The 114,752-nt window shown below is 72.0% G+C and carries 98 protein-coding genes, 2 tRNA genes and 1 other RNA gene (1 of these 101 running past the window's edge); 63 read left to right on the top strand and 38 right to left on the bottom strand.

The genetic code is table 11. The features are described 5' to 3' along the window. The 4 genes from ACFZDA_RS37310 to ACFZDA_RS37295 form a co-directional block, all read right to left on the bottom strand. Positions 1–745, bottom strand: the start of a protein-coding gene (locus tag ACFZDA_RS37310; protein WP_391090240.1) for a glycosyltransferase. 902 nt of this gene lie to the left of the window's left edge; only the first 745 of its 1,647 coding nucleotides appear in the window; it begins with the start codon at positions 743–745; its stop codon lies beyond the left edge, outside the window. Next, positions 742–2,946: a CDP-glycerol glycerophosphotransferase family protein gene (locus ACFZDA_RS37305; RefSeq protein WP_391090238.1), complete on the bottom strand. Its 2,205-nt coding sequence runs from the start codon at positions 2,944–2,946 to the stop codon at positions 742–744. Before ACFZDA_RS37305 ends, ACFZDA_RS37310 begins: the two co-directional genes overlap by 4 nt. A gap of 88 nt (positions 2,947–3,034) precedes the next feature. Next, positions 3,035–3,865: an ATP-binding cassette domain-containing protein gene (locus ACFZDA_RS37300; protein WP_391090236.1), complete on the bottom strand. Its 831-nt coding sequence runs from the start codon at positions 3,863–3,865 to the stop codon at positions 3,035–3,037. After that, positions 3,858–4,772: an ABC transporter permease gene (locus ACFZDA_RS37295; RefSeq protein ID WP_391090234.1), complete on the bottom strand. Its 915-nt coding sequence runs from the start codon at positions 4,770–4,772 to the stop codon at positions 3,858–3,860. The genes ACFZDA_RS37300 and ACFZDA_RS37295 overlap by 8 nt, the downstream gene beginning before the upstream one ends. Positions 4,773–4,960: 188 nt before the next feature. On the opposite strand from ACFZDA_RS37295, the gene ACFZDA_RS37290 reads away from it, so the two are divergent. After that, positions 4,961–5,587 carry a TetR/AcrR family transcriptional regulator C-terminal ligand-binding domain-containing protein gene (locus tag ACFZDA_RS37290; protein WP_391090232.1) on the top strand — a complete coding sequence of 209 codons (627 nt, stop codon included), beginning with the start codon at positions 4,961–4,963 and terminating at the stop codon, positions 5,585–5,587. Between the two features lie 20 nt (positions 5,588–5,607). Here the strand turns inward: ACFZDA_RS37290 and galE are convergent, their stop codons facing one another. Continuing rightward, positions 5,608–6,588, bottom strand: a complete 981-nt coding sequence (galE, locus tag ACFZDA_RS37285; RefSeq protein WP_391090230.1) for a UDP-glucose 4-epimerase GalE — start codon at positions 6,586–6,588, stop codon at positions 5,608–5,610. A 66-nt stretch (positions 6,589–6,654) separates the two neighbouring features. Further along, positions 6,655–8,271: a glycosyltransferase gene (locus ACFZDA_RS37280; protein ID WP_391090228.1), complete on the bottom strand. Its 1,617-nt coding sequence runs from the start codon at positions 8,269–8,271 to the stop codon at positions 6,655–6,657. Positions 8,272–8,365: 94 nt separating this feature from the next. Here ACFZDA_RS37280 and ACFZDA_RS37275 point away from each other — a divergent pair, with 94 nt between their 5' ends. Beyond that, a complete protein-coding gene (locus ACFZDA_RS37275) occupies positions 8,366–9,928 on the top strand; it encodes a glycosyltransferase family 39 protein (RefSeq protein ID WP_391090279.1) in 1,563 nt (520 codons plus the stop codon). A gap of 451 nt (positions 9,929–10,379) precedes the next feature. On the opposite strand, the gene ACFZDA_RS37270 is transcribed toward ACFZDA_RS37275, so the two are convergent. Continuing rightward, positions 10,380–10,868 carry a MarR family transcriptional regulator gene (locus ACFZDA_RS37270; protein ID WP_391090226.1) on the bottom strand — a complete coding sequence of 163 codons (489 nt, stop codon included), beginning with the start codon at positions 10,866–10,868 and terminating at the stop codon, positions 10,380–10,382. A 125-nt stretch (positions 10,869–10,993) separates the two neighbouring features. On the opposite strand from ACFZDA_RS37270, the gene ACFZDA_RS37265 reads away from it, so the two are divergent. Further along, entirely contained in the window at positions 10,994–11,407 is a 414-nt protein-coding gene (locus tag ACFZDA_RS37265; protein WP_391090224.1) for an Ohr family peroxiredoxin, read from the top strand. Positions 11,408–11,435: 28 nt separating this feature from the next. Here ACFZDA_RS37265 and ACFZDA_RS37260 read toward each other — a convergent pair whose 3' ends face one another. The 9 genes from ACFZDA_RS37260 to ACFZDA_RS37220 all read right to left on the bottom strand — a co-directional run bounded on the left by ACFZDA_RS37260 (position 11,436) and on the right by ACFZDA_RS37220 (position 30,267). Next, a complete protein-coding gene (locus ACFZDA_RS37260; RefSeq protein WP_391090222.1) occupies positions 11,436–12,995 on the bottom strand; it encodes a hypothetical protein in 1,560 nt (519 codons plus the stop codon). Positions 12,996–13,068: 73 nt separating this feature from the next. Then, positions 13,069–14,946 (bottom strand): hypothetical protein, encoded by a 1,878-nt coding sequence (locus tag ACFZDA_RS37255; RefSeq protein WP_391090220.1) that lies wholly within the window; start codon positions 14,944–14,946, stop codon positions 13,069–13,071. Next, positions 14,943–17,183 carry a CDP-glycerol glycerophosphotransferase family protein gene (locus tag ACFZDA_RS37250; RefSeq protein ID WP_391090218.1) on the bottom strand — a complete coding sequence of 747 codons (2,241 nt, stop codon included), beginning with the start codon at positions 17,181–17,183 and terminating at the stop codon, positions 14,943–14,945. The genes ACFZDA_RS37255 and ACFZDA_RS37250 overlap by 4 nt, the downstream gene beginning before the upstream one ends. Positions 17,184–17,191: 8 nt before the next feature. Further along, positions 17,192–19,390 (bottom strand): CDP-glycerol glycerophosphotransferase family protein, encoded by a 2,199-nt coding sequence (locus ACFZDA_RS37245; RefSeq protein ID WP_391090216.1) that lies wholly within the window; start codon positions 19,388–19,390, stop codon positions 17,192–17,194. Between the two features lie 190 nt (positions 19,391–19,580). Next, complete coding sequence (locus ACFZDA_RS37240) at positions 19,581–21,842, bottom strand: CDP-glycerol glycerophosphotransferase family protein (protein WP_391090214.1); 2,262 nt, start codon at positions 21,840–21,842, stop codon at positions 19,581–19,583. 142 nt (positions 21,843–21,984) lie between these two features. Next, the gene (locus ACFZDA_RS37235; RefSeq protein ID WP_391090212.1) at positions 21,985–22,845 is read right to left on the bottom strand and encodes an ABC transporter permease subunit; all 861 of its coding nucleotides are present in this window, start codon (positions 22,843–22,845) and stop codon (positions 21,985–21,987) included. Further along, positions 22,842–24,188 (bottom strand): ABC transporter permease subunit, encoded by a 1,347-nt coding sequence (locus tag ACFZDA_RS37230; protein ID WP_391090210.1) that lies wholly within the window; start codon positions 24,186–24,188, stop codon positions 22,842–22,844. Before ACFZDA_RS37230 ends, ACFZDA_RS37235 begins: the two co-directional genes overlap by 4 nt. 4 nt (positions 24,189–24,192) lie before the next feature. Beyond that, positions 24,193–25,596 (bottom strand): extracellular solute-binding protein, encoded by a 1,404-nt coding sequence (locus ACFZDA_RS37225; protein WP_391090208.1) that lies wholly within the window; start codon positions 25,594–25,596, stop codon positions 24,193–24,195. Between the two features lie 189 nt (positions 25,597–25,785). Next, positions 25,786–30,267: an FHA domain-containing protein gene (locus ACFZDA_RS37220; RefSeq protein ID WP_391090277.1), complete on the bottom strand. Its 4,482-nt coding sequence runs from the start codon at positions 30,265–30,267 to the stop codon at positions 25,786–25,788. 362 nt (positions 30,268–30,629) lie between these two features. Between ACFZDA_RS37220 and ACFZDA_RS37215 the strand changes: the two genes are divergently transcribed. From ACFZDA_RS37215 to ACFZDA_RS37200, 4 genes are all read left to right on the top strand, one after another. Beyond that, positions 30,630–32,318, top strand: a complete 1,689-nt coding sequence (locus ACFZDA_RS37215; RefSeq protein ID WP_391090205.1) for a protein kinase — start codon at positions 30,630–30,632, stop codon at positions 32,316–32,318. Between the two features lie 122 nt (positions 32,319–32,440). Continuing rightward, complete coding sequence (locus ACFZDA_RS37210) at positions 32,441–33,685, top strand: protein kinase (protein WP_391090203.1); 1,245 nt, start codon at positions 32,441–32,443, stop codon at positions 33,683–33,685. 82 nt (positions 33,686–33,767) lie between these two features. Next, entirely contained in the window at positions 33,768–34,874 is a 1,107-nt protein-coding gene (gene prfB / locus ACFZDA_RS37205) for a peptide chain release factor 2 (protein WP_391090201.1), read from the top strand. A gap of 303 nt (positions 34,875–35,177) precedes the next feature. After that, a complete protein-coding gene (locus ACFZDA_RS37200) occupies positions 35,178–35,795 on the top strand; it encodes a hypothetical protein (RefSeq protein WP_391090199.1) in 618 nt (205 codons plus the stop codon). 86 nt (positions 35,796–35,881) lie between these two features. Here the strand turns inward: ACFZDA_RS37200 and ACFZDA_RS37195 are convergent, their stop codons facing one another. Then, positions 35,882–36,073, bottom strand: coding sequence for a hypothetical protein (locus tag ACFZDA_RS37195; protein WP_391090198.1), 192 nt, complete (start codon positions 36,071–36,073; stop codon positions 35,882–35,884). 313 nt (positions 36,074–36,386) lie between these two features. Here ACFZDA_RS37195 and ftsE point away from each other — a divergent pair, with 313 nt between their 5' ends. The 5 genes from ftsE to ssrA all read left to right on the top strand — a co-directional run bounded on the left by ftsE (position 36,387) and on the right by ssrA (position 40,322). Continuing rightward, positions 36,387–37,076: a cell division ATP-binding protein FtsE gene (ftsE, locus tag ACFZDA_RS37190; RefSeq protein ID WP_003990615.1), complete on the top strand. Its 690-nt coding sequence runs from the start codon at positions 36,387–36,389 to the stop codon at positions 37,074–37,076. A gap of 40 nt (positions 37,077–37,116) precedes the next feature. Next, the gene (gene ftsX / locus ACFZDA_RS37185) at positions 37,117–38,034 is read left to right on the top strand and encodes a permease-like cell division protein FtsX (RefSeq protein WP_391090196.1); all 918 of its coding nucleotides are present in this window, start codon (positions 37,117–37,119) and stop codon (positions 38,032–38,034) included. Between the two features lie 68 nt (positions 38,035–38,102). After that, a complete protein-coding gene (locus ACFZDA_RS37180; RefSeq protein ID WP_391090194.1) occupies positions 38,103–39,272 on the top strand; it encodes a S41 family peptidase in 1,170 nt (389 codons plus the stop codon). A gap of 46 nt (positions 39,273–39,318) precedes the next feature. Beyond that, positions 39,319–39,798 carry an SsrA-binding protein SmpB gene (gene smpB / locus ACFZDA_RS37175; protein ID WP_010039871.1) on the top strand — a complete coding sequence of 160 codons (480 nt, stop codon included), beginning with the start codon at positions 39,319–39,321 and terminating at the stop codon, positions 39,796–39,798. Positions 39,799–39,918: 120 nt separating this feature from the next. Beyond that, positions 39,919–40,322: a transfer-messenger RNA gene (ssrA, locus tag ACFZDA_RS37170) on the top strand. 48 nt (positions 40,323–40,370) lie between these two features. On the opposite strand, the gene ACFZDA_RS37165 is transcribed toward ssrA, so the two are convergent. The 3 genes from ACFZDA_RS37165 to ACFZDA_RS37155 form a co-directional block, all read right to left on the bottom strand. Then, complete coding sequence (locus tag ACFZDA_RS37165) at positions 40,371–41,342, bottom strand: substrate-binding domain-containing protein (RefSeq protein WP_391090191.1); 972 nt, start codon at positions 41,340–41,342, stop codon at positions 40,371–40,373. After that, complete coding sequence (yicI, locus tag ACFZDA_RS37160) at positions 41,342–43,597, bottom strand: alpha-xylosidase (protein WP_391090189.1); 2,256 nt, start codon at positions 43,595–43,597, stop codon at positions 41,342–41,344. Before yicI ends, ACFZDA_RS37165 begins: the two co-directional genes overlap by 1 nt. Before the next feature lie 87 nt (positions 43,598–43,684). After that, positions 43,685–44,956 (bottom strand): MFS transporter, encoded by a 1,272-nt coding sequence (locus tag ACFZDA_RS37155; RefSeq protein ID WP_391090187.1) that lies wholly within the window; start codon positions 44,954–44,956, stop codon positions 43,685–43,687. 74 nt (positions 44,957–45,030) lie between these two features. Here ACFZDA_RS37155 and ACFZDA_RS37150 point away from each other — a divergent pair, with 74 nt between their 5' ends. The 10 genes from ACFZDA_RS37150 to ACFZDA_RS37105 all read left to right on the top strand — a co-directional run bounded on the left by ACFZDA_RS37150 (position 45,031) and on the right by ACFZDA_RS37105 (position 55,182). Then, positions 45,031–45,354, top strand: a complete 324-nt coding sequence (locus ACFZDA_RS37150; protein ID WP_391090184.1) for a hypothetical protein — start codon at positions 45,031–45,033, stop codon at positions 45,352–45,354. Between the two features lie 12 nt (positions 45,355–45,366). Next, positions 45,367–46,224 (top strand): hypothetical protein, encoded by an 858-nt coding sequence (locus tag ACFZDA_RS37145; protein ID WP_391090182.1) that lies wholly within the window; start codon positions 45,367–45,369, stop codon positions 46,222–46,224. A gap of 9 nt (positions 46,225–46,233) precedes the next feature. Beyond that, positions 46,234–47,199, top strand: coding sequence for a LysR family transcriptional regulator (locus ACFZDA_RS37140; RefSeq protein ID WP_391090180.1), 966 nt, complete (start codon positions 46,234–46,236; stop codon positions 47,197–47,199). A 167-nt stretch (positions 47,200–47,366) separates the two neighbouring features. Continuing rightward, the gene (locus ACFZDA_RS37135; RefSeq protein ID WP_391090178.1) at positions 47,367–48,353 is read left to right on the top strand and encodes a hypothetical protein; all 987 of its coding nucleotides are present in this window, start codon (positions 47,367–47,369) and stop codon (positions 48,351–48,353) included. Between the two features lie 423 nt (positions 48,354–48,776). Then, positions 48,777–50,978, top strand: a complete 2,202-nt coding sequence (locus tag ACFZDA_RS37130) for a glycosyltransferase (RefSeq protein ID WP_391090176.1) — start codon at positions 48,777–48,779, stop codon at positions 50,976–50,978. After that, a complete protein-coding gene (locus tag ACFZDA_RS37125) occupies positions 50,975–52,186 on the top strand; it encodes an acyltransferase family protein (protein WP_391090174.1) in 1,212 nt (403 codons plus the stop codon). Before ACFZDA_RS37130 ends, ACFZDA_RS37125 begins: the two co-directional genes overlap by 4 nt. An 80-nt stretch (positions 52,187–52,266) precedes the next feature. Further along, the gene (locus ACFZDA_RS37120) at positions 52,267–52,896 is read left to right on the top strand and encodes a hypothetical protein (RefSeq protein WP_391090172.1); all 630 of its coding nucleotides are present in this window, start codon (positions 52,267–52,269) and stop codon (positions 52,894–52,896) included. Next, positions 52,893–53,195: a hypothetical protein gene (locus ACFZDA_RS37115; RefSeq protein ID WP_391090170.1), complete on the top strand. Its 303-nt coding sequence runs from the start codon at positions 52,893–52,895 to the stop codon at positions 53,193–53,195. The genes ACFZDA_RS37120 and ACFZDA_RS37115 overlap by 4 nt, the downstream gene beginning before the upstream one ends. Further along, complete coding sequence (locus ACFZDA_RS37110; protein ID WP_391090168.1) at positions 53,192–54,583, top strand: hypothetical protein; 1,392 nt, start codon at positions 53,192–53,194, stop codon at positions 54,581–54,583. The genes ACFZDA_RS37115 and ACFZDA_RS37110 overlap by 4 nt, the downstream gene beginning before the upstream one ends. 8 nt (positions 54,584–54,591) lie before the next feature. Next, positions 54,592–55,182, top strand: a complete 591-nt coding sequence (locus ACFZDA_RS37105; RefSeq protein ID WP_391090166.1) for a hypothetical protein — start codon at positions 54,592–54,594, stop codon at positions 55,180–55,182. Here ACFZDA_RS37105 and ACFZDA_RS37100 read toward each other — a convergent pair. After that, positions 55,165–55,707, bottom strand: coding sequence for a hypothetical protein (locus ACFZDA_RS37100; protein ID WP_391090164.1), 543 nt, complete (start codon positions 55,705–55,707; stop codon positions 55,165–55,167). The two genes, ACFZDA_RS37105 and ACFZDA_RS37100, sit on opposite strands and share 18 nt — an antisense overlap. A 135-nt stretch (positions 55,708–55,842) precedes the next feature. Here ACFZDA_RS37100 and ACFZDA_RS37095 point away from each other — a divergent pair, with 135 nt between their 5' ends. From ACFZDA_RS37095 to ACFZDA_RS37055, 9 genes are all read left to right on the top strand, one after another. Next, entirely contained in the window at positions 55,843–56,973 is a 1,131-nt protein-coding gene (locus ACFZDA_RS37095) for a hypothetical protein (RefSeq protein WP_391090162.1), read from the top strand. A 152-nt stretch (positions 56,974–57,125) separates the two neighbouring features. Beyond that, positions 57,126–58,511, top strand: a complete 1,386-nt coding sequence (locus ACFZDA_RS37090) for a NarK family nitrate/nitrite MFS transporter (RefSeq protein WP_391090160.1) — start codon at positions 57,126–57,128, stop codon at positions 58,509–58,511. Positions 58,512–58,628: 117 nt separating this feature from the next. Further along, complete coding sequence (locus ACFZDA_RS37085) at positions 58,629–59,780, top strand: uroporphyrinogen-III synthase (protein WP_391090158.1); 1,152 nt, start codon at positions 58,629–58,631, stop codon at positions 59,778–59,780. 175 nt (positions 59,781–59,955) lie between these two features. Beyond that, positions 59,956–60,549: an ABATE domain-containing protein gene (locus ACFZDA_RS37080; RefSeq protein WP_391090156.1), complete on the top strand. Its 594-nt coding sequence runs from the start codon at positions 59,956–59,958 to the stop codon at positions 60,547–60,549. Between the two features lie 373 nt (positions 60,550–60,922). After that, positions 60,923–61,444, top strand: coding sequence for a sigma-70 family RNA polymerase sigma factor (locus ACFZDA_RS37075; protein ID WP_010039908.1), 522 nt, complete (start codon positions 60,923–60,925; stop codon positions 61,442–61,444). Next, entirely contained in the window at positions 61,444–62,274 is an 831-nt protein-coding gene (locus ACFZDA_RS37070; protein ID WP_391090154.1) for a zf-HC2 domain-containing protein, read from the top strand. The genes ACFZDA_RS37075 and ACFZDA_RS37070 overlap by 1 nt, the downstream gene beginning before the upstream one ends. 60 nt (positions 62,275–62,334) lie before the next feature. Next, complete coding sequence (locus tag ACFZDA_RS37065) at positions 62,335–64,620, top strand: UvrD-helicase domain-containing protein (protein WP_391090152.1); 2,286 nt, start codon at positions 62,335–62,337, stop codon at positions 64,618–64,620. A gap of 354 nt (positions 64,621–64,974) precedes the next feature. Then, entirely contained in the window at positions 64,975–66,405 is a 1,431-nt protein-coding gene (locus tag ACFZDA_RS37060; RefSeq protein ID WP_306966655.1) for an NAD-dependent malic enzyme, read from the top strand. A 311-nt stretch (positions 66,406–66,716) separates the two neighbouring features. After that, on the top strand, positions 66,717–66,998 hold the full coding sequence (locus tag ACFZDA_RS37055) for an HU family DNA-binding protein (protein ID WP_003990598.1): 282 nt from the start codon (positions 66,717–66,719) through the stop codon (positions 66,996–66,998). A gap of 104 nt (positions 66,999–67,102) precedes the next feature. On the opposite strand, the gene murA is transcribed toward ACFZDA_RS37055, so the two are convergent. Continuing rightward, on the bottom strand, positions 67,103–68,443 hold the full coding sequence (gene murA, locus ACFZDA_RS37050) for a UDP-N-acetylglucosamine 1-carboxyvinyltransferase (protein WP_086561623.1): 1,341 nt from the start codon (positions 68,441–68,443) through the stop codon (positions 67,103–67,105). Positions 68,444–68,696: 253 nt separating this feature from the next. Between murA and ACFZDA_RS37045 the strand changes: the two genes are divergently transcribed. From ACFZDA_RS37045 to ACFZDA_RS37010, 8 genes are all read left to right on the top strand, one after another. Next, on the top strand, positions 68,697–69,269 hold the full coding sequence (locus ACFZDA_RS37045; protein ID WP_391090149.1) for a YqgE/AlgH family protein: 573 nt from the start codon (positions 68,697–68,699) through the stop codon (positions 69,267–69,269). Positions 69,270–69,298: 29 nt separating this feature from the next. Beyond that, on the top strand, positions 69,299–69,580 hold the full coding sequence (locus tag ACFZDA_RS37040) for a DUF3039 domain-containing protein (RefSeq protein WP_010039914.1): 282 nt from the start codon (positions 69,299–69,301) through the stop codon (positions 69,578–69,580). Positions 69,581–69,670: 90 nt separating this feature from the next. Next, positions 69,671–71,296, top strand: coding sequence for a family 20 glycosylhydrolase (locus ACFZDA_RS37035; RefSeq protein WP_391090147.1), 1,626 nt, complete (start codon positions 69,671–69,673; stop codon positions 71,294–71,296). Between the two features lie 259 nt (positions 71,297–71,555). Then, entirely contained in the window at positions 71,556–72,449 is an 894-nt protein-coding gene (locus tag ACFZDA_RS37030) for a xanthine dehydrogenase family protein subunit M (RefSeq protein ID WP_086561620.1), read from the top strand. Beyond that, positions 72,446–75,367 carry a 2Fe-2S iron-sulfur cluster-binding protein gene (locus ACFZDA_RS37025; RefSeq protein ID WP_391090144.1) on the top strand — a complete coding sequence of 974 codons (2,922 nt, stop codon included), beginning with the start codon at positions 72,446–72,448 and terminating at the stop codon, positions 75,365–75,367. The genes ACFZDA_RS37030 and ACFZDA_RS37025 overlap by 4 nt, the downstream gene beginning before the upstream one ends. Beyond that, positions 75,364–77,673: a molybdopterin cofactor-binding domain-containing protein gene (locus tag ACFZDA_RS37020; RefSeq protein WP_391090142.1), complete on the top strand. Its 2,310-nt coding sequence runs from the start codon at positions 75,364–75,366 to the stop codon at positions 77,671–77,673. Before ACFZDA_RS37025 ends, ACFZDA_RS37020 begins: the two co-directional genes overlap by 4 nt. 5 nt (positions 77,674–77,678) lie before the next feature. Then, entirely contained in the window at positions 77,679–77,873 is a 195-nt protein-coding gene (locus ACFZDA_RS37015; protein ID WP_391090140.1) for a hypothetical protein, read from the top strand. 228 nt (positions 77,874–78,101) lie between these two features. Continuing rightward, a complete protein-coding gene (locus ACFZDA_RS37010; RefSeq protein WP_391090138.1) occupies positions 78,102–79,268 on the top strand; it encodes an SUKH-4 family immunity protein in 1,167 nt (388 codons plus the stop codon). 11 nt (positions 79,269–79,279) lie between these two features. Here ACFZDA_RS37010 and ACFZDA_RS37005 read toward each other — a convergent pair whose 3' ends face one another. After that, positions 79,280–80,506 (bottom strand): LAETG motif-containing sortase-dependent surface protein, encoded by a 1,227-nt coding sequence (locus ACFZDA_RS37005; RefSeq protein WP_391090136.1) that lies wholly within the window; start codon positions 80,504–80,506, stop codon positions 79,280–79,282. Between the two features lie 209 nt (positions 80,507–80,715). On the opposite strand from ACFZDA_RS37005, the gene ACFZDA_RS37000 reads away from it, so the two are divergent. After that, complete coding sequence (locus tag ACFZDA_RS37000; protein ID WP_391090134.1) at positions 80,716–81,204, top strand: DUF6083 domain-containing protein; 489 nt, start codon at positions 80,716–80,718, stop codon at positions 81,202–81,204. Between the two features lie 13 nt (positions 81,205–81,217). Here ACFZDA_RS37000 and ACFZDA_RS36995 read toward each other — a convergent pair. Then, positions 81,218–81,292 (bottom strand) — tRNA-Cys (locus tag ACFZDA_RS36995). A 196-nt stretch (positions 81,293–81,488) separates the two neighbouring features. Between ACFZDA_RS36995 and ACFZDA_RS36990 the strand changes: the two genes are divergently transcribed. From ACFZDA_RS36990 to ACFZDA_RS36975, 4 genes are all read left to right on the top strand, one after another. Then, the gene (locus ACFZDA_RS36990; RefSeq protein ID WP_391090133.1) at positions 81,489–82,961 is read left to right on the top strand and encodes an MFS transporter; all 1,473 of its coding nucleotides are present in this window, start codon (positions 81,489–81,491) and stop codon (positions 82,959–82,961) included. Between the two features lie 157 nt (positions 82,962–83,118). Then, a complete protein-coding gene (locus ACFZDA_RS36985; RefSeq protein WP_391090131.1) occupies positions 83,119–84,918 on the top strand; it encodes a DEAD/DEAH box helicase family protein in 1,800 nt (599 codons plus the stop codon). A gap of 278 nt (positions 84,919–85,196) precedes the next feature. After that, positions 85,197–85,838, top strand: coding sequence for a helix-turn-helix domain-containing protein (locus ACFZDA_RS36980; RefSeq protein ID WP_391090129.1), 642 nt, complete (start codon positions 85,197–85,199; stop codon positions 85,836–85,838). Positions 85,839–85,914: 76 nt separating this feature from the next. Continuing rightward, a complete protein-coding gene (locus ACFZDA_RS36975) occupies positions 85,915–86,706 on the top strand; it encodes a S16 family serine protease (RefSeq protein WP_391090127.1) in 792 nt (263 codons plus the stop codon). Here ACFZDA_RS36975 and ACFZDA_RS36970 read toward each other — a convergent pair. From ACFZDA_RS36970 to ACFZDA_RS36940, 7 genes are all read right to left on the bottom strand, one after another. Continuing rightward, positions 86,703–86,888 carry a hypothetical protein gene (locus tag ACFZDA_RS36970; RefSeq protein WP_391090125.1) on the bottom strand — a complete coding sequence of 62 codons (186 nt, stop codon included), beginning with the start codon at positions 86,886–86,888 and terminating at the stop codon, positions 86,703–86,705. The genes ACFZDA_RS36975 and ACFZDA_RS36970 overlap by 4 nt on opposite strands. A 1-nt stretch (position 86,889) precedes the next feature. Then, the gene (locus ACFZDA_RS36965) at positions 86,890–87,474 is read right to left on the bottom strand and encodes a helix-turn-helix domain-containing protein (protein WP_391090123.1); all 585 of its coding nucleotides are present in this window, start codon (positions 87,472–87,474) and stop codon (positions 86,890–86,892) included. Between the two features lie 68 nt (positions 87,475–87,542). After that, positions 87,543–88,517 (bottom strand): glycine betaine ABC transporter substrate-binding protein, encoded by a 975-nt coding sequence (locus ACFZDA_RS36960; RefSeq protein WP_391090121.1) that lies wholly within the window; start codon positions 88,515–88,517, stop codon positions 87,543–87,545. Then, on the bottom strand, positions 88,514–89,335 hold the full coding sequence (locus tag ACFZDA_RS36955; protein ID WP_391090119.1) for an ABC transporter permease subunit: 822 nt from the start codon (positions 89,333–89,335) through the stop codon (positions 88,514–88,516). Before ACFZDA_RS36955 ends, ACFZDA_RS36960 begins: the two co-directional genes overlap by 4 nt. Further along, a complete protein-coding gene (locus ACFZDA_RS36950; RefSeq protein ID WP_391090116.1) occupies positions 89,332–90,591 on the bottom strand; it encodes a betaine/proline/choline family ABC transporter ATP-binding protein in 1,260 nt (419 codons plus the stop codon). Before ACFZDA_RS36950 ends, ACFZDA_RS36955 begins: the two co-directional genes overlap by 4 nt. Beyond that, complete coding sequence (locus tag ACFZDA_RS36945) at positions 90,584–91,231, bottom strand: ABC transporter permease subunit (protein WP_391090114.1); 648 nt, start codon at positions 91,229–91,231, stop codon at positions 90,584–90,586. Before ACFZDA_RS36945 ends, ACFZDA_RS36950 begins: the two co-directional genes overlap by 8 nt. A 21-nt stretch (positions 91,232–91,252) precedes the next feature. After that, positions 91,253–91,723, bottom strand: a complete 471-nt coding sequence (locus ACFZDA_RS36940; protein WP_086561604.1) for an Lrp/AsnC family transcriptional regulator — start codon at positions 91,721–91,723, stop codon at positions 91,253–91,255. A gap of 123 nt (positions 91,724–91,846) precedes the next feature. Between ACFZDA_RS36940 and hppD the strand changes: the two genes are divergently transcribed. Then, the gene (hppD, locus tag ACFZDA_RS36935; RefSeq protein WP_391090111.1) at positions 91,847–92,992 is read left to right on the top strand and encodes a 4-hydroxyphenylpyruvate dioxygenase; all 1,146 of its coding nucleotides are present in this window, start codon (positions 91,847–91,849) and stop codon (positions 92,990–92,992) included. A 79-nt stretch (positions 92,993–93,071) separates the two neighbouring features. On the opposite strand, the gene ACFZDA_RS36930 is transcribed toward hppD, so the two are convergent. Further along, positions 93,072–93,206 (bottom strand): hypothetical protein, encoded by a 135-nt coding sequence (locus tag ACFZDA_RS36930; RefSeq protein ID WP_391090109.1) that lies wholly within the window; start codon positions 93,204–93,206, stop codon positions 93,072–93,074. A 92-nt stretch (positions 93,207–93,298) separates the two neighbouring features. On the opposite strand from ACFZDA_RS36930, the gene ACFZDA_RS36925 reads away from it, so the two are divergent. The 3 genes from ACFZDA_RS36925 (at position 93,299) to ACFZDA_RS36915 (ending at position 97,408) form a co-directional block, all read left to right on the top strand. After that, positions 93,299–94,705 (top strand): FAD-linked oxidase C-terminal domain-containing protein, encoded by a 1,407-nt coding sequence (locus tag ACFZDA_RS36925; RefSeq protein ID WP_391090107.1) that lies wholly within the window; start codon positions 93,299–93,301, stop codon positions 94,703–94,705. 162 nt (positions 94,706–94,867) lie between these two features. Continuing rightward, positions 94,868–96,514, top strand: a complete 1,647-nt coding sequence (locus ACFZDA_RS36920; protein WP_391090105.1) for an RDD family protein — start codon at positions 94,868–94,870, stop codon at positions 96,512–96,514. Positions 96,515–96,631: 117 nt separating this feature from the next. Next, a complete protein-coding gene (locus ACFZDA_RS36915) occupies positions 96,632–97,408 on the top strand; it encodes an RDD family protein (RefSeq protein WP_391090103.1) in 777 nt (258 codons plus the stop codon). Positions 97,409–97,452: 44 nt separating this feature from the next. Here the strand turns inward: ACFZDA_RS36915 and ACFZDA_RS36910 are convergent, their stop codons facing one another. Then, entirely contained in the window at positions 97,453–97,731 is a 279-nt protein-coding gene (locus ACFZDA_RS36910) for a hypothetical protein (protein WP_391090275.1), read from the bottom strand. A gap of 439 nt (positions 97,732–98,170) precedes the next feature. Here ACFZDA_RS36910 and ACFZDA_RS36905 point away from each other — a divergent pair, with 439 nt between their 5' ends. Further along, the gene (locus ACFZDA_RS36905) at positions 98,171–100,528 is read left to right on the top strand and encodes an immune inhibitor A domain-containing protein (protein WP_391090101.1); all 2,358 of its coding nucleotides are present in this window, start codon (positions 98,171–98,173) and stop codon (positions 100,526–100,528) included. A 146-nt stretch (positions 100,529–100,674) separates the two neighbouring features. Continuing rightward, positions 100,675–101,019, top strand: coding sequence for a hypothetical protein (locus ACFZDA_RS36900; RefSeq protein ID WP_391090099.1), 345 nt, complete (start codon positions 100,675–100,677; stop codon positions 101,017–101,019). Positions 101,020–101,047: 28 nt separating this feature from the next. On the opposite strand, the gene ACFZDA_RS36895 is transcribed toward ACFZDA_RS36900, so the two are convergent. Together ACFZDA_RS36895 and ACFZDA_RS36890 are read right to left on the bottom strand one after the other, a co-directional pair. Further along, on the bottom strand, positions 101,048–101,638 hold the full coding sequence (locus ACFZDA_RS36895) for an isochorismatase family protein (protein ID WP_391090097.1): 591 nt from the start codon (positions 101,636–101,638) through the stop codon (positions 101,048–101,050). Positions 101,639–101,750: 112 nt separating this feature from the next. Further along, the gene (locus ACFZDA_RS36890) at positions 101,751–103,097 is read right to left on the bottom strand and encodes a nicotinate phosphoribosyltransferase (protein ID WP_391090095.1); all 1,347 of its coding nucleotides are present in this window, start codon (positions 103,095–103,097) and stop codon (positions 101,751–101,753) included. A 97-nt stretch (positions 103,098–103,194) separates the two neighbouring features. Between ACFZDA_RS36890 and clpS the strand changes: the two genes are divergently transcribed. The 7 genes from clpS (at position 103,195) to ACFZDA_RS36855 (ending at position 108,027) form a co-directional block, all read left to right on the top strand. After that, complete coding sequence (gene clpS / locus ACFZDA_RS36885) at positions 103,195–103,512, top strand: ATP-dependent Clp protease adapter ClpS (RefSeq protein ID WP_391090093.1); 318 nt, start codon at positions 103,195–103,197, stop codon at positions 103,510–103,512. A 32-nt stretch (positions 103,513–103,544) separates the two neighbouring features. Then, complete coding sequence (locus ACFZDA_RS36880; RefSeq protein ID WP_391090091.1) at positions 103,545–104,153, top strand: DUF2017 family protein; 609 nt, start codon at positions 103,545–103,547, stop codon at positions 104,151–104,153. 338 nt (positions 104,154–104,491) lie between these two features. Next, on the top strand, positions 104,492–105,916 hold the full coding sequence (locus tag ACFZDA_RS36875) for an amino acid permease (protein WP_391090089.1): 1,425 nt from the start codon (positions 104,492–104,494) through the stop codon (positions 105,914–105,916). Positions 105,917–106,050: 134 nt separating this feature from the next. Further along, positions 106,051–106,473 carry a Mov34/MPN/PAD-1 family protein gene (locus ACFZDA_RS36870; protein WP_391090088.1) on the top strand — a complete coding sequence of 141 codons (423 nt, stop codon included), beginning with the start codon at positions 106,051–106,053 and terminating at the stop codon, positions 106,471–106,473. 108 nt (positions 106,474–106,581) lie between these two features. Further along, positions 106,582–106,677, top strand: coding sequence for a putative leader peptide (locus ACFZDA_RS36865; protein ID WP_020270288.1), 96 nt, complete (start codon positions 106,582–106,584; stop codon positions 106,675–106,677). A gap of 114 nt (positions 106,678–106,791) precedes the next feature. After that, positions 106,792–107,070 (top strand): MoaD/ThiS family protein, encoded by a 279-nt coding sequence (locus tag ACFZDA_RS36860; RefSeq protein ID WP_391090086.1) that lies wholly within the window; start codon positions 106,792–106,794, stop codon positions 107,068–107,070. A gap of 6 nt (positions 107,071–107,076) precedes the next feature. Further along, positions 107,077–108,027, top strand: coding sequence for a cysteine synthase (locus ACFZDA_RS36855; RefSeq protein ID WP_391090084.1), 951 nt, complete (start codon positions 107,077–107,079; stop codon positions 108,025–108,027). Positions 108,028–108,082: 55 nt separating this feature from the next. On the opposite strand, the gene ACFZDA_RS36850 is transcribed toward ACFZDA_RS36855, so the two are convergent. Continuing rightward, on the bottom strand, positions 108,083–108,526 hold the full coding sequence (locus ACFZDA_RS36850; RefSeq protein ID WP_391090082.1) for a type II toxin-antitoxin system PemK/MazF family toxin: 444 nt from the start codon (positions 108,524–108,526) through the stop codon (positions 108,083–108,085). A 212-nt stretch (positions 108,527–108,738) separates the two neighbouring features. On the opposite strand from ACFZDA_RS36850, the gene ACFZDA_RS36845 reads away from it, so the two are divergent. Next, positions 108,739–109,491, top strand: coding sequence for an MBL fold metallo-hydrolase (locus ACFZDA_RS36845; protein WP_391090080.1), 753 nt, complete (start codon positions 108,739–108,741; stop codon positions 109,489–109,491). 67 nt (positions 109,492–109,558) lie between these two features. On the opposite strand, the gene ACFZDA_RS36840 is transcribed toward ACFZDA_RS36845, so the two are convergent. Further along, complete coding sequence (locus ACFZDA_RS36840) at positions 109,559–110,821, bottom strand: PTS transporter subunit EIIC (protein WP_391090078.1); 1,263 nt, start codon at positions 110,819–110,821, stop codon at positions 109,559–109,561. A gap of 274 nt (positions 110,822–111,095) precedes the next feature. On the opposite strand from ACFZDA_RS36840, the gene ACFZDA_RS36835 reads away from it, so the two are divergent. From ACFZDA_RS36835 to rdgB, 4 genes are all read left to right on the top strand, one after another. Then, the gene (locus ACFZDA_RS36835; RefSeq protein WP_031140089.1) at positions 111,096–111,329 is read left to right on the top strand and encodes a glucose PTS transporter subunit EIIB; all 234 of its coding nucleotides are present in this window, start codon (positions 111,096–111,098) and stop codon (positions 111,327–111,329) included. 113 nt (positions 111,330–111,442) lie between these two features. Then, complete coding sequence (gene rph, locus ACFZDA_RS36830) at positions 111,443–112,180, top strand: ribonuclease PH (RefSeq protein WP_391090076.1); 738 nt, start codon at positions 111,443–111,445, stop codon at positions 112,178–112,180. A 142-nt stretch (positions 112,181–112,322) separates the two neighbouring features. Further along, the gene (locus tag ACFZDA_RS36825) at positions 112,323–112,724 is read left to right on the top strand and encodes a hypothetical protein (protein WP_391090074.1); all 402 of its coding nucleotides are present in this window, start codon (positions 112,323–112,325) and stop codon (positions 112,722–112,724) included. Positions 112,725–112,842: 118 nt separating this feature from the next. Then, entirely contained in the window at positions 112,843–113,445 is a 603-nt protein-coding gene (gene rdgB, locus ACFZDA_RS36820; RefSeq protein WP_391090073.1) for an RdgB/HAM1 family non-canonical purine NTP pyrophosphatase, read from the top strand. Between the two features lie 44 nt (positions 113,446–113,489). Here rdgB and ACFZDA_RS36815 read toward each other — a convergent pair. Next, a tRNA-Leu gene (locus tag ACFZDA_RS36815) sits at positions 113,490–113,564 on the bottom strand. Between the two features lie 609 nt (positions 113,565–114,173). Here ACFZDA_RS36815 and ACFZDA_RS36810 point away from each other — a divergent pair. Next, positions 114,174–114,623: a hypothetical protein gene (locus tag ACFZDA_RS36810; RefSeq protein WP_391090071.1), complete on the top strand. Its 450-nt coding sequence runs from the start codon at positions 114,174–114,176 to the stop codon at positions 114,621–114,623. Positions 114,624–114,752 lie beyond the last annotated feature (129 nt).

The following is a 114,752-nucleotide window of genomic DNA, read 5'->3' as shown; positions in this document are numbered from 1 at the left end:
CCGCCAGGAACGCGTCGATGAGGTGCTGGACGTGGACGCGGTCGCGGACGTTGGCGAGCTTGTGCCGCTGGTTCGAGATCGAGGCCGCGTCAAAGGCGGCGAACGGGGCGACGTACCAGCGGTAGACCGGCTGCGGGATGATCGTGAACGCCTTGGCCAGGCAGTACGCCTGCGCCGAGAACAGCTGGTCCTCGTAGTGGATGCCCTCGGGGAAGCGCAGGCCGTGCCGGTCGAGGAAGGCGCGGGCGTACATCTTGCTGGTGGCGAGGTGCTCGAAGAACAGCCGCGGGTCGGCCTCGATGCCCTCCAGGGTGCGGCGCTCGGCGACCAGGTGGGGCATCCACGTCGAGCGGCGGCCGTTGTCGACCCGGATCCGCTGCACCGCGCCCATCGCGAAGTCGATCTCGCGTTCGCGGTGCGCGGCGAGCAGAGCTGCGACGGCGCCCTCGGGAAGTTCGTCGTCGCTGTCGAGGAACATCAGGTAAGGCGCCCGGGCGATCTCCAGGGCGCGGTTGCGCGGCGCGCTGCATCCGCCGCTGTTCTCCTCCAGGCGGAGGTGGCGGATGCGGGGGTCCTCGGCGGCCAGACGCCGTGCGACCTCGGGGGTCTCGTCCGTCGAGTGGTCGTCGCTGATGACGATCTCCACGTTCGCGTGGGTCTGCCGGCGGACCGAGTCGACCGCGCGCGTGAGGCGTTCGGCGTCGTTGTAGACGATGACCGTCACGGTGACGTCGGGGGTGCTCATGCGGTCGCCTCCTGCGGGGTCGGGGCGGGGGTGCGTTCCTCGAGCGGCAGCACCGGCGGCAGGGACCGTTCGTCCTGGCCGAGGAAGACCCGGCGGACGACGCGTTCGGCGGCGCGTCCGTCGTCGTACTCGCAGAACCGGCGCCGGAAGACGGCCCGGGTCTTCGCCGCGCTCTCGTCGCGCCAGGCCTCGGTGGTGAGGATCTCCGTCAGCTCTTCCTGGGTGCGGGCGACGGGGCCCGGCGCCTCGGCCATCAGGTCGAAGTAGACGCCTCGGGTGGTGCGGTACGTCTCCCAGTCGTCGGCGTGGATCACGATGGGCCGGTCGAGGTTGGCGTAGTCGAACATGATCGAGGAGTAGTCCGTGACCAGGGCGTCCGCCGCCAGGCACAGCTCCTCCACCGGGTCGTAGGAGGAGACGTCGATGATCCGGCCCGTGCGCCGCAGGTTGGTGAGCGGGGAGGCCGCGCCGCCGTAGAAGTAGTGGCCGCGGACGAGCAGGACGGTGTCCTCGCCGAGGCGGTCGGCGAGGGCGGCGAGGTCCAGGCGGGGGGTCCAGCCGGCCTCGTAGTCGCGGTGGGTGGGGGCGTAGAGGACGGCCCGGCGGCCCGGCGCGATGCCGAGCCGGTCACGCACCCCGCGGATCTCCTCGGCGCCGGCCGTGTAGTAGACGTCGTTGCGCGGATAGCCGTGGTCGAGGGAGACGTAGTGCGACGGGTATGCGCGCGCCCACATGCGGGTGGTGTGGCTGTTGGCGGAGACGCTGTAGTCCCACTTGTCGATGCGCTCCAGCAGGGCCCGGAAGTCCATGCCCTGCGCGGCCGCCGGGTACGCCATCTGGTCGATGCCCATGCGCTTCAGCGGCGTGCCGTGGTGGGTCTGGACGTGGATCGCGTCGGGGCGTTTGACCACCGCGTTGGGGAAGTTGACGTTGTTGACGAGGTACTTGGCGGTCGCCAGCGTCTCCCAGTAGCGGCGGCTGCCGGGCACGACGTGGTCGGTGCCGGGCGGCAGCAGGGCCGCGTTCTCCGCGGTCACCACCCACACCGGGTGGATCTGCGGCGCCAGTTCGGCGAGCTTCGCGGCGATCGCGGCCGGGTTGCAGGCGACGCCGCGGTTCCAGTAGGCCGCGAACACCGCCAGGTGGGGATCGACCGGGCGGCCCAGCGCCCTGCGGTACTGGTGGTCGCGGAGCCTGGCGCCGGCCTGGCGCTTACGGGTCCGTACGGCCGACTTGGCGCTGCGGCGGGTGCGGTTGACGGCCTGGAAGGCCCGGTACTTCGTGTACGCACCCTCCTCCAGCAGGGAGCGGCGGACGCCTTCGAGTCCGGCCGGGCGCCGGTAGCCCTCGGGGCGGCGGCGCAGCGCGGCCAGGGACGCCCGGCGGAAGAACTCCCGCGCGGCCTCCTCCGGCATGCCGCCGCGTGCGAAGGTGCGCAGGCAGTCGCGGACCATGACGTCGTAGAGCACCGCGTGGGCGGCGCGGCGGTCCCGGGTGAGGTCGAGGAGCGACTCGTAGCGCTCGACGAGGCCGTAGTGCTGCTCGGGGGTGACCGGGGGCAGGCTCGCGGGGCGCAGCCGGCGGTCCTCGTAGGCGACGTGCGGCAGGCAGGCGACGCGGTCGGCGAGCAGCAGGGCGGCCAGGGCGGCGTACGGCTCGTCGTCGGTGGTGAGTCGCTGCTCGTGCGCCCGCCAGAAGTCCGCGCGCAGCACGCGGGTGCCGAGCAGCGGGGTCAGGCGCAGCAGGGGCGTGCAGTCGTCGAGGACGACGTCGGCACGGCCCGCCCGGGCCAGGACGGAGCCGTCCCGGGAGGGCATGCCGGAGGTGCGCCACGTGCTGCGGACGTGGTCGAGGAGCAGGACGTCCACCTCGCCGGGCAGCTCGGCCACCCGCTCGGCGACCGTGCGCGGCGCGCCGGCGGGCAGGCCGTCCTTGGCGTGGACGAAGTGCAGCCAGCGCCCGGAGGCCCGTGCCGCGCCCGCCGCCCGGGCCGCGGCGTCGCCCGTGCCGTCCGGCAGCGGCACCACGTCGACCGGGCCGCCGTCCGGGGTGTGCCGCTCGGCCGTCTGGCGGGCCCAGTCGCCGACCGCGGCCACGATCAGCTCGGCGTCCGGCAGCGGGTGGGCGGCGAGGGAGTCGAGGAGCTCCGTCAGATGGTCCTGGACGTTCGGCCCGTGGACGATGACGCTGAGCTCGGGCATCACGGGACTCCTCCCTCTCGGCGCACCAGCCGGGCCTTATGCGGTCATGGTGTCATCAAAGCGGCAAAGGGGCCGACAGGGTTGGGCCTCACGAGGGAACGGGCGCCTTGGGTTTGGGCTTGGCCTGGGGGGACTTGTCGCCGGTGAACGCCTCGTACTCCTTCAGGACGTCCTCCGTCGGCCCGTCCATGCGCAGTTCGCCGCGCTCCAGCCACAGCACGCGGTCGCAGGTGTCGCGGATCGACTTGTTGTTGTGGCTGACCAGGAACACCGTCCCGGCGTGCTTGCGCAGCTCGCGGATGCGGTCCTCGGAGCGCTTCTGGAAGGAGCGGTCGCCGGTCGCCAGTGCCTCGTCGATCAGCAGCACGTCGTGGTCCTTGGCGGCGGCGATGGAGAACCGCAGCCGCGCGGCCATGCCGGAGGAGTACGTGCGCATCGGCAGCGTGATGAAGTCGCCCTTCTCGTTGATGCCCGAGAAGTCGACGATCTCCTGGTAGCGGTCCCTGACCTGCTCGCGGGACATGCCCATGGCCAGGCCGCCGAGGTGCACGTTGCGCTCGCCGGTCAGGTCGTTCATCAGGGCCGCGTTGACGCCGAGCAGGGAGGGCTGGCCATCGGTGTAGATGTGGCCGTTCTCCACGGGGAGGAGCCCGGCGACGGCCTTCAGCAGGGTCGACTTGCCGGAGCCGTTGGTGCCGATCAGGCCGATGGCCTCGCCCCGGTAGGCGACGAAGGACACGTTCTTCACGGCGTGCACCCGGCGCACGCCGGAGGCCTTCTCCGTCTGCTTGCGGCGCACGATGCGGTTGAGGGCGGCGGTCGCGGAGCCGCGTCCGGCGCCGGTGCCGTTGACGCGGTAGACGATGTCGACGCCGTCGGCGACGACGGTGGGGATCCTGTCGTTGGTGAGGTCAGCCACGGCCGTACGTCTCCTCAGCCTTCCAGAAGTAGATGAAGCCGCCGACACCGGCGACCAGCGCCCAGCCGGCGGCGAGCGCCCACACGTGGGCCGGGAGCTGGCTCGCGTGGAAGCTGTCGATCAGGGCGAAGCGCATCAGGTCGATGTAGACGGCGGCCGGGTTGGCCGTCAGCGCCACCGTCACCGCGTGCGGGAGGCTGTCCTTCTGCGCCAGCTTGTCGATGCTCCACATGACGCCCGAGACGTACATCCAGGTGCGCAGCACGAACGGCATCAGCTGGGCGATGTCCGGTGTCCTGGCGCCCATCCGGGCCATGACCATGGAGACGCCCGCGTTGAACATGAACTGCAGGAACAGCGCCGGCACCGCCAGCAGCCAGGACACGCCGACCGGCACGCCGAAGCAGAGGAGGATGACGACCAGGGCGCCCATGGAGAACAGCAGCTGCTGGAGCTGCTGGAGACAGAACGACAGGGGCAGGGCGGCGCGCGGGAAGTGCAGGGCGCGCACCAGGCCGAGGTTGCCGGAGATGGCGCGGGTGCCCGCCATGATCGAGCTCTGCGTGAACGTCCAGATGAACACGCCCGTGACCAGGAACGGGATGTAGTCCGGCACGCCGTGCTTGGTGCCGAGCAGCACGCCGAAGATGAAGTAGTAGACCGCCGCGTTCAGCAGCGGCGTCATCACCTGCCAGACCTGGCCGAGCTTCGCCTGGCTGTACTGGGCGGTGAGCTTGGCGGTGGCGAACGCGGTGATGAAGTGGCGGCGGGCCCACAGCAGGCGGACGTACTCGGGCAGGGCGGGACGGGCGCCGCTGACGGAGAGGCCGTGGCGGGCGGCGAGGGCCGCGAGGTCGTCGTCGGCCGGGACCGGTGCTTGGGGCGGTGTGTGGAGGACCTGGCTCACATCCGCTGCTTTCGTTCGGGAAGGGGGGTGGGACCTATGGGGTCGTGAAGAGCGAGGGAACGGAGCGGTTCTTACCGGACTCTTCATGACTTCTTACGTCGGGACGGGACCGTATCGTCGTAACGCGAGCGTATGTCGTCCGGACGTCGGAACGCAACCGTTTCGTCGTGACGCCCTATGCTGTCGGCATGACGACGAAGCCCGACGAGCCCCAGCAGCCCCCGCGCCGCCGGGCCCCCGCGGGGGCCGCCGTACTGCGGGAGGACGTCACGGAAGCCATCCGGGCGGCCGTCTTCGAGGAGCTCGCGGCCGTCGGCTACGCGCGGATGTCCATCGAGGGGATCGCGCGCCGGGCGGGGGTCGGGAAGACGGCGGTGTACCGCCGCTGGCGATCCAAGCTGCATCTGGTCCTCGATATCGTCTCGGCGCTCGCCGTGCAGGGCCTGCCCGTGCCGGACACCGGCTCCCTGGAGGGCGACCTGCGGCTGCTGTACGAGGTGACGTCCCGCGCCCTGCGCCACCCCGTCGCCTCGCAGGTCATCCCCGACCTCCAGGCCGAGGCGGCCCGCAACCCCGACATCGCCGAGGCACTCCAGAAGGCCCTGCGCGAGGGCCAGGACGGCGTCGCGACCGGCATCGTCACGGCGGCCGAGGCCCGGGGCGAGGTCCGCCGGGGGCTCGACCACGACCTGGCCCTCGACCTGATCTCGGGCCCGCTCTACTGGCGCTCGGTGGTGATCCGCAACCCGAAGCTGCCCAAGGGGTATCTGGGCTCGCTGGCCCGGGCCACGGCGGGGGCGTTGAAGGCGTTGTAGTCCCCGCCGGACGGCTCGGATCAGCCCCGCGCCGCCTCCGGATGCAGCCGCACCCAGCCCTGCCACGCCGACGTGATCATGTCCTGGACGTCGTGCCGGGCCTTCCAGCCCAGCTCCGCGGCGGCGCGGTCGGCCGAGGCGACGACACGGGCCGGGTCGCCCGGGCGGCGGGGCGTGACCGTGGGCGGCCGGTCGTAGCCGGTCACCGCGTTGATGCGGTCGATCATCTCGAGGACGGAGACGCCCTCGCCCCGGCCGATGTTGAGCGTGAGGTCGCGGCCGGGGGAGGAGCGCAGCACCCGGGCCGCGGCGACATGGGCCTCGGCCAGGTCGACGACGTGGATGTAGTCGCGTACACAGGTGCCGTCCGGGGTCGGGTAGTCGTCGCCGAAGACGCGCGGCGGCACGTCCTGGGTGAGCCTCTCGAAGACCATCGGGACGAGGTTGAACACGCCGGTGTCCGCGAGCTCCGGGCTCGCCGCGCCGGCCACGTTGAAGTAGCGCAGGGACGCGGTCGACAGCCCGGTCGCCCGGCCCGTCGCACGCACCAGCCACTCACCGGCCAGCTTCGTCTCGCCGTACGGCGACATGGGCACGCAGGGCGTCTCCTCCGTGACCAGGTCCACGTCCGGCATGCCGTACACCGCCGCCGAGGAGGAGAAGACGAAGGACGGCACCCGCGCCGCCGTCACGGCGTCCAGCAGGACCCGCAGGCCCTCGACGTTCTCCCGGTAGTAGCGCAGCGGCTGCTCGACCGACTCGCCCACCTGTTTCTTCGCCGCGAGGTGGACGACGCCGGTGACCGAGTGGTCCGCGAGGGCGCGCGCGAGCCGCTCGCCGTCCAGCGTCGAGCCCGTCACCAGCGGCACCCCGGCGGGCACGCGCTCGGCGATGCCGGTGGACAGGTCGTCGTACACCACCGCCTGTTCGCCCGCCGCGGTCATCGCCCGTACGACGTGCGCTCCGATGTAGCCGGCGCCGCCGGTGATCAACCAGGTCATGTGCGGCTGTCTCCTCGTCAGGTGGCCCGTGGTGGTGGTGTTCCGTACGGCATCGTCGTTCTGCTCTCAGTGAAGCAGGCGGCGCAGCCTGCCGCGTGCGACGGACAGCACACCGCGTACGCCGGGTGCCACGCGCAGCGCCAGCGCGCCCGAGTGGGTGGCGTACGGCTGTACGAGTACCACGCCGTGCCGGGCGCTCGGGACGGCGCTGCGGCGCAGCAGACCGGCGCCCGTGAGAGCGTGCGCAGTGACGTCGCGGCTCACGCCGTCGCGGAAGCGGATCCGAAGGCGCAGGTCCCAGGTGCCCACGCCGGGCGCGGCCAGCGCGGCGAGGTCCAACGTCGTCTCCGCCGACCAGGTGCCGGCCGTCGGCACCAGCGCGCTCGTACGGCGGACCGCCCGGTCCCCGTCGTCCCGGTGCCGCCACTCCACCTCCACCGCCTCCGGGCCCGCCCGCGCCACACGGCCGTACAGCTCGTGCAGGCGCAGCCGGATCCGGGCGCCCCGCGCGCGTGGCCGCAGTTCCGCGTCGACCGCGAGGGGCAGCACATGCACGGGCCGGGTGAGCAGGGGCTCCAGGGAGACCCTCGGGAGGTCCTGTGACCAGACGGGCGTGCCGTCCGCGGCCCTGGCGTACGGCGGGTACAGCCGGGCCGGGCGGGCCGCCAGCTCCCGCAGCCGGGGAAGGTCGCGCGGCTCCGGGGAGGCCAGGACGACCCGCCCCACCAGCCGGCCGGGAGCGGCCGGGTTGCGGGCCCAGTCGTCCGCGTCGTACTCCGCGAGGTGCGCCCGCGTGAGCTCCCACCACGCACGCCGGTAGGCGGCGTCGCGCAACCCCAGTTCCCGCACGTACATCCGCAGGTCGTGGTCGAGGAACTTGGCGCGCGCGACCCGCGCGAGTTCCTTCTGCCCGGCGCCCAGCAGGACCTCGTACGCCTGCCGGCACGCCTCGACACGGGCCCGCCAGTTCTCGACGCCGGCCCGGTCCAGCGAGATCGACAGCCGCTCGGCGGACCGGCGCACGTGCCAGACGTACACCCGGTCCGGGACCAGGGCGATGCGCGGGGTCGCGGCCAGCACGCGCGCGGTGAAGACGACGTCCTCGTAGGGGAAGCGGCCCTCGGGGAAGCGGATGCCGTGCTCGCGCAGAAAGCCGGTGCGGTAGAGCTTGTTGACGCACAGCGTGTCGTGGACCAGGAGCGGGCGCTGCGCCGGGCGCGGCACCACGGCGTGCCGCGCGTACAGGCGTGGCTGCCAGGGCACGTCGCGCCCCGACGGCAGCTCCCGGCGTACGCACAGGCCGCTCGCGACCTCCGCGTGCGCGCCCGTCGCCGCGCCGAGCAGCGCGTCGACCGCGCCGGGCGGCAGGACGTCGTCGCTGTCCAGGAACATCACGTACGGCGATGTCACCGCGTCCAGGCCGGTGTTGCGCGGGGTGCCGCAGCCGCCGCTGTTGGCCCGGCGGCGGATGACCTTCAGCCGGGGCTCCGACGCGGCGAGCCGGCCGAGCAGGTCGGCGCTGCCGTCCGCCGAGCAGTCGTCGACGGCCACGACCTCGCGCACGGCCGGGCCCTGGGCGAGCGCCGAGCGCACGGCGTCCGTCACATGGGCGGCGTCGTCGTAGCCGATGACCACGACGGCGACCGGGGGGAGCGGCCCTTCGGAATTCTGTACGGCATTCATTACGGCGGATCGTAAGCCGGGCGAATGACGTGAAAGTGGTAACACACCATCAAGTGTCACCAATGCCTGCGCAGCGACACAGAATCGGGCCGTGATGAGCGGACAGTCGACAGGGAGCGGCCGGTTCGCCGCGGGCGTGGTGCCCGTGGCGGTTCCCATGGCGGTGATGCTCGCGATCGGGCTGTGGGGCCTGGACCGCGGTGGCATGTGGGGTGACGAGAGCGTCACCTTCCAGGTCGCGCAGCGCACGGTGCCGCAGATCTGGCGGCTGCTGCACGACGTGGACGCGGTGCACGGCCTGTACTACCTGTTCATGCACGCCGTCCTCACCGTCCATCCGGGCGAGGTCGTCCTGCGGCTGCCGTCGGTGTGCGCGGCGGTGGCGACCGCCGGCCTGGTCGCGGCCCTGGGCGTCCGGCTGGCCGGGCCGTGGGTCGGTCTGGGGGCCGGGCTGCTCTACGCGATCACGCCGATGACCGGCCACTACGCCCAGGAGGGTCGGTCTTACGCGCTCGTCGCGGCGGGTGTGGCGGGGGCGACGCTGCTGCTGCTCAGGGCGGCGGAGGCGGCGACGGCCCGGGCCTGGTGGCCGTACGGGGCCGTCCTCGCCCCGACCTGTCTGCTGCACGAGCTGGCGGTGCTGGTGCTCTGCGCGCACGCGCTGACGCTGGCGCTGCTGCGGGTGCCGAGGGCGGTGTGGTCGGGGTGGGGCCGTGCGGCCGGGGTGGTGGTACTGGTCCTGCTGCCGCTGGTGTGGGTGTCGCAGGGGCAGTCCGGGCAGGTGGCGTGGCTGGTGACGCCCGGCTGGGACAGCGCCGGGAGGCTGGTGCGGCACTTCTCTCCCGGGCCGGACGGGATGGCCCTCTGGGGGGCGCTGGCGCTGATGGCCCTCGGGCTCCGGACGCGGCGCCTGGCGGCGGTCGCGCTCCCGCTGCTGCTCGTGCCGCCGGGGATCCTGATGACCGTGTCGCAGGCGCGGCCGCTGTTCCACGACCGGTACGTGCTCTACTCCCTGGCGGGGGCGTCCCTGCTGGTGGCGGCCGGGGCCGGGCGGGTGGCCGGAGTGCTGGGGCGGCTGCGGTTCGACGGGCGGCGGGTACGGGTCGGCGGCCGTCAGGTCCGGGCCCTGCTGGGCGTCACCGGCGTCCTCGCCCTCACCGCCACCTTCGTCCACCAGTTCCCCGTCCACCGCCAGGACCGGTCCGCCGCCCACCGCCCGGACAACCTCGCCGTCGTCTCGGCGCTCGCCCGCCGCCAGATGCGCCCCGGCGACCCGGTGCTGTTCGTGCCGTCGGTCGGGAGGCTCGCCGCGCTGGCCTACCCGAAGGGGTTCCGGCGGGTCCGGGACATCGCGCTGCGGGAGTCGGCGCCCCGGTCCGGGACGCTCTGGGGCCGTGAGGCGAGCCCCGCGCAGCTGCGGCACCGGCTGGCCTCGGTGGACCGCGTCTGGACCGTCGCCGAGGCGTACGCGCTGGACCCGCGCTGGTCCCCGCGCGATCCGGCCGAGCGCACGAAACTGGCCGTCCTGGCGGAGCAGTTCACCGTCCGGGAGCAACACGCCCGGAACGGGGTGATCCTGCGCCTCCATGTCCGGAAGACCCCGGCCGGCACTCTGACCGCCGGGGCCGCGCCTGCCGGTGTCGGTGGCCGCCGATGAGCCGTCGGCCGAGGTGTCGGGGAGTCGCGTCCGCCGAGGTGTCGGCGTCGCGCCCGCCGATGCGCGGCCCGCCGACGTAGGGCCGCCACGGCCGATCCGCCGGTGTCGGCGCGTGATCACCCCGCCCAGGACGGGGTGATCCTCCGCCTCCATCCGGAACGCCCCTGCCGGCACACTGACCTGCCGGGGCCGCGCCTGCCGGCACACCGGGCCGCTGGCGCACCGCCCGTCGGCGCACCGCCCGTCGGTGTCGGTGGTCGCCGATGAGTCGTCGGCCGAGGTGTTGGGGAGTCGCGTCCGCCGAGGTGCCGGCGGCGCGCCCGCCGATGCGCGGTCGGCGGACGTGGCGCCCGCCGACGTACCGACCGACCGCCACGGACCATCCGCCGGCGTCGGCGCGGGATCGCCGATCGGCAACCCGGCGCGTGCACCGACGACCCGCCCGGGTCCGCTACGCCCGCTCGTCTCCGGGTGAACCACCCTGCGGCTCCGCCGGCGCCGCCGCGTCCAGGGCCATGGTGAGTTCGTCGACGCGGGCGCGCAGGGCGCGGATCTCGTCCGGGCCGAAGCCCGTCGAGGCGGCGATCCGGCGCGGCACCTGAAGCGCCCGCCGCCGCAGCGCCGTGCCCTCCTCGGTCAGCCGCACCTCCACCGACCGCTCGTCACGCGCACTGCGCTCCCGGCGCACGAGCCCCGCCGCCTCCAGCCGCTTCAGCAGCGGCGACAGCGTGCCGGAGTCCAGGCGCAGGTGCTCCCCGAGCTTCTTCACGGGCAGTTCCCCGTGCTCCCACAGCACCAGCATCACCAGGTACTGCGGGTACGTGAGCCCGAGGTCCTTGAGGATCCCGCGGTAGACGCCGTTGAAGGCGCGGGAGGCCGCGTGCAGGGAGAAGCAGATCTGCTGGTCCAGGCGGAGCCAGTCGTCGTCGGGCGTGTTCATGCTTCCAGAGTAGCTCGTGCCCGCCATTCAATTGCGCACAACTTAATTGTGTGCTCTAATTCTGAGGTGTCGGGCGGCCCGGAAGCGGGCCGCCGAACGTTGACGTGTGAGAGGGAAGGATTTCCATGGACGCGCTCTACACCGCTGTCGCCACCGCCACCCACGGCCGCGAGGGCCGCGCCGTCAGCTCCGACGGCGTGCTGGACCTCGCGCTGGGCATGCCCCAGGCGATGGGCGGCAACGGCCAGGGCACCAACCCCGAGCAGCTCTTCGCCGCCGGGTACGCCGCCTGCTTCGGCAGCGCCCTCGGCCTCGTCGGCCGCCAGGCCAAGGTCGACGTCAGCGACGCCGCCGTGACCGCCGAGGTCTCCATAGGCAAGCAGGGCGAGGGCTTCGGGCTCGCCGTCACCCTCCGCGTGGAGCTCCCCGACAGCGTCGACGAGACGACCGGCCGCAAGCTGGTCGAGCAGGCCCACCAGGTCTGCCCGTACTCCAACGCCACCCGCGGCAACATCGACGTCGACCTCGTCATCGAATAAGTAATCGAGTAAGCGCCGTCAAGCGCCGTCACCCCCCGACCCGCGCCAGCACCTCCCCCGTCCGTCTGCTCCACGCCACCACCACGGCCTCCTCGGGCACCGGGTGCCAGCGCGTCAGCAGCAGCCAGCGCACGTGATAGCGGCGGACGACGGCGGCCCGCTCGGCGCGGGTCGAGTCGTCGGCCAGGTAGGCGCGCACGTCAGCCGCCCGGCGCCGCCGCTCCCGTTCGTCGAGGGCGGGGTCGGGCCAGATGGGCGCGGCCAGGTTCGGCCCGTACCCGGCGATGGAGTGAGCGGCCAGATACCCGTCGGTGATCACCACCTCGCCCGGGCCGATGTGCCGCGCCGCCCAGTCGTACGACGGCCAGCGCGTCGGCTGGGTGAACCCCACCGGGTCGACCGAGCGCGGCACGACCGCCCCGGCGTGCACGGTGACGAACCCGACGCACACCCCGGCCGCCGCCGCCCCGCCCAGCACCCGCCTGGCCCACCGCCAGGGCCGGGGCGCGGCCAGCTCCACCGCCAGCGCGAACTGCAACGGCACCAGCACGGCCCACAGGGCCCTGGCGTACGTGTAGTGCCCGCTCACCCAGCCGTACGCCACCACCAGGCCCTCCAGCAGGAACATCAGCACCAGCGGGTCCCGCACCGGCCCCCGGGCCCGCACCCACAGCGCGGGCAGGCCGAGCAGCGCCAGCCAGGAGTTGGCGAGCATCCCCTCGTACAGCCGCCGGTGCATCGCGTCCATGCCGGTGTCGCCCACCAGCGTCAGGACGTCGTAGTACGGCCACGCCACGGCGACCGCCGCGCAGGCCCCGCCGGTGAGCGCCCAGCGCGCCACGACCGGCCGGCGCCACCCCCGCTGCCGTGACGCCACGATCGCCACCGCCCCGGTGAGCGCCGAGGCCGCCGTGACCGGATGGGTGAGCAGGATCAGCCCGTACAGGGCGCCGATCCCGGCGTACCCCCACCAGCCGCCGAGCCCGCTCGGGCCGACGAACCGCACGGACGGGGCGTCCTCCCGCGCGCGCTCGCAGGTCCAGGCCCACGCCCAGAACGTCAGCCCGATCGCGAGCGCCGACGGATAGCCCAGGTTCACCGTCATCGACATCAGCCCCAGGTAGCCGCTCCACAGGATCCGCGCGGTGCCCCACAGCAGCGTCATGAACAGCAGCGCCAGGACCGGCGCCCACGGGCGCGGGGTGAGGGCCCGGACGAAACGGCCGATCCCCGTCAGCAGCACCAGCAGGTGCACCGGCCCGGCGAGCTTCACGACCGCCCAGCCCGACAGCCCCGTCAGCCGCGCCAGGACGCCCTGGGCGACGGCGTACGGCCCGTAGTACGGGCTGCCGTCGCCCGGCAGGTCGGCCATGGTGTGGGCCGGGTGCAGCAGATCGGCCTTGAGACGCTCGACGACCGCCGCGTGCTGTCCGGCGTCGCAGCACAGCGGGACCCGCCAGTACGCCAGCGTCATCACCAGCCAGAACAGGGCGCCGAACAACTGGTACGGGGTCGGGCACCCCAAGCGGCCGCCGCGCAGCGCCGTCGCGCCGCGCAGGGTCCGCCGGACGAGGACCTGGGCGCTCACCGGACGGTGGGAAGGGGGAGGGACTGGGGCATGCGCCGAATGTTCCCGCCGCGGCCCCAGGCCTGACCCCGGGTCACTTCATCGGGTGAGGCGACTGCACCCACCTGCCGATCCACCCAGCTGCCGATCCACCCGCCTGCCGAGGTCGGTCGCACAGCGCCCGCTCCGCCGCGGCCGGCCAGCGAGCGAACCGGAACCGCGTCCGCTCGGCGGCCCCCGTGAGGTTCCGCCAGAACCGCTCGGCGGTGAGCGGCGCGCGCACCGACGCCTTGAGTTCGGCCAGCTCGCCGCAGCCCAGCGCGGCCCGGGCCGCCTCGACCACATCCCTCGGGGCCCCGGCCCGCAGCAGATCGCGCTCGGGGGGGTGGTCCACCGCCCACTCCGCGAAGACCCAGTAGTTGCGCAGGAACTTCTCGTGCCCGGGCCAGCTCCACCGCTCCAGCGCGAGATGCGCGCCGACGGGACTGGCCAGGCCCCAGGCGTCGTTGACATAGGCGTCGAGCGGCGCCGCGGCTCCCGTGACGCCGAGATGACGTCCCACGATCACCACGTGGTACGGGGAGTCCTCGCGCATCGGCGTGGCATGCAGCCGGCGCGCGGCGTCGAAGTACAGCAGGGTCGGCCGGGGCGCCCACGCGGCCCGCGCCAGCATGCCGCGCCCCTCCGGCAGGGCCGGCCAGTTGGCCACCCAGGTGGCGGTGCGCACCGGGTTGTGGTCGCCGAGGCCCTCCACGTCGGAGCTGCGCACGTTGAACGAGCCGGGCGTGCTGCGCACGTCGAACGGCGTCCGCAGCGGGCTGACGGCCGCGCACAGCCACACCACCAGCAGCGCGCTCGCGACCCCCGTGAACCGGGTCGCGGGCACCACCAGCACCGGCAGGAGCAGCAGCAGGAGCGCGGGCAGGATCATGCGGGCGTGCATGTAGTCACCGCCGACCCGGACGACGTACCCGGCGAGCAGCGCACCCGCCGCGAGCGGCGCCGCCAGCACCGCGAGCGAGGCCCGCCCCGGGGCGCGGTCCCGCCGTTGCCGTCCGGTGCGCCGCACGAGGAGGGCGGCCAGCGCGGCGAGCACGGGCACGACGGGCCACAGCCAGTAGGGCCCGAGCGTCTCCTGCACATAGCCGGCGCCCCGGCCCCAGTCGCTGGCGCTCGCCTCCTTGGCGATGGCGGGCAGCGGCACCAGGACCCCGTAGTACCCCGCTCGGAACACCTCGTACGCCAGCGGCAGCGCCACCGCCGAGGCCGCCAGCGCCGCGGTGCCCCGCCGCGACGGGCGCAGCACCCACCACTGCGCCGCCAGGAAGCACACCGTGACCACCGCGAGATCGGGCCGGACCAGCGGCCCCAGCCCGAACACGAACGCGGCGGCGTACGTCACCCGGGGCCGCCGACCGCGCCGGGTGCCCGTCAGCAGCCACCACGACAGGCCGGTCCAGAAGGTGCCGAGGCCGCTCTCCAGGCCCGAGGTCATGTACGACCAGAACGGCGGCACGGCCAGCAGCACGAACACACCCGCCGGGAGCAGCAGCCCCGCGCCCCGGTGCAGCCGGCCCGTGGCGTACAGGGCGAGCCCGAACCCGGCCGTGCTCAGCAGCAGCCCGAGCCCGACCGCGAGGAACGCCGGGTCCTCGCCGGTGACCCAGGTGGCGAGCGCGAGCAGCCACTGCCACAGGGTGCCGGTCGAACTCTCCGCCCGTTCCCCGACGTTGAACACCGGCCCGTGGCCCGCCAGGATCTGCCGGACCGGGCGCAGGTAGATCAGCCCGTCGTCGCAGATCCAGCGCCGCCGGTAGCCCAGCACGAACAGGGCCGCTGTCGGTACGGCGACCAGGGCCGCGTGCCACCAGCGCACCGGACGCAGCCGCTCGGCGACGGCGGGCGGCCGGGCAGAGGAGGCCCGCTGACCGGGCAGGGAGGGAACGGCCTCGGGGGTGGCGGGAGTCGTCATCGCTCGATCAGCACCCCGGACCGGGCAGGCAGCCCGGGCGCGCGGCGGGCCGCGGGCAGCAGCGCACCGCCCTGCTCGCCCAGCATCAGCAGGCGTACGACCCGTTCGGCGGCCTGTCCGTCCTCGAACTCGCAGTACCGGTCCCGGAAGCCCGCCCGCAGCCGCGCCGACTCCGCGTCCCGCCAGGTGCCGGACGCGAACAGCCACGCCAGCTCCCGGTACGAGCGGGAGACGTGCCCCGGCGCGTCGGCCGTCACGTCGAAGTAGGCGCCCCGGCTCGCCGTGAACGCGCCCCAGTCGTCGGCGTGCACCACGACCGGCCGGTCCAGGAGGACATAGTCGAACATCAGGGCGGAGTAATCGGTGACCAGCACGTCGGAGGCGAGCAGCACGTCCTCGACGTGCGGCTCGTCGGTCGCGTCCACCACCACCCCCCGCCGGTGCAGGTCGGCCAGGCCCAGGCCGCGCGCCACGCCCTGGGCCAGCGACGGGTGCAGGCGGACGACGAGGGTGTGGCCGGGGCCGAGGTCCGCGGCGAACCGGGCCAGGTCGAACCGGTCCACGTGCCCGCCCCGCCGGTAGTCGCGGCGGGTCGGCGCGTACAGCACGACCGTGTGGCCGGCGGGGATGCCGAGCCGCTCGCGCACGGCACGGCCCCGCTCCGGGCCGGCGCCGACCAGCACGTCGTTGCGCGGGCTGCCGGTCCGCAGTGAGGTGAAGTGGCACGGGTACGCCCGCTCCCAGGCCCGCTCCGCGTGCCGCCCCGCGACCAGGCTGTAGTCCCAGCGGTCGGCGCGGCGCAGCATCTGCGGCACGTCGAAGCCGTGCCGGGCGCCCGGCTTGGTCAGCAGGTCGGCGCCCATGTACTTGAGCGGGGTGCCCTGGTGGGTGTGGATGTGGACACTGCCGGGCCGCTTGGCCAGGGTGCCGGGCCAGTTGACGTTGTTCACCCAGTACGTGGCCCGCGCCATGACCTCGTGGTAGCGCCGCGAGCCCGGCGTCACATGGTCGATGCCGGGCGGCAGCGCGTCCACCGCGTCCTCCCGGACCACCCACACACCCCGGATGTGCGGGGCGAGCTCGCGCGCCTTGGCGTGGATCGCGGCCGGGTCACCGGACACGCCCCGGTGGTGGGTCGCCGAGTAGACGGCGAGATGCGGGTCGAGGGGCCGCTTCGACTGGGCCCGGTACCAGGTGCGCACGGCGGTCTCCGACGCCTTCAGCGCCAGCCGGCGCCGCCCGCCCAGGACGGCCGCGCGCACGTCCCGCAGTCCCCGCACCGCCGCGTACGAGGCGTAGGGCGCCGACGCCACCAGCCGCATCTCGACCCCGCGCCAGCCCTCCGGCTCCGGGAAGCCGCCCGCGGGGAGGTGACGGCGGTGGAAGGAGCGGATCTCACGGTAGAAGTCGCCCCGGTCCGCGGGCCGCACCCGGTCCTCCCGGGACAGCACGAACAGCATGTGGTCCAGGGCCCGCTCCAGCAGCGGCGGCCGGGCCCAGTCGAGGTCGGGGCGCTGCTCCAGGAACGCGAACAGGCCCTCGTACTGCGGGAAGATCTCGAAGTGGCGGCGCCCCGGCGTCTTGGTGATCGCGCCCTGCCGGCGCTGCCGGTACTCCACCCCGATCCGGTCCAGGCAGGCGACGCGGTCCGCCAGCACCATCGACCGGTAGGTGACCGGCGCGTCCTCGTACAGCCCCGGCGCGTACCGCAGGCCCTGCTCCTGGAAGAAGGACCGGCGGTACGCCTTGTTCCAGGCGACCAGGAACAGGTTCAGGTACTGCGGGCTGTCCCGGATACTGAAGGTGTCCGTGCCCGCCGCGGCCAGCAGGTCCGCCGCCTCGCTGCGCCCGCCCCGGCCCCACCAGTGGGTGCGCACGTGGTCGAAGACCAGGATGTCCGGCTCGCCGGTCGCATCCAGGCGCGCGGCGACGGCCGCCAGCAGGCCCGGCGTGTAGTGGTCGTCGCTGTCGAGGAAGAGGACGTAGTCGCCGGCCGCCTGCTCCAGACCGGCGTTGCGGGCCCGGCCGAGTCCCACGTTCTCGGGCAGGTGCAGTACCCGCACCCGGGCGTCGCGGACCGCGTACTCGTCGAGGATCGCACCGCTGCCGTCCGGCGAGCGGTCGTCCACGGCGATCACCTCGAAGTCGCCGTACGACTGGCCGAGCACCGAGTCGAGACACTCGCGCAGGAACCCCTGCACCTTGTAGACGGGGACGATGATGCTGAAGCGGGGCACTTCTTCGGTCAGCTCCTCACGAGGGTGGCGGCGGGGGCCGGGACGCGCTCCGCGAGCGGGATCACGGGCGGGATCGACTCGGGCGGCTGACCCAGCAGCACCCGGCGTACGACGCGCTCGGCGGCCCGGCCGTCGTCGAACTGGCAGAAGCGCTCCCGGAACGCGGCGCGCAGGGCCGTGGCGGTCTCGTCCGCCCAGGTGCCGTCGTGGAAGAGGGCCGCCAGTTCCTCGGGCGTGCGGGCGACCCGGCCGGGCGGGACCTGCATCAGGTCGAAGTAGACGCCCCTCAGCTCCCGGTAGACCTCCCAGTCGTCGGCGTACACGACCATCGGCCGGTCCAGGTTGGCGTAGTCGAACATGATCGACGAGTAGTCGGTGATCAGCGCGTCGGCGGCCAGGCACACGTCCTCCGAGGAGCGGTGCCCGGTGACGTCGATGATCCGGCCGCCGCCCCGGCTCGCCCCCTGGTCGTAGAAGTAGTGGGCGCGCAGCAGGACGACGTAGTCGTCGCCGATCGCCTCGCAGAACTCCGCCAGGTCCAGGCCCGAGGCGAAGCCGGTGGCGTAGTCGCGGTGGGTGGGCGCGTAGAGCAGGGCCTTCTTGCCGTCCGGGACGCCCAGCTCCTTGCGGACGCGGGCGACGTCCTCGGCGGACGCCGTGCAGTAGACGTCGTTGCGCGGATAGCCGTACTCCAGGGTCTCGTGCGCGCCGGGGAACGCCTTCTCCCACATCTCGGTGGAGTGCCGGTTGGAGGTGAGGTTGTAGTCCCAGCGGTCGATGCGGGCCAGCAGCTTGGCGAAGCTCCCGGTCGCCGCGGCCACGACGGGGTAGGTCGCCTGGTCGGCGCCCATCTTCTTCAGCGGTGTGCCGTGCTGGGTCTGCAGGTGCACGCTGCCGGGGCGCTTGACGACGGCGTCCGCGAAGTTGGCGTTGTTGACGAGGTACTTGGCGCGGGCCAGCACCTGCCAGTACTTCCGGCTGCCGATCACCGCGTACTCCACGTCCGGCGGCACGGCGCCCACCGCCTCCGGCTCCACCAGGAACACCGAGCGCAGGTGCGGTGCGAGTTCGCGGGCCTTGGCGTGGATCGCGGCCGGGTTGCAGGCGTAGCCGCGGCCCCAGTACGCGCAGTACACGACGAGGTTCTCGTCGAGGGGCAGCCGCAGGGCCGCCGCGTACCGCAGGCGGGTGCGCAGCCCCCTCGGGCGCGGGAGCAGCGCGGCGGCTCCCGCGGCCCTTCGGTTGGCGGCGCGCAGGGTGCGGAACGCGGCGTACGATCCGGCCGCCAGCAGCCGGTGCTGGACACCGAGGCTGCCGCCGGGCGCCTGGTAGCCCGCGGGGCGGTGCCGCCGGTAGAGCGCGCCCGCCCGGCGGAAGAAGGCACGCCGCCCGGCCGGCAGCCGCCGGGGATGGGCGGCCGTCTTCAGCACGGCGGCGAAGAGCTGCTCGAACAGCGGCCCCAGCCGGTCCGCGGGCAGCCCCTGTTCCGCGGCCCGCGTCAGCACCATTTCGGTCTGGTCGAGCAGCTCGGTGTGGTGCTCTCCGGGCAGGTTGAGGCGGTTGCCCTGCCGGCGCAGCAGATGCCGGACGACGACCGCGCGCAGGGCCGCCACCCGCTCCGCCCGGAGGGTGACCAGACCGCCGAACCCGGTGTCGGTGAAGTGGTCCCCGGGGAAGGCGAGGTGCTGCTCGGTGAGGAAGGCCCGGCGGTAGGCCGCGCTCCACGCCGGCAGTGCCACGCCCGTCAGCCGCGGGGCCCGGCCGGGGGAGAAGGGCCCGTCCGGTGTCCCGGCCAGCAGGGGCGCGGCCGGGTTGGCCGGCTCGCCCTCCCACCAGGGGGTGCGCTCGTGCTCGAAGTACAGGACGTCGACGTCGCCGACGGCGCCCAGCCGGGCGTCCAGCGCCGCCAGCGCCCCCGGGAGCAGGACGTCGTCCCCGTCGAGGAACAGCACATGGCCGCCGACCGCCGACCGCAGCCCGGTGTTGCGCGCCCCGGCCAGACCGGCCGACGGCGGCGAGTGCACCGGCGTCACCCGGGAGTCCCGCTCGGCGTACCCGGCGACGACGTCCGCCGCGAGTGAGTCGGGCGCGTCGCACACCGGGATCAGCTCGAAGTCGCCGAACGACTGGGCGAGGACCGAGTCCAGTGCCTGGGACAGCCGGCCCGCGACCCCATGGGACGGGACGACGATGCTGAAGCGGGGCATTCTGCTCTTTCTGTCGAGGGCCGCGGCTCTGCCAGGGGGCGAGGCGCGAGGGCTACGGAAGCGAACGGCCGCGTCGGACGACGCGGCCACGGCGTCCCGGCCTCCCCGACGGGCGCCAGGAGGGCGGCCGGCTCGGGGTGGGCCGCGACGGGCTGGAGGGCATGCGGACTCCCACGCGTGAGAACCGGGCTCAGAGGACGTCGGTGACGACGGGCGGACCGGCCGGCTGCGGCACCGTGGCGAGCGGCTCGCGCACCAGCGAGGCCGCCGCCGACGGCACCGGCCGGCGCTCGTCGAGCGGCACGACCGGCGGCAGGTCCGACTCCCCGAGGACGACCCGGCGCACGACCCGCTCGGCGGCCCGGCCGTCGTCGTACGTGCAGAACCGCTCCCGGAACGCCGAGCGGAGCTGGGCCGACCGGGAGCCGCGCCAGTGGCCGGTGGCGAAGATGTCGATCAGCTCGTCCTCGCCGCGCGCGACCGCGCCCGGCGGGACGGAACGCAGGTCGAAGTAGGTGCCGCGGGCAGCGTCGTACGCCTCCCAGTCGTCGGCGTGGATCACGATCGGCCGGTCCAGGTTGGCGTAGTCGAACATCAGCGACGAGTAGTCCGTGACCAGGGCGTCCGAGGCCAGGCACAGCGACTGGACGCTGGGGTGGTCGCTGACGTCGACGACCCGGCCGCAGGTGGCGGCCAGCGGGGCGTCGTAGGCGTGGTGGGCGCGGGCCAGCACCATGAAGCGCGGGCCCAGGCGGCGCACGATCCGCTGGAGGTCGAGGGCCTGGCGCTGGGAGCGGCGGTAGTCGCGGCGGGTCGGCGCGTAGAGGATCGCCACCGTGCCCTCCGGGATGCCGAGCGAGGCGCGCAGCCGGGCCACGTCCGCTTCGGTCGCCGTGCGGAACACGTCGTTGCGCGGGGAGCCGTACTCCAGCGTGGTGTAGCGGCCGGGGTGGACGCGCTCGTGGGTGAGGGTGGTGTGGCGGTTGGCGGACAGCAGGTAGTCCCACTGGTCGACGCCCTTGAGCAGCCGTGCGAAGTCCCTGCCCCGGGCCGCCGCCGGGCGCTCCTGGAGGTCGAGGCCGATGTGCCCCAGCGGGGTGCCCTGCCCGGTCTGGATCAGGGTCTGGCCCCGGCGCTTGACCAGGCGGTGGTCGAAGTCGGTGTTGCTGACGAGGTAGGCGGAGCGGGCGAGCGCCGTCCAGTAGGCGGCGGTGCCGGGGACGACGCGGCGCGTGCCGGGCGGGATGGTGTGGTGGTGCTCGCGACGGGCGATCCAGGCCGTGCGGATGTGCGGCGCGAGATCGCGGAACGCGGACTCCAGCGCGCCCGGGCCGCAGCAGTGGCCGCGTCCGTCGTAGGCGGCGAAGACGGCCTGGTCGGCGCGCAGCGGGAGACAGCGCTGGACGCGGTAGTGCAGCCCGAGCGCGGCGGACCGCGCCTCGCTCAGCAGCTTCCCGGTGGTCCGCGCGACACGGCGGTGCACGGCCGACGCCAGCTGGAGCGTGCGGTAGGTGCGGTGCAGGCCGAAGCGGATCAGGGTGTGGTGGATCCGGCAGCGCAGCGGGACGGGGAAACCGGGGGTGCGGTAGCGGCGGTAGTGGGCGCGGGCCCGGCGCATGAAGTCCGCGTGCGTGCCGGGGGGCAGCCGGTCCCGGCGCGAGTACACGATCGCCAGGTGATGGACCATGCGGCGGAACAACACCGGCCGCCACCGGGCCAGTTCGGGCCGCTCCTCCAGAAACGCGAACACCCGGTCGTACTGCTCGAACACGTCGAAGTGCCGCTCGCTGGTGGTGCGCAGGATGCTGCCCTGCCGCCGCTGCCGGTAGTGCACGCAGACGCGGTCCAGGGTCGCGATCGACTCCGCGGTCATCAGCACCGGGTACGTCCACGGCGTGTCCTCGTAGTACCCGGGCGGGAAGGCGAACCCCTGCTCCTCGACGAACTCCCGCCGGTAGGCCTTGTTCCAGGCGACCATCAGCAGCCGCAGCAGGCCCGGCCGGTCCTCCAGGCGGAAGGGGGCCGGGCCCTGCTCGGTGAGCTGGAGGGCCGCCTGGTTGCGGACCGCCTCGCCCGTCCAGTAGGTGCGCGCGTAGTCGAAGACGAGGACGTCCGGTTCGCCGGTCTCCTTCAGCCGGTCCGCGATCGACCGCAGCGCGTTTGGCGCGAGGGTGTCGTCGCTGTCGAGGAACAGCAGGTAGTCGCCGCTCGCGTGGGACATGCCGGCGTTTCTCGCGCGGCCCAGGCCGACGTTCTGGGGCAGACGGACGGGAAGGACGCGCGCGTCGCGGGCGGCGAACTCGTCGATGATCGCGCCGCACGCGTCCGGCGAGCAGTCGTCGACGACGATCAGTTCCAGATCGGGACAGGACTGGGAGAGCACCGATTCGAGGCACTCGTGCAGGTACGCCTGAACCTGGTACGCGGGGACAATGACACTGAACCTGGGCAAGAGGCCATCCATCGGTCGGCGCGGGCGTTCGGCCCGGGAACGGCCGGTGGGGCGAGTTGGTTACGGCGGCTACGGCATCCGGGGGAACGCACGAGGGGCGGACCGCGCCCGGTCCGCCCCTCCAACTGCCCTGCGATGAACGCTACTTGACGGCTCCCGCCATCACGCCGGAGACGAACTGCCGCTGGAACGCGAAGAAGACGGCCAGCGGGACCACCATGGAGATGAACGCGCCGGGTGCCAGCACGTCGATGTTGTTGCCGAACTGCCGTACCTGCGTCTGGAGTGCGACCGTGATCGGCTGGCTGCCGGCGTCCGAGAAGATCAGCGCCACCAGCATGTCGTTCCACACCCACAGGAACTGGAAGATGCCGAGCGAGGCGATCGCCGGGGCGCCGAGCGGCATCACGACACGGAAGAACAACCGCAGTTCACCCGCCCCGTCCAGACGCGCCGCCTCCAGCAGCTCCCTCGGGATCTCCGCGAAGAAGTTCCGCAGCAGGAACACCGCGAACGGCAGGCCGAAACCGACGTGGAACAGCACCACGCCGAGCACCGAGCCGAAGATGCCGATCTTGCCGAAGAGTTCGGCGATCGGGATCAGCGCGACCTGCACGGGCACGACCAACAGGCCCACCACGCCCAGGAACCACCAGTCCCGGCCCGGGAACTCCATCCAGGCGAAGGCATAGCCCGCCAGCGCGCCGATGATCACGACCAGCAGCGTCGCCGGGACGGTGATCCACACGGTGTTCAGCAGGCTGCCGGTGATGTCCTCGTTCTGCAGCAGTTTCGAGTAGCTGTCAAAAGTGATCTGCGACGGCTCGGTGAACACCTTCCACCAGCCGCTCGCCGCGATGTCCTCCGGCGAACGCAGACTCGCCAGCAGCAGACCGATCGTCGGCACCAGCCAGAACAGGCCGACGACGATGAGGAACACCCGCACCAGCCCACCGCTGACCCCCTCGGCCAGCCGGGACCCCAGCGACTGCTTCGTCTTCATCGCCGCACCTCCCGCCTCAGCCGACGCACGTTGAACCACATCACCGGGATCACGAGCAGCAGCAGGAACACCGAGATGGCGCTGGCGATGCCCGGCTGGTCCTCGGAGAAGCCCTTGCGGTACAGCTCCAGTGCGAGGACGTTGGCGTCGTCCTGCGCGGAGCCGGGGGCGATGATGAAGACCAGGTCGAAGACCTTCAGCACGTTGATCATCAGGGTGACGGTGACGACCGCGAGGACCGGCGCGAGCAGCGGCACCGTGACCCGCCGGAACACCTGCCACTCACTCGCGCCGTCGACCCGGGCCGCCTCCAGCAGTTCGCGCGGCACGCCCGCGAGCCCGGCCGCGATCAGCACCATCGCGAAGCCCGCCCACATCCAGATGTACGAGCCGATGATGGCCGGGGTGACCAGCGACGGGCCGAGCCAGTCCAGGCCGTTGTACGGCTCCTTGAAGTTGCTGTCCGGGAGCCGGAGCCGGGCCCCGTCGGCCGAGGCCGGCAGGGTGAAGGTGCCGTCGTCGCCGGCCGTGGTGGAGGCCACGACCTTGCCGTCCTTGACGGCCTCGATGCGCATCCCGGCATAGCCCAGTTCGGACGCGTCGACGCCGTTCAGCCTGCCGACGCCCTTGCCCCGTGTGAAGTCCTGCCAGGTCGTGCCGGTGATCTTGTCCGGCTCGGGCTTCGGCGCCACGGCGGGCTTCGCGCCGTCCGGCATCAGGTCCGGCGCGACACCCACCAGGGGCAGTGACACGGTCTCGCCCGCGCGCACGGGCGACGTGGTGATGAACGCGCCCCCGCCCGCCGGCTCCAGCGGCGACTGACGGCCCGGGTGGGCCTTGGGGAACGCCGACGCCTGGGTGAACGTGTCGTGCACGCCCACCCACACCGCGTTCGCGACGCCCTTGTCCGGGTCCTGGTCGTACACCAGGCGGAAGATGATGCCCGCCGCCAGCATCGAGATCGCCATCGGCATGAAGACGACCAGCTTGAAGGCCGTGCCCCAGCGCACCCGTTCGGTCAGCACCGCGAAGATCAGGCCGAGCGCCGTCGCGACCGTCGGCGCGAACACCACCCAGATGACGTTGTTCTTCAGCGCGGTGCGGATGCCCTCGTCGGTGAAGAGGGCCTTGTAGTTGTCGATCCCGGCGAAGCCGTCGCCGGACTGGTCGTAGAAGCTTCGGACCACCGAGTACCCGATCGGGTACACCACGAGCGCGCCGAGCAGGACGAGCGCGGGCAGCAGGAACAACGCCGCGACGGCCCTGCGGGTGCCGGTCACACTCTTGCGCGACTTGGGAGCGGCAGGGGGCTTGACGCCCCCTGCCGCCGTGGCCGACGGCATGCCGTCAGCCTCCGTAGGCCGCGGCCGCTTCGGCCTCCAGCTTCGCCTGCGTACCCGCGATGTCCTTCGGGTTCTTCAGGAAGTCCTGGAGGGTCTTCCACTCGCCCTTGCCGGGCGTGCCGCCGAAGGCCTGCGGGGCCTGGTCGGACATGTCGAAGCGGAAGTCGTCACCGGCGTCGATGAGCGCCTTGGCGATCCTGCGCTGCACCGCGTTCGGGTACGCGGAGTTCGGCACGCTCTTGTTCGGCGAGAGGTAACCGCCCAGCTTGGCCTGGATCTGCGCCGCGTCCGGCGAGGCGAGCCAGGTGGCCAGGGCCTGCGCCCCCTTGGAGTCCTTCAGGATCACGGCCGCGTCGCCGCCCGAGACCACCGGCCCGTTGTCACCGACCGCCGGGAACGGGAAGACCTTCGCGTCCGTGCCGATCTTCATGCTCTTCGGGATGTTGACCTGCGCGAAGTCGCCCGCGGCGACCATGGCCGCCTTGGGCTGGTCCCCGCCGGTGAAGGCCTGCGTGACGGAGGTCGGGAAGTCGGTCTGCAACGCCCCCTTCGCGATGTAGTCCGGCTTGCCCCAGACCTGCGCGAGCGTGCTCAGCGCGTCCTTCACGGACCGGTCCGTCCACTTGATCTCGTGCTTGGCCAGCTGGTCGTACTTCTCGGGACCGGCCTGCGAGAGGTAGACGTTCTCGAACCAGTCGGTCAGCGTCCAGCCCTCGGAGCCGCCGGCGGAGAACGGCGTGACCCCGGAGTCGTAGACCGTCTGAGCGGTCTTCAGCAGATCCGGCCAGGTCTCGGGCTCACTCGCCCCGGCGTTCTCGAAGACCTGGTTGTTGTACCAGATCAGGGACTTGTTGGCGGCCTTGTAGTAGACGCCGTACTGCTTGCCGCCCACCTTGCCGATGTCCTGCCAGCCCTGCGAGTAGTTCTCGCCGAGTTCCTTCTGCGCCTCGGCGCCGAGAGGCTTGGCCCAGCCCCGGTCGACGGCCTGTTTGATGGCGCCCGGCTGCGGCAGCATCGCGATGTCCGGCGGCTGCCCGCCCGCCACCTTCGAACCGATGAAGTTGATGATCGGGTCCTGGGCGGGCACGAACGTGACCTTGGCGCCCGTGCGCTTCTCGAACTCCGCGAGGACCTTCTTGAAGTTGGCCTGTTCCGCGCCGGTCCACACGGCGGCGATCTCCAGGCTCGTCCCGTCGAGCTTCGGAAGGTTGACGTTGCTGGCGGTCTCCTCGCTGTTGCCCGGGCTTCCACCGCTGTCCTTGTCGTCGCCTCCGCAGGCGCTGAGCGAGAGCGCGAGCGCTCCCGCGGCGACGGCGGCCGCGGCCTTGGCGGCTCTGCGGTGCTGGAGGGTCGCCTTGTCCCGCTGCGGCGACCGGCGTTTCAGGATGGTGCTGCTCGTCCTGCGCATGACTGCCCCGTTCTTCGTTCCCTCGTCGAACGTCGAGCGCGCTCCCGTGCGAACTGGTCTACGCCCGGGTGCGCGGGGGCGGCAAGATGGCATCGGCTGTCAAGCGGGGGATCGTGACCCCCTCGTGACCAGGGACTCGGCCCTGATCAACGAAGGGGGTCGGCATCCAGCCAGCGCCGTGGACAAGTACTAGAGAAGGGACGGTACTTGCGCCGCCGCGACCTCCCGCGCCGCCCTTTCGAGCGCGCTGGCCAGCAGTGCCAGGTCGGTCGGGCCGTTTCCGAGCTCCCGCACCGGACGCCGGGCCGGGGGGTCCCCCATGCGGTGCCACTCCAGGGGTACGACAGTAGGCCGCAGCGTCGCCGTCCGGGGGATACGGCCGGTGACCCGCCCGCCCTGGAACGGCGTGACCCGCCCGTCCTCGCAGGCGAGGCGGCCGCGGCCGGGAGCGGGCTCGTCCGGGCCCGGCGCCGGGGCGTCGAGGCTCACGCGGAGGGTGGCCCGGCGCGCCGGTTCCGTCTGTGCCGTACGGGCGCACGGACCGGTTGCCGCAACCAGGTGGACACCCAGCCGCTCGCCCTCCCGGGCCACCGCCTCCAGCGCGCGCATCACCGATCCGGCCGCGGGCCGTCCCGTCGAGCCGAGGGCCGGGGAGACCAGCGCGTCCAGGTCGTCCACGACCACGACGAGCCGGGGCAGCGGCGGCGCCGCCTGCGTCTGCCGCCGGGCCGCTCCCGGCCGCAGCCGCATCGTCGAACTGGGCGGGGAGTCGAGATCCCCGGCCCCGGCGGCCGTCCGGGCACCCGCCTCGGCCGGGGCGCCGCCCCGGGCCGTCGCCGTCCGCTGGGCGACCATACGGCCCGACAGCTCGCGCCCGGTGTGCCACTCGGCGAAGTCGGACCGGCCCAGCAACTCGGCGCGCCGCTTCAGCTCGGCGCTCAGGGACTGCGCGAACTCCCGCATCCGGACCGGGTCGTGGGCCGTGAGGTACGTGGTGACATGCGGGACGTCCGTACACACGCGCAGGCCCTCGCCGGCCCCGCCTCCCGCTCCGGGGCCGCCCCGGCCGTCGACCAGCACGATGCCCAGCCGGTCCGGCCGATCGGCGGCGGCCAGGGACGCGACGACCGCCCGCAGCAGCTCGGTACGGCCACTGCCCGGCGGGCCCTCGACCAGCAGATGCGGTCCCTGGGCCGCGAGGTCCGCGCAGACCGGGCCGCGCGGCCCGGCGCCCAGTACCGCGCGCACCCGCCCGCCCAGCGCCTCGGTGTCGTCGGCCGCGTCCGCCCAGCGCGCCATCAGCGACGCCGGGGTCGCCCGGGCCAGGCCCAGTTCGTCCAGCAGCCGTGCCGACTGGGGCAGCGGTGCGGAGACACGCGGCTGCCCGTCGCTCGCCGAGCCGTCCGTACGCAGCGGCGCCAGCGCCCGCGCGAACCGCTCCGCCCAGGCGGGGGAGACGGCGTCGACCGTGGCGATCGTGCCGTGCCCGACGGGTCCGGACGGTGAGCCCTCGCCCCCGACCCGGGCCACGCGCATCAGCCGCAGGGCCGTCGCCACGTCCCCGCTGAGCAGCGCGACGGCACCGCACTGCCGGAACGTGGGCGCCACCGAGCAGGCCGCCTCGTAGGTCTCCGTCACGGGCGAGGCGGGGGAGGCGGCGGCGGTCTCGGCCAGGCAGACGACATGGATCCCGGCCCGGGGTCCCTCCAGCGCCAGCCGCGCCACGGCCGCACGCAGGTCGGCGCCGCCGGGGTCGCCGTCCACGACGAGGACGGTGTAGGGGCCGGGGAAGCCGGTCGCCTGGCCGGGCTCGGGGGCGGGGGTGTCGTCCCGGGCCCAGGAGGGGCGGCGGGGCGCGGGACCGGCCGGGCCGCTCGGCTGGGTGTCACCGCCCTGGCCGTCGGCCTCCGGTGCTCGGGAGAACCGGACGTTGCCCAGCAGCCCGCCGGCCTCCGCCAGCTGGTCCTCCAGTCGGCGCATCAGCTCGTCCGTGCGGGCGGCGGCCTGTTCCCGGTCGTAGGCGAGCAGCAGGCGGCAGTCCTGCCCGTGCCCGGGACGGACATGCGGCAGCCAGCCCAGCCAGGACCACTCGGCGGTGCGCTCCGCCAGGGGGCGGGAGCGGTCCGCGGCGATCAGGACGATCTCCAGTGTGTCCGGGGAGTGCAGCGCGGTGAGCTGCGCCAGCACGGCACGGGCCAGCCCGGCGAGCCGCGCCCGGGGCCCGGCCAGACCGAGTGCGCCGACCTCGCGCAGCCCGGCGGTCACCGGCACCGAGGGCAGCAGGCCGGAGCCGTCCGGCGCGGCCCGGTCGGCGGTGCCGAGGCGCACCGCGAGCGCCTCCGGGTGGCCCGGCCCGCGCTCCCACAGCCGGGGGCCCGGCCCCAGCGCCGTCAGCAGCAGCGTGGCCGGATCCGGCCAGGTCTCCGGCACGGCGGGCCCGACGACCGCGGAGCGCTCCGCGATCCCTTCGGCGGGCTCGTCCTCGTACGCCCCGCGCGCGGGAGGCGCCTGCTCACCACGCCCCCCGGCCAGCCGCCGCGCCCACGCCCCGAGCCCGCCCCGCTTACGCGTCCCCGGCGGAACATCGGTGCCCCGGAGCGGAGTGCCCTTGCGCCCACGCCCGGACCGCTCGTCCGGCTCGCCCGCGCGGCCGTCGTCACCGGGGCGACTGCCACCGGGAGCTGTCTGGCCCCCGGCCGGGGCGTGCGGGCTTGCGCCTGTCCCGCTGGTGTCACCGGGGTGCCTGTTCCTGTCCGGGCCGGGGCCGGTGGGCGCGGCCGGCCGGTGGGGTGCTTGGCCTCCGGCCGGGGGGTATGGGCTCGTGCGTGTGCCGCCGGCGTCGCCGGGGTGCCCGTCCCTGACCGGGCCGGCGCCCGTGGGAGCCGTCGAACCGGGGGCCGCCTGGGCCCCGGCCCGGGCATGAGGGCCTGTGCCGTCCGCCGCTCCGGAGCCCTGGCCGGAATCGCCCGCACGCCCGTCATCGAACGCCCCGCCCAGCGCCCCGGCCCCGGAGCGCCCCGCGTGCGTGTCCCCGGCACCGAGTCCGTGCTGCGTCGGACCGTGCTGCCGGGGAGTGCTGGTGACGCCGTCGGGGGAGTCCTCTGTGGTGCCACGCTGGCGGGGAGCCCGGACCACGCCTTCCGGCGACGCCGTACGCGCCCCCTCCTGCGGTGTCGTACGCGCTGAGTCTCCGCCGGGGCCGACGGGCCCCGACTCCCCCTGGCCCCGGGCCATCCCCGGCCCGTGCTCACCGGCAGCAGCCCGGAACCCGCCCTGCGCGGCCCCCGGCCCACCCCCGGCAACCGGACGCGAAACCTCCGCGGCCGCTCCCGCACCCCTGCTCTCGACCCGAGGTTCCCCACCCTGCCCCGGCACCACCGCCGAGTCCCCGGAGCCGTGCCCTGCGGCGCCCGGCGTGCCCCAGGCCGCCGCGCCGTGAGCGTGATGGGTCTGCCCCGAAGGCCCGGCAGGCCCGGCAGGCCCGGCAGGCCCGGACGACCTGGTAGACCCGGACGACCTGGTAGACCCGGAAGCCTCCGGAGACCGGGCGGGGCCGAAGGCCCCTGAAGCCTCGGCCGAGCCGCTGGGCGCGGCTCGCCCGGAAACCCCGGCGGCCCCGGAAGCCCCCGAGGATCCGGCAGGGTCGACAGGCGTGGCGGCCCCGGAAACCCCTGGCCCCCCGGAGGTACGGGGAACCCCGGATGCCCGGGAAGACCTGGCAGGCCCGGAAGCGCCGGCAGAGCCGAGAGGCGCGGTAGCCCCGATGGCCCCAGTGGGCCCGGAAGCCCCGGAAGAACTGGTAGGCGCGGGCCCGGAAGCCCCGGAAGCCCCGGAAGCCCCGGAAGCCCCGGAAGCCCCGGAAGCCCCGGAAGCCCCGGAAGTCCCGGAAGCCCCCGAGGCCCCGGCAGGCGCGACCCGCCCAGAAGCCCCAAATGCCCCCGCAGGCGCGACAGCCCCGGCAGGTATCGAATCCGACGCTGGCGTATCCACGCCCGCCTCACCCGCGCCGGCAGGCCCCGGCACGCGTACGTGCCCCTCCCCGTCCGGCGTCGTGTCCACCCGGCCCCCCGGCCCCCCGGCGGGAGCCAGCCGCAGGGCCGATTCGCCGATTCGGAGCAGCGCCCCGGGGGCGAAACGGACCGCCCGGCCGCCCACGCGCGAGCCGTCCAGCGTCGTGCCGTTCGTGGAGTCGAGGTCGGCGACCGAGACGCGGCCGTCGGGGCTCACCGTCACCGCGCAGTGCAGCCGGGAGACGTCCGGGTCGTCCAGCGGCACGTCGGCGTCGGCGGAGCGGCCGATGCGGATCTCGCCGCCGTGCAGGATGTGGACGCCGCCGGCGTCGGGCCCGGCGACCACCTGGAGCTGGGCCGGGGCGTCGTCCAGCTCGGGATGCGGCTCCGGCTCGCCCGGCGCGCCCACGGACAGCACGGCACCGTCGGTCAGCGGGGGCTCGCCGAGCGTGCAGCGCTGGGCGTCGAGCCGCTGCTCCCCGGCGTACAGCACCGGGGTGCCCGAGCCGTCACCGCCGAGGACCACCTGGGCGAGCCCGGAGGCCACCGCCGCGAGCGCCGTCCCGGCGGGCGCGGTGACCAGCACGTCGCAGCGGGCGGCGCGGTCCCGGGCCGGAGCCGCCAGGCCCAGCGGGTCTATGACGGTCAGCCGGATCTGCATCGCCGTCAGCGGTCCCTTCTGCCTGGGCGCGGAGTCCCCCGCCCCGCCCCGGCACGTCGGCCAGTACTGCACGCATCCTCGCACCTGCCACTGACACCGCGCCCCTCGCTCGGGAACAAGTGATCTTGATTGGTCGGCTCTGCCCGCAAAAGTGCCTGAGAGATGACCCACTGGCGATCACTTGAGATCGGTCACGCACACTCTCGGCAACCCCGAGACCGAGGTGAGCGTCTTTCCTTCGAACGCGTGTGAGAACGCATACGTAAGACCCACAGAACGACGACACCCCGGTCCCCGGCGGCACGGCACTACAGTGGGTCGGACAGGCCAGCAGGCAAGGCAAGCACCAGGGAGCGCATGACGTGCGGCCGGTAGGCAGCAAGTACCTGCTCGAGGAGCCGCTCGGGCGCGGCGCCACGGGCACCGTCTGGCGAGCCCGCCAGCGCGAGACCGCGGGCGCCGAGGCGGCCGTACCGGGACAGCCCGGCGAGACCGTCGCGATCAAGGTCCTCAAGGAGGAGCTGGCCAGCGACGCGGACGTCGTGATGCGCTTCCTGCGGGAGCGCTCCGTCCTGCTCCGGCTGACCCACCCGAACATCGTCCGGGTCCGTGACCTGGTGGTCGAGGGCGATCTATTGGCGCTGGTCATGGACCTCGTCGAGGGCCCCGACCTGCACCGCTACCTGCGCGAGAACGGGCCCTTCAGCCCCGTCGCGGCGGCCCTGCTCACCGCCCAGATCGCCGACGCGCTCGCCGCCAGCCACGCCGACGGCGTCGTCCACCGCGACCTCAAGCCGGCGAACGTGCTGCTCCAGCAGTACGACGGGCAGATGCACCCGCTGCTGACCGACTTCGGCATCGCCCGCCTGGCCGACTCCCCGGGCCTGACCCGCACCCAGGAGTTCGTCGGCACGCCCGCGTACGTGGCTCCCGAGTCCGCCGAAGGCCGCCCGCAGACCTCCGCCGTCGACATCTACGGCGCCGGCATCCTGCTGTACGAGCTGGTCACCGGCCGCCCGCCGTTCTCCGGCGGCTCCGCCCTGGAGGTGCTGCACCAGCACCTCAGCGCCGAGCCGCGCCGCCCCTCCACGGTCCCCGACCCGCTGTGGACGATCATCGAGCGCTGCCTGCGCAAGAACCCGGACGAGCGGCCCAGCGCCGAGAACCTCGCCCGTGGCCTGCGCGTCGTCGCCGAGGGCATCGGGGTGCACGCGAACTCCGCGCAGATCGCCGCCGCCGAGAACGTCGGCGCGCTCCTGGTGCCCGACCCGGCGCCCGCGCCCGTGCCGGACACGTCCGGCACGGGCGACGCCGACCCCACCCAGGTCCTCCCGCAGGGCGCGGGCTCGTACGACCCGAACGCCGCGACCAGCGTGATGCCGCACACCGGCGGCCCGGCCGGCGCCGCCGACCCCACCGCCGTCCTGCCGAACCGGGGCGCGGCCGACCCGACCGCCGTGATGCCGCCGGTCCCGCCGGGCTCACCTGGCCACCCCGGTCAGCAGGGCGGACCCGAGGACCCGCACCCCTGGCAGAACCAGCTGCGCGCGGCCCGCGACCGCAACGAACAGACCCAGGTCCAGTACCTCGACCCGAACGAGGACCCGCTGCGCCGCCGCCCCCACCGGCAGGTCGCCCGGCCCCAGCAGCCCCCGCACCGCCAGGCACCCCCGCCGGGGCCCGGCTACGGCCATCCGCAGCAGCAGCCCCAGCAGTACGCCCCGCAGCCCCAGCGGCCCCAGCCCCCGCAGCGCTACGCCCCGCCCGCACCGCCGCCCCAGCCCCAGCAGCCGCAGCGGCCCCAGCGCGAGCCCCGCCAGCCCCGGCAGCGCAGCGCCAACCCGATGCGGATCCCGGGGCTCGGCTGCCTGAAGGGCTGCCTCTTCACGATCGTCATCCTGTTCGTCGCCGGCTGGCTGATCTGGGAGCTGAGCCCGCTCCAGGAGTGGATCGGCACCACCAAGGGCTACTGGGACCAGCTCACGGACTGGTTCAGCACGGTGACCGGCTGGATCGAGAAGGTCGGCGGGAGCGGTTCGGGCACGAACTGACGCGAACCGCCTCGCGGGGTTGGCGATTTGTCGACACCTGGCGGGTGATTTCTGCCTCCGCAGTGAAGGTTGGCTCCCCGGACGCGTAGTTTTAGCGACAACACGCGTCGGTAGGAGCAGCCTTGGCACGGAAGATCGGCAGCCGGTACACCGCTCACCAGATCCTGGGGCGGGGCAGCGCCGGCACGGTGTGGCTGGGTGAGGGTCCCGAGGGCCCCGTCGCCATCAAGCTGCTGCGCGAGGACCTGGCGTCCGACCAGGAACTCGTCGGGCGCTTCGTGCAGGAGCGCACGGCACTGCTCGGCCTGGAGCACCCGCACGTGGTGTCGGTGCGCGACCTGGTCGTCGACGGCAACGACCTGGCACTGGTCATGGACCTCGTCCGGGGCACCGACCTGCGCACCCGGCTGGAGCGGGACCGGCGCCTCGCGCCCGAGGCGGCCGTCGCGATCGCGGCCGACATCGCCGACGGACTGGCGGCCGCGCACGCCGCGGGCGTCGTGCACCGGGACGTGAAGCCGGAGAACGTCCTCCTGGACATGCAGGGCCCCCTGGGCCCGGGCGGCTCCCACCGCGCGCTGCTGACCGACTTCGGCGTGGCCAAACTCATCGACACCCCGCGCCGGACCAAGGCCACGAAGATCATCGGCACGCCGGACTACCTCGCCCCGGAGATCGTCGAGGGCCTGCCGCCCCGCGCCTCCGTCGACATCTACGCGCTCGCCACGGTGCTCTACGAGCTGCTGGCCGGCTTCACCCCGTTCGGCGGCGGCCACCCGGGCGCGGTCCTGCGCCGGCACGTCACGGAGACGGTCGTCCCGCTGCCCGGCATCCCGGACGAGCTGTGGCAGCTGCTCGTGCAGTGCCTGGCCAAGGCACCGGCCTCGCGGCTGCGGGCCTCGGAGCTCGGGGCCCGGCTGCGGGAGCTGCTGCCGATGCTGGCGGGCATGCCGCCGCTGGAGGTGGACGAGCCGGACACCGAGTCGGCCGAGGAGGCGGACCGGGAGGAGCAGCCCGCCGGGCCGGCACCGGCCGAGCGGATCCGGCGGCGGGGCGCGGTCCCCCTGGTGCCGGGCGCGAAACCCGCCGACTCCAACCGGGACACGCACACCTCGATGCGCGTACCGGCCCCCGACGAACTGGCCGGGGGCGCGCACGGCACGGCCCGGGCCCCGCGCGCGGCGGGCACGCCCCGGCCGGGCTCGGCCCGCAACCGCGCCCTCGCCCGGCGCCGCCGCGTCACCCTCGGCGCGGTCGCGGTCGTCCTGGCGGCGGCGGTCGGCGTCGGGGCGTGGCTGTCCACCTCGGGCGACGACGCGAGCGCCCCTCCCCAGGACACGAAGAACTCGGCCCCGCAGTCCCCCTGACCCCCCGGGTCCCCTCCGATCCGCCCCGGCGGGCCCCGACGCCCGGCGATGGCCGCCGGGCGGAGCCGTTACGCTGGAGGGCGTGGCAGTCGTCGATGTATCCGAAGAGCTCAAGTCCCTCTCCTCGACCATGGAGTCGATCGAGGCCGTTCTGGACCTGGACCGGCTGAGGGCAGACATCGCCGTGCTCGAGGAGCAGGCGGCCGCGCCGTCCCTGTGGGACAACCCCGATGAGGCGCAGAAGATCACCAGCAAGCTGTCCCACCTCCAGGCCGAGGTGCGCAAGGCGGAGGCGCTGCGCGGTCGTATCGACGACCTCGCCGTGCTCTTCGAGATGGCCGAGGAGGAGGACGACCCGGACACCCGTGCCGAGGCCGAGTCCGAGCTCGTCGCCGTCAGGAAGGCGCTGGACGAGATGGAGGTCCGCACGCTCCTGTCCGGCGAGTACGACGCCCGTGAGGCCCTGGTGAACATCCGCGCCGAGGCCGGCGGCGTCGACGCCGCCGACTTCGCCGAGAAGCTCCAGCGCATGTACCTGCGGTGGGCCGAGCAGCGCGGCTACAAGACCGAGATCTACGAGACGTCGTACGCGGAGGAGGCCGGCATCAAGTCGACCACCTTCGCCGTCCAGGCGCCCTACGCGTACGGCACGCTCTCCGTCGAGCAGGGCACGCACCGGCTGGTGCGCATCTCGCCCTTCGACAACCAGGGCCGGCGGCAGACCTCCTTCGCGGGCGTGGAGATCCTGCCCGTGGTCGAGCAGTCCGACCACGTCGACATCGACGAGAGCGAGCTGCGCATCGACGTCTACCGGTCCTCGGGCCCCGGCGGCCAGGGTGTGAACACCACCGACTCCGCGGTGCGCATCACCCACATCCCCACCGGCATCGTCGTCTCCTGCCAGAACGAGCGCTCGCAGATCCAGAACCGGGCGACGGCCATGAACGTGCTCCAGGCCAAGCTGCTGGAGCGGCGCCGCCAGGAGGAGCAGGCCAAGATGGACGCCCTCAAGGGCGACGGCGGCAACTCCTGGGGCAACCAGATGCGTTCGTACGTGCTGCACCCCTACCAGATGGTCAAGGACCTGCGCACCGATTTCGAGGTCGGCAACCCCGAGGCTGTTTTCAACGGTGAGATCGACGGTTTCCTCGAAGCCGGAATTCGCTGGCGCAAGCAGCAGGAGAAGTAAGTTTGTCGACAAGGCAACTGCCGTCGTGAGGGCGGTAGTTGCCTTTTCCGTGCCCGCTTCTGTGCTCTCATGTCTGGGTTTTACATCACACTCACAGGGTCAGACTCCCGGCATTGCCCCCGTACTTGGACATGGCGGCCGCAAACGCCCTTGACGTGTCTTTGAAAAGTGGGAAGGGTAAAGCGCGGCATGCGTGTCTCTGGGGCGCATGTGAACCGGGGGGCTCTTTCATCGCAGCTACCCCCGTCGAGCACAGCTCCAAACGCTGCCTAATGACGATGAGCTACTGGGGGTAGCAACCACATGACGAAGAAGACACGGATCCGTGTCGCGCGGATAGCGGCCGGTGCCGTGATCGCCGCCGGTGCCTCGCTGACCGCCGCCGGTGCCGCATCCGCCGCCGAGTCCGAGAACTGCCTGCTGGGCATCCTGTGCGCCGAGGAGTCACCCGCCCCGACTCCGACGCCGCCGGTTCCCACCGAGCTCCCCACCGACCCGCCGACGGACCTCCCGACGGACCCGCCGTCGACCGAGGACCCCACCGACGAGCCGACCGAGCCCACGGACGAGCCCACCGAGCCGACCGAGGACCCGACGGACCAGCCGACCGACCCGGGCAACGGGAACGGCAACGGCGGCGGCAACGGCAACGCCAACGGTGGCGGGAACGGCGGCGGCAACGCCGCCGACCCCGACGGCGGCACCTCGCCGCAGGAGGAGGGCTCCTCCTCCCTCACCGACACCGGCTCGGACGCCACCCCGGCGGCCCCGCAGGCCCAGGGCAACGGCCAGGAGCTCGCCGAGACGGGTGCCACGCAGACCACCTTCCTGGTGATCGGCGCCGCCACGATGATCGCCGGCGGTGTCGGCTTCCGCGTCCTGCCGCGCCTCATGGGCGGCCGCGGCGGGGCTGCCGCCTGACGGTAGCCGCGTCCCTACGGACGGTAGGCACAGTGCAGCGCCGAGGGCCCGGAGCGGAACGCTCCGGGCCCTCGGCCGTGTCGTCGCTAGGCGGTTTGGTGCGCCAGGAGTGCGACCGCGGCGATCAGCACGGTGAGCAGTGCGATCAGTGCCACCGGGTTCAGACCCGCGAGGAAGTTTTCCTGCTGCAGCCGCTCGCGGTTCGCGCGGCACACGGGGCACCGGCCCTCGCTCACGGGCGCCGCGCAGTTCGCGCACACCAGCCGGTCGTACGTCATGCGCTCGCCCTCCTTGCGCCGGTTCCTTGTGTGTAACGCTCGCGGTGGTGCGAACGTTCCCTTCCCACTGTGCCAGGTTCCTCCGAAGGGCGCGCGGTTCGCTCCCAGAGGGGTGGGCGTGCATTGTTGTGCGGCTGCCGCCGTGGGGGCTGGGCGCGCCCACGCGGCGGAGCCGCATAGTGACACAGCCCCACGCCCCTTGAGTAGGCACAAAACGGCACATCCACTACGCAACCACAGTCGGTGACTGCGGTCTGCTGCCCGGTTCGCGTATGGTCACGCTCATCTACCCCCGGCGACCCGTGGTGCATCCGTGATCCGATTCGACAACGTCTCCAAGGTCTACCCCAAGCAGACCCGCCCCGCCCTCAGGGATGTCTCCCTGGAGGTCGAGAAGGGCGAGTTCGTCTTCCTCGTGGGGTCCTCCGGCTCCGGAAAGTCCACCTTCCTGCGGCTGATCCTCCGCGAGGAGCGGTGCAGTCACGGGCAGGTGCACGTTCTGGGCAAGGACCTCGCACGCCTGTCCAACTGGAAGGTGCCGCAGATGCGGCGCCAGCTGGGGACGGTGTTCCAGGACTTCCGCCTGCTGCCGAACAAGACGGTCGGCGAGAACGTCGCCTTCGCGCAGGAGGTCATCGGCAAGTCCCGCGGCGAGATCCGCAAGTCCGTGCCGCAGGTGCTCGACCTCGTCGGGCTCGGCGGCAAGGAGGACCGGATGCCCGGCGAGCTGTCCGGTGGTGAGCAGCAGCGTGTGGCCATTGCCAGGGCCTTCGTCAACCGGCCCAAGCTGCTCATCGCCGACGAGCCCACCGGCAACCTCGACCCGCAGACCTCCGTCGGCATCATGAAGCTGCTCGACCGCATCAACCGGACGGGCACCACCGTGGTGATGGCCACGCACGACCAGAACATCGTGGACCAGATGCGCAAGCGCGTCATCGAACTGGAGAAGGGCCGCCTCGTCCGCGACCAGGCCCGCGGTGTCTACGGCTACCAGCACTGAGACCGCACCAGAGAGTCACGGAAAGGCATAACTCCTCGCCATGCGCGCCCAGTTCGTCCTGTCGGAGATCGGCGTAGGTCTCCGCCGCAATCTGACGATGACCTTCGCCGTCGTCGTCTCCGTCGCCCTGTCGCTCGCCCTGTTCGGCGGGTCGCTCCTGATGAGCGACCAGGTCAACACCATGAAGGGCTACTGGTACGACAAGGTCAACGTCTCGATCTTCCTCTGCAACAAGAGCGATGCCGAGTCCGACCCCAACTGCGCCAAGGGCGCGGTGACGGACGACCAGAAGAAGCAGATCAAGAGCGACCTCGGCAAGATGGGCGTCGTCCAGACGGTCACCTACGAGTCGCAGGACCAGGCGTACAAGCACTACAAGGAGCAGTTCGGCGACTCCCCGCTGGCCAGCTCCCTCACGCCGGACCAGATGCAGGAGTCGTACCGCATCAAGCTGAAGGACCCGCAGAAGTACCAGGTCATCGCGACCGCCTTCAACGGGCGGGACGGCGTGCAGTCCGTCCAGGACCAGAAGGGCATCCTGGACAACCTCTTCAAGCTGCTGAACGGCATGAACTGGGCGGCGCGGGCGGTGATGGCGCTGATGCTGGTCGTCGCGCTGATGCTGATCGTCAACACCGTGCGCGTCTCGGCGTTCAGCCGGCGGCGCGAGACTGGCATCATGCGCCTGGTCGGTGCCTCGGGCTTCTACATCCAGGCGCCGTTCATCATGGAGGCCGCGGTCGCCGGACTCATCGGCGGCACGCTCGCCTGCGCCTTCCTGCTGATCGCCCGGTACTTCCTCATCGACCACGGACTGGCGCTGGCCGACCAGCTGACGCTGATCAACTTCATCGGCTGGGACGCCGTCCTGACGAAGCTGCCGCTCATCCTCGCCACGAGTCTGCTGATGCCCGCGTTGGCCGCGTTCTTCGCGCTGCGCAAGTACTTGAAGGTGTGACGCATCCCAAGAAGGGCCGTGCGGTCAACGAGCCGTACGGCCCTTCCCCTTGTCCTAGACTCACCGCCATGTCAGGTCGTGACCCGTTCTGTCAGCCCCGTCGCACGCGCCGCGGGGCCGCCCTGACCTTGATGTTCGCGAGCGTGCTCGTCGCGGGAGCGGCCACCGGATCCCTCCCGCAGGCCGACCGGAAGTCCGCGGCGGACCAGGCCCGTTCGGCCGCCCCGGCCGGGAACCACGCGGACGTCACCAGGGCGGCCGAGGAGGCCATGGCCGACGGCAAGTCCCCGATGGAGGCCGCGAAGCGTGCCGTCAGCCGCAGCGGGGACCGCTGGGGCGCCGTCTACTCCGAGGGCGAGTACGAGGAGTTCGAGGAAACCCTCGGCGGCCAGTACACCGGCGTCGGCCTGTGGGCGCGCAGTGCACGCGACGGCCGTATCGAGGTGACGAAGGTGCGTGCCGGCTCGCCCGCGGCCACCGCCGGGATCCGGCCCGGAGACCTGCTGCGCAGCGTCGACGGCGAGAAGACCGACGGGCGGCCCGTCACCGAGGTCGTCGCCCTGCTGCGCGGGGACGCCACCGGCGCCCCCGCCGGCACCACGGTCCGCCTCGGCCTGGAGCGGGGCACGCGCGCGTGGACCGAGACCGTGCGCCGGGCCCAGCTGTCCACGGACTCGGTCGCCGTGCGACGAGTCGCCGGCTCGGTCACCGTCATCCGGGTCGACACCTTCACCAAGGGCGCCGGCGACCAGGTCCGCGAGGCCGTCCGGCAGGCCCCGCCCGGCGCCGGGATCGTCCTCGACCTGCGCGGCAACTCCGGCGGCCTGGTCACCGAGGCTGTCACCGCCGCCTCCGCGTTCCTCGACGGCGGCCTGGTCGCCACATACGACGTCGACGGTGAGCAGCGCGTTCTGCACGCCGATCCCGGTGGCGACACGACGAGACCTCTGGTCGTGCTGGTCGACGGCGGGACGATGAGCGCGGCCGAGCTTCTCACCGGCGCCGTCCAGGACCGCGGACGGGCGCTCGTCGTGGGGTCCCGGACCTTCGGCAAGGGCTCGGTCCAGATGCCGAGCCGGCTGCCCGACGGCTCCGTCGCGGAGCTGACCGTCGGGCACTACCGCACCCCTTCCGGCCGCGCGGTCGACGGCCGGGGCATCACGCCCGACCTGGAGGCCGACGAGGGCGCCCTGCGGCGGGCCGAGACCGTACTGCGCGGTCTGGCCGGTCCCTCGTAATCGACTTCCCGCGGGCCCCCTCCGTAGTGCGAAAATGGGCGGCACTATGGCTAAGGAAAAAGGGCGCAAGCTGATCGCGCAGAACAAGAAGGCGCGGCACGACTACCTCATCATCGACACCTACGAGGCCGGCCTGGTCCTCACCGGCACCGAGGTGAAGTCGCTGCGCCAGGGACGGGCGTCGCTGGTCGACGGCTTCGTGCAGATGGACGGGCACGAGGCGTGGCTGTACAACGTGCACGTGCCCGAGTACAGCCAGGGCACATGGACCAACCACAGCGCGCGGCGCAAGCGGAAGCTGCTGCTGCACCGCGAGGAGATCGACAAGCTGGAGTCGAAGTCGCAGGAGACGGGTCACACCATCGTGCCCCTCGCCCTGTACTTCAAGGACGGCCGTGCCAAGGTCGAGATCGCGCTGGCGAAGGGCAAGAAGGAGTACGACAAGCGCCAGACGCTCCGCGAGAAGCAGGACCGGCGCGAGGCCGAGCGGGTGATCTCGGCGGTGCGGCGCAAGCAGCGGGCGTAGGCCCCCGAGGGGTGCGTGGGAATACGCTGGCATCGACCTGCGTTGGTCACGTACGATGGCACCTGCACCCCACAGCGGGTGCGAGCCCCCTTCGCGGGGGCGCGATTGAAAAATCAACATGGGGATGATCGGTTTCGACAGCGGCTGTCGAAGCAGGGGAAGCGTGTCGAGGAAGCGGCCATGATCTCGTAAACCACAGGCCGAAAAAAATAATCGCCAATTCCAAGCGATCCATCTCCCAGGGCGAGCTCGCCCTCGCTGCCTGATCTTCAGGTAGCGAGCAGCGGCTCCCCTACTTAAGGGAGTGTCAGCCCGGGGGTGTTCCCGACCCGGATCCTGGCATCATTCAGGGAACTAAACCTTGATCCCGGTCACGGGGTGAAGAGGGAAACCACACAGTGACTGGGCCCGTCGGAGACTTGTCGGCGTGATCTCCGGGGCCGAGAAAAGCACAGCCGACTGCACACGGAGAAGCCCTGGTTCCACACCGTTGGACGCGGGTTCGATTCCCGCCATCTCCACTCATCCCATGTGGGCACAGGCCCCGTCGCTTACGAGCGGCGGGGCCTGTGTCATGCGTGGTCCGTGCTCGCCCGCTCGGTCAGCTCCGGCGCCAGCAGCGTCGTCTCCGCTGCGGGCGTGCCGTGCAGTCGTGCCATCAGCAGTTCCACCGCCCGGGTGCCCAGCTCCGTGGCCGGCAGGGTGACCGACGTGACCGTCGCGGGCTCGTCGGGGCAGACGGCCATGACCGACAGGTCCTCGGGGATACGGAGGCCGAGCTGCCGGAAGGCCGCGATCAGGGGTTCCAGCAGCGGGGCGTTGTGGACGACCACGGCCGTCAGGGCGGGGTGGTCGCGCAGCAGCCGGTCCGCGAGGTGGCGGGCTGCGGCCGGGGCCGACTCGGCGGGGTGCACCGAGGACGTCAGCCCGTGGAGGTGGGCGGCGGCCGTGAAGCCCTCGGCCAGGCGGTGGTCCGAGGCGGTCCCGCGCAGGTGGGCCTGCGGCGGCGAGCCGACCAGGGCCACGGTCCGGTGGCCCAGGCGGGCCAGGTGGTGCACGCACGCCTCGCCCGCTGCCCGGTAGTCCAGGTCCAGGCAGGTCAGACCCTGCGGGGCGGCGGGGAGGCCGAGCAGCACGGACGGGCGGTTCAGGGAGCGGAGCAGGGGGAGACGCGGGTCGTTCAGGCCGACGTCCATGACCAGTAACGCGTCCGCCGGCGCCGATTCCCCGGGGCGGGTCAGGCCCTGTTCATGGGTGAGGAGCAGGACGTCGTGGTCGTACCCGCGTGCCGCTTGCACCACCGACTCCGTCACACGCATCAGCGCCGGTACGTGGACGCCGGCGCGCAGCGGGGCCGCCACGGCCAGGACGTTCGGCCCGCCGTGCGCCCGTGTGCCCGAGTGCGGGCGATAGCCCAGCTCGCGGACCGCCGCCTCGACCCTGCGCCGGGTCTCGTCGGAGATCGGCCGCTTGCCGCTCAGCGCGTACGACACGGTGCTGGGGGAGACCCCGGCCCGCCGCGCCACGTCCGTGATCCTGACCATCACGACGGCTCCAGCCCCAGCGTCAGGCAGCCGGTGCCGGCCGGTGCCCGGGTCTCGTGGCCGGCGGCGGCGAGCGCCCAGGGGGCCGCCGGGTGGCCGCAGGCCGCCCGCAGGGTGTCGCCCTCGCGTACGACCGTGAAGGTCACGTCGCCGACCCGTACCGTCTTCTCCGCGCCGGGCCGCAGGCCGTACGCCCGCAGCGTCACGCCGTCGGCGTGGTGGTAGTCCGGGCGGTCGTCCACCGCGCCCACCGGGATCACCGCACCCGGCCTGACCAGCAGCGGCACGCTCAGGAAGGGGTGCCGCTCGCGCACCCAGCGCGGGCCGGTCACCTGCTCGCCGGTGAGGAAGTGCGTCCAGGTGCCCTCGGGGACGTAGTAGGTGACGTCGCCCTCGTCGCTGAAGACCGGTGCCACGAGGAGGTCCGGGCCGAGCATGTACTGCCGTTCCAGGTGCGCGCAGCCCGGGTCGTCCGGGAACTCCAGCACCATCGCCCGCATCATCGGCACGCCCTCGGTGTGGGCGGCCCGGGCCGTCTCGTACAGGTAGGGCATGAGGCGCAGCTTCAGCCGGATGAAGTGGCGCGCGACCTCCACCGACTCCTCGTCGAACAGCCAGGGGACCCGGTAGGAGCTGCTGCCGTGCAGGCGGCTGTGCGAGGAGAGCAGGCCGAAGGCCAGCCAGCGCTTGAACAGGGCCGGTGACGGCGTGCCCTCGAAGCCGCCGATGTCATGGCTCCAGAAGCCGAAGCCGGACAGCCCGAGCGACAGGCCGCCGCGCAGCGACTCCGCCATCGACTCGTACGTCGCCTCGCAGTCACCGCCCCAGTGCACGGGGAACTGCTGGCTGCCCGCCGTCGCCGAGCGGGCGAAGAGGACGGCCTCCGTCTCGCCGCGGTGCTTGCGCAGGACATCGAAGACCGTGCGGTTGTACAGGTACGTGTAGTAGTTGTGCATCCGCTCCGGGTCGGAGCCGTCGGACCAGGTCACATCGACCGGCACTCGTTCCCCGAAGTCGGTCTTGAAGCAGTCGACGCCCTGCGCGAGCAGGGCCTGAAGCTTGCCGGCGTACCAGTCGCGGGCGGCCTGGCTGGTGAAGTCGACCAGGGCCATGCCGGGCTGCCACAGGTCCCACTGCCAGACGCCGCCGTCCGGGCGCTTCAGCAGATGCCCGAGCGCCCTGCCCTCGGCGAACAGCGGGGAGCGCTGGGCGATGTACGGATTGATCCAGACGGAGACGCGCAGGTCGCGGGCCTTGAGCCGGGCCAGCATGCCCTCCGGGTCGGGGAAGACCCGGGCGTCCCACCGGAAGTCGCACCAGTGGAACTCGCGCATCCAGAAGCAGTCGAAGTGGAAGACGGACAGGGGGAGTTCGCGTTCCCGCATGCCCTCGATGAAGGACGTCACCGTCTTCTCGTCGTACGACGTCGTGAAGGACGTCGACAGCCACAGGCCGAACGACCAGGCGGGCGGCAGCGCCGGGCGGCCGGTCAGGGCGGTGTACTTGCGCAGGATCTCCTTCGGGGTGGGGCCGTAGACGACGTAGTACGTCAGCTCCTGTGTCTCCGCGCTGAACTGCACCCGGGACACGATCTCCGAGGCGACCTCGAAGGAGACCTTGCCCGGGTGGTCGACGAAGACGCCGTAGCCCGCGTCCGTGAGGTAGAAGGGGATGTTCTTGTAGGCCTGTTCGCTGCAGGTGCCGCCGTCGGCCTGCCAGATGTCGACGACCTGGCCGTTCTTGACCAGCGGGCCGAAGCGCTCGCCCAGGCCGTAGACGGACGTGCCGACCTGGAGGACCAGCTGTTCGCGCAGGTGGTGCGCGCCGGTCGCGTCCCGCATGATGCCCGTGCTCTTGGGGCCGCTGGTGGTGAGGGTGCGGCCCTGCGCGCGGAACTCGACCTGCCAGGGGCCGCCGCGGGCCACCCGGACCGACAGGTCGCCGGAGGTGAGGGTCGCGTGCTCGTCGTCGTACGCGATCCGCGGCTCGGCTTGTGACCCGTTGAGCTCGAACTCGGGTCCCTTTGTCTCCCCTCCCGTGAAGTGCGTCAGCGTCAGGCCGATGACGTCGGGCATGGGCGTGTGCGCGCGGAGCGTCAGGACCGGGCCCTTGAGCAGGTCGCCACGGGAGCGGACGGGGTGGGTCGGCGCGTGGATCTCCAGCGAACCGTCCGACTCGGTGACGTCCAGCACGTCGGCCGGGTACGCCGCGCTGACGCCCTCCCGGAGCAGCCAGTAGCCGTCGGTGAACTTCATGTGGGGGGTCCTTCTTCCCGTGCCCGCAGGCGGCAGGTGACGTCGAAGCGCTTCGACGGAAGAACGTATGTGGGGTGCGTGGGGGCGTCAATGGGGCGTGCGGTGATCGGTGAAGCGATTCGATGCGGCGACCAGGGACAACGCGAGGGCCCCGGCCGCCGCCGTCACCGGGATGCCGTATCCCGCCGTCGCCGACAGGTGCTCCACCGTCCAGCCGCCGAGCGCGCTGCCGCAGGCGATGCCGCCGAGCAGGCCCGTCGCCGCCAGGGTCATGCCCTCGTTCAGCCGGCCCTCCGGGGTGCGCTGCTGGACCAGCGTCATGGTGGTGACCATCGTCGGGGCCGTCGCCATCCCGGCGATCAGCAGCGCGCCCGCCAGGAGCGGGAGCGCACCGGTGAGGGTGGCCGCGAGCAGCGGCAGGGTCAGCAGCGCGGTCATCGCGGCCACACACCACGGCAGCCGGGACGCGGCCGGACCGGCCGGTTTCACGGCGCCGTACAGCAGGCCCGCCGCGCACGAGCCCGCCGCCTGCAGGGCGAGCACGACACCGGCCGCCGACCGGTGCCCCCGCGCGTCCGCGAACGCCAGCGTGACGACCTCCGTCGAGCCGAACACCGCGCCCATCGCCAGACAGAGGGCGAGCAGCGGGGGCATGCCGGGGGCGCGCAGCGGGGCCTTGGCGGGTATGCGCGCGCGGACGGGCGGTTCCGTCGCACGCCAGGTCGTGAACAGGACCATGCCCGTCAGCAGCAGCACCGCACCGACGAGCGTGCCCGCCTCCGGGAAGAACGCCCCGCACAGGAAGGCCGCCAGCACCGGGCCCAGCATGAAGCACAGCTCGTCCGCGGCCTGCTCGAAGGAGTTGGCGGTGTGCAGGCCCCTCGGGTCGCCGGCCAGCAGATGTGCCCAGCGGGCCCGGGACATGCCGCCGGTGTTGGGGGTCGTGGCGGTGGCGGCGTAGGAGGTGAACAGGGTCCAGTCGGGGGCGTCGTGGCGGACGCACAGCAGCAGGGCGAGCGAGCCGAGGACGGCGAACACCGTGGCGGGCAGGGCCACCCGGCCCTGGCCGTGCCGGTCGACGAGGCGCGCGGTCCACGGCGCGACCACCGCGGTCGCCGCGAGACCCGTCGCCGTGACGGCACCGGCGAGGGCGTACGAGCCCCGCGTCCCGGCGATCATGACGACCGCGCTGACGCTGAACATGCCCATCGGCAGCCGGGCGATCAGGTTCCCGGCAGTGAACGCACGGGCGCCCGGCAGCCCGAAGAGGCGGCGGTACGGGGTGAGTTGCGGCATGCGCCCACCGTCCCCCGGAGGCGACCGGGCGGTCCAACACCTGTTCCGTGCGGAATCACGCACTCGGGTTGTAGGACTGGCGTTAAATGTTCACTGCTTGTTCTTCATACAGCGATATGGAGAGTCCTTAATCGCGCATGGAAAAGATGCTCAACAGGGAAATCGTTCACTCTTTTGCCGCGCATCCGCTGAAGTGGGCCGACGTTAGTCGGTACATGACCGAGGCGACCAGGAAAGAAGGCTGGGCGGTAACGCTCGGCCCCTACACCTACATTCCCGCTCCAGCACACTCGTCGGCCACCGTCAACGGCACGCTCACCAAGGGCGGTTGCCCGGTCGCGCTCCAGGTGACCGAGCCGGTTCTGCGCGATTTCATCGACACCATGAGCGTGCTGGAAAAGGATCTCGCCCGGCGGTGGATCAGTGCGACGGAATGGCCCGCTTTCGTGCTCGCCGAATAGTCGGGTCGCGCTATGTACGACAAAGGTTTCGAGGGCACCGGCCGGCACCGGGCGCCCACCCGGGACTTCGTGACCCCGCTGACGCCCCCGGATCCGACCTGGGACCCGGCGGAGGAACTGGCGTTCATCCTCGAGGAAGCGCTCGGGGAGCAGGAGGCGAGGATCCCCGCCCCGCGTGACGTGGCACCGGCCGCCCCCGCGGACCCGGCCCCGGGTGAGCGCATGCAGCGGCTCCAGGACATCACCGAGGAACTGCCGCCCGTGCGGGAGGTGCACCGGCGGCACCGCAAGGTCCGGACCCGCAGGGCCCCCGGCCTGCTCCGCGCGACCAGCTTCCTCATCGCCGCCCTGACGGCCGTCATCGCCTCCGTGGTGGGCCTCCTGAGCGGCATGGTCGCCTACGACCCGCTGCGCCTGGTCGCAGCGTCCCCCGAGGAGCGCGGCCTGCACACCTGGTGGCCCCTGCTGGTGTACGGGCCGTGGCTGGTGGCGTCCCTGTCCGTCCTGCGGGCCGCGCTGCACCAGCGCCGTGCCGTGCACTCCTGGTGTGTGGTGCTGGTCTTCTCGTGTGTCGCCGTGCTGCTGTGCGTCGCCCAGGCGCCGAGGACCGTCCTCGGCACCGCGGCCGCCGCCCTGCCCGGACTGGCGGCGCTGGCCTGCTTCCAGCAGGTCGTCCGCCAGATCACGCTGACGCGCCCGCCTGTGCGTACGGTGCCCCGGCATCGGCTGGGGCAGGTGCCGTTGAGGGAATGTCCCGGCGGGGACGGCCCGGGAGGCCAGGTGGCCGGGCCGGGTGAGTGTGTGCGTGAAGGTGAGGGTGAGGGGCCCGAGAAGGCCGCCGGGGGCTGCGGGGGCACGTCGCCGCTGTAGGTTGACGGCATGCCCGGCCACCCCGATCCCCGGCTCCTGCGGGCCTTCGTCACCGTCGCCGAGGAACTGCACTTCACCCGTGCCGCGATGCGTCTCCACACGGCCCAGCAGGCGCTGAGCCGGGACGTGCGGCGGCTGGAGCGGGAACTGGGCGCCGAGTTGTTCGTGCGGACCACCCGGCAGGTGACGCTCACGCCCGACGGAGAGCGGCTCCTGCCGTACGCCCGCCGCGTGCTCCAGGCGCAGGAGGAACTGCTCGCCGCCTTCGACGGGGCCCGGCCCCTGCTGGTGGACCTCAACTCCCCGGGTCTGGTCACGCCGCGCCGCGTGCTGCACCGGGCGCGTGAACTCGCCCCGGGGCACGAGCTGATGGCCCGCTACGAGAGCGGCCTGACCGGGGCCGCCCAGGAGTTGCTCGCGGGCCGGCTGGACGCGTCGTTCGGACGATTCGCCGGGCTGGACCCGGCGCTGCGGGCCGGGCTCGACCACCAGCCCGTGCGGTACGAGCCGATGGCGGTCGTGCTGCCGGAGGACCACCGGCTGGCCTCGCTGGCTCAGGTGCCGCTCGCCGAACTGGCCGGCGAGACCCTCTACGCGGGCGCCGGCAATCCCCGCACGCCGGAGTGGACCGGCCTCGCGCGGCTGCTGCTGGCGGGGCGGGGCATCGAGATCGCGCCACCGGCGCCCCTGGCCGTCGGGGAGGAGGAGTTCCAGCGGATCATGGCCCGCACGCGTCACCCGGTCCTGGCCGTCGTGGGCTTCCCGGCCCCGCCGGCGACGGTGTCACGTCCCCTGGTCGATCCCGTGCCGCTCTCTCCCGTGTCGCTGGTGTGGCGCAGGGGCCTGTCGCACCCCGGGCTCGACGCGCTGCGGCAGGCCGCGGCGGGGCTCGCGCTGGAGGAGGGGTGGCTGCACAGGCCTGCCGGAGGGTGGGTTCCGGCCACCGACGATGTCCTCATGGTGTCGCGCGGCTGACCCGATTCGGCACGATGTCAACACGGAACCTCCGCGTGCGCTACATTCGACGCCTGAGCACGGTGTGGTAAATGGGGGCGCTTTGGACGGGTTGGGGACCCGTCCAAACGGCGGGTGCTCAGGTCGCAAGCGCACCTGAACCATCCCGTGGGGGGAAGTGCGTGCGCGTGGAACAGTGGCGAGAAGACGCCCAACCCGAATGGCCCGAGGCCGCGGCGAGGCCCGGTGAGCTTCCCGCTGACGGCAGAGCCCGGGACCGGAGAACCACACAGGTCCTCTCCGGCGGCGACGGCCAGGTGACGGGCACGCGCCCGTCCGCCGGGACGGACGCGACGGAGATACTGCGCGGCATTCCCCGGCAGAGCCAGGGCGCGGCCGACTCGTTCGGTGCGGGCCTCAGGACACCGCCGGGCGTTCGCGACCCCTGGCAGGAGGACGCCGACGCGGCCGGACAGGGTGCCGATGCCGCCGGGCACACTCATGATCCGCACGAGGTGACCGTCCAGCTCGACGCCGTTCAACTCGGGGACGGGTTCGTACGGCAGGTCACGGAAGGCGCCGGAGCGGGCCCCGTCGGCGACCGGCCCGTGTTCGTGGACGAGTCCGGCCGCCGCAGCCGGCACCTCCGCCGGATCGGCATGGCCGTGGCCACGGCCTGTGGGGTCTACGCCGTCGTCATCGTCGCCACGATGCTGTCCGGCAACTCCGACGCGCCCTGGCTGCCCGTGCCGGGCCGGCCGGAGGGCCGGCCGGCCGGGCAGGTCGACACACCGTCGCTGCCTGCGGAGTCGGCACCGACCGTCGGCACAGGGGCCACCGCCCCGAGCAGCGCGCCGACGACCGACGAGGCCACGGCGCCCTCGCCCGGCCCCAGCGCCCTCGAACCCTCGGCCGCCCCGGTCCCGGGCCGTTCCGGCGCGACCGCCAAGCCCTCACCGACCGCGACCCGGACCACACCGGCCCCGGGCACGGGCGTGACCGACCCGACCCCGACGCAGCCGTCGGACCCGCCGAGCCCGCCCGCCCCCGACCCGACACCGCCGGGTGACCCGACGCCCGGGCCGACGCGGACAACGGGCACCGTCGACGACACGGGCACGGTCGCCGACGGCCCGCCCGACCCCCAGCCGACCCCCGAACCATCAGCGGCGTAGCGGCTCCGCCGCCCTACTGGTCGGTTGGGTCGGCGGGCGGCTGGGTCGGTTGACCGGCCGGGCTCGCCGTGTGGCCGGGAGCCGTGCCCGGCGATCGGCTCGGGCCGGAGCCGTCGTAGCGGGCTGACTGGCCGCTGCCGTATGCCGCCGCCTGGCCGAGCGACCACGGCTCCGCCGGGGCGCCCACCCGGGCGCGGCCGGCAGGCGGGCAGTGCCCGCCGCCCGCTCGCAACGGCCAACCACCGCTCGCCGGCAGGCGTAGCCGCCGCTGACCGCCGACAGGCACTGCCCGCGGCCCGACCTCCCAGCGCCGGGGTGCCCGCCGTCCGGCCGCCCGGCCGTATCAGCAGCCGCCCGGCAGCCGCACCCACCCGCTCCCCGAAACCACCCGTCCCCGTACGTACCATCCCGGAGTACCACCCAATGGCAACCCCTTCTCACCGCCGGGACACCGCGTCCGGTGTCCCCGGCGGTTCCCGTGGGCGCCTGCGTCGGCGGCTGCCCATGCGGCTGTTGCTGCCGCTGCTCTTGCTGGTCGCTCTCGTGGCGATGCTCATGCTGCGCGGCTATGTGCACAGCGAGATCCTGGCCGACCACCGGGTCGGGCCTCCCGCGGCCAGTGACCAGGTGCCGAAGGACATTCTCAAGGGCGGGCCCGTCATCGACAGCAGGAACGGGCAGCCGCACAGTCTGGAACTCCCGGACCACGAACTCGTGCTGACCTTCGACGACGGGCCCGACCCGAAGTGGACGCCCAAGGTCCTCGACGTGCTGAAGAAGCGCGACGCCCGGGCCGTCTTCTTCGTCACCGGCACGATGGCGTCCCGCTACCCGGACCTCGTCCAGCGCATGGTCGACGAGGGGCACGAGATCGGGCTGCACACCTTCAACCACCCCGACCTGTCGTTGCAGAGCAGGAGCCGCGTCGACTGGGAACTGGCGCAGAACCAGCTCGCGCTCGCCGGTGCCGCCGGCATCCGCACCTCGCTGTTCCGCCCGCCCTACTCGTCGTTCGCCAACAACATGGACAACAGGTCCTGGCCGGTCACCGAGTACATCGGCAGCAAGGGCTACATCAGCATCGTCAACAACGCCGACAGCGAGGACTGGCGCAGGCCCGGCGTCCGGCAGATCATCCGCAACGCCACGCCGAAGGGCGGCAAGGGCGCCATCGTGCTGATGCACGACTCCGGCGGCGACCGCTCCCAGACCGTCGCCGCGCTCGACCGGTACGTCACCGGGCTGCAGGCCAAGGGCTACCGCTTCCACACCCTCACCGCCGCCCTGGACGCCCCCAGCGCGCACACCCCGGTCGCGGGACTGGAGGCGGTCAAGGGTGAGGCGTGGGTCTTCCTGGTGCAGGCCTCCGAGAAGACGACCGGCGTTCTGGTCACGGGTCTCGCCGTCGTCGGTGTGCTCGTCTTCGGGCGCCTCGGGCTGATGCTGATCCTGTCCGTCGCGCACGCCCGGCGGGTCCGCCGGCGCGGCTTTGGCCGGGGTGCGACCGTCACGGAACCCGTGTCCGTCCTCGTGCCCGCCTACAACGAGGCCAAGTGCATCGAACAGACGGTCCGTTCCCTCGTCGCCAGTGACCATCCCATCGAGGTGCTGGTCATCGACGACGGGTCGACCGACGGCACCGCCCGCATCGTCGAGAACCTCGCCCTGCCCGGCGTACGCGTCGTCCGGCAGCTCAACGCCGGCAAGCCCGCCGCCCTCAACCGGGGCATCGCCAACGCCCGGTACGACCTGATCGTGATGATGGACGGCGACACCGTCTTCGAACCGACCACCGTCCGCGAACTGGTGCAGCCCTTCGGCGACCCGCGCGTGGGCGCCGTCGCGGGCAACGCCAAGGTCGGCAACCGGGACTCCCTCATCGGCGCGTGGCAGCACATCGAGTACGTGATGGGCTTCAACCTCGACCGCCGCATGTACGACGTGCTGCGCTGCATGCCGACGATCCCCGGCGCGGTCGGCGCGTTCCGGCGCACCGCACTGGAACGCGTCGGCGGCATGAGCGACGACACGCTCGCCGAGGACACCGACATCACCATGGCCCTGCACCGCGACGGCTGGCACGTGGTGTACGCGGAGAAGGCCATCGCCTGGACCGAGGCCCCGGAGTCCGTCCAGCAGCTGTGGTCCCAGCGCTACCGCTGGTCGTACGGCACGATGCAGGCGATCTGGAAGCACCGCCGCTCCCTCGTCGAGCGGGGCCCCTCGGGCCGCTTCGGCCGGGTGGGACTGCCGCTCGTGTCGATGTTCATGGTCGTGGCACCCCTGCTGGCCCCGCTCATCGACGTGTTCCTCCTGTACGGGCTGGTGTTCGGCCCGACGGAGAAGACCATCGGCGCCTGGCTGGGCGTCCTCGCCGTACAAGGGGTGTGCGCGGCCTACGCGTTCCACCTGGACAAGGAACGCATGACCCACCTGATCTCGCTCCCGCTCCAGCAACTCCTCTACCGCCAGCTGATGTACGTCGTCCTGCTCCAGTCCTGGATCACCGCCCTCACCGGCGGCCGGCTGCGCTGGCAGAAGCTCCGGCGTACCGGCGCGGTGGGCCTGCCCGGGGCCGGTGCCCCCGCGAACCGGCCGCAGACGGACGGGAGGCCCGTCGGATGACCACGCACGCCACCCCCGTCACCGAGGCCGCGCCGCAGCAGCCGGCCTCCGGCAGGAAGCCCGGCCGCGACCGGTACTTCGATCTGCTGCGCGCCCTCGCGCTGTTCCGTGTCGTGCTGTACCACCTCACCGGCTGGGCCTGGCTGCCGCTGGTGTTCCCGTCCATGGGCGTGATGTTCGCCCTCGCCGGCAACCTCATGGCCCGCTCGCTGAAGCGCCCGCCCGTCCAGGTGATCCGCGGCCGGATGCGCCGGCTGCTGCCCCCACTGTGGCTGCTGGGCGCCGTGGGCGTCACCGGCATGGTCCTCCAGGGCTGGGGGCCGGACGCCGACGGGCACCCCGGCTGGTGGCTGCTCCACCTCACCTTCTGGATCGTCCCGCTCAGCGACCCGCCGTACGCGGAGGGCCTGCCCGGGCTCCACGGTTACGTCGGCGAGAACTGGGCCGCCGACCTCGCGGGCCCGCTGTGGTACCTCCGCGCCTACCTCTGGTACGTCCTGCTGTCCCCGATGCTCCTGAAGGCCCTGCGCGCGATGCCGGTGGTCACGCTCGCCCTGCCGATCGCCCTGGCCGTGGCCTTCGAGCGGGGCTACCTCACCCTGCCGGGCGAGCGGATCCCCTCGGCGCTCACCGACTTCTCCACCTTCGGCGCCTGCTGGATCCTCGGCATGGCCCACCAGGAGGGCATCCTGGCGCGGCTGCCGCGCTACGTCGTCCCGTCCGTGGCACCCGCCATCGCCCTGGCCGGCCTCTGGTACGCCCTGCACCACGGCTTCGGCCCGGGCAACGACCTGGACAGCATGCCCCTGGCGCAGGCCCTGTGGTCCTTCGGCACGGTGCTCCTGCTGCTGCACGTCAGCCCGTCCTGGTCCGAGTGGCCGCGCCGGCTGCGCCGCTGGGCCGGGCCGGTCGGCCTGCTCAACTCCCGGGCCGTGACCATCTACCTCTGGCACAACATCTGCATCCTCATCGCCGCGACCCTGTGGGACCGGCTGTGGAGCGTCACGGTGCTGGAGCAGAACGTGCCCGGGCTGCTGGAGAGCCCTTGGCCGGTGCTGGCGCTGGCGTGGGTGCTGATCGGCGGCTGCGTCATGGCGTTCGGCTGGGTCGAGGACCTGGCGGCGAGGCAGAAGCCCCGGTTGTGGCCGAAAAGTGAGCCTCGGGTGAGGGTTCGAGGGACCCGGAGGCGAGCGGCACCCGGCGGCTAAGCTGGGCCGGCATCGGCGGGGGCGGACGATGAGCGGCCCTTGTCCGGGGCCCCTTTTCGGTCGCAGGTGAGAGAACGACAGTGACAGAAGCACCGACAGCAGAGCCGGCCGGACCGCGCGCGCCGGTCTTCGGGCTGATCACGCCCGAGGACTGGTACCGCATTCCGCTCCTGCCCGCCGACCACCGCGAGGCGTCCGTGAGGGCCCTGGTCAAGCGGCAGTTCGCGGGCGTCGACGACCAGCCCGTACTGCGCCGCAAGGCCGAGGAGCAGTTGCTCGGCACGGCCGAGGCCGCCGTTCAGCAGGGCGGCGTGGTGCTGTACCTGTCGTTCCTGGAGGCCGGCGGCATCCCGCTGTCGGCTTCCCTGCTGGTCTCCCGTCTGTACGAGAGGTTCGACGGCCTGGACGCCGTCGCCGCCCTGGCCGGCTCCGGCGAGGTCACGCTGGAGGCGCTGCCCGCCGTGGGGCGCGTGGCCCGGCTGCGGAGGCAGGAGCGGACGAAGCAGTCGCGCAAGCTGGGCTCCGAGTTCGAGGACACCGTCGTCGAGTACTTCGTACCGGTCCCGGGCCGCGACGAGGTGCTGATGCTGACCTTCAGCACACCGCTGGAGCCGATCGCGGACGCCATGGTGGAGTTGTTCGACGCGGTGGCCGGAACCTTGCGCTGGCAGCACCGCCAGGAGGAGCGGACGGGGGAGGAGCGGGAATGAGCGGGAAGCTCAAGGTCTCGACCCAGGATCTGGAGACGGCCGGAACCGGGCTGCGGACGGTGGCGACCGAGCTGGAAGGGCTCGACAAGCTCATGGACGCCTACGACCGCCGCACGGTCGGCCACCAGGCGCTGCACGACCGGCTGCAGGAGTTCTCCGACGGCTGGGACGACAACCGCAAGAAGATGATCGAGGAGATCCAGGGGCTCGGGACGATGGCCAAGGAGGCCGGGAAGGCGTACACCGCGCTCGACACCGCGCTGTACGACGCGCTCACGGGCAAGGGGAAGAAGAAGTGACCCGCCCCGCCGACCACCGGTGGGAGGTGCTGGGGGAGAGCGGCGACCCCGTGCCCGGCGACGTCACCGACATGAAGGCCCTCGCCCGCCGGTTCACCGCCACCGCCGAGACCATCACCAAGACCGCCGACGCGCTGCGCCGGATCGGCGACCTGGAGAGCTGGGACTCCGAGGCCGGCCGCGCCTTCGCCGAGAAGGCGACCGACACCGCGAAGACGGTGAGCAAGGCCTACGACCGCTATGCGGACGCCGGAGTCGCCCTCAAGGACTACTCCACCGACCTGGAGACCATCCAGGAGGAGGCGGACAAGCTCCTCAGCCAGGCGGAGACCAAGCACAACAGCCTCTCCACCGCCAAGTCCAAGGCGGACAACCCGCCGAAGGGCACCGACGACGCCGGGCAGAACAAGCTCGACAAGGCCGTCACCGACCTCCAGGAGGGGCTGGACGGGCTGCGCGGTCAGCTCGACAAGCTGAAGACCCGTCACAAGGAGGCCGGCGACAAGGCCGCCAAGCGCATCCACGACACCACCGAGGGCGACGGCCTCAACGACAGCTGGCTGGACGACCTGCGCGACACCCTGAAGATGGTCAGCGACATCGCGGGAGCCATCGCCGCCGTCTGCGGGGTGCTGTCCCTGCTCGTCGGCTGGATCCCCGTCATCGGACAGGCCCTGGCCGGAGTGCTCGGCACCATCGCCCTGGTGATGACGGCGGTCTCACTGGTCTGCCATGTGCTGCTCGCCATCAACGGCGACGGCTCCTGGGGCGACGTGGCGATCGACGCGCTGGGCCTCGCCACGTTCGGTATCGGACGGGTCTTCTCCGCGGGCGGCAAGGCCGCCGCCGTCGTCGGCCGCAGCCGCGTCTGGACGGCGGCCACACAGTACGTGCGCGGCTGGAACCCGGGCATGAACTCGGCCGCGCGGCGCGCGCTCGTCGAGTCCATGGTCGGGGCGCGGGCCGGAGCGCGCCCCGGGGCCGCCCTGCCGGACGTGGGCCTGCGGGCGGCCTTCCGCGGACTGCCGAGCTCCTTCGCGGACGACCTGGCGAGCATCCGGGGCAACTGGCGGGACCTGTTCAAGGTCGGCGACAACCTCTCGGCGGCCCGCGACGCCTACAACGCCGCCGGAGCCCGCGGGCTGGCCAGCATGTACGCGGGGCCCGGCATGGTCGACGAACTCGCGCGCATCAAGAACATCGACCCGGCGGACCTGCGGTTCATCGGCACACCCGACGCGTTCAAGCAGGCCATGGCCTACAACGCCATCGGTCTCGGCGGCACCGGGACGGGCGCGGCCTCCGACACCAACAGCTTCGTCGGCCTGTTCGGCGGCGAGCCGGAGATCGACGTCACCGGCCCGGACGCGTCCCTGGCCGGACGGTGAGCCCGGCCATGACGAACCCGGCGGACTGGCGGGAGTGCCGGGTCGCGCTGCCCGCCCACCACAACTGGCTGGTCCTGGACCTGCGCAGCGAGGACCCCGAGGACTGGGCGCGCGCCCTCGCCGGACAGCATCTCGGCGGTGACGTCCCCGAGGAGTGGCGGGAGGCCTTCGCGGCGGATCTGCTCTGGTACTGGGGCGCGGCCGTGCGGCAGGGCGCCCTGTGCGCGGCGGTCCAGGCCCCCAAGGACGGGCCGGTCGTCGCCGGTTGCACGGTGCGGGAGCTGACCGTCCCGGCGGAATCGAGGACCGTGGCCGCCTTCCGGGCGGAGGCGGAGCGCGCGGAAGGCCCCTGCTTCGGCGGGGAGCAGGTCCTCACCGAGGTCGAACTGCCCCTGGGGCCGGCCCTGCGCGTGCACCGCCAGGAGCCGACGGACCCGGACGCGGACAGCGGAACCATCGTGGAGGGAGTGGCCCATTACGTCCTGCCGCGTCGGCATCCCACCGCGCTGGAATGCCGGCTGCTGTGGACGTCCCTGGGGCTCGGCGCGGAACTCGTCAAGGTCGCCGACGAACTGGCGGACTCACTCCGCCTGGCGTGACGCGGCAAAACCCCCGCGCTTGCCGAACACATCCCCGAGCCCGAACCGCTCCCAGGGGACCATCGCCAGCGGCATCCAGCTGAACCCGACGGCGAACACGGCCACGACGGTGGTGAGCTGAGCCGGGAGGAACCAGCCCAGCTGGGCGACGAGCAACGCCACGACCAGCAGGCAGACGTCGAACGCCAGCACGGCCAGCACCTTGCGTGCGGCGGCTGCCGGGCCGACCCGGGGAGTGTTCTCGTTCCCGCGCACCATGCCGAAGAGGATCACCGGCAGCATCAGCCCGGTCAGCCCGCCGACCGCGATGCCGCCCACGACCAGGGCGTTGTTCCCGTCGTCGGGCACCATGCCCGACAGCGGGGCCGCGTCCACCGCGTCGCCCAGCAGGGCCACGGCCGCGAACGCGCCGAGCGTCGCCGTCGCCAGCACGAGGAGCATGCCCGCTCCGAAGGCCACGTTTGCGGCAAAGGAGCGCTGCGGGCGCCGCGCCTCGGGCCGTTCGGCCCCCGACTCAGCGGACATGGACTCTCCCCTTCCCGTGTGGGGTCCGCTAGAGGATAACGGGACCCCGTTCCCTGGGGCTTTCCCGGTGTGGAAAACTGCCCGGGTTGCGCCTGTGAACAACTGTGCCCAGTGGGCGTCCGGGGGAGCGGTGGGATGAGTAAGCGGCAGACACAGAAGATGCTGCGGCTGATGGCGAGCGGCGAACCGGTCGAGCTCACCAGCCCGATGGCGTCCGTGAAGAAGCTCGCCCGGCTGGCCTTCGTCGCCCAGCAGTTCGGCTACGAGTACGCGGACGTCCGGCAGAGCAGCGGCCGCAACGGCGCGCTCACCATGCTGATCCTGCCCGACCCCAGCCCGCAGGCGCGGGCCCGGGCCGCACAGAACTGGGCGCAGTACCCCGACGCCGCCGACGGCGTCTCCCTCCCGCCGCTCGTGCCGGACGCCTTCGAACTCCTCAAGGCCCGCATCAACTTCGACCTCACCGGCAAGAACGCCGAGAAGCGCATGGGCTACGGGGCGCTCGGCGTCACGATCGGCTGCGTGGTCCTCGCCTTCCGGTCCGGCGGTGAGTCCTTCGACTTCATCGCGGCGGGTGTGGTGTGGCTCGTGATCATGGCGATCCTCGGTATCGGGCTGCTGGTCACGCGGGGGCGCAACGCGAAGTTCGCCGCGCGCTTGCAGGCGGCCGGCTTCCAGCCGGTGACCGACGAGAACGGTCGGGTGCGGTACCTGCCGCCCGGGGCGCAGCCGCCCGGGCACGGCAATCCGTTCGGGGCAGGCCCGTACGGCGGCGGACAGGAGGCCGGGACGCCGGGGTACGCGGGTGCGCCGGGCCGGCCGCCCGGGGCGCCGACTCCGGCCGCCGGCGCCCTCGCGGGTTACGGACAACAGACACCGGGCCCGTACGCCCAGCCCGCCCCTGGCCCGTATCCCGGGCAGCCCGCCCCCGGCCCGTATCCCGGGCAGCCCGCGCCGGGTCCGTCTCCCGCGCAGTCCGCGCCGGGGCCGTACGGAGGCCAGTCGGCCCCTGGTCCCTACGCTGGGCAGCAGGCCTCTGGCCCGTACCCCGGCCAGCCGGCCCCTGGCCCGTATCCCGGGCAGTCCGCCCCCGGTCCGTACGGAGGGCAGTCGGCCCCCGGCCCGTACCCCGGCCAGCCCGCCCCCGGCCCGTACCCGGGTCAGCCCGCTCCGGGTCCGTACGGAAGCCAGCCGGCACCTGGCCCGTACGCCCAGCCGTACCCCCACCCCCAGCAGAATCCCCCCGCGCAGCCCCCGCAACGCTGACAGACGCCACGTAACCTCTCATCCCGCCGCAGGGCGGGGTGAGAGCAAAGTTCCCTCGCGGTCACCCGCTGGCACAGTCACGAAACGCGTCCTCCCTACCTTCGGGACCAGCACTCATGGAACGACCGAGTCCCGGAGCAAGTGGAGGCGTCATGACAGGCCCTGGCACGGCACCCGCACCCCCGAGCAGGGGCGGACGCTGGATCCAGCACTGGGATCCGGAAAACGAGACCTTCTGGAAGGAGACGGGCGAGAAGATCGCCCGCCGGAACCTCTTCTTCTCCGTCCTCTCCGAGCACATCGGGTTCTCGATCTGGACCCTGTGGTCCGTTCTGGTCCTCTTCATGGGCCCGGAGTACGGGCTGACCCCGGCCGACAAGTTCATGCTGACCTCGATGGTCACGCTGGTCGGCGCCGTCGTCCGCGTCCCCTACACCTTCGCCGTCGCGATCTTCGGCGGCCGGAACTGGACGATCATCTCCGCCAGCCTTCTGCTCGTCCCGAGCGTCGCGGCGTTCATGGTGATGAAGCCCGGCACCTCCTTCTCCACCTTCCTCCTCGTCGGCCTGCTCGCGGGCATCGGCGGCGGCAACTTCGCCTCCTCCATGACCAACATCAACGCCTTCTTCCCGCTGCGGAAGAAGGGTTGGGCCCTCGGTCTGAACGCGGGCGGCGGCAACATCGGCGTGCCGGTGATCCAGCTGGCCGCCCTCGCGATCATCGGCGCCGGCGGCGGGCCGCGCGTACTGCTCGGGATCTACATCCCGCTGGTCCTCGTCGCCGCCGTCATGGCCGCGCTCTTCATGGACAACATCGAGAACGTGAAGAACGACACCGGCGCCGCCAAGGACGCCGCGCGGGACGCCCACACGTGGATCATGTCCTTCCTCTACATCGGAACCTTCGGGTCGTTCATCGGCTACAGCTTCGCCTTCGGGCAGGTTCTGACGAACCAGTTCGGACGCACCCCGCTGGAGGCGGCGTACGTCACCTTCATCGGTCCGCTCCTCGGCTCGCTGATCCGTCCCCTGGGCGGCTGGATGGCCGACAAGTACGGCGGTGCGAAGATCACTCTGTGGAACTACGTCGGTATGGGCGCGGCGACCGCCGTCCTCATCCCCGCCAGCATGGAGAAGTCGCTGGCGCTGTTCACCATCGCGTTCGTGGTGCTGTTCGTGCTCACGGGTATCGGCAACGGCTCGGCGTTCAAGATGATCCCGGGCATCTTCCAGAACAAGGCCCTCGCCAAGGGACTGAGGGGCGAGGCGGCCGCGGCCTACGGACGCCGGCTCTCCGGCGCCTCCATGGGACTCATCGGCGCGGTGGGCGCGCTCGGCGGCGTCGGCATCAACCTCGCCTTCCGCCAGTCCTTCCTCTCCTACGGCTCCGGCACCGGGGCGTTCGTCGCCTTCCTCGCCTTCTACGCGGTCTGCTTCGCGGTCACCTGGTCCGTATACCTTCGCCGTACGACCCCCCGGGTACCCGTCACGACGGCCACCTCGGAGGCGGAGCCGCAGCTCAGCTACGCCAAGGTGTGACGTAACACCAGCGACATGATGCCGATCCGGGCCTGTCACGAGCCGTTGACAGGCTCGATCGGCATGTAGGTACGCCGTACCCATGAAGTACGACGACTCGAGTGCGGGACGAGAGCCATGTACGAGGAAGAACAGCGACCGGACCACGGACCCCTGGCGGGTTTCACCGTGGGTGTGACGGCCGCGCGCCGGGCCGACGAGCTGGGGACGCTGCTCCAGCGGCGCGGTGCCGCCGTCATGCACGCCCCTGCCCTGCGGATCGTGCAGCTCGCCGACGACAGTGAACTGCTGGGCGCGACGAAGGAGCTCATCCGCCAGGTGCCGGACATCGTGGTCGCCACGACCGCGATCGGCTTCCGGGGCTGGGTCGAGGCCGCCGACGGCTGGGGGCTCGGCGACGATCTGCTGTCACGGCTCGGCGGTGCGCGGATCCTGGCGCGCGGGCCCAAAGTGAAGGGCGCGGTCCGGGCCGCCGGGCTGACGGAGGAGTGGTCGCCGTCGTCGGAGTCCATGGCCGAGGTGCTCGACCGGCTGCTGGAGGAGGGCGTCGACGGGCAGCGGATCGCGATCCAGCTGCACGGTGAGCCGCTGCCCGGGTTCGTCGAGTCGCTGCGCGAGGGCGGGGCCGAGGTCGTGGGCGTGCCCGTCTACCGGTGGATGCCGCCGGAGGACATCGCCCCGGTGGACCGCCTGCTGGACGCGGCGGTCTGCCGGGGTGTGGACGCGCTGACCTTCACCAGTGCCCCGGCCGCGGCCTCCCTGCTCTCCCGCGCGGAGGAGCGCGGGATGCTGCCCGAGGTGCTGGAGGCCCTGAGCCACGACGTGCTGCCGGCCTGCGTGGGCCCGGTCACCGCCCTGCCGTTGCAGTCCCGCGGCATCGACACGATCCAGCCCGAGCGGTTCCGGCTCGGCCCCCTGGTCCAGCTCCTCGCCAAGGAGTTGCCCGGCCGGGCGCGCGCGCTGCCGATCGCCGGGCACCGGGTGGAGATCCGCGGCCACGCCGTCCTGGTCGACGGCGAACTCAAGCCCGTGCCGCCCGCCGGCATGTCCCTGCTGCGCTCCCTGTCCCGCCGCCCCGGCTGGGTGGTCGCCCGCGCGGAACTCCTGCGCGCCCTGCCCGGCTCCGGTCGTGACGAGCACGCGGTCGAGACGGCCATGGCCCGGCTCCGCACCGCCCTCGGCACCCCGAAGCTGATCCAGACGGTGGTCAAACGGGGGTACCGCCTCGCCCTGGACCCGGCGGCGGAGACGAAGTACGCGGACGCCTGAGCGCGTCCGCGGGTTGAGCGAGATACCGCCAGGCCGGCACGAGAGCGGCTAGTGCGAGGGGTTTCCGGCGCCGGAGTGGGCAGGCACTGTAAGAGGGAACGGTTTCCCAGCCCTCTCACTGGCACCTCACCGGACCCTCGCGACCGGGGTGCAACCCCTAGGCGGTGACAGGCACATGGCACTGGGTACGGCCACGGCCCCGTACGAACTGCGCTTCGATGCCGGGCGGATCTGCCTCGACCTGCTCTCCACCACGCATCCGGAGGAACGGTTCGGCTCCGTGGACGTGCTGCGCGCCTGGATCATCGGCTCCGGGCTGGTCCCGGCGGACACCGCCCTGGCCCACGCCGACGCCGCCTGGCTGGTCGCCTTCCGCGAACTGCGCGGCCAGATCGACCGGTTGGTGCGCGGCTGGCCGGGATCCGGAGCCCGGGCGTACGACGTCGCGCTGGCGCGGGTCAACGACCTCGCCCGGGCCGCGCCCCCCGCCCCGCGGGCGGTCCGCGGCGGAGACGGCGAGCTCATACGGCAGTTGGACGGCCCGCCCGGCTGCCCCGCCCTGCTCGCGGCCGTCGCCCGGGACGCCGTGGACCTGCTGACCGACCCCCTCGCCCGCGCGGCCCTGCGCCAGTGCGAGGGCGACAACTGCCCGATCGTGTACCTCGACACCTCCCGGGGGCGCCGGAGGCGCTGGTGCTCCAGCGAGGTCTGCGGAAACCGCGAACGGGTCGCCCGGCACCGCCGCCGCGCCGCACTCACCCGGGCTTAAGTCCCTTTTGCCCCTCAGCGCAAGGCAGTCGGGTGGCCGGTGCACCCAATTCCCCTGTCCTAAATGCGACTTCTGTGGACGCGCTGTCGAAGTGATTTCGATTACATACCGTTTACCTACGCACCCGTAGGGAAAGCCTGGCTTGATCTGATCGGTGTGGCGGAAATGTAAAGAATACGGGGTGGGAATGTGCTCCCATGTCCCCCTCGTCACGTCACTTCGAAGAAATCTGTCACGCCTCTTTGAACGCCCAACACCTCGCGTCCGTACGGCATGGGGAGCGACCGACTGGGGGAACCCCCGGACACCGGAGGTGGGCGTGCGCAAGGATTCCGTCGTGGCCAATGAACGTGCACCGAGGGCCCGACATCGCATGTCCCAGCCCTCGGAACCCGACGAGGAGCTGATGCGTGCGCTCTATCGCGAACACGCCGGACCCCTGCTGGCATACGTCCTGCGCCTGGTCGCCGGAGACCGGCAGCGCGCCGAGGACGTCGTGCAGGAGACGCTCATCCGTGCCTGGAAGAACGCCGGTCAGCTCAATAGGGCGACCGGATCGGTACGCCCCTGGCTGGTGACGGTCGCCCGGCGCATCGTCATCGACGGCCACCGCAGCCGGCAGGCCCGGCCGCAGGAGGTCGACCCGTCGCCGCTGGAGGTCATCCCCGCGGAGGACGAGATCGACAAGGCGCTGTGGCTGATGACTCTGTCGGACGCACTCGACGACCTGACCCCCGCCCACCGGGAGGTGCTCGTCGAGACGTACTTCAAGGGGCGTACCGTCAATGAGGCGGCCGAAACCCTGGGCATACCCAGCGGAACCGTCCGCTCCAGGGTGTTCTACGCCCTGCGTTCGATGAAGCTGGCACTGGAGGAGCGGGGGGTGACGGCGTGATGAGTGTTTACGGGGGTAACCAGGGGTTCGGTACGGGAGGCATGGGTATGTCTGGACCCATGCAGGAATCTCCGGTGCCGAACGAGCACGAGACCGTCGGCGCCTACGCTCTCGGCATCCTCGACGACGCCGAGGCAACCGCTTTCGAAGCCCACCTCGCGACCTGCGAATGGTGCGCCCAGCAGCTCGACGAGCTGGCCGGCATGGAGCCCATGCTCGCCGCCCTCGCCGACCTGCCCGGTTCCGGCAGCACACCCGCGATCGGCGAGTCGCTGTCCGCGAAGCCCCGGCCGCGCCTGGTGGAGAAGCTGGTCGACGAGGTCGCCGACCGCCGCGCCCAGAAGCGCCGCCGCAGTTTCTACATGGTGGCCGCGGCCGGCGCGCTGATCATCGGCGGCCCCTTCGTCGCGGTCGCGACGAACAGCGGCGGTGACGGCGGCGGCGCGGAGAACCGCCCGCTCGCGGCCAGCCCCGCCAAGGAAGCGTTCGACGGCATCTCCGACAAGATCTCGGCCACCGACCCGAGCACCAAGGTCACCGCCACGGTCGCCCTCCAGAAGAAGGACTGGGGGACGGGCGTGGTCACGGAGCTGAAGAACGTCAAGGGCCCGCTGAAGTGCGCCCTCGTCGCAGTCGGCAAGAACGGCGAGCGGGAGACCCTGTCCTCCTGGTCCGTCCCGGAATGGGGATACGGCCTGCCGGACGCCAAGTCCGAGAAGGCCAAGGAGCCCCTGTACGTCCAGGGCGGTGCCGCCTTCAAGCCGAACGAGATCGATCATTTCGAGGTAGTCACCTTCGACGGCAAGCGGCTGGTAGAGGTCGACGCGTAGCCTTACCGGGTCCCCTTCGCGTACGGTGGACGGCTGCCCAGCACGTCAGAAGGGGGCCCGGTGGCCGCTCAGGCTCAGCAGGAAACCGCGCTCGACTCCCTGAGAGACAGAGAGATCAGCGTCGAACAGGAACACCTGGACCGGGTGTACCGGCGCCTCGAGGAGAAGATCCACGAGGCCGAGTTCCTCATGAACGACGCGGCCCAGCGCGGCCAGGTCGGCACGCCCGGCGCGCTCGCCGAGCGGGACGCCCAGGTCTTCCGGGCCGGCATACACCTCAGCCGGCTGAACAACGAGTTCGAGGACTTCCTCTTCGGCCGCATCGACCTGCTGCGCGGCAAGGACGGCAAGAAGGGCCCCGACGGCGCGTACACCGCCGTGGAGCCCGCCGAGGGCGCGGTCCGGGAGGACAGCACCGCCGACATCGCCGAGACGCTGCACATCGGCCGCATCGGCGTCCTCGACCAGGACTACGCCCCACTGGTCATCGACTGGCGGGCCCCGGCCGCCGCCCCCTTCTACCGGTCGACGCCCGTGGACCCCGGCCGGGTCGTCCGCCGCCGGGTCATCCGCTCCAAGGGCCGCAAGGTGCTCGGCGTCGAGGACGACCTGATGCGCCCCGAGCTGACGGCCTTCCTCGACGGCCACGAGCTGCCCGTCATCGGCGACGGTGCCCTGATGGCCGCGCTCGGCCAGGCCCGCAGCCACACCATGCGCGACATCGTCGCCTCCATCCAGGCCGAGCAGGACCTGGTCATCCGCGCCCCCGCCGCCTCCGTGACATACGTCGAGGGCGGCCCCGGCACCGGCAAGACCGCCGTCGCCCTGCACCGCGCGGCCTACCTCCTCTACCAGGACCGGCGCCGGTACGCGGGCGGCATCCTGATCGTCTCCCCGACCCCGCTGCTCGTCGCCTACACCGAGGGCGTGCTGCCCTCCCTCGGCGAGGAGGGCCAGGTCGCCATCCGCGCCATCGGCTCACTCGTCGACGGCGCCGAGGCCACGCTCTACGACTCCCCGTCCGTGGCCCGCGCCAAGGGCTCGTCCCGCATGCTCAAGGTGCTGCGCAAGGCCGCGCGCGGAGCCCTGGAGCTGAACGATGCACCGACCCGGCTGCGCGTGGTCGCCTTCGGCCGCCGCCTGGAACTGGAGGCCGAGCAGCTGGCGGACATCCGCCGCGCCGCCCTCGGCGGCACCGCCCCCGTGAACCTGCTGCGCCCACGCGCCCGCAAGCTCCTCCTGGACGCCCTGTGGGAGCAGTCCGGCGCGGCCGGCCGGCACACCGACCCGGAGCTCGCCGCCGAGCTGCGCTCCTCCTTCGACGAGGACATCACCTCCGAGGACGCCTTCATCGCCTTCCTCGACGCCTGGTGGCCGGAGCTGACCCCGGCGGCCGTCCTGGCCGCCATGGCCGACGAGCGGCGCCTCGGCCGCTGGGCCCGCCGCATCCTCAACCCCGGTGAGATCCGCAAGGTCGCCCGCTCCCTCAGGCGCGACGGCTACTCGGTGCACGACATCGCGATGCTCGACGAACTCCAGGCCGTCCTCGGCTCCCCGGCCCGCCCCCGCAGGAAGCGCGAGCTCGACCCGCTCGACCAGCTCACCGGCCTGGAGGAGCTGATGCCGGTGCGCGAGGAGTCGCAGCGCGAGCGCGCCGAGCGCCTCGCGCAGGAGCGCACCGAGTACGCCCACGTCATCGTCGACGAGGCCCAGGACCTCACCCCGATGCAATGGCGCATGGTCGGCCGCCGCGGCCGGCACGCCACCTGGACGGTCGTCGGCGACCCGGCCCAGTCCTCCTGGTCCGACCCGGACGAGGCCGCCGAGGCCCGCGACGAGGCCCTCGGCACCCGCCCGCGCCGCCGCTTCGAGCTCACCGTGAACTACCGCAACCCGGCCGAGATCGCCGAGCTGGCCTCGAAGGTACTCGCGCTGGCCATGCCCGGCTCCCTGTCCCCGAAGGCGGTCCGCTCCACGGGCGTCGAGCCGCGCTTCACGGTCGTGGGAGACACGTTGGCCGAAACCGTCCGTGCCGAGGCGGCCCGGCTGCTGGAGCGCGTCGACGGCACGGTCGGCGTGGTCGTCGCCATGCAGCGCCGCGAGGAGGCCCGGCGCTGGCTCGCCGGGCTCGGCGACCGGGTGGTGGCACTCGGCAGCCTGGAGGCCAAGGGCCTGGAGTACGACGCGACGGTCGTGGTCTCCCCGGCGGAGATCGCCGACGAGTCCCCGGCCGGTCTGCGTGTGCTCTATGTCGCACTGACCCGGGCCACCCAGCAGCTCACGGTCGTCTCGGCGGACCGGGACGAGCCGGACGCGGCGGGAGTACCGGACCTGCTCAGGGACTGATTCCGGTCCGCCGGCGGGACCGCGCCCCGATACCCACTTGCCGGCGAAATGAACTCCCGCTATGGGAATGGCCTTACGGGATCTGTTTGTTAGCCTGGATGTGGCACCGGCCCGATCCAAGCCCCCGGGCCCAACCATCGTCGCTACGAGCGACCACTTGCCGCGAGGCGAGCATGGCGGGTCGGTGCCGCCTACTTCGGAAGAGACCCACGTCAGCGTGACGTGGGTCTCTTTTTGCTGGCCTGTTCCGCGAACAAAACGTTCGCAATCGAGGGTGGCTACCTGCTACTCAGCGGTAGGTGCGACGATCGGACGGCACAACTCAGCGTCAGGTGAAAGCAGAGGAAGTCGGCCATGGCAACGGCGCCCAGCGTCTCCTACTCGATGACGGTCCGGCTGGAGGTGCCCGCGAGCGGAACCGCCGTCTCGCAGCTCACCACCGCCGTGGAGTCCTCCGGAGGCTCGGTGACCGGCCTCGACGTCACCGCATCCGGTCACGAGAAGCTCCGTATCGACGTCACCATCGCGGCCTCGTCGACCGCGCACGCGGACGAGATCGTCGAGGAACTCCGCGGCATCGAGGGCGTCACGCTGGGCAAGGTCTCGGACCGGACCTTCCTCATGCACCTCGGCGGCAAGATCGAGATGGCGTCCAAGCACCCCATCCGCAACCGTGACGACCTGTCCATGGTCTACACGCCGGGCGTCGCCCGCGTCTGCATGGCGATCGCCGAGAACCCCGAGGACGCCCGCCGCCTCACCATCAAGCGCAACTCCGTTGCGGTCGTGACGGACGGCTCGGCCGTGCTGGGTCTGGGCAACATCGGCCCGAAGGCCGCCCTGCCGGTCATGGAGGGCAAGGCGGCCCTCTTCAAGCGGTTCGCGGGCATCGACGCCTGGCCGATCTGCCTCGACACTCAGGACACCGACGCGATCGTCGAGATCGTCAAGGCGATCGCCCCGGGCTTCGCGGGCATCAACCTGGAGGACATCTCCGCCCCCCGCTGCTTCGAGATCGAGGCCCGGCTGCGCGAGGCCCTCGACATCCCCGTCTTCCACGACGACCAGCACGGCACCGCGATCGTCGTCCTCGCCTCGCTCACGAACGCCCTGCGCGTCACGGGCAAGGCGATCGAGAACATCCGGGTCGTCATGTCCGGCGCCGGCGCGGCCGGTACGGCCATCCTGAAACTGCTGCTGGCCGCGGGCGTCAAGAACGCCGTCGTCGCCGACATCCACGGCGTCGTGCACGCCGGCCGCGAGGACCTGGTGGACGCCGCCCCGGACTCGGCGCTGCGCTGGATCGCCGACAACACCAACCCCGAGAGCCTGACCGGCACGCTCAAGGAGGCCGTGCGCGGCGCCGACGTCTTCATCGGCGTCTCGGCCCCGAACGTCCTCGACGGCGACGACGTGGCCGCCATGGCCGAGGGGGCCATCGTGTTCGCGCTCGCGAACCCCGACCCCGAGGTCGACCCGGCAATCGCCCGTCAGACCGCGGCCGTTGTGGCCACCGGCCGTTCCGACTTCCCGAACCAGATCAACAACGTGCTGGTCTTCCCGGGTGTCTTCCGCGGTCTGCTGGACGCCCAGTCGCGCACGGTCAACACCGAGATGATGCTCGCGGCGGCGAAGGCCCTCGCGGACGTGGTGACCGAGGACGAGCTGAACCCGAACTACATCATCCCGAGCGTCTTCAACGACAAGGTCGCGGGCGCGGTCGCCGGGGCGGTGCGGGAGGCCGCGAAGGCGGTCGGCGCGGCGGCGACGACCTCGCAGCCGTAGGGCGACGGCCCTGCGGCCGTTGTGAGGATTGCCACGACTGGCCTGGCAACGGCGCGTCGGGGAACCCGACCCCTTGGGCCGCCCTCTATCGTGTCGGCCAGGCTCAGGCCCTCTTTTCGTGTGACTCCCATGGGTGTTCTCACGACTCCTGCGGGTGCCGGATTGGCTTTCCCGCCGCAGGTAGAGGCAGGATGCGTCCCTGGGCGCGAGGGTCTGACGACGGACCCGGGTCCGGGGACTCACGGAGGACCCTGGCAGCATCGGCTTCGATCTGACGCCTTCAACGGCAAGATGAACACGGGAGTAACAACATGAACCGCAGTGAGCTGGTGGCCGCGCTGGCCGACCGCGCCGAGGTGACCCGCAAGGACGCCGACGCCGTTCTGGCCGCGTTCGCCGACGTGGTCGGCGACATCGTCTCCAAGGGGGACGAGAAGGTCACCATCCCCGGCTTCCTGACCTTCGAGCGCACCCACCGTGCCGCTCGCACCGCCCGCAACCCGCAGACCGGCGAGCCCATCCAGATCCCCGCCGGTTACAGCGTGAAGGTCTCCGCGGGCTCGAAGCTCAAGGAAGCCGCGAAGGGCAAGTAACCCTGCCGTTCGTACGCCCATGGTGTACGGACCACAGTGAGTGACATCAAAGGGGCGGCCACCCGAACCGGGTGGCCGCCCCTTTGGCGTCACTGCCCGCGCCGCTACCCGAGCGCCTTGCCCGGCAGCTCGACCTTCGCACCGAGCTCCACGAGCTTCTCCATGAAGTTCTCGTAGCCGCGGTTGATCAGGCCGATGCCGTGGACGCGGGACGTGCCCTGGGCCGCCAGTGCCGCGATGAGGTACGAGAAGCCGCCGCGGAGGTCGGGGATGACCAGATCGGCGCCCTGGAGCTTGGTGGGGCCGGAGACGACGGCAGAGTGCAGGAAGTTGCGCTGGCCGAAGCGGCAGTTCGAGCCGCCCAGGCACTCGCGGTAGAGCTGGATGTGCGCGCCCATCTGGTTCAGGGCGGAGGTGAAGCCGAGACGGGACTCGTAGACCGTCTCGTGGATGATGGACAGGCCCGTGGCCTGGGTCAGGGCCACCACCAGCGGCTGCTGCCAGTCGGTCTGGAAGCCGGGGTGGACGTCCGTCTCCAGCGCGATGGACTTCAGCTGGCCGCCGGGGTGCCAGAAGCGGATGCCCTCGTCGTCGATCTCGAAGGCCCCGCCCACCTTCCGGTAGGTGTTCAGGAACGTCATCATCGAGCGCTGCTGGGCGCCGCGGACGTAGATGTCGCCCTCGGTCGCCAGCGCGGCGGACGCCCAGGACGCGGCCTCCAGGCGGTCGGACAGGGCGCGGTGGTTGTAGCCGCCGAGCTGGTCCACGCCGGTGATGCGGATCGTCCGGTCGGTGTCCATCGCGATGATGGCGCCCATCTTCTGAAGGACGCAGATCAGGTCCTCGATCTCCGGCTCGACCGCCGCGTTCGAGAGCTCGGTGACGCCTTCGGCGAGCACCGCCGTCAGCAGCACCTGCTCGGTCGCGCCGACGGACGGGTACGGCAGCCGTATCTTCGTGCCCCGCAGCCGCTGCGGGGCCTCCAGGTACTGTCCGTCCGCCCGTTTCTCGATCCGCGCGCCGAACTGCCGCAGCACGTCGAAGTGGAAGTCGATGGGCCGGCCGCCGATGTCGCAGCCGCCGAGGCCCGGGATGAACGCGTGGCCGAGGCGGTGCAGGAGCGGGCCGCAGAAGAGGATCGGAATCCGGCTCGAACCCGCGTGGGCATCGATGTCAGCGACGTTCGCGCTCTCCACGCGCGTCGGATCCATCACCAGTTCGCCGGGTTCGTCCCCCGGACGGACCGTCACGCCGTGCAGCTGCAACAGACCCCGTACGACCCGTACGTCACGGATGTCCGGAACATTGCGGAGGCGGCTCGGGGCGCTGCCCAGCAGCGCTGCCACCATTGCCTTCGGTACGAGGTTCTTCGCACCGCGGACACGGATCTCGCCCTCCAGCGGGGTTCCGCCGTGGACAAGCAGGACATCGTCGTTGACGGTCATGAATCTCGCGTTCCGTGGAGTCGGGCAGGGGCCAGGAGGGAAAGGGTAATCGCCCTCCACCCCCCTTCCGTAAGCCTGAGTCGGACCCAGCCACGTCATAGCTCTGTCACAACACGAACGGTTCCGTGCCGGGCACGTGGGGTCACGGTCACGTCCGTGCACCCGGGACGCATCGGTGTGCCCCTGAGCTGCGTTCACCCGCGTCCCCGCATTGGCTCCCCACCGGGAGGGAAGATGCGGGATCATGTCTGGCATGACCGAGGTGTCCTCGCTCACAGGGCGGTTGCTCGTGGCCACGCCCGCCCTGGCGGACCCGAACTTCGACCGCGCGGTGGTGCTGCTCCTCGACCACGACGAGGAGGGCTCTCTCGGTGTCGTCCTCAACCGCCCCACTCCGGTGGACGTGAACGACATCCTGGAGGGCTGGGGGGATCTCGCGGGCGAGCCCGGCGTCGTGTTCCAGGGCGGCCCGGTGTCGCTGGACTCGGCCCTCGGGGTCGCCGTCGTCCCCGGCGGCGCGTCCGGGGAGGCCGCGCCGCTGGGCTGGCGCCGGGTGCACGGCGCGATCGGTCTGGTCGACCTGGAGGCCCCGCCGGAACTGCTGGCCTCCGCCCTCGGCTCCCTGCGGATCTTCGCCGGATACGCCGGCTGGGGCCCCGGCCAGCTGGAGGACGAGCTGGTGGACGGCGCGTGGTACGTCGTCGAGTCCGAGCCCGGCGACGTCTCCTGCCCGGCCCCGGAGCGACTCTGGCGCGAGGTGCTGCGCCGCCAGCGCAACGAGCTGGCGATGGTGGCGACGTACCCGGACGACCCTTCGCTCAACTGATGGCTGTGACCTTCAGTACCCTTGGGTCTATGAGCACTCTCGAGCCCGAGCGCGGGACTGGTACGGGGACCCTCGTAGAGCCGACGCCGCAGACCTCCCACGGTGACGGTGACCACGAGCGCTTCGCCCACTACGTCCAGAAGGACAAGATCATGGCGAGCGCCCTCGACGGCACCCCCGTCGTGGCGCTGTGCGGCAAGGTCTGGGTGCCGGGCCGCGACCCGAAGAAGTACCCGGTGTGCCCCATGTGCAAGGAGATCTACGAGTCCATGGGCTCCGGCGACGACGACAAGGGCAAGGGCGACAAGTAGGCCCGGCCCGCGTGGCGTAAAGCCTCCAGGGTGCGTTTCGCGTGCCCTGGGGGCTTTTGTGCTGTTCATGCGGACTCCAGAAGGACTGGCATGACCGAACTGATTCCGAAGCCCCGCGGCGTCGTCGCCACCACCGGCGAGGTGCGGCTCACGGCGCACTCCCGGCTCTACGCCCGCACCGGGACGCAGGGCGTCGGCCACTGGCTGCGCACCGTTCTGCGGCAGGCCACCGGCCTGCCGTTGCGCGAGGGGCGGGAACTCGACGACGCCGGCGGCGACGGCATCGGGCTCCAGCTCGACCCCGGGCTCGGCCCCGAGGAGTACCGCCTCGTCAGCGACTGGAACGGCGTCGTCATCGAGGGCGGCAGCGCGGCCGGTGTCTTCTGGGGCGCCCAGACGCTGCGGCAGCTTCTCGGCCCCGACGCGTACCGCAGGGCCCCGATCGGCCGCGACCGCGCCTGGGCCGTGCCGTACCTCACGATCGAGGACGCCCCCCGATTCCGCTGGCGCGGCCTGATGCTCGACGTCGCCCGGCACTTCATGCCGAAGGAAGGCGTCCTGCGCTACCTCGATCTGATGGCGGCGCACAAACTCAACGTCTTCCACTTCCATCTGACGGACGACCAGGGCTGGCGCATCCAGATCGAGCGGCATCCACGGCTGACCGAGATCGGCTCCTGGCGGGCGCGGACGAAAACCGGCCACGGGGCCTCACCCCTGTGGGAGGAGAAGCCGCACGGCGGCTACTACACCCAGGACGACATCCGGGAGATCGTCGCCTACGCCGCCGAGCGGCATATCACCGTCGTCCCCGAGATCGACGTGCCCGGCCACTCGCAGGCCGCCATCGCCGCGTACCCGGAACTCGGCAACACCGACGTCATCGACACCACCGCCTTCTCCGTCTGGGACACCTGGGGCATCAACCCGAACGTACTCGCCCCCACTGACAACACCCTCCGCTTCTACGAGGGCGTCCTCGAGGAAGTGCTGGAGCTGTTCCCGTCGGAGTTCGTCCATGTCGGCGGCGACGAATGCCCCAAGGACCAGTGGCGGCGGTCAGCGACCGCCCAGGCGCGCATCAGGGAACTCGGGCTGGCCGGCGAGGACGAGCTCCAGTCCTGGTTCATCGGGCACTTCGACGCGTGGCTCCGCGCGCGCGGGCGCCGGCTGATCGGCTGGGACGAGATCCTTCAGGGCGGCCTGGCCGACGGCGCGGCCGTGTCCTCCTGGCGCGGCTACGCCGGGGGCATCGCCGCCGCCCGGGCCGGCCACGACGTCGTCATGTGCCCCGAGCAGCACGTGTATCTGGACCACCGTCAGGACCCGGGCCCCGACGAGCCGGTACCGATCGGGTGGGTGCGCACCCTGGAGGACGTCTACCGGTTCGAGCCGGTGCCGCCGGAGTTGACGCCCGATGAGGCCCGGCACGTGCTGGGCACCCAGGCCAACGTGTGGACCGAGGTGATGGAGGACCCCGCGCGCGTGGACTACCAGACGTTCCCCCGGCTCGCGGCCTTCGCCGAGGTCGCCTGGAGCGCCCTGCCCGCCCCGGCGGAACGGGACTTCGCCGATTTCGAGCGCCGCATGACCGCCCACTACCGGCGGCTCGACGCCCTCGGCGTCGCCTACCGGCCACCCGCCGGCCCACTGCCCTGGCAGCGGCGTCCTGGAGTGCCGGGCCGCCCGAAGGACGGCCCGCCACCCAGCCGGTAGGACCGGGCCGCCCTACCGAACAGCTCGAACAAGCCACGGAAAAAGCGCACAAGGGTCACCGAAAGTGCCAATCGACACGCACAGGCGAACCCATGCGAAAACGGACCATCTCGCCGGTGAGGTGGGCGAATGCCTCCTAGCGGACCCGTGTCCTCGGCTCTCGCCAAGATGTGCCAGAGTTGCCACGTCCGCCCTGTCAGCACGTACCGTACGGCAGCACAGGTGGGACCAGGTGGGGCAGCGGGAAGGGGCAGCCGGTTTGACCACGCACGCACCGCAGGCGGCGCAGGCCGTCACGCTGCCCACGACGCTGGACGAGGCCGTCGCGGCACTCACCGCCGTGCCCGCCGCCGTGCCCGTCGCGGGCGGCACCGACCTGATGGCCGCCGTCAACTCCGGGCAGCTCCGGCCTGCCGCGCTGGTGGGACTCGGCAAGATCAGCGAGATCCGCGGCTGGCAGTACCTCGACGGACACGCGCTGCTCGGCGCGGGCCTCACGCACGCGCGCATGGGCCGCCCCGACTTCGCGGCCCTGATCCCGGCGCTCGCCGCCGCCGCGCGCGCCGCGGGCCCGCCGCACATCCGCAACGCGGGCACCCTCGGCGGCAACATCGCCTCGGCCGCCCCCACCGGGGACGCGCTGCCGGTGCTGGCCGCACTGGAGGCGACCCTGATCATCGCGGGCCCGGGCGGGGCCCGCCGGGAGATCCCGGTGTCGCACCTCCTCGCCGGGATGGACATGCTGCGCGCCGGTGAACTCATCGGCTACGTGCGCGTGCCGCTGCTGCACGCCCCGCAGGTCTTCCTGAAGGCGACCGGCCGGACCGGACCGGGGCGCGCGGTGGCGTCCGTGGCCCTGGTCCTGGACCCCGCACGCCGGGGTGTGCGCTGCGCGGTGGGCGCCATAGCGCCGATGCCGCTGCGGCCCCTGGAGGCCGAGCAGTGGGTCGGCCGGCTCATCGACTGGGACAACAACCGCGCGCTCGTGCCGGAGGCGCTGAGCGCCTTCGGGGAGTACGTCGCCGCGGCCTGCATCCCCGACGCGGCCCCGGCCGAGGACGGCTCCGTACCGCAGCTCCCGCCCGCCGTACTGCACCTGCGGCGCACCGTCGCCGCGCTGGCCCGACGAGCACTGGGGAGGGCGCTGTCGTGACCGACGACCAGCACGGAGAGGGCACGCCCCGGGGCGGGAGCCGCTGGGACCCGTTGCCCCAGGGCGAGTACGACGACGGCGCCACCGCCTTCGTCCAACTCCCCGAGGGGGGCGTCGACGCCCTGCTGGCCGCCGACAGCCCCCTCGCCGCGCCCGGCCACGGCTACGTACCGCCGCAGATAACGGTCGACCCCGCCACGACCGCCGGAACCGACCCGGCGGCCCCCGGCAGCTGGCCGGTGCCCGGCGCGCCCGTCGACGGCGCCCAGTGGCACGACCCGCACGCCGCCCATCAGCAGCCCGGACACGACACGGGGGAGCGCACGTACGGCTCGCACGCGCCGTACGGCTCCGGCACGCCCTACGGCGCCGACGCGTACGCAGGGCAGCACGGCGCGAACGACCGCTTCACGTACAACCCGGGCACCACCGGCCAGTGGAACTTCGAGGAGGCCGCGGCGGCGGAGACCGCGCCCGGCCATGACGTGACCGGGCAGTGGTCCATCCCCGTCGCCGGGGGTGACCTCCCGGACGAGTCGGGCGAGTTCACCACGTCCTCGCTGGTCGAACAGTGGGGCGGCACCCCACCGTCGACGCTGCCGGGCGGCGCGCCCGCACCGTGGGCGACCCAGGCGGCGGGCCGGCCGTGGGGCCGGCAGGATCCGCAGGACACGGCGGGGCAGGAGCAGACCGGGCAGGCCTATCCGCACGGGCACGAGCAGGGCGGCGGGCACGGTTCCGGAAACGGGCAGGGACACGGGCAGCCGGGTGCTGCCGGACCGGTCTCCGAGTACGCCCCGGAGCAGCAGCCCGCCGGGCCCATGCCGCAGGAGGCGGACCCGGCGGCAGGCCATGCCCCGGGGGCGACCGACGGCACCGGTCACGCGCCCCAGCGGTCGGCCGGTGCCGGGCACGGGCAGGAGTCGTCCGGGTTCGGCGGGCTCGCGCGGGCAGCGACCGGGTCGGGTGGCCATGGACCGGAGTCGTCCGGGGCGGGCGGCCACGGGTCGCAGACGCCCGGCGCCGGTCACGCGCCCCCGCCGTCCGACGGCGTCGGCCACGCGCCGGAGCAGCCCGAGTTCGCCGATCAGGCGTCGGAGTCGTCCGCCTTCGGCGGCGACCGTCCGCAGCAGCCCGCTCTCACCGACCACGGGTCCGATCCGTCCGCCTTCGCCGCCCACCGCGCGGAGCAGCCGGCCTTCACGGAGCACGGCTCGGATCCCCACGGCTTCACGGAACACGGCCAGGACCCGCACGGCGTGCCCGGCCAGGGCACGGGGTCGCAGGGTGTGCCCGGGCAGGGCCCGGAGCCGCACGGGGGGCCCGGCCACGGCTCGGATCCGCATGGCCTGCCCCGCCACGGGTCGGAACAGTCCGCCTTCGGGGGCCCCGGCTCGCAGCCGTCCGCGTTCGCCGACCGCCGCCCGGGGGAGTCGGCTTACGCCGATCACGGGTCGGACCCGCACGGCGTGGCCGGCCAGGGCCCAGAGCCGCACGGCGTGCCCGGTCACGGGTCGGAGCCCTCCGGCCCACCCGGACACGGCCGGGAGCCGGACGGCGCAACCGGCCGCGGGCCGGATCAGTCCGCCTTCGCGGAGCACGACTCGGATCAGTCGGCCTTCGGGGACGGCGGGCCGGATCAGTCCGCCCTCACGGACCATGGCTCGGATCAGTCGGCCTTCGGGGACGGCGGCTCGGAACAGTCCGCCCTCACGGACCCCGGCTCCGAGTCGTCCGACTTCGTCGAACACCGCCCGCAGCCGCACGCCTTCACCGACCACCACGGCCCCGAGCCCTCCGGCTCCGCCGGCCATGGCCCCGAATCGTCGGGCGCGGCGACCACCCCCGGCCCGGAGCAGCCCTCCGGCCCGTCCGGGCAGGCGCCGCAGTCCTCGGGCCCTGTCGGTGAGCCGACCGGGCACCACTCCGGGGCAGCCGCGAACGGCCCCGAACGGTCCGCGTCCCCCCAGCCGTACCCCGAGGCCCCGGCGGAGCCCGCGCATCCGCAGACCGCCCGGGAAGCCTCAAAGGACGCTCCCGGCGCCGATGAGGCCGCCGAGGACGCCGCTGAGGCCCCCGCCGAGCCGTCCGCCGGGCCCCTCCCGGCCGAGGCGGACCCCGATGCCGGGCCGGAGGCCGCCGACGGCGAGACCCCGGACGACCCGGCACCCCACGACCCTGGCGATACCGAGGGCGAGGCCTCCCAGGACGCGCCCTCCACCGTCCCGCAGGAGGAACACCCCCTCGCCTCTTTCGTCCTGCGCGTCAACGGCACCGAACGCCCCGTCACCGACGCCTGGATCGGCGAGTCCCTGCTGTACGTGCTGCGCGAGCGGCTCGGACTCGCGGGGGCCAAGGACGGCTGCTCGCAGGGCGAGTGCGGCGCGTGCAACGTCCAGGTCGACGGGCGGCTCGTCGCGTCCTGCCTGGTCCCGGCCGTGACCGCCGCCGGCAGCGAGGTCCGTACCGTCGAGGGCCTGGCCGAGGACGGCCGGCCGTCGGACGTGCAGCGGGCGCTCGCGCGCTGCGGCGCCGTGCAGTGCGGCTTCTGCGTACCCGGCATGGCGATGACCGTGCACGACCTCCTGGAGGGCAACCCGGCGCCCAGCGACCTGGAGACCCGCCAGGCGCTGTGCGGCAACCTGTGCCGCTGCTCCGGCTACCGGGGCGTGGTGGACGCCGTGAAGGAGGTCGTCGCCGAACGCCAGGCACACAGCGCGCCCGCCGACGGCGACCCGGACGAGGCCCGTATCCCGCACCAGGCGGGCCCGGGCGCCGGAGGCGTCAACGTGTCGGCCTTCGGCTCACCCCCGCAGCCGCACGCCCAGGACCCGCACGCCCAGGACCCGCACGCCCAGGATCCGCACACCCCAGACCCCCATGACCAGCCCTACGGCCAGGACGGAGGCCCCGCGTGAGCAACGAAGCAGCCACCGCGCAGGCCGCGGAGGCCGCCCCCGCCCCCGAACCGCTGCCGCACGGCCTGGGCGCCTCCCTCCCGGCCGCCGACGCCCGCGCCAAGACGGAGGGCACCTTCCCGTACGCCGCCGACCTGTGGGCCGAGGGCCTGCTGTGGGCGGCCGTGCTGCGCTCACCGCACCCGCACGCGCGCATCGTGTCCATCGACACCTCCCACGCGCGCGAGATGCCCGGCGTACACGCCGTCGTCACCCACGAGGACGTCCCCGGCAGCCCGCTGCACGGCCGCGGCACGGCCGACCGCCCGGTCTTCGCCTCCGAGGTCGTGCGCCACCACGGCGAGCCCATCGCCGCCGTCGCCGCCGACCACCCGGACACCGCGCGGATGGCCGCCGCCGCCGTCATCGTCGAGTACGAGGTGCTCGACCCGGTGACCGACCCGGAACAGGCCTTCGAGGCGGAGCCGTTGCACCCCGACGGCAACCTGATCCGGCACATCCCGCTGCGCCACGGCGACCCGGAGGCGGCGGGCGAGATCGTCGTCGAGGGCCTGTACCGCATCGGCCGCCAGGACCCCGCCCCCATCGGCGCCGAGGCGGGCCTGGCCGTGCCGCGCCCGGACGGCGGTGTGGAGCTGTACCTGGCCTCCACCGACCCGCACGCCGACCGTGACACGGCCGCCGCCGCCTTCGCCCTGGAACCCGAGCGGGTCAAGGTCGTCGTCACCGGCGTCCCCGGCGCCACGGCCGACCGCGAGGACCAGGGCTTCCAGCTCCCGCTCGGCCTGCTGGCGCTGCGCACCGGCTGCCCGGTGAAGCTCACGGCCACGCGCGAGGAGTCCTTCCTCGGGCACACCCACCGGCACCCCACCCTGCTGCGCTACCGCCACCACGCCGACGCCGAGGGCAGACTCGTGAAGGTGGAGGCGCAGATCCTGCTCGACGCGGGCGCCTACGCCGACACCTCCGCCGACGCGCTGGCCGTTGCCGTCGCGTTCGCCTGCGGCCCGTACATCGTCCCGAACGCCTTCATCGAGGGCTGGGCCGTCCGCACCAACAACCCCCCGTCCGGCCACGTACGCGGCGAGGGCGCCATGCAGGTCTGCGCCGCCTACGAGGCGCAGATGGACAAGATCGCCAAGAAGCTCGGCATCGACCCGGCCGAGGTGCGGCTGCGCAACGCCATGGCGACGGGCGACGTGCTGCCGACCGGCCAGACCGTGACCTGCCCGGCCCCCGTCGCCGAACTGCTGCAGGCCGTGCGGGACTTCCCGCTCCCGCCGCTGCCCAAGGACACGCCCGAGGAGGAGTGGCTGCTGCCCGGCGGCCCCGAGGGCGCGGGCGAACCGGGCGCGGTGCGCCGGGGCGTGGGCTACGGCGTGGGCATGGTGCACATGCTCGGCGCCGAGGGCGCGGACGAGGTCTCCACGGCGACCGTGAAGGTCCACGACGGTGTGGCGACGGTGCTGTGCGCGGCCGTCGAGACCGGCCAGGGCTTCACGACCCTGGCCCGGCAGATCGTGCAGGAGACGCTCGGCATAGACGAGGTGCACGTGGCGCCGGTCGACACCGACCAGCCTCCGGCGGGCGCGGCATGCCACGGCCGGCACACCTGGGTGTCGGGCGGTGCGGTGGAGCGCGCGGCCAAGATGGTCCGCACGCAGCTACTCCAGCCGCTCGCCCACAAGTTCGGCATGTCCACGGAGCTGCTCCAGATCACCGACGGCAAGATCACGTCCTACGACGGTGTCCTGTCGACGACCGTCACCGAGGCGCTGGACGGCAAGGAACTGTGGGCCACCGCCCAGTGCCGCCCGCACCCGACCGAGCCGCTGAACGAGGCCGGCCAGGGCGACGCGTTCGTCGGCATGTCCTTCTGCGCGATCCGCGCGGTGGTGGACGTCGACATCGAGATCGGTTCCGTACGGGTCGTGGAACTGGCCGTCGCCCAGGACGTGGGACGGGTCCTGAACCCGGCCCAGCTGGCCGCCCGGATCGAGGCGGGCGTGACCCAGGGCGTGGGCATCGCGCTCACCGAGAACCTGCGCACCCCGCGCGGCCTGATCCGCCACCCGGACCTGACCGGTTACGCCCTCCCGACCGCGCTCGACGCCCCCGACATCCGCATCGTCAGGCTGGTCGAGGAGCGGGACGTCGTCGCCCCCTTCGGCGCGAAGGCGGTCAGCGCGGTGCCGGTGGTGACGTCCCCGGCGGCCATCGCGTCCGCCGTACGGGCCGCCACGGGCCGGCCCGTGAACCGGCTGCCCATCCGCCCGCAGGCGGCGGTGGTCACGGAACGGACCTGACGCCCGTGCTCGACGGCGTCGTCCTGGTCACCGGGGTGATGGCGGCCGGCAAGTCGACGGTCGCCCAGGCGCTGCCGGAGACCCTGCCGCGAGCGGCGACCCGGGTCCAACTCCGGCTCCGGTACAGCATGTCGGCGGCGGCGTGGCACTGCACGCCCGAACTCCTCGGATCGGACTCTGGCTCGACACCACCGAGCTGACGGTACGTCAGACATTGGAGGGGATTCTGGCGGAAAGGGAACGCGCGAGGGTGCTCTGAGCGTCTTGTGAGGTGGACGCGTGTGGTCGCCGGGCGCGCGTCGCTGTTCCGGGGCGTTGTCAGTGGTGGGGCGTACTGTTCTGGGCAGTGGGGGACGGCTGCCGGGCCTGGCCGGGCGGACTGCCGTGCTCCGCCAGGGGACGGTGAGCAAGCACATGCGGGGGAGCCCATGAGTATGACCGACGCCGGTTCCGCGGTGATCACCCTGACCGAGTCCGAGCTGGATCCGTGGGTGACGCACGCGTCGACGCGGCACTGGCTGACCGGGCCCGGACTGCCGTGTGACAGCGGTGTGCTGAGCTTCGCGGAGATGGGCCGGGAGGGTCTGCGCACGGTGGCGGACTCGACGGGCGACCCGGAGGACCGCCTCTCGGCGGAGCTGCGCGAGCAGCTCGTGATAGGCGGACTCCTCGGCCCCGGAGGCCTGGAGACGGAGTCGGTCCTGCTGGACGGCGCGACGGGCGAGATCTCGACGACATATGTCCTGCACGACCGCCCCGACCTGATGGACCGCCGCCCCCTGGCGCCCTCGCTGCGGACGCTGGTGCGCTTCGCCGAGGCGACGGACGAACTGGCGGGCCTGCGCGGCCAGTTCGCCTCCTACGCGGGCCGCTTCGGCCCGAAGGCGGTGGCGGAGGCCTCCGAGCACCTGCTGGCGGTGTTCCGGGACGGGGAGGACGGCGAGCCGGCCCCGTTCTGGAAGATGGCGGCACTGATCCGCCCCCTGTCCCTGGTCGCGGGCCGGGGCGGCACATCCGGCCTCTCCCTGGACCTCCCGCACCGCCTCCTGGACCAGGAGTTCGGCCCCGGCAAGGTGGCCCGCTTCGAGGACGTCGACTTCCCCGCGACGCTCACGCACGAGCCGACCCGCCGCTTCCTGCGCGAGGTGGGCCTGCCGGAGGAGGCCCACGTCTTCTCGCTGGACACGGACGTCCCGCTGGCGACGCCGGCCGAGTACCACGCCGACGCGGACGACCCGGCAAAGCTCCCTTCCGGGGCCCACCGCCTGATACGCCTCGGCCATCTCGTCGAGGACAACAGCCTGGTCGTCGACGGCGCGACGGGCGCGGTCCTGAACTGGAGCGAGCCCGAAGCGACGCTGTACCCGCTCAACACGGATGTGTCGACCCTGGCCTTCACCCTCTGGCTCCTGCACCGCGAGCGGGTGATCGACGCCCGGTCGGACCACGAGCTGACGACCGGCACGTACGACCAGCTGGCCATGACGATGCTCCAGGTCCTGTCGACCGTGGACCCGACGGGCGTGACCGCGGGCAGAACGGTCCGCCACTACTGGACGGACGCGTTCCAGGACGAGGCGGGCGGGGTGCTCTGACGGCGCCGCCGTCAGGCGGACCCGGCGGCGTTGCGGCGGCGTACGACGAACACCAGGCCGCCACCGACCACCGCGGCGGCGGCCGCGGCACCGGCGAGGAGCGGGGTGCCCTCGGAGCCGGTGGAGGCGAGGTTGCCGCCGGTGGCGCCGCCGGTCGCGGTGCCGCTGGAACCACCCGTCGCGGTGCCGGTCGGGGCCGACGCCGAGGGGGAGGCCGTGGCACCCGTGCCGCCGGCGGCCTGGCCCTCCGGGGCGTTGCCGTTGCCGTTCCCGCCGGTGCCGGGGCCACCGTCGGCGCCGTCCGAGGGGCTCGGCCCGGGCTCGTTGTCGCTCGGCAGGTCGATGCTGATCAGGGCGGTGTTGTTGGCGAGGTTCCCGTCGTACGCGGGGGCGATGTCGTAGACGGACGACGCCTTGACCTCGCCCTCGGTGTCCTGCGCCGACTTCTCGATGCTCAGCATGAAGGTGTACGCGAGGGACTGGCCCGCGTCGAGGGTCCCGTCCTGCGGCCAGCAGACGTACTTGGGCTTGCCGGTGGTCCCCTGCGGTCCGCTCGGTCCGTCGATCCCGAACGGCGCGCAGTCCTTCGGCACGCCGACGGCGACGGTGCCCGGCGGGATCTGCACCAGCAGGCCCGGAAGGTCGTCGCTCTCCTGGTTCCGCACCCAGCCGGGGCCGTCGTTGCGCAGGGTCGCCGTGACCGACTGCTTCCCGCCGGGCAGCGCCTCGGTGTCCTCACCGACCGCGACGAGGTCGGCGGTGTTGTCCGCGGTCAGGGTGAGCCGCCGGTAGCTGTCGTCGTACCCCTCGCCGGGGGCGTCACCGGTCGCGCTCGTGCCGTACTCGACGGCCTCCATCAGGGCGTTGTCCAAGGCCTTGAACCGGACGGGCGTGGTGACGGAGGCGCCGGGTTCGACGACCGTGTCGAGCTCGCAGAGCGCCTGCCGCACCTGGTCCTTGACGGTCGAGTAGGTGCAGCCCTTCACCTGCTCGGGGAAGTCCAGCCCGCGCGTGAGGCGGACCCGGAAGGTGACTCCGTCGACGGCGGCCGTGCCCTTGTTGGTGAGGGTGACGGACTCGTCGTACACCTCACCGGGCTTGGGAGTCGCGGAAGGCAGGGCCGACACGACCAGTTCGGGCGCTCCCTCCTCGGCCTGCGCCAGGGGGGCGGCGACAGCGGGACCGGTGACGGCGATCACGGCAGCGGCCAGGACGGCTGCCGAGGGGCGGAGGCGCACGGTGGTTCTCCTCGTCGAAACAGTGGGCGGGACGACCGGAACGTCGGCTACCGGTCATGTCCTGGACACATGAGAGGCACCGGGGGTTGTGCGCGACTTCACGACACCGCGCCCCGAGTTGTGCATCGGGCCCTGTCACCCGGCGGATTGCCCCGTTGCGCCCTGAACGCGCCCTTTCCTGGTTCCCGACCCGCGCGGATGCTCGGGTCATGGGGGACACAGAGAAGTCGAGCATCATCCCGTTACCCGACCCCGACGGACACCGGCAGCGGCCACCGGACGCCCCGCAGCCGTGGGAGAAGACCGACCGGGCCCAGGCCGCGATGGAGGGCGCCACCGGGCCCGAGCCGCCCGCTCCGCCCGTCTGCCCCAACTGCGGGCTCGTCGGTGATCGGCGTGTCACCTACTACGGCTGGCACGTCCTCCTGGAACCGAACATGCCGGTGCCCGCACACATGGTGCCCGCCTGGCACCGCTGGTACGTGGACTCCGGCGGGACGGCCTGGAACAGCCGCGAGGACGAGCCCGCGCCCGGTGCGGTGTGCCGCGTACCGCATCGCATCGCCTGCCCCGGGCTGAGGATCGAGGAGGTCGGCCTCTGGCGGTGGCTGGACGCCGTACGCGCGGAGAACGCGCGCCGGGCGCGGCGAAAGGCCGACGAGGACACCGACCCGACGGCACTTCCCGACGCCGGGTGACGCTCTACGCCTGTGGAGGTCGTGGCGGGATTCGAACCCGCGTAACTCGCTTTGCAGGCGAGCCCCTGAACCACTCGGGCACACGACCGTGTCCGAACTCGGTGCAGTGACCGTAGGCCGGGGCGGAGTGAGGGCTCAAGGGCATCGGGCGGGCTGCAATGTGACTGCCATACACCGTTCATGAAGGGGGTGGCCGAAAAGAGAGGGGCGTACGACCAAGGTCCCACGAGGGGACCGTCTCGCGACAGGGGTCAAAGCGCCGCGTGGCTCTTACTCTGGCGGTCATGACCGCTCCGAAGCCGCGTGACGCGGATGTCGTGGAAGCCGATGGCCTGCCCTCCGTCCCCGCGGCGGACGAGACCGTGCTGGGGCGGACGTACCGGGCGCTGAGCTTCGGGATCGTCTCCGTGGTGCTGCTCATCGCCTTCGAGGCGACAGCGGTCGGTACGGCGATGCCCGTCGCGGCGCGCGAGCTGGACGGGGTGCCGCTGTACGCGTTCGCGTTCTCCGGGTACTTCACGACGAGTCTGTTCGGGATGGTGCTCTCCGGGCAGTGGTCGGACCGGCGCGGGCCCCTCGGGCCGTTGACGACGGGCATAGCCTCCTTCGGGGCCGGGCTGTTGCTGTCGGGGACGGCTGGGGCGATGTGGGTGTTCATCCTGGGGCGGGCGGTGCAGGGGCTCGGCGGCGGGCTGGTGATCGTCGCGCTGTACGTCGTCGTCGGGCGGGCGTATCCGGAGCGGCTGCGGCCGGCCATCATGGCCGCGTTCGCCGCGAGCTGGATCCTGCCCTCGATCGTCGGCCCGCTCGCCGCCGGCACGGTGACCGAACACCTCGGGTGGCGTTGGGTGTTCATCGGGATACCCGTGCTCGTCGTCTTCCCGCTCGCGCTCGCACTGCCGCAGATACGGCGCCGCGCGTCCGGCCCGGTGCCGACGCCGGACTCGGATTCCTCCGGCCGGCCCCCCTCCCTCAACCGCCGCCGCATCCGGCTGGCCCTGGCCATCTCCCTCGGCGCAGGCCTCCTCCAGTACGCCGCCCAGGACCTGCGCCCGCTCTCGCTCCTGCCGGGCGCGGCCGGACTGGCCCTGCTGGTGCCCGCCGTGCTCGGGCTGCTCCCGCGCGGCACCTACCGGGCCGCTCGCGGGCTGCCCTCCGTCGTGCTGCTGCGGGGCGTCGCCGCGGGGTCCTTCGTCGCCGCGGAATCCTTCGTACCGCTGATGCTGGTGACGCAGCGCGGGCTCAGCCCGACTCTGGCCGGGTTCTCGCTCGCCGCGGGCGGCGGGACGTGGGCGCTGGGCTCGTGGGTGCAGTCGCGGCCGCGATTCGAGCCGTACCGGGAGCGGTTGACGACCGTCGGGATGCTGCTGGTGGCGGCGGCCATCGCCACCGCGCCGAGTGTGCTGCTCGACTCGGTGCCCGTCTGGACCCTGGCCGTCGCCTGGGCCTTCGGCTGCTTCGGCATGGGCCTGGTCATCTCCTCCACGAGCGTGCTCCTGCTCAAGCTCTCCGCCCCCGAGGAGGCCGGCACCAACTCCGCCGCCCTGCAGATCTCCGACGGCCTCTCCAACGTCGTCCTGCTCTCCGCCGGCGGCGCCGCCTTCGCCGCCCTCGGCGGCGGCACGGTCACCCACACCACCGTCGGCTCCACCGGCACCACCGCCTCCCACCCGGCCGCCTTCACCGCCGTGTTCCTGCCGATGGCGCTGGTCGCGCTGGTGGGGGCCTGGGTGACCACACGGCTGCGGCAGCGGTGAGGAGTCCTGCCGGGCTGTGACGTGGATCCCACCCTGGCGTGACCCGGGCTGGTCCGAGCATGAGCAGGGGCAGGGCGCCGGTAGGGTGGCCCGGTTGTCATACGTAGCCGAGCCGTCAGGCTCCCTCGAACGAGCCGCCCGACCCCCAACGGAGACCGTGACTACCACCGCCGGCACCAGCTCTGCCTCGCACCACCTGTCCCCGGCGTTCCCCGGCCGCGCCCCCTGGGGTACCGCCAGCAAGCTGCGCGCCTGGCAGCAGGGCGCGATGGACAAGTACATCCAGGAGCAGCCGCGGGACTTCCTGGCGGTCGCCACCCCCGGCGCCGGCAAGACGACCTTCGCGCTGACGCTGGCGTCCTGGCTGCTGCACCACCACGTCGTGCAGCAGGTCACCGTGGTCGCCCCGACCGAGCATCTGAAGAAGCAGTGGGCCGAGGCCGCGGCCCGGATAGGCATCAAGCTCGACCCGGAGTACAGCGCCGGGCCGCTCGGCCGGGAGTACCACGGCGTGGCCGTGACCTACGCCGGTGTCGGCGTCCGGCCCATGCTGCACCGCAACCGCGTGGAGCAGCGCAAGACCCTCGTCATCCTCGACGAGATCCACCACGCCGGTGACAGCAAGTCCTGGGGCGAGGCCTGTCTGGAGGCCTTCGAGCCCGCCACCCGCCGGCTGGCCCTGACCGGCACGCCCTTCCGGTCCGACACCAACCCCATCCCCTTCGTGACGTACGAGGAGGGCAACGACGGGATCCGGCGGTCCGCCGCCGACTACACCTACGGCTACGGCAACGCGCTCGCCGACCACGTCGTCCGGCCCGTCATCTTCCTCTCCTACAGCGGCAACATGCGCTGGCGCACCAAGGCCGGTGACGAGATCGCCGCGCGGCTCGGCGAGCCCATGACCAAGGACGCCATCAGCCAGGCCTGGCGGACCGCCCTCGACCCGCGCGGTGAGTGGATGCCCGCCGTGCTGCGCGCCGCCGACCAGCGTCTGACCGAGGTCAGGAAGGCCATCCCGGACGCCGGTGCGCTCGTCATCGCCTCCGACCAGGACTCGGCGCGCGCGTACGCCAAGCTGATCCGCGAGATCACGGGCAGCAAGGCCACCCTCGTGCTGTCCGACGACGCGGGCGCCTCCGAGCGGATCGACGAGTTCAGCGCGAACACCGACCGGTGGATGGTCGCCGTACGGATGGTGTCCGAGGGCGTCGACGTGCCCCGCCTCGCGGTGGGCGTGTACGCCACCACCATCTCCACCCCGCTGTTCTTCGCGCAGGCAGTCGGCCGTTTCGTACGGTCCCGGCGGCGCGGCGAGACCGCCTCCGTGTTCCTGCCGACCGTGCCCGACCTGCTCTCCTTCGCGGGCGAGATGGAGCGCGAGCGCGACCACGTCCTCGACAAGCCCAAGAAGCAGGGCGAGGAGGACCCGTACGCCGAATCCGAGAAGGAGATGGAGGAGGCGAACAAGGAGCAGGACGAGGACACCGGCGAGCAGGACATGCTGCCCTTCGAGGCGCTGGAGTCCGACGCGGTCTTCGACCGGGTCATGTACAACGGCGCCGAGTTCGGCATGCAGGCCCACCCCGGCAGCGAGGAGGAGCAGGACTACCTGGGCATCCCCGGGCTGCTGGAGCCCGACCAGGTCCAGTTGCTGCTCCAGAAGCGGCAGGCCCGGCAGATCGCGCACAGCCGCAAGAAGCCGGACGAGGAGGCCGACCTCCTCGAAGTGCCCGCCGAGCGGCGGCCGGTCGTCTCGCACAAGGAGATGATGGAGCTGCGGCGGCAGCTCAACACGATGGTCGGCGCGTACGTCCACCAGAGCGGAAAGCCGCACGGCGTGATCCACACCGAGCTGCGGCGCGTGTGCGGGGGGCCTCCGGCCGCGGAGGCGACGGCGGGGCAGCTACGGCAGCGGATCGCCAAGGTGCAGGAGTGGGCCACGCGCATGAAGTGACGCGGGTGTCGTACGTATGCGGGCAAAGGGCGCCAGTCGGTCCTGGACGGTGCCCGGATTCTGGACGGAGCCTTCCGCTCAGCGAACTCCCTTCGCTACTGTCCGGCTACGCACACGCCCCGTGGCAGCGCCGCCGCGGAGCGCAGCCGTGAAGCGACGCGGCCCGGACAGGCCGGGCCGCCGGCCGATCGGCGGCCTCTGAGCGCGTCGCCGACGGGACTCGGTGACGCAACCGCCGACCAGGGGGCCGTCGACCTCACCACTAAGGAGTGGGCGTCGTGACCGCGGAGACCTCCCAGACGCTCGACAGGGGACTACGGGTCCTCAAGCTGCTCGCCGACACGGACCACGGGCTCACCGTGACCGAGCTCTCCCTCAAACTTGGCGTCAACCGGACCGTGGTGTACCGGTTGCTCGCCACGCTGGAACAGCACGCGCTCATACGCCGTGACCTGGGCGGACGTGCCCGGGTCGGGCTCGGCGTGCTGCGTCTGGGCCGGCAGGTCCATCCCCTGGTACGGGAGGCCGCGATGCCGGCGCTGCGGTCGCTGGCCGAGGACATCGGCGCGACGGCGCACCTGACCCTGGTGGACGGGGCGGACGCGCTCGCCGTGGCCGTGGTGGAGCCGACCTGGACGGACTACCACGTCGCCTACCGGGCCGGCTTCCGCCACCCCCTGGACCGGGGCGCCGCCGGCAAGGCGATCCTCGCGGCCCGGCAGCACCCGATGACGGACCCGGGCTTCACGCTGACCCACGGGGAGCTGGAGGCCGGCGCGTACGGGGCGGCGGCCCCGCTGCTGGGCGTGACGGGCGTCGAGGGCAGCGTGGGTGTGGTGATGCTGGCGGACGTGGTGCCGGAGCGGGTGGGGGACAGGGTCGTCGAGGCGGCACGAGAGGTCGCGGACGCGCTGCGCTGACCTGTGCGGATCTCTCCTGCCTGGCCCCGGGCGACCTGGGCCCGGCCCGATTCCCTGCCCGAGTTAGATTGATCCCGTGTTCTCTCGTCTCACGCGTCCCCAGGCCATCGCCGTCTGCGCCCTGCCCGTCGTGGCGCTGCTCGCCACGGCGGTGTTCGCGCCGCTGCCGTTCTCGGTGGCGCAGCCCGGGCAGACGACGAACGTGCTCGGGAAGAACAAGGGCGCCCCGGTGATCACCATCAAGGGCGCACCGACCCGGAACACCCCTGGCCAGCTGCGCATGACCACTATCGTGGCGACCTCACCGGACACCCGGGTCTCGCTCCCGGACGTCATCGACAGCTGGTTCAGCGCGGACCGGGCGGTCATGCCGCGCGACGCGATCTACCCGAGCGGCGACACCGTCCAGGAGATCGAGCGGCACAACGAGAAGCAGATGAAGGAGTCCCAGGACGCGGCGACGCAGGCCGCGCTGAACTATCTCGGCCTCGACGACAAGGACGTCAAGGTCGGCCTGCGGCTCGCGGACGTGGGCGGGCCCAGCGCCGGGCTGCTGTTCTCCCTGGGGATCGTCGACAAGCTCGACGGCGACGGCATGGGTGGGAATCTCACCGGGGGCCGGGTCATCGCCGGCACCGGCACGATCGCCGCGGACGGCACGGTCGGGGCGGTGGGCGGCGTCGCCCTCAAGACGCAGGCCGCCAGGCGGGACGGGGCGACGGTGTTCCTCGTCCCGAAGGCGGAGTGCACGGACGCGCGGGCCGAACTGCCGAAGGGCCTGCGGCTGGTTCCGGTGACCACGCTGAAGAGCACGGTGAGTTCCCTGGTGGCCCTGGAGACGGGCAAGGGGTCCGTGCCCAGCTGTTAGTGGACGACGGCGGCCGCCGTCCCCGGCCGGGTGGCGAGCCTTAAACCGATCTCCACGAGGGTCCAGCCGAGGCGGTTACGGAGGCCGTGGCTGTTCCGGGTGGCGGGGCCCCGGCCTCTGGCTTCGGCACGGAGGTCGGCAGCGCGGGCGTGGTGCAGGGCGAGGTGGATGTCGGGGTGCATCTCAGTCCGTCCTGATCGGGAAGGCGTGGGTATGGAAGCGGACCTGCTCGGAGCCGGGGGTGTCCTCGGCGCTCGCGCGGTCGCGGTACGTCTCGACCAGCGCGTGCATCTTCTCGACGAGTTCCCGCGTCAGTTCGGGCGTGAGCCGCAGGGTCGCGCTGCTCATGTCCCAGGAGCGGCTCCACTCCTCGGGCCATGAGTCGCGGTTGCCCAGCCATGTGGACAGTTCCCTGGTCTGGGTGGTGGCGACCTCGTGGAGGTACATGTCCGCCGCGCCGCGTACGGTCGGGTCGGAATCGTTGAGCAGGGCGTCGTCGAAGCGCAGCCCGTGGTGGACCGCCTGCCACCATCGCTCGCGCCCCTTGCCCCGCTCGGGGGCGTCCTCGACGAAGCCGTACTCCGCGAGTTGACGCAGGTGGTAGCTGGTGGCACCGCTGGACTCGCCCAGCTTCGCGGCCAGTTGCGAGGCCGTGGCCGGCCCGCCGAAGCGCAGGGCGTCCAGCAACTGCATCCGCAGCGGGTGTGCGAGGCCGCGCAGAGATCGGGCGTCGAGTTGCCGTACCTGTGGGTTCTGGGGTTCGGTCACAGTGCAAAGCTATCCTTGCAAAGGAATCCTTGCAAGGCTTCCTTTGTAACTCTCGCCACCTGCCCCGGTCACCCCTCCCCGACCAACCCCTCCCCCACCATCCACTCCAACGCCACCTGATGCGGATCCTCCCCCTCCACATCCACCTTCGCGTTCAGCCGCCGCGCCACCGTGTTGTCCAGCCTCGCCGTCACCGGGTCCAGCACATCCGCGATCGCCGGCCACCGCTTGAGGGTCCTCGCGTTGATCATCGGCGCGGCGTTGTAGTTCGGGAAGAACTTCCTGTCGTCCGCCATGACCGCCAGGTGCATGGAGTTGATGCGCCCGTCGGTGGTGAACACCTCCCCGTACGGGCAACTCCCCTTCGACGTCTGGGTGTAGATGATCCCCGTGTCCATCTGCGTGACGTTCCGCGCCGGCAGCTTCATCCCGTACGTCCGCTGCATGCCCGGCAACCCGTCCGCCCGGTTCGCGAACTCGACCTCCACGCACAGTTTCACCGCCCCCGGATCGGACTTCGCCAGCTTCGCGACGTCCGACAGGGTCTTCGTGCCGTACTTCCTCGCGTTCTCCTGGTTCATCGCCAGCGCGTACGTGTTGTTCAGGGACGATGGCCGCAGCCAGGCCAGCCCGTTCGCCGCGTCGGCCTTCCTCACCGCCTCCCACTGCGCGCGCGGACCGGTGACGGGCTCGCTGTTGCCCAGGTACGTGATCCAGGCCGTGCCCGTGTACTCGTACCCGGCGTCGGCGTCGCCGTTGCGGACGGCCTCGCGGCTGCCGACGGACCCCTGGATGCCCGTGCGGTCGAGTACCTCCGCCCCGGCCGCCTCCAGGGCGATGCCCATGATCGCGCCGAGGATCAGGCCCTCGGTGAACGACTTGGACGTCACCGTCAGGCTCGCGCCCTTCAGCGGCTCGCCCCGCCCGACCGACCCGGGCCGCACGTCGTCCGCCATGGGGGAGCCGCTGGTCAGTCCGCAGCCCGCGACCGGCAGCCCGGCGACCAGCAGGCCCGCTGCCGTCAGGCACACGAAGCGCCTCATGACTGGAGCCCCCGGGGCCGCAGGAGCACTTCCGCCAGCGAGGCCAGCCAGTCCACGAGCAGCGCCAGGACCACCGTGAGGACCGAGCCCAGCACCAGCACCGGCATCCGCTGGTTGGTGATCCCGGTCGTGATCAGTACGCCCAGTCCGCCGCCCCCGCCGAAGACCGCCAGGGTCGCCGTGCCGACGTTCAGGACGAGGGCCGTGCGGACACCCGCGAGGGTCAGCGGGACCGCCAGCGGCAGTTCGACCCGGGTCAGCACTCCCGCCGGTGACATGCCGACGCCCCGGGCCGCCTCCAGCAGCGTCGGGTCGTTCGCCTTCAGGCCGGCGATCGTGTTCGACAGCACGGGCAGCACGGCGTAGGCGATGATGCCGATCAGGGCGGCCCTGCGGCCGATGCCCAGCCAGATGACGAGGAGCGCCAGCAGGCCGATCGCGGGCGTCGCCTGGCCCGTGTTGGCGAACGCCATCGCCACCGGAGCGGCCCTGCGGAACGCCGGGCGGGTCAGCAGGATCCCCAGCGGGATCGCGATGATCAGCACGAAGAACGTGGAGATCGCGGTCAGTTGGATGTGCTGCCACAGGGCCTTGGAGACCTGGCCGTCCGACAGGGCGTTGCGGGTCAGCGCGTCCAGGTCGGCCTGCCGGAACCAGAGCCAGGTCGCGAGCAGTACGGCCACCAGGACACACGGCAGCACGGTCAGCTTCTGCCAGCCGACGTGCCGGGGCGGCGGGGCGGGTGACGTCCGGGGCGCCTCTGCCTCCTCCTCGTCCGCCGGCCCCGGGACGGTTCGCACCGGCCCGCCGGCGGTCACCGCGTCCCTCCGGCGCCGCCCACGCCCGTGACGCTCCCGCCGCCCTCCCGCTCGGCCTGCGTCTGCGCCGCCCGTACGTCCTCCAGCCCGGGCTGGTGCGCCGGCGCGTCCAGCCGGTCGGCCTCCAGCATGGCGTGCACGGAGTTGAGGAGCGTCTCCATGTCGACGACACCGGTGTACTCACCGTGCCGTCCCGTGACCGCGACGCGCCCGGCGTTGTCGGTGAGCACCGCCTCCAGGGCATCCCGCAGGGTCGCGTCCCGGGTGACCGTGTCGTGCACCGGTGTCCCGGCGCGGGCCAGCGAGCCCCGGGCCCGCGTCAGGTCGCCGCGCCGGAGCCACTTGCAGGGGCGGCCGCGCCGGTCGAGCAGCAGGACCTCGTCGGTGCCGCCGGCCCGCAGCCGGCTGACGATCTGCTGCAACGGGTCGTCGATCATCACCGTGGGATAGTCGGTGATCTCCACGTCCCGTACCCGGGCCAGGTTCAGCCGCTTCAGCGCCGCCCCGGCGCCGACGAACCCGGACACGAAGTCGTCCGCCGGGTTGGTGAGGATCGCCTCCGGGGTGTCGAACTGCGCGATGTGGGACCGTTCGCGCAGGACGGCGATCCGGTCGCCGATCTTGATCGCCTCGTCGAAGTCGTGCGTGACGAAGACGATCGTCTTGTGCAGCTCCCGCTGGAGCCGGATCAGCTCGTCCTGGAGGTGGTCGCGGGTGATCGGGTCCACCGCCCCGAACGGCTCGTCCATCAGCAGCACCGGGGGGTCGGCGGCGAGGGCCCGGGCCACGCCCACGCGCTGCTGCTGGCCGCCGGAGAGCCCGCGCGGGTAGCGGTCGTGGAACTCGCCGGGGTCCAGGCCGACGAGGTCGAGCAGTTCCTCGGTCCGCGCCCTGATCCGGGCCTTCGGCCAGCCGATCATCCTCGGTACGAGCGCGATGTTCTGCGCGACCGTCATGTGCGGGAAGAGCCCGGCGGACTGGATCGCGTAGCCGACCTTGCGGCGCAGCCCGACCGGGTCGATGTCGGTGACGTCCTCACCGCCCATGCGGATACGGCCGCCGGTCGGCTCGATCAACCTGTTGATCATCTTGAGCAGGGTCGACTTGCCGCAGCCCGAGGGGCCGACGAGGACGACGACCTCGCCCGCCTCGATCTCCAGGCTCACGTCGTCCACGGCCGGCCGCGCGACTCCGGGATACCGCTTGGTCAGGCTCTCCAGCTCGATGGAGGCCCCGTGGCCGTCGGTCTCAGGCACGGATCCCCCTGGGGATGGTCAGCCGCCCGAGCAGCACGTACGCGGCGTCGAACAGCAGCGCCAGGACGATGATGCCGAGCGTGCCCGCGAGGACCTGGTTGAGCGCGTTGGCGCTGCCCAGCGAGGCGAGGCCGCGGAAGATGACGTTGCCGAGGCCGGGGCCCGAGGCGTACGCCGCGATGGCCGCGATGCCCATCAGCATCTGGGTCGCGACCCGGATCCCGGTCAGGATCGGCGGCCAGGCCAGCGGCAGCTCGATCCGCAGCAGCCGGGCCGGGCGGGACATGCCGATGCCGGTGGCCGCGTCCACCAGCGCCGGGTCGACCCCGCGCAGCCCGACGATCGCGTTGCGCACGACCGGCAGCAGCCCGTACAGCGTCAGCGCGATCACCGTCGGCGGCACGCCCAGCCCCACGACCGGGATGAGCAGGCCGATCAGGGCGAGCGCCGGCACGGTCAGGACGGTCGCGGTGGTCGTGGTCGCGAGGTTCCCGGCCCACTCGCTGCGGTAGGTGGCGACGCCGATCAGGACGCCGAGCACGGTCGCGACGACCATGCACTGGAAGACGGCGCTCGCGTGCTGGTAGGCGTCCGAGAGCAGCTGCTGGTGCCGGCCCGCCACGTACTCCCAGAAGTTCACACGCGCTCACCCCACGACTGCTCAGGTCTCCTCCGCGGCCTGCTCCACCAGCGGGATGATCCGCAGCGGAACGGGGTTCTCCATGACGATCGCCGTGGAGGCCCGGACGATGCCATCAAAACCGACGACCCGGTCGATCACACGCTGGAGATCGGCGTTCGAGCGGGCCACCAGCCGGCACAGCATGTCCCCGCTGCCGGTGGTGGTGTGCAGCTCCAGCACCTCGGGCACGCTCGCCAAGTGCGCCCGTACATCGGCCCCTTGCCCCTGCCGGATCTGCAGTGTCGCGAACGCCGTGACCGGGTAGCCGAGCGCGGCCGGATCCACCTGCGGACCGAACCCCCGGATGACTCCGTTCGACTGAAGCCGGTCCAGCCGGGCCTGCACGGTGCCCCGGGCCACACCCAGCCGCCGGGACATCTCCAGCACCCCGATCCGCGGCTCCCGGGCCAGCAGCAGGATGATCCGGCCGTCCAGATGATCGATCGCCACAGCAGCCTCCCGGCATGGTCATCCTGTACAGAAGCGCCGTCGATACGGCCGTATCGCTGAACAGATTGCCCAGCAGAAACGCAAACTATTGCGCACCTTGCCGAGCGGGGAGACCCTGCGGCTATGACGCAGACCACACACCACACTCCCGACACCGCCCGGCAGGCCGACCCCTTCCCGGTCAAGGGAATGGACGCGGTCGTCTTCGCCGTGGGCAACGCCAAGCAGGCGGCGCACTACTACTCCACCGCCTTCGGCATGAAGCTGGTCGCCTACTCCGGACCGGAGAACGGCAGCCGCGAGACCGCTGCCTACGTCCTGGAGAACGGCTCCGCCCGCTTCGTCCTCACCTCGGTCGTCAAGCCGTCCAGCGACTGGGGCCACTTCCTCGCCCGGCACGTGGCCGAGCACGGCGACGGCGTCGTCGACCTCGCCATCGAGGTCCCGGACGCACGCGCCGCCTACGCGTACGCCCTGGAGCACGGTGCCCGCCCGGTCGCCGAGCCGTACGAGCTGAAGGACGAGCACGGCACGGTCGTCCTGGCCGCCATCGCCACCTACGGCGAGACCCGCCACACCCTGGTCGAGCGCTCCGGCTACGACGGCCCGTACCTGCCCGGTTTCGTGGCGGCCCAGCCGATCGTCGAACCGCCCGCCCAGCGCACCTTCCAGGCGATCGACCACTGCGTCGGCAACGTCGAGCTCGGCCGGATGAACGAGTGGGTCGGCTTCTACAACAAGGTGATGGGCTTCACGAACATGAAGGAGTTCGTGGGCGACGACATCGCCACCGAGTACAGCGCCCTGATGTCGAAGGTCGTCGCCGACGGCACGCTCAAGGTCAAGTTCCCGATCAACGAGCCGGCGATCGCCAAGAAGAAGTCCCAGATCGACGAGTACCTGGAGTTCTACGGCGGCGCGGGCGTCCAGCACATCGCGCTCAACACGGCCGACATCGTCCAGACGGTCCGCACCATGCGCGCGGCCGGCGTGGAGTTCCTGAACACGCCCGACTCGTACTACGACACGCTGGGGGAGTGGGTCGGCGAGACCCGGGTCCCGATCGACACCCTGCGCGAACTGAAGATCCTCGCCGACCGCGACGAGGACGGCTACCTGCTGCAGATCTTCACCAAGCCGGTCCAGGACCGCCCGACCGTCTTCTTCGAGATCATCGAACGCCACGGCTCGATGGGCTTCGGCAAGGGCAACTTCAAGGCCCTGTTCGAAGCGATCGAACGAGAGCAGGCCCGCCGCGGCAACCTGTGACCCGACGGCCCCTCCCGAGCTCGTGCGGGTGCCACGGGGCACCCGCAGGCCTCACTCCCCGTCCATCTCCAACACCCCCTCAGGCACGTGCAGGGGCGAGAGTGGCTGCCGTGTGCTCACCGAGTGCGGTGCAGGCACACCCGGCGACGGAGGCGAGCAGCACCACCCGCCGGGTGCGGAAGAGGCCCACGGAGGGCTCCGGCTGGTTCTCCACGGCGCTCACTGTGCCGTCGGTACGACGACCACACCCGGGCAGCCGAAGGTGCCGCCGACGGGGTTCACACTGATGGCCGTGGGTGCGAACCTGTGATCATGAGCCGTATCGAAGCGCCCAGCGACGAAACGACCGGCAACCTTCTCGACCTGCTGCGCAGCGGCCTGCCCGCCGAGGCGGTCCTCACCGACCCCGACGTCACGGCCTCCTACGCGCACGACATGGCGAGCTTCTGCCCGGCCGGTGCCCCGGCCGTGGTCGTCCTGCCCCGCACGGTCGAGCAGGTCCAGCACGTGATGCGCACCGCCACCGCCCTGCGCGTCCCGGTCGTCCCGCAGGGCGCCCGCACCGGGCTGTCCGGCGCGGCGAACGCCTCCGACGGCTGCATCGTGCTGTCCCTGACCAAGATGGACCGGATCCTGGAGATCAACCCGGTCGACCGCGTCGCCGTCGTCGAGCCGGGCGTGATCAACGCCGCCCTGTCCCGGGCCGTCGGCGAACACGGCCTGTACTACCCGCCGGACCCCTCCAGTTGGGAGATGTGCACCATCGGCGGCAACATCGGCACGGCCTCGGGCGGCCTGTGCTGCGTGAAGTACGGGGTCACCGCCGAGTACGTCCTCGGACTGGACGTGGTGCTGGCCGACGGGCGGCTCATGTCCACCGGCCGCCGCACCGCCAAGGGCGTCGCCGGCTACGACCTGACCCGGCTGTTCGTCGGCTCCGAGGGCTCGCTCGGCATCGTCGTACGGGCCGTGCTCGGCCTGCGTCCCAAGCCGCCCGAGCAGCTCGTGCTGGCCGCCGAGTTCGCCTCCGGGGCCGCCGCCTGCGAGGCCGTGTGCCGCATCATGGAGGGCGGCCACGTCCCGTCACTCCTCGAACTCATGGACCGTACGACGGTCAAGGCCGTCAACGACCTGGCGCAGATGGGCCTCCCGGAGAGCACCGAGGCCCTGCTGCTCGCCGCCTTCGACACCACCGACCCGGCCGCCGACCTCGCCGCCGTCGGCGCGCTGTGCGAGGCCGCCGGCGCCACCCAGGTCGTCCCGGCCGACGACGCGGCCGAGTCCGAACTGCTCCTCCAGGCGCGCCGGTTGTCGCTCACCGCGCTGGAGGCGGTCAAGGGCGTGACGATGATCGACGACGTGTGCGTGCCCCGCTCCCGGCTCGCCGAGATGCTCGACGGGGTCGACCGGATCGCCGAGAAGTACCAGCTCACCATCGGGGTCGTCGCCCATGCGGGGGACGGCAACACCCACCCGACGGTGTGTTTCGACCCGGCCGACCCCGACGAGTCCCGGCGCGCCCGTGAGTCCTTCGACGAGATCATGGCCCTCGGCCTGGAACTCGGCGGCACCATCACCGGCGAGCACGGCGTCGGCGTGCTGAAGAAGGAGTGGCTGGCGCGCGAGATCGGCCCCGTCGGGATGGAGATGCAGCGGGCCGTCAAGCAGGCCTTCGACCCGCTGAACATCCTCAACCCGGGCAAGCTGTTCTGACGGCCGGAAGTTTTTTCGCAGGAGGAGGCGCGGGGCCGTGCGATGCGTAGCACATCGGTGCTCGAAAGGGGTGGGTCCGGTGGGAGCGGCGGTGGGGGTTGCGCGGGTCTGATAGATGTGGAGGCCCCCATTTGGCCCTCGAGCAGATACGGGACGACGGAGATGAGCGCCCCAACCCCGGCCCCCGGTGACGACAGGCCCCGCGAAGGTTATTACCCGGACCCGTCCATTCCTGGATATGTCCGGTACTGGAACGGTGCCTCCTGGGTACCGGGCACCAGCCGTCCCGCGCCCAAGGACGGCGAGACGCTCGCGCCGCCGCCCGGCGCCGAGCAGTCCGGCGCCGCCGGCTCCGCGTCCGCCTCTGCCTCGGCATCCGGCTCGGTCGAGGAGACCGGTCCGCACTTCTTCGACGAGGACCCGGCCGACGAGCCGTCCCCTGCCGACGCCCAGCACGGCAGCCGTCCCGAACCCGCGTCCGCCTGGGGCGCCGACCGCTCCCGCCAGTCCGGCTTCGGCGGCGAGCAGGACCGCCGTGTCTCATGGGGCGCACCACAGGGCGCGCAGGGAGCGGCGCAGCAGGGTGCCGATCCGAGGGTGGCGCACGCCGACCGGCAGCCGGCCGGTGAGTCCGCCTCCCAGGGCGGACCGCCGTCCCCCGCCGACCAGGAGGCGGACGCCGCGGACGCCGGCAGCACGTTCGTCTTCCGCCGCCCGACGGGGCAGGCCGGGGGAGGGGCGGCCTCCGCCGATGTCCCCGACGAGGGCACGATGACGTTCCGCGCGGTGCCGCCCCGTCAGGGCCCGGCCGCTGCCGCCGGTTCGGCGGGTACTGTGGCCTCGGGCGGTTCGGCCGGTGGCCCGGCAGGGCCCGCGTTCGGTGCGCAGGCCGGGCCGGCCGGATCCGGCGGCAACCCGGCAGGGCCCGGTTTCGGGGCCCCGGCCGGCGGCCCGGCGGGACCTGCCTTCGGCCCGCAGGGCGGCACGGCCGCCTCCGCGGACGCCTCGAACCGCCCCGGCTTCAGTGCCGGGAAGGCCGCCGCCGCCCGGGCCGCCGCACAGTCCGACCCCGGCGCCTCCGCGGCCGCCCCGACGGCGCTGTCCGGGCCCCAGGCGGCGCCCACCGTCCCCCCGCAGTCCGGCGGGCCCCAGCCCGGCCCCGCCGCCTCCGCCACGCCCCTCAGCGCGGGCCCCGGCGGCGGTCAGTCCTCCTGGGCGCAGCAGGTGCACCGGCTCGCCGGAGCGGGCGGCGGTGATGAGCAGCCCGTCGCGCCCTGGAAGCCGCCGACCGAGGACGTGTTCCAGGCGGCCGCGCGGCGCCAGGCGTCGGCCCGGCCCGCGGGGCTCGGCAAGCGGCTGGTCGCCCGGCTGCTGGACACCCTGGTCCTCGCCGGCGTCACCGCCGGGGCCGCCGTACCGCTCGGCATCAAGGCGGTCGACCACGTCAACGAGAAGATCGAGGCGGCCAAGCTGTCCGGCGAGACCGTCACGGTCTGGCTGCTCGACGGCACCACGTCGGTGTATCTCGGCATCGTCCTGGCCGTCCTGCTGCTCGCCGGCGTCGTCTCCGAGGTGCTGCCCACCGCCAAGTGGGGCCGCACCCTCGGGAAGAAGCTGATGGGTCTCGACGTGCGGGACATCGAGGGCCACGACGCCCCGGAGTTCGGCGCGGCCCTGCGCCGCTGGCTGGTCTACAGCGTGCCCGGGCTCCTCGTCGTCGGGATCGTCGGCATCGCCTGGTGCCTGTTCGACAAGCCGTGGCGCCAGTGCTGGCACGACAAGGCCGCGCACACGTTCGTGGCCGGCTGAGCAGCACACCGACGTCCGGCACGGGGCGGCGGCGTACCGTACCGCACCAGGTGAATCCGTAGCTCGGACGGCCGTCTGCCGGATGCGGAGCCGGGGGGTTCGCGGTCGACTCGGGCCATGAGCAGTGAACCGCCGCCCGGCTCCGGTCAGCAGCCCCCGGAAGACGATCCGTTCAGGAAGCGGCCCCCGGGCGAGCAGCCCGACGAGGGCGCGGGCTCGCCCTACGACCCGAGACACCCGGGCGGCGGCCCCGCCGGTACCCCTCCCGGCGGCGGCCGGAACGGTGGCCAGGGCGGCGGCCCGTACGGAGGTCCTCCCGGCGGTGGCCCCTACGGCGGTCCTCCCGGTGGCGGCCAAGGCGGTGGCCCCTACGGCGGTCCTCCCGGCGGCGGTCAAGGCGGTTCCCCCTACGGCGGCGGCGCCTCCCCCACGGACCCCCTCGCCGGCATGCCCCCGCTCGCCGACAGCGGCAAGCGCACGCTCGCCCGCATCATCGACATGATCCTCGTGGGCGTCGTCGTCTGGCTGCTCACCTGGGGCTTCGGCGTCAACGAGTACACCGTGGACAGCGACCGCGTCTCGGTCGGCAAGTCCCTCTGGCAGTCGGTGGTCGCCGCCGTCCTCTACATCGCCTACGACACCTTCCTGACCGCGCGGACCGGCCAGACCCTCGGCAAGAAACTGCTGCACATGCGCGTGGCCAACCTCGACAACGGTGCCACGCCCTCCGCGCAGAGCGCGTTGACGCGCGCGGCGGTGCTGTGGATCCCGTTCGCCTTCTGCTGCGCCTGTGTCTGGACCGCGATCTCGGGCGGCTGGAGCTTCTTCGACCGGCCCTACAAGCAGGGCCTGCACGACAAGGCGGCCAAAACGGTCGTGGTCAGCACCAATTGAGGCACAGGCGCGTCAAGGGGAGGTAAGGAAGGGACAGCCGGCGGTCAGGAGACCGCCCGCTCGCGCACCGGCTCCGGAGCCGGCGCGGCGACCGAGGCCCGTACGGGTTCCTCGGGCGCGGGCTGTTCCACCGCGGCCGGGCGCTTCCCGGGCAGCGGCACCGTCATGGCGACCAGCAGCCCGAGGGCGAGCGCCGCGACGGCGATGATCGCGATCCCCGCGCCCGAACTCGTCTGTGACAGCAGCAGCATGGCGAGGGTCGAGAGGATCACGGTGCAGGATCCGTAGGCGAGCTGTGCGGCGGTCGGACGGGGCATGGCCATCATGTCCTCGAAAGTGGGGGTCCACGGGGGTGTCGGCCTGGCATTCCGCCGGCCTCCGGGCGTTCTGCCAAGCGACATTCTCTCCGGCAGGGTGCCCGACTGGAACGAGCGGTAAGCGTGACCTAATCAACAGGGCCGGAGCACAGGGGGCGCACGGAGTCATGGCGTCCAGGTAGTGGACATATGCGCGCGCCCACCGGACGGTGGCACGTGCCCGCCTGACGTCGGCAGGTGCCTGCCGGGCACCGGGACGGTCGTCCGTAAAACGAACGCCGACTCCGCATAGTGCAATTGACCTGTCTAAGTCAAGATCTGTCTTTTCTTCTAAACCTCTAGTCAAATGTCGTCACTTGACTACACGCGTTGATCAGGCGCGCGCGGACCTTCCACGACCAGGACCCCTTCCTTCCGCGCGCTCGAACGCGGGGGAGGAACTCAAGTGACCAGTAGACCCTGGACGTTCAGAGCCGCCGCCATAGGCGTGGCACTCGCGGCGGCCGCCGCCACCGGCTCCGCATACGCCGTGGCCCAGGCCGACGACGCCTCCGCTCCCCGGTCCACCACCGTGGACCGGCACGACCCGGCGGACCGCCACCAAGGCGAGCACGACCTCGAAGGCCCGCTGAGCAAGACCCAGGAGGCCCAGCGGCAGGAGGCCCTGAAGCAGGTCATATCCGGCAAGTCCACGGTGAAGAACCGTGACGGCTCGAAGGTCGTCCAGCTCAAGAGCAAGAAGGGCGACAGCAAGTACGTCGAGCTCGGCCGCGAGAAGACCGACAAGATCTTCACCATCCTGGTCGAGTTCGGCGACAAGACCAGCGAGTTCGGCGGCACGCCCGGCCCGCTGCACAACCAGATAGCCAAGCCGGACCGCAAGAAGGACAACTCCACGGCCTGGCGGGCGGACTACAACCAGAAGTACTTCGAGAACCTCTACTTCGGCACCGGCAAGAACACCGAGTCGGTGAAGAAGTACTACGAGAAGCAGTCCTCCGGCCGCTACTCGGTCGAGGGCGAGGTCTCCGACTGGGTCAAGGTCCCCTACAACGAGGCCCGTTACGGCAACAACGCGTGCGGTGACACCAACTGCCCGAGCGTGTGGAACGTCGTCAGCGACGGTCTGAACGCGTGGGTCTCCCAGCAGAAGGCGGCTGGGAAGACCGACGCCGAGATCAAGGCGGACGTCAAGCAGTACGACCAGTGGGACCGCTACGACTTCGACGGCGACGGCGACTTCAACGAGTCCGACGGCTACATCGACCACTTCCAGGTCGTGCACGCCGGTGAGGACGAGTCCGCGGGCGGCGGCGCGCAGGGCACCGACGCGATCTGGGCCCACCGCTGGTACGCCTTCGGCACCGACGCCGGCGCCACCGGCCCCGAGGACAACAAGCTCGGCGGCGCGAAGATCGGCGACACCGGCATCTGGGTCGGCGACTACACGGTCCAGCCGGAGAACGGCGGACTCGGCGTCTACGCCCACGAGTACGGCCACGACCTCGGTCTGCCGGACCACTACGACACCACCGGCGGCGGCGACAACTCCACCGGCTTCTGGACCCTGATGTCCTCCGGCTCCTGGCTCGGCACCGGCAAGAACGAGATCGGTGACCTGCCCGGCGACATGACCGCCTGGGACAAGCTCCAGCTGGGCTGGCTCAAGTACGACACCGCGAAGGCCGCGACGAACTCGTGGCACAAGCTGGGCGTCGCCGAGTACAACACGAAGCACAAGCAGGGCCTCGTGGTCGAGCTGCCCAAGAAGAAGGTCACCACCGAGATCGTGGCGCCCGCGCAGGGCGCGAACCAGTGGTGGAGCGGCAGCGGCGACAACCTCAAGAACACGCTGGCCCGTTCGGTCGACCTCACCGGGAAGAAGTCGGCGTCCCTGACGCTCGACGGCTGGTACGACATCGAGGCCAACTACGACTACCTCTACACCGAGGTGTCGACCGACGGCGGCGCCAACTGGACGCCGCTCGACGGCACGGTGGACGGCCAGCCGATCCCGCGTGACGGCAGCGACAAGCCGGTCCTGACCGGCACGTCCGGCGCGTACAAGAAGCTGGCGTTCCCGCTGGACGCCTACGCGGGCAAGAAGATCGACCTGCGCTTCCGCTACCAGACCGACGGCGGCGTGGCCCAGAAGGGCTTCACGGCCGACCGCATCACGGTGACCGCCGACGGCGCCACGGTCTTCTCCGACGACGCCGAGTCCGCGGACGCGGCCTGGAAGACGGGCGGCTTCTCCCGCATGGGCGCGTCCTTCACCAAGGACTACGCGCAGTACTACATCGCGGAGAACCGCCAGTACGTGTCGTACGACAAGACCCTCAAGGTCGGCCCGTACAACTTCGGCTTCTCCAAGACCCGTCCGGACTGGGTGGAGCACTACCCGTACCAGAACGGCCTGTTGATCTGGAAGTGGGACACCTCCCAGGCCGACAACAACACCAGCGTCCACCCGGGCGCGGGTCTGCTGCTGCCGGTCGACTCGCACCCGAAGGCGCTGAGGTGGTCCGACGGCACGCTGATGCGCAACCGCATCCAGGCCTACGACTCGCCCTTCAGCCTGTACCGCACGGACGGCATCACGCTGCACAACGCGGACGTCGCGACGAGCGTCCCGTCGTCGAAGGGGGTGTCGGTCTTCAACGACCGCACCAACACCTACTACGACGAGTCGAACAAGACCGCCGGTGTCAAGATCACTGACACCAACACCAAGATCAAGATCATCAAGGAGGCCAAGGACGGCTCGACGATCGAGCTCGAAGTAGGCCCCGCAGCGAAGTAGAACGCGTTTTCCCAGGTCAGAGCATGATCGGCGGTGACCCCCTGGCGGGTCACCGCCGATCCGTGTTTAGGTGCGTCCTGTGGTTCTCTTATTGACACCGACCGGCACACCGACCGGCGCACCGACCGACACGGGGGTATGACCGCATGGCCGCAGGAGGCTTCTGCAAGCTGCCGAACGGCACCGTGGTGGTGGCGCTGAACCTGCCCAGCCCCGCCGCCGACGGCCCCGGCTCCGTCCGCGTGCTCGTCCACGCGGCGAACCGCGCCCGAGCCCTGACCCGGCTCCGCAACCTCGGCATGCGCGCGGTCTACCTGCGCGGCAACGCCGCCCCGCCGTCCCCCGACGAGATCACGGCCGTCCTGCACCACCCCGACGGCCTGATATGGCGCACGGCCCCTGACAACGGTGTCGTGGCGGGCCCGGACCTCGCCTTCGAACTGTGGCGCCCGATCAGAGCCCTCCTGCGCCGCCCGACGGCCCAGACCTGACCCTCGGGCGCGCCTCCGGGCTACCGGGTCACTGCACGACCGGCTTGCCCGACAGCTCCACGCCGGCCGCCCGCAGCTCCTCCAGGGCCCGCTCGGTGGTCTCCTGGGCCACGCCCGCCGTGAGGTCGAGGAGGACGTGGGCGCGGAAGCCCTCCTTCGCGGCGTCCAGGGCCGTGGCGCGCACACAGTGGTCCGTGGCGATGCCGACCACGTCGACCTCGGTGACCTCGCGGGAGCGGAGCCAGTCGGCCAGGGGCGTGCCGTTCTCGTCCGCGCCCTCGAAGCCGCTGTACGCCGCCGCGTACGCCCCCTTGTCGAACACGGCGTCGACGGAGCCGGACGCGACGGCGGGGGCGAAGTTCGGGTGGAAGCCGACGCCCTCCGTGCCGGCGACGCAGTGCGCGGGCCAGGAGCGGACGAAGTCCGGGTTGGTGGAGAAGTGGCCGCCGGGGGCGATGTGGTGGTCGCGGGTGGCCACGACGTGCTGATAGCCCGACCCGGCCGCCTGGCCGATCAGCTCGGTGACGGCGGCAGCCACGTCGGCACCGCCGGCCACCGCGAGACTGCCCCCCTCGCAGAAGTCGTTCTGCACGTCTACGACGATCAAGGCGCGGCGCATGGTCGGTGTCCTTCGGCTATGAGGTCGGCAAGCCCGGCCGGTGAACTTCCGAGCCTATTGACAGGGAGCGGGAGACGGGAGGGGTACGGCTCGGCGCATCGCGGCACACCCCCTAGCTACCCGAGGCCTCGTGTGCGTACTCCGTCGGAATGACGGGCTCCCCGCGCGAGAGCTGCGTCGCCGACATCGGGAGCCCCGCGCGCGCCGCCGCGTGCCGGTCCCGCGCCGCGTCCAGCGGCTCCCGGGCGACGACCTCGCCGCCCTTGACCAGCTCCACGAGCAGCTGCCGGTCCGCGAGCTCGGCCGGCACCGGCCCGGTGCCGATCACCTCGGCCTCGGCGACCCCGTAGGAGTCCAGCCGTCGCGCGGCCCACTTGCGCCCGCCCATGGACGTCTTGCCCCCGGTCGACTTCTTCGCCACCGGCACCAGCGGCGCGTCCGGCTCCGCGGACTCGGCCCGCGCGACCAGCTTGTAGACCATCGAGGACGTCGGGTGCCCGGACCCGGTCACCAGCTGCGTGCCGACGCCGTACGCGTCCACGGGCGCCGCCGCCAGCGAGGCGATCGCGTACTCGTCCAGGTCCGAGGTCACGACGATCTTCGTGTCGGTCGCGCCCAGCTCGTCCAGCTGCTGCCGCACCCGGTGCGCCACCAGCAGCAGGTCGCCGGAGTCGATGCGCACGGCCCCGAGCCCGGGGCCGGCGACCTCCACGGCCGTGCGGACCGCCTCGGCGACGTCGTAGGTGTCCACCAGCAGCGTCGTGCCTCGCCCGAGTGTGTTCACCTGGGCCTGGAAGGCGTCCCGCTCGCTGTCGTGCAGCAGGGTGAAGGCGTGGGCGGAGGTGCCGACGGTGGGGATGCCGTAGCGGAACCCCGCGGCCAGGTCCGAGGTGGTCGCGAAACCGCCCACGTACGCGGCCCGGGACGCCGCCACCGCCGCCAGTTCGTGCGTGCGCCGGGCGCCCATCTCGATCAGCGGCCGGTCCCCGGCGGCCGACGACATGCGCGAGGCCGCCGCGGCGATCGCCGAGTCGTGGTTGAGGATCGACAGGATCACGGTCTCCAGCAGCACGCACTCGGCGAAGGTGCCCTCGACCCGCATGATCGGCGAGCCCGGGAAGTACACCTCGCCCTCGGGGTAGCCCCAGATGTCCCCGCTGAAGCGGTACCCGGCGAGCCAGTCGAGGGTCTGCCCGCCGACGATCTCGCGCTCGCGCAGGAAGTCGAGGACGCCCGCGTCGAAGCGGAAGTTCTCCACCGCGTCCAGCACCCGCCCGGTGCCCGCCACGACGCCGTAGCGGCGCCCGTTCGGCAGGCGCCGGGTGAAGACCTCGAACACGCTCCGCCGCTCGGCCGTGCCCGCCTCCAGGGCGGCCCGCAGCATCGTCAGCTCGTACTGGTCCGTGAAGAGCGCCGTCGAGGGAACGTCCACCGGCAGCCCAAGGTCCGCTGTGTTCATGAGCGGGATCGTACCCCCATTTCGTCAGTTTGACGATTTGTAGCAAGGCCCCCGGCTTCCAGGCCCGTTTGTGCGACTACCCCCCTCGGGTGGCAGCATGGTCAGTGTGACGTCACCCGCGCCCCTGGAGATCGAACGGACCGAGTCGGCGGAGGAGGTCTTCGCCGTACCGGAGCCGGACCTCCCCTGGGTCACCATCGTCCACAACGACCCGGTCAACCTCATGAGCTATGTGACGTACGTCTTCCAGACGTACTTCGGCTACTCCAAGGACAAGGCCACCAAGCTCATGCTCGACGTCCACCACAAGGGCCGGGCGGTCGTCTCCAGCGGCAGTCGCGAGGAGATGGAACGCGACGTGCAGGCCATGCACGGCTACGGCCTGTGGGCCACCCTCCAGCAGGACCGCAAGTAGTCGGCTCCCCGCCCAGCAGCGAAAAGGCGTTCATGCCCGGAACCTTCGAACCGCTTCCCGGCGGCGGCGCTGCCGTCGCCCTCGACGACGTCGAGATCTCCATCATCCGGTCGCTGGCCGTCCAGCTCCTGGAGCTCATCGGCCCCGGCCCCGCCGAGGACGCCCCCAAGGACCCGCTCGCCGAGCTGTTCGCGGAGGGCCCGAGCGAGCCGCCCTCCGACCCGGTGCTCAGGCGCCTCTTCCCGGACGCCTACAGCGACCCCGAGCAGCCCGCCTCGCCCCGGGACGCCGAGGAGCGGCGGGCGTACTCGGCCGAGTTCCGCCGCTACACGGAGAACGACCTGCGGGCCGGCAAGCGGGACAACGCTCTCGCGGTGATCCGCTCCCTGGACGCGCTCTCCTCGGCCTCGGCCGGCGAGGGCGGCGCGGTGCTGAAGCTGTCGGTGGAGGAGTCCCAGCGGTGGCTGTCGGCCCTGAACGACCTGCGGCTCGCGATCGGCTCGCGGCTGGAGATCACCGACGAGGAGGACACCGACCTCCTCTACCGCCTCCCGGACGAGGACCCGCGCAAGCCGATGGTGATGGCCTACCTGTGGCTGGGCGGACTCCAGGAGACGCTGGTCGGAACCCTTATGCCCTGATCCGTGCGGGTTCTGTGACCGCCGGGTGACCGATCGGTGTTCGCTCAACGGACACTCCAATTTGGATAACGATCACGTCACCGTGCCCGCCTTCTATGCCGCGTTGGGCTGCGTTTTGTCCGGTTTCCCTGTGCGGTGCGTCACAATCCACCCGAGTGATCAGTGCTGCGGCCGTGATAAATCTTCACGACCGCCCGGCCGGCACCACCCGCATGTCCGGCCGGGTGCGCCACCGAGCCGACAACCGTCGGCCAGGCACCGCTCCATCATTCCGGGGGGATCGAGACCCGATCCGAGGCCGACGAAGGTCCGGGTCGGCATGGAGAAAGGCGCACCACATGACCTCTGCGCAGGTCGACACGGAAAACCTGCCCGAAGAGGGCTACGAGCGCGGCCTCGGCAGCCGCCAGGTCCAGATGATCGCCATCGGCGGCGCCATCGGCGTCGGTCTGTTCATGGGTGCCGGAGCGAACATCGCCAAGGCCGGCCCCAGCATCATCCTGATGTACGCCCTCGCGGGCGTCGTGATCTTCTTCATCATGCGGGCGCTGGGCGAACTGCTCCTCTACCGGCCCGTGTCCGGTTCCTTCGCCGAGTACGCCCGCGAATTCCTCGGCCCGTTCTTCGGGTTCGTCACGGGCTGGACGTACTGGCTCATGTGGGTGGTCACCGGCATGGCCGAACTCACGGCCGCCGCGATCTACATCCACTTCTGGTTCCCGGAGATCCCGCAGTGGGTCAGCGCCCTGGTGTTCCTGGTGGTGCTCTTCGGCGTCAACCTGATCTCCGTGAAGATCTTCGGCGAGGTCGAGTTCTGGTTCTCGATGATCAAGGTCACGGCCATCATCGGCATGATCGTCATCGGTCTCGGCGTGCTCACCCTCGGCTTCTCCGACGCCGGTGACACCGCCGCCGTCTCCAACCTCTGGTCGCACGACGGCTTCTTCCCGAACGGCATCGGCTCCAGCCTGATGACGCTCCAGGGCGTCATGTTCGCCTACCTCGCCGTCGAGCTCGTCGGCGTCACCGCGGGCGAGTCCGAGAACCCCGAGAAGACCCTGCCCAAGGCCATCAACACCCTGCCCTGGCGCATCATCGTCTTCTACGTCGGCGCGCTGCTGGTCATCCTCTCCGTCGTCAAGTGGACCGAGTTCTCCGCCGGCGAGAGCCCGTTCGTCCACGCCTTCGGCGAGATCGGCATCCCGCTCGCCGCGGGCATCGTCAACTTCGTGGTGCTCACCGCGGCTCTGTCGTCCTGCAACTCGGGCATGTACTCGACCGGCCGGATGCTGCGCGACCTGGCCGCCAACAGCGAGGCACCGCAGGCGTTCGGCAAGCTCAACGCCCGCAAGACGCCCGCCGTCGGCATCACGGTCTCCGTGGCGCTCATGGGCATCGGCGTCGTCCTGAACTACGTCGTCCCGGAGAAGGCGTTCCTCTACGTCACCTCCGTCGCCACCGCGGCGGGCATCTGGACCTGGATGATGATCCTCGTCAGCCACATCCGCTACCGCGCCGCGGTCGACGCGGGCCGGCTGCGCGCCTCGGCCTTCCCCGCCCCCGGCGGGGCGCTCTTCAGCTGGGTCGCGCTCCTCTTCCTCGTCGGCGTGACCTGCATGATCGCTTACGACAAGGACGCCCGGGTCTGCCTGTACGTCGCGGCCGGCTGGGCCGTCGCCCTGGCCATCGGCTGGGCCGTCCTCAAGAGCCGCAACCCGCAGATCGCCGAGCGCCGCGACGCGGAGTTCCAGAAGGTCGGCTGACCAGCCCGCCAGGACGTCCAGCCGCGGGGAGCACTCGTGGCGCTCCCGGTGGCTGCCGCTCAGGGCGTCCGGCATATGGGCCGTTCCGTACCATCCATCGGTACGGAACGGCCCTTCTGCTTATCCTGACGAACATGCTGACCATCACCCAGGCCCTCGTCGACCAGATTGTCGCCCACGCGCGCAAGGACCACCCCGACGAGGCGTGCGGCGTGATCGCGGGCCCCGCGGGCTCGGACCGCCCCGAGCGCTTCATCCCCATGCTCAACGCGGCCATGTCACCCACGTTCTACGAGTTCGACTCCGGCGACCTGCTCAAGCTCTACCGCGAGATGGACGACCGCGACGAGGAGCCGGTGGTGATCTACCACTCCCACACGGCGACCGAGGCCTACCCCTCCCGCACCGACATCTCGTACGCCAACGAGCCCGGCGCGCACTACGTCCTCGTCTCCACGGCCGACACCGACGGGGCCGGCGAGTTCCAGTTCCGCTCGTACCGGATCGTGGAGGGCCAGGTCACGGAGGAGGAGGTCGAGATCGTCGAGGCGTACTGAGCGGGTGTGGACGGGGCTGAACAGGGCGGTCTCACTCTCCGGCCCGAAAACGTCCGCCATGTGGGATCACATTCCAGAACCCGGACCGGGAATCGATACGATGAGCCCATGGTTTTCCACGACGTGAGCGACAAGACGCCGGGCATGCTGCTCGTCGCGCGGCTGCACGTCGACCTGTGCAGGCTCGCCAGCGCCATCTGTTGACGCCGGCCCCTGCCGCCGTACGGCCGTGAGCCGCGGCGCTGCACACACGCACCACTCCGCCGTTCCTGCGCTGTCGCGCGCCCGACTGACTACTCCCGACAGGAGCCCTGAGCCATGGCCATCGAGGTCCGCATCCCGACCATCCTCCGCCAGTACACCGACGGTCAGAAGGCGGTGGAGGGCAGCGGTGACACCCTCGCCGACCTGTTCGCCGACCTCGAGACGCGGCACGCCGGCATCCAGGCGCGCATCGTGGACGGCGACCAGCTGCGCCGCTTCGTCAACGTCTACCTGAACGACGAGGACGTGCGCTTCCTCGACGGCATCAACACCAAGCTGACGGACGGCGACAACATCACGATCCTGCCGGCCGTCGCCGGCGGCATGGCCTGATCAGCGATGCGCTACGAGTCACCCCTGGCCGCGGTCGGCAACACCCCCCTGGTGCGCCTGCCGCGGCTGTCGCCGTCCACCGACGTCCGTATCTGGGCGAAGCTGGAGGACCGCAACCCGACCGGGTCGGTCAAGGACCGTCCCGCCCTGCACATGATCGAGCAGGCGGAGAAGGACGGCCGTCTGACCCCGGGGTGCACCATCCTGGAGCCGACGTCCGGCAACACCGGCATCTCCCTGGCCATGGCGGCGAAGCTCAAGGGCTACCGCATCGTGTGCGTGATGCCGGAGAACACCTCGCAGGAACGGCGCGACCTGCTCGCCATGTGGGGCGCCGAGATCATCTCCTCCCCGGCCGCGGGCGGTTCCAACACCGCCGTGCGCGTCGCCAAGGAACTCTCGGCCGAGCACCCGGACTGGGTGATGCTCTACCAGTACGGCAACCCGGACAACGCGGGCGCCCACTACGCGACGACGGGCCCCGAGATCCTCGCGGACCTGCCCTCCGTCACCCACTTCGTGGCGGGCCTCGGCACCACCGGCACGCTCATGGGAGTGGGCCGCTACCTGCGCGAGCACAAGCCGGACGTCCAGATCGTCGCCGCCGAACCGCGCTACGACGACCTGGTCTACGGCCTGCGCAACCTCGACGAGGGCTTCGTCCCCGAGCTGTACGACGCGTCGGTCCTCACCAGCCGCTTCTCGGTCGGCTCGGCCGACGCGGTCACCCGCACCCGCGAACTGCTCCAGCAGGAGGGCATCTTCGCCGGTGTCTCCACGGGTGCCGCGCTGCACGCCGCGATCGGCGTCGGCAAGAAGGCCGTCAAGGCCGGCGAACAGGCCGACATCGTCTTCGTCGTCGCCGACGGCGGCTGGAAGTACCTGTCGACGGGCGTCTACACGGCGACCACGACCGAAGAGGCCATCAAAACGCTCCAGGGCCAGCTCTGGGCGTAACCCGACGGCAGACGACCAGGAAGGGCCGGAGTGAGAACTCCGGCCCTTGTGCGTGTCACCCGGCCAGATACCGCACCTGGTCCCACAACGCCGGGTCCACCACCCCGATCCGTCGCCGGAAGCCCCACACCGGGACCTCCCGCAACTCGTCCGTCTCCAGGAAGCTCGCCCGGCCCTGGGAGTCGCCCACCGAGCCCGGGGGGAGAGGGATCACACCGGTGCGCTCGTGCCGGAACCGGGTGGTGATCTTCGCGACCGTCGCCCGCTCCCCGCGCACCGCCAGCACCAGGCAAGGCCGGTCCTTCGTGCGCGCCTCGTCCTCGTAGGGGACGTCCGCCCACCAGATCTCCGCCGGCTGCGGCAACCCCGCCACCGCTGCGGCCGCGGGCGCCGTCCGGCCCCGCCGCGCCGACGACCGCCGCCCCCAGCCGTCGACGAGCGTGGCGACGAGCGCGAGCAGTACCACCGCGGCGAGCGCCAGCCACCAGGACGTGTCCATACTGAGACGTTACCGGCGCCATCCCTCCCCCCGCGCCCCCCTCACGAGGATCACCCCGGCGTTGCCAGCCGAACCGGTGACACCACAGGTGAGTTCGCCCACAACAGCCCTTGGCGGAGGAGCGACCGGAGGTTTTGCGCCTTACGCTCGACGCACCGCACGACCCCCGACGCCCCTCTCAGACTTATCCCGCCAGCGGAGGTTTCTGCTTCATGAAGCTCACCGTCGTCGGCTGCTCGGGGTCATTCCCGTCCGCGGAATCGGCCTGCTCGAGCTACCTCGTCGAGGCCGACGGCTTCCGGCTGCTCCTCGACATGGGCAACGGTGCCCTGGGCGAGTTGCAGCGCCACTGCGGTCTCTACGACCTCGACGCGATCTTCCTCAGCCATCTGCACGCCGACCACTGCATCGACATGTGCGCGTACTTCGTCGCGCGCTACTACCGCCACGACGGCGGCCGCTGCGATCCGCTCCCCGTCTACGGACCGGAAGGCACGGAACACCGGCTGACCACCGCCTACGCGGACACCCCCACCGCCTCCTCCATGAGCGAGGTCTTCGACTTCCACACGGTCAAGCCGTCCACCTTCGACATCGGTCCCTTCACGGTGCACACCGAGCGGGTGGCCCACCCCGTGGAGGCGTACGGCATCCGCGTCGAACACGACGGCAAGGTCCTGACGTACTCCGGCGACACCGGCGTGAGCCCCGCCCTGGACGAACTCGCCCGGGACGCCGACCTGTTCCTGTGCGAGGCGGCCTTCACGCACGGCAAGGAGAACATCCCCGACCTGCACCTCAACGGCCGTGAGGCGGGGCAGACGGCGGCCCGGGCAGGTGCCCGGCGCCTGGTCCTCACCCACATCCCGCCGTGGACGGACCCGCAGGCCAACCTGGCCGACGCCCGCGCGGCCTACGACGGCCCGGTGGCCCTCGCGGCGCCCCGGCAGACGTACGAACTCTGAGCATCCGAGCACGACGAGGCCCCGGAACCGAAGCGGTTCCGGGGCCTCGTCGTGCTCGGGGCGCGGGCTACTTCGCCTCGGCCTTCTGCAGCTCGGCGAGTTCCTCGTCGGACTCGCGGCCCGGCGTCGGCAGGTTGAACTTGGTGATCGCGAAGCGGAAGACCACGTAGTAGACCGCCGCGAAGCACAGGCCCACCAGGGCCAGGCCCCACGGGTTGGTCGCGATGCCCAGGTTCAGGAAGAAGTCCACCGCGCCGGCCGAGAAGCCGAAGCCGTCCTTCATCCCCAGCGCCCAGGTCAGCGCCATCGAGACACCGGTGAGCACGGCGTGGATCGCGTACAGCACCGGGGCGATGAACATGAAGGTGAACTCGATCGGCTCGGTGACGCCCGTCACGAACGAGGTCAGAGCGAGGGAGATCATCATGCCGCCGACGACCTTGCGGCGCTCGGGCCGGGCGCAGTGCACGATGGCCAGGCAGGCGGCCGGCAGGGCGAACATCATGATCGGGAAGAAGCCGGTCATGAACTGTCCGGCGCTCGGGTCGCCCGCCAGGAACCGGGCGATGTCACCGCTCTTGCCCTCGTAGGTGCCGGCCTGGAACCAGGGGAAGGAGTTGAGCAGGTGGTGCATGCCGATCGGGATCAGCGCGCGGTTGGCGACACCGAAGATGCCCGCGCCGACGGCTCCGGAGCCCACCAGCCACTCGCCGAAGTTGTGCAGGGCCGTGCCGAGGACCGGCCATATGTAGCCGAAGACGATGCCGATGACCAGGCCCGCGAAGGCCGACAGGATCGGCACCAGGCGGCGGCCGCCGAAGAAGCCCGCCCAGTCGGGCAGCTTGGTGCGGTAGAAGCGCTGGTAGAGCAGGGCGACGACGAGGCCCATCACCACACCGCCGAGCACCTTGGCGTCCACCGGCGCGTCCGTCATGACGACCTTGCCGTCGACCGCCGTCGCCACCTTGGGCAGGTTCGGGTCGGTGAACGTGGCCAGCACGTTCTTGAAGACCAGGTAGCCGACGACGGCGGCCAGTGCGGTCGAGCCGTCCGACTTCTTCGCGAAGCCGATCGCGATGCCCACGGCGAACAGCAGCGGCATGTTGTCGAGGATCGCGTTGCCGCCCGCGGACATGAAGCCCGCGATCTTGGTGATGAACTCCGGGAACGCCTCGCGCCCCAGCATGTCGGTGTTGCCGAGGCGGACCAGGAGCGCGGCGGCGGGCAGCACGGCGACGGGCAGCATGAGGCTGCGGCCGATACGCTGCAGGACCGCCATCACCGCAGACCCCTTCTTCGGGCTCGCGGGCGCGGCTGAGGCTGTGGACATGAACTTCCTCCATGGGGCACGGCGCCGCCCAGGAAGAGTTCGACGGGGGACGGCGGCGTCTCAAAAGGGGAGCGCGGTCTCCGCCGCGCGACCTCCACCAGTGAGTGGTGTAGACCAGTTGTAGCACGGTAGGCCGAACGAGTGGAACCCACGAATGCCACTACGGCGGACCGCGGTCCCCGGTCCCTTTGTCGGGAGGCACACTCGTGGTGTAGACCTGTTGCGCCCACTGTGGGTCACTGCGACAAAGCGGTTCGGATCAGGGAGAGCGAACATGGCCACCAAGGCTGAGAAGATCGTCGCCGGGCTCGGCGGCATCGACAACATCGAAGAGGTCGAGGGCTGCATCACCCGCCTGCGGACCGAGGTCGTGGACCCCGCCAAGGTCGACGAGACCGCCCTGAAGGCCGCCGGCGCCCACGGCGTCGTCAAGATGGGCACCGCGATCCAGGTCGTCATCGGCACGGACGCCGACCCCATCGCCGCGGAGATCGAAGACCTGATGTGAAGCGCGGGGATCATCCCGGGCTTCACCCCCTGACAGACCCCGGAGGTCCGTCGTGAAGGCCCCTTCCTACCGCGGGAGGGGCCCCTTCCATATGTACGGATAGGCTCAGCGGCATGTCTCGAATCGACGGCCGCACCCCCCAGCAACTCCGCCCGATCACCATCGAACGCGGCTGGAGCAAGCACGCCGAAGGCTCCGTCCTCGTCTCCTTCGGCGACACCAGGGTCTTCTGCACCGCCTCCGTCACCGAAGGCGTCCCGCGCTGGCGCAAGGGCAGCGGCGAAGGCTGGGTCACCGCCGAGTACTCCATGCTGCCCCGCGCCACCAACACCCGAGGCGACCGCGAGTCCGTCAAGGGCCGCATCGGCGGCCGCACCCACGAGATCAGCCGCCTCATCGGCCGCTCGCTGCGCGCCGTCATCGACTACAAGGCACTCGGCGAGAACACCATCGTCCTCGACTGCGACGTCCTCCAGGCCGACGGCGGTACCCGCACCGCCGCCATCACCGGCGCCTACGTCGCCCTGGCCGACGCCGTCGCCTGGGCCCAGCGCAAGAAGCTGATCAAGGCCGGCCGCCAGCCCCTGACCGGCACCGTCAGCGCCGTCTCCGTCGGCATCGTCGGCGGCGTCCCCCTCCTCGACCTCTGCTACGAGGAGGACGTCAAGGCCGACACCGACATGAACGTCGTCTGCACCGGCGACGGCCGCTTCGTCGAGGTCCAGGGCACCGCCGAGGCCGAACCCTTCGCCCGCGACGAGCTCAACGCCCTCCTCGACCTCGCCGTCGCCGGCTGCACGGAACTCGCCGCCCACCAGCGCACCGCGCTTGATACCGTCCTCGAAAAGTAAAGGGCGCGCCAAGACAGGTGCTCGGCACGGGCAACCGCGCCGAGCACACTCGCGTCTGAAGGAGTACGGGCGCACGGCTCATTGCTGTGCGTCCGGCCAGCCACCCGGGCCGCCCGGCCCGACCGACGAGAGGGACCGTTCCATGGCCGCGAGCCGCCGCCGACGCCGCACCGCAGCCGTCGCCGCCACCCTGGCGGCCGTCGCGCTGACCGCCGGACTCACCACCGGCTGCGCCGCCGTCGACAAGGCGCTGGACTGCGTCCAGACCGCCGACGCCATCGCCGACAGCGTCACGGAACTCCAGCAGGCCGTGGACAACGCCGCGAACGACCCGACGCAGCTCGACGAGTCCCTCGACTCCATCGACAAGAACCTGGACAAGATCGGCGACAAGACCGACAACGCCGACGTCAACAAGGCCGTCGACGACCTCAACAAGGCCGTCGGCAACGTCCGTACAGCGGTCAAGAACGGCGACGAGACGCCCGACATCAGCCCGGTCACGGACGCGGCCGGCGAACTGACCAAGGTCTGCACGCCGTAACGGTGCGCCGGGCTACTCGTCTGCCGGGTTGTGCCGGTGGGTGGGTGCGGTCCGTGGTGGCCGGTCGCGCGGTTCCCCGCGCCCCTGACGGGGCGCGGCTCCCGCAATACTGGGGCCCATGACGCGCTTGATCCTCGCCACCCGTAACGCCGGAAAGATCACCGAGCTCCGGGCGATCCTCGCCGAAGCCGGCCTGCCCCACGAACTCGTCGGTGCCGACGCCTACCCGGACATCCCCGACGTCAAGGAAACCGGCGTCACCTTCGCGGAGAACGCGCTGCTGAAGGCCCACGCCCTGGCCCGCGCGACGGGCCTCCCGGCCGTCGCCGACGACTCGGGCCTGTGCGTCGACGTTCTGAACGGCGCCCCCGGCATCTTCTCCGCCCGCTGGTCCGGCCGCCACGGCGACGACAAGGCCAACCTGGACCTCCTCCTCGCCCAACTCTCCGACATCGCCGACGACCACCGAGGCGCCCATTTCGCCTGCGCGGCGGCCCTGGCCCTGCCGGACGGCACGGAGCGGTTGGTGGAAGGCCGACTGCGCGGAGTCCTGCGCCACGAACCGACCGGCACGAACGGCTTCGGCTACGACCCGATCCTCCAGCCGGAGGGCGAGGCCCGGACCTGCGCGGAGCTGACCCCGGAGGAGAAGAACGCGATCAGCCATCGGGGGAAGGCGTTTCGGGCGCTGGTGCCGGTGGTGCGGGAACTGCTCGGCTGACGGCATGAAGAAGGGCGCCCCACTGAGTGGTGCGCCCTTCGTGATGAGCCCGGTGGGACTCGAACCCACGACACACCGGACCTAAACCGGCGCCCTCTTGCCAGCTGGGGTACGGGCCCACAGCGCTGCCCACTCTACTTGGCCTGGTGGACCGCTCGGCGGCCTCCTCCGCGCCATGTCCTCAAGCTCTGAGGGCTCAATCCTCGTACCAGCGGTTGAGGTTCCTGCAAAACCAGGAGAGACCGAAAAGCTGCGGTCGGTCTCGCCGGAGCTGGTGCGGAGGGAGGTCTGGACCACCTGCCACTCGTCACAGCCCGGGCCGGATCAGCGTGTGCCCGGCGTTGCGAGTGCGACGCTGGACCGGCAAAGGACGTCGCGGTGCCGACCGTACGTTCCGCCTCCTGTGCCAGGGTCACTGGGAGACGCTTTCCACAGGTCAGAAGGCTTTGCATCGCTCTCGTGAGAGGAATCGGCGCTCCTCGGGCGGGCCGATGTCATCCGGGAAACCTGACGGTGCCTTCGCTGCCGCGGTGCTCGACCACCCGGATCACCGCCTTCTTGCAGGTCGTCCACACCCTGCACATGATCTGCCCGGACCGGCGGTGCGAGGCGCAGAATGTTTACATCACATTGACTCAAAGATCATCTGTTCGATAGCTTCCACGCCTCGCTTGGTGTGGACAGGCCTCATGGGGGGCCGCATCGGGTGGGAGATTCGGAGTTCCCGCATGTCGGGCAGATCCTCCAAGCGCGTATCCGCCGTGGTCGCGATGGCGTCGGCCTTCGTCCTCGCGCTGTCGTCCGGTGCCTGGGCCAACTGGTCGAGCAGCATCAACTCGTGGACGGACGGCGGCGGGAGCAACGGCCAGTCCCGCTACTGGGCGGACGAGAGCTACACGGAGATCATCTTCAAGGGTTGTTCCGTGCAGGGCGGCAGCAAGACCACGGGGGTCGAGCTGTGGGACTACGACGCGCTGTCGGCCAACGACTTCTACGGTGAGAAGACGTTCACCAACTGCTTCAACGGCACGACCTACGCGAGCCGGGGCGAGTACTACGGCCTGCCCCAGGAGTCGGATTACTTCTTCCAGCTCGACAACGTCGGCGGCGGAAGCAACGCGTGCTGCCTGCTGTGGGCGACCTACGCGGGAGTCGACACCACTCTCGCCGATTCCTGATCGGTGATCTGCAGCGTGGGGGGGGGGGGGGGGGGGGGGCCCCCCCCCCCCCGGGGGGGCGCCGGCGGGGGGCCCCCCCCGGCAAACCCCCCACACCACAACGGCCCCCCCGCGCCGGGGGGGGGGGCC

It is taken from the genome of Streptomyces sp. NPDC007991 (assembly GCF_042958445.1).
Lineage (GTDB): Bacteria > Actinomycetota > Actinomycetes > Streptomycetales > Streptomycetaceae > Streptomyces.
This window is presented reverse-complemented; position numbering and strand designations above follow the sequence as displayed.

What these genes read in the sequence shown, in the direction of transcription:
- ACFZDA_RS36915 (WP_391090103.1), top strand. Translation starts at nt 96,632, where the DNA reads ATGAGCAGTGAACCGCCGCCCGGCTCCGGTCAGCAGCCCCCGGAAGAC.
- ACFZDA_RS36825 (WP_391090074.1), top strand. Translation starts at nt 112,323, where the DNA reads ATGGCCGCGAGCCGCCGCCGACGCCGCACCGCAGCCGTCGCCGCCACC.
- ACFZDA_RS36810 (WP_391090071.1), top strand. Translation starts at nt 114,174, where the DNA reads ATGTCGGGCAGATCCTCCAAGCGCGTATCCGCCGTGGTCGCGATGGCG.
- smpB (WP_010039871.1), top strand. Translation starts at nt 39,319, where the DNA reads ATGGCTAAGGAAAAAGGGCGCAAGCTGATCGCGCAGAACAAGAAGGCG.
- ACFZDA_RS37230 (WP_391090210.1), bottom strand. Translation starts at nt 24,188, where the DNA reads ATGCCGTCGGCCACGGCGGCAGGGGGCGTCAAGCCCCCTGCCGCTCCC.
- ACFZDA_RS37225 (WP_391090208.1), bottom strand. Translation starts at nt 25,596, where the DNA reads ATGCGCAGGACGAGCAGCACCATCCTGAAACGCCGGTCGCCGCAGCGG.
- ACFZDA_RS36920 (WP_391090105.1), top strand. Translation starts at nt 94,868, where the DNA reads ATGAGCGCCCCAACCCCGGCCCCCGGTGACGACAGGCCCCGCGAAGGT.
- ACFZDA_RS36910 (WP_391090275.1), bottom strand. Translation starts at nt 97,731, where the DNA reads ATGGCCATGCCCCGTCCGACCGCCGCACAGCTCGCCTACGGATCCTGC.
- ACFZDA_RS37150 (WP_391090184.1), top strand. Translation starts at nt 45,031, where the DNA reads ATGGAAAAGATGCTCAACAGGGAAATCGTTCACTCTTTTGCCGCGCAT.
- ACFZDA_RS36865 (WP_020270288.1), top strand. Translation starts at nt 106,582, where the DNA reads ATGGTTTTCCACGACGTGAGCGACAAGACGCCGGGCATGCTGCTCGTC.
- ACFZDA_RS37220 (WP_391090277.1), bottom strand. Translation starts at nt 30,267, where the DNA reads ATGCAGATCCGGCTGACCGTCATAGACCCGCTGGGCCTGGCGGCTCCG.
- ACFZDA_RS36850 (WP_391090082.1), bottom strand. Translation starts at nt 108,526, where the DNA reads ATGGACACGTCCTGGTGGCTGGCGCTCGCCGCGGTGGTACTGCTCGCG.
- ACFZDA_RS37105 (WP_391090166.1), top strand. Translation starts at nt 54,592, where the DNA reads ATGACGAACCCGGCGGACTGGCGGGAGTGCCGGGTCGCGCTGCCCGCC.
- ACFZDA_RS36990 (WP_391090133.1), top strand. Translation starts at nt 81,489, where the DNA reads ATGACCGCTCCGAAGCCGCGTGACGCGGATGTCGTGGAAGCCGATGGC.
- ACFZDA_RS37090 (WP_391090160.1), top strand. Translation starts at nt 57,126, where the DNA reads ATGACAGGCCCTGGCACGGCACCCGCACCCCCGAGCAGGGGCGGACGC.
- ACFZDA_RS37290 (WP_391090232.1), top strand. Translation starts at nt 4,961, where the DNA reads ATGACGACGAAGCCCGACGAGCCCCAGCAGCCCCCGCGCCGCCGGGCC.
- ACFZDA_RS37200 (WP_391090199.1), top strand. Translation starts at nt 35,178, where the DNA reads ATGACGAAGAAGACACGGATCCGTGTCGCGCGGATAGCGGCCGGTGCC.
- ACFZDA_RS37070 (WP_391090154.1), top strand. Translation starts at nt 61,444, where the DNA reads ATGAGTGTTTACGGGGGTAACCAGGGGTTCGGTACGGGAGGCATGGGT.
- ACFZDA_RS37130 (WP_391090176.1), top strand. Translation starts at nt 48,777, where the DNA reads ATGGCAACCCCTTCTCACCGCCGGGACACCGCGTCCGGTGTCCCCGGC.
- ACFZDA_RS37145 (WP_391090182.1), top strand. Translation starts at nt 45,367, where the DNA reads ATGTACGACAAAGGTTTCGAGGGCACCGGCCGGCACCGGGCGCCCACC.
- rdgB (WP_391090073.1), top strand. Translation starts at nt 112,843, where the DNA reads ATGACGCGCTTGATCCTCGCCACCCGTAACGCCGGAAAGATCACCGAG.
- ACFZDA_RS37000 (WP_391090134.1), top strand. Translation starts at nt 80,716, where the DNA reads ATGGGGGACACAGAGAAGTCGAGCATCATCCCGTTACCCGACCCCGAC.
- ACFZDA_RS37140 (WP_391090180.1), top strand. Translation starts at nt 46,234, where the DNA reads ATGCCCGGCCACCCCGATCCCCGGCTCCTGCGGGCCTTCGTCACCGTC.
- ACFZDA_RS36870 (WP_391090088.1), top strand. Translation starts at nt 106,051, where the DNA reads ATGCTGACCATCACCCAGGCCCTCGTCGACCAGATTGTCGCCCACGCG.
- ACFZDA_RS37180 (WP_391090194.1), top strand. Translation starts at nt 38,103, where the DNA reads ATGTCAGGTCGTGACCCGTTCTGTCAGCCCCGTCGCACGCGCCGCGGG.
- murA (WP_086561623.1), bottom strand. Translation starts at nt 68,443, where the DNA reads ATGACCGTCAACGACGATGTCCTGCTTGTCCACGGCGGAACCCCGCTG.
- ACFZDA_RS36845 (WP_391090080.1), top strand. Translation starts at nt 108,739, where the DNA reads ATGAAGCTCACCGTCGTCGGCTGCTCGGGGTCATTCCCGTCCGCGGAA.
- hppD (WP_391090111.1), top strand. Translation starts at nt 91,847, where the DNA reads ATGACGCAGACCACACACCACACTCCCGACACCGCCCGGCAGGCCGAC.
- ACFZDA_RS36895 (WP_391090097.1), bottom strand. Translation starts at nt 101,638, where the DNA reads ATGCGCCGCGCCTTGATCGTCGTAGACGTGCAGAACGACTTCTGCGAG.
- ACFZDA_RS36900 (WP_391090099.1), top strand. Translation starts at nt 100,675, where the DNA reads ATGGCCGCAGGAGGCTTCTGCAAGCTGCCGAACGGCACCGTGGTGGTG.
- ftsX (WP_391090196.1), top strand. Translation starts at nt 37,117, where the DNA reads ATGCGCGCCCAGTTCGTCCTGTCGGAGATCGGCGTAGGTCTCCGCCGC.
- ACFZDA_RS37280 (WP_391090228.1), bottom strand. Translation starts at nt 8,271, where the DNA reads ATGAATGCCGTACAGAATTCCGAAGGGCCGCTCCCCCCGGTCGCCGTC.
- clpS (WP_391090093.1), top strand. Translation starts at nt 103,195, where the DNA reads ATGGTCAGTGTGACGTCACCCGCGCCCCTGGAGATCGAACGGACCGAG.
- ACFZDA_RS36970 (WP_391090125.1), bottom strand. Translation starts at nt 86,888, where the DNA reads ATGCACCCCGACATCCACCTCGCCCTGCACCACGCCCGCGCTGCCGAC.
- ACFZDA_RS37075 (WP_010039908.1), top strand. Translation starts at nt 60,923, where the DNA reads ATGTCCCAGCCCTCGGAACCCGACGAGGAGCTGATGCGTGCGCTCTAT.
- yicI (WP_391090189.1), bottom strand. Translation starts at nt 43,597, where the DNA reads ATGAAGTTCACCGACGGCTACTGGCTGCTCCGGGAGGGCGTCAGCGCG.
- ACFZDA_RS36960 (WP_391090121.1), bottom strand. Translation starts at nt 88,517, where the DNA reads ATGAGGCGCTTCGTGTGCCTGACGGCAGCGGGCCTGCTGGTCGCCGGG.
- ACFZDA_RS37045 (WP_391090149.1), top strand. Translation starts at nt 68,697, where the DNA reads ATGACCGAGGTGTCCTCGCTCACAGGGCGGTTGCTCGTGGCCACGCCC.
- ACFZDA_RS37035 (WP_391090147.1), top strand. Translation starts at nt 69,671, where the DNA reads ATGACCGAACTGATTCCGAAGCCCCGCGGCGTCGTCGCCACCACCGGC.
- ACFZDA_RS36890 (WP_391090095.1), bottom strand. Translation starts at nt 103,097, where the DNA reads ATGAACACAGCGGACCTTGGGCTGCCGGTGGACGTTCCCTCGACGGCG.
- ACFZDA_RS37060 (WP_306966655.1), top strand. Translation starts at nt 64,975, where the DNA reads ATGGCAACGGCGCCCAGCGTCTCCTACTCGATGACGGTCCGGCTGGAG.
- ACFZDA_RS37040 (WP_010039914.1), top strand. Translation starts at nt 69,299, where the DNA reads ATGAGCACTCTCGAGCCCGAGCGCGGGACTGGTACGGGGACCCTCGTA.
- ACFZDA_RS37195 (WP_391090198.1), bottom strand. Translation starts at nt 36,073, where the DNA reads ATGACGTACGACCGGCTGGTGTGCGCGAACTGCGCGGCGCCCGTGAGC.
- ACFZDA_RS36835 (WP_031140089.1), top strand. Translation starts at nt 111,096, where the DNA reads ATGGCCACCAAGGCTGAGAAGATCGTCGCCGGGCTCGGCGGCATCGAC.
- ACFZDA_RS37080 (WP_391090156.1), top strand. Translation starts at nt 59,956, where the DNA reads ATGGCACTGGGTACGGCCACGGCCCCGTACGAACTGCGCTTCGATGCC.
- ACFZDA_RS37100 (WP_391090164.1), bottom strand. Translation starts at nt 55,707, where the DNA reads ATGTCCGCTGAGTCGGGGGCCGAACGGCCCGAGGCGCGGCGCCCGCAG.
- ACFZDA_RS36880 (WP_391090091.1), top strand. Translation starts at nt 103,545, where the DNA reads ATGCCCGGAACCTTCGAACCGCTTCCCGGCGGCGGCGCTGCCGTCGCC.
- ACFZDA_RS37115 (WP_391090170.1), top strand. Translation starts at nt 52,893, where the DNA reads ATGAGCGGGAAGCTCAAGGTCTCGACCCAGGATCTGGAGACGGCCGGA.
- ACFZDA_RS36840 (WP_391090078.1), bottom strand. Translation starts at nt 110,821, where the DNA reads ATGTCCACAGCCTCAGCCGCGCCCGCGAGCCCGAAGAAGGGGTCTGCG.
- ACFZDA_RS37165 (WP_391090191.1), bottom strand. Translation starts at nt 41,342, where the DNA reads ATGGTCAGGATCACGGACGTGGCGCGGCGGGCCGGGGTCTCCCCCAGC.
- ACFZDA_RS37265 (WP_391090224.1), top strand. Translation starts at nt 10,994, where the DNA reads ATGGACGCGCTCTACACCGCTGTCGCCACCGCCACCCACGGCCGCGAG.
- ACFZDA_RS36855 (WP_391090084.1), top strand. Translation starts at nt 107,077, where the DNA reads ATGCGCTACGAGTCACCCCTGGCCGCGGTCGGCAACACCCCCCTGGTG.
- ACFZDA_RS37235 (WP_391090212.1), bottom strand. Translation starts at nt 22,845, where the DNA reads ATGAAGACGAAGCAGTCGCTGGGGTCCCGGCTGGCCGAGGGGGTCAGC.
- ACFZDA_RS37010 (WP_391090138.1), top strand. Translation starts at nt 78,102, where the DNA reads ATGAGTATGACCGACGCCGGTTCCGCGGTGATCACCCTGACCGAGTCC.
- ACFZDA_RS36860 (WP_391090086.1), top strand. Translation starts at nt 106,792, where the DNA reads ATGGCCATCGAGGTCCGCATCCCGACCATCCTCCGCCAGTACACCGAC.
- ACFZDA_RS37095 (WP_391090162.1), top strand. Translation starts at nt 55,843, where the DNA reads ATGAGTAAGCGGCAGACACAGAAGATGCTGCGGCTGATGGCGAGCGGC.
- ACFZDA_RS37305 (WP_391090238.1), bottom strand. Translation starts at nt 2,946, where the DNA reads ATGCCCGAGCTCAGCGTCATCGTCCACGGGCCGAACGTCCAGGACCAT.
- ACFZDA_RS37275 (WP_391090279.1), top strand. Translation starts at nt 8,366, where the DNA reads ATGAGCGGACAGTCGACAGGGAGCGGCCGGTTCGCCGCGGGCGTGGTG.
- ACFZDA_RS37255 (WP_391090220.1), bottom strand. Translation starts at nt 14,946, where the DNA reads ATGACGACTCCCGCCACCCCCGAGGCCGTTCCCTCCCTGCCCGGTCAG.
- ACFZDA_RS37245 (WP_391090216.1), bottom strand. Translation starts at nt 19,390, where the DNA reads ATGCCCCGCTTCAGCATCGTCGTCCCGTCCCATGGGGTCGCGGGCCGG.
- rph (WP_391090076.1), top strand. Translation starts at nt 111,443, where the DNA reads ATGTCTCGAATCGACGGCCGCACCCCCCAGCAACTCCGCCCGATCACC.
- ACFZDA_RS36875 (WP_391090089.1), top strand. Translation starts at nt 104,492, where the DNA reads ATGACCTCTGCGCAGGTCGACACGGAAAACCTGCCCGAAGAGGGCTAC.
- ACFZDA_RS37055 (WP_003990598.1), top strand. Translation starts at nt 66,717, where the DNA reads ATGAACCGCAGTGAGCTGGTGGCCGCGCTGGCCGACCGCGCCGAGGTG.
- galE (WP_391090230.1), bottom strand. Translation starts at nt 6,588, where the DNA reads ATGACCTGGTTGATCACCGGCGGCGCCGGCTACATCGGAGCGCACGTC.
- ACFZDA_RS37270 (WP_391090226.1), bottom strand. Translation starts at nt 10,868, where the DNA reads ATGAACACGCCCGACGACGACTGGCTCCGCCTGGACCAGCAGATCTGC.
- ACFZDA_RS37125 (WP_391090174.1), top strand. Translation starts at nt 50,975, where the DNA reads ATGACCACGCACGCCACCCCCGTCACCGAGGCCGCGCCGCAGCAGCCG.
- ACFZDA_RS37085 (WP_391090158.1), top strand. Translation starts at nt 58,629, where the DNA reads ATGTACGAGGAAGAACAGCGACCGGACCACGGACCCCTGGCGGGTTTC.